Source organism: Leptospira yanagawae serovar Saopaulo str. Sao Paulo = ATCC 700523, from assembly GCF_000332475.2.
Taxonomy (GTDB): Bacteria; Spirochaetota; Leptospiria; order Leptospirales; family Leptospiraceae; genus Leptospira_A; species Leptospira_A yanagawae.
On record NZ_AOGX02000015.1, the window covers coordinates 744,989 to 860,331 of the forward strand.

A 115,343-nucleotide genomic window follows, 5' to 3' on the forward strand; every position below is an offset into this window, starting at 1 on the left:
ATCCACGAACCCTTTCGACCACTTGTACTTGCAGGTGTTGAAGTAAAATCAGAATTTGCTTTCCTTGGACATAGTGATGCCGATGTGATTTTACATGCAGTTGCCGATGCGATGTTGGGTGCCCTTGCTTTGGGAGATATTGGTGTTCACTTCCCTGACACAGACCCTAGGTACAAAAACATGAAGTCAACTCGGATCATTGAAAAATGTTTGGAACTTGTAGCAGAAAAAAATTTCAAACTTGTGAATGTAGACTGTACGTATGTGGGGGATCATCCAAAAATAAATCCTATCCGAGCAGAACTAAATGCTTCTTTGGCAAATATCACCAAACTTCCGTTAGATTGTGTTTCGATCAAAGCCACCACTTCCGAAGGAATGGGAGCTTTGGGTAGGAGTGAAGGTGTGATGGTGATGGCAACCGTGCTTATGGAAAGCACAAAGAAACACCACTAAAAACGTTTTTCTTTGGATGAAGCGATGAGGTTTAGGTCGGCATCGCTAAAGAACAAAAATAAAAGTTTGGATGAGAAATTGGAAACTGGTTGGATCTCCCAAACCCCATGCACACGAACACCGTTCTCAGTTGGATCAAGTTGGTAGGTCTCTTTTAGCACTTGGTAATGTTTGAATCCTTCTGTTTGGATTTGGAAAGAAATTGTCGGTGTATTTGCGACAGCTATGGTCTTACACTTTACCGTTTCCCCTAATGTTTTGGATTCCCATTCTTCCCCCACTGTTGGTTGCCGATAGGATTTCGGTTGGAACGATTCGTATAAGATCTTTTGTGTTTGGTCGGGTTTTAATTTTACTTCCCAAGTACGCTCCAAACGACTTTCCTTTTGGCCAAGGACAGCGAAACCAAACACAAAAACAAAGATTCCAAATACACGAAGATACCAAATCATATCTCCATAGAAAAATCTATTGCCTAGGGATCGATTGAAATTTATTTTTCTCCTACCGAAGGAGAAACTTCGGGAGGGTTTAGCAACTGCATTCTGCAAGAGAAATATCATCCAAACGAGTATCTGGCCTCATCCAAGTTTATGAGCGGGAAAACAACCTCACACCTCACTCCAATCCTTTTCCTGAAATTTTAGATGATAACACTTACACTCGCATCCTAAAAGATCCGAATTATTGGATTTCGCAAGTCCTGGAAGATAAAATCATCCAACAAATAGCCTTGTCGTTGGATATTTCAGGTATTTTATATCATGTTGGTACTGAAACTCTTATCACAAATGCGTATGATTTGTTACCATTGGATGATACAAGAATTGATATTGTGGAAATGATCCAACGGTTACCAATTTTGATTGGTCGCCTAACAAGAGTAGTATATCTCAATGTAAAACCATTATCAGAAAATTATTTTAAATTTGTTTTTGTATATCTCCCAGAATACCAAGAGAAATGGTATGATGCTGTTTTTTTCCAAGGAATGTTAAATGGGTTAGCCGTACTATTTGAGCTAAAAGAATTCAAAATCAGAATGACGAAAACCAAACTTTTTGGCATTCACGTTTCTCATAAAGAACTGGGCGAAGAAATTCAATTTGGTTCTGATTCCAATGAATACGAATTAGAATGGAAAGATGATATTTTATATTTATCCAGGTCTCACCTAACAAAAGAAAATGTTTCTTCTCGCCACCGAGTGATGGTAACTTCACGTTCTGAAACAGAATTAGAAGAAATGTCCATAGTCGATGTTCGGGATGTTGTGGGCAAATCACGTGAACTAGCAATTGAAAATCGTGATTTGGAAGCAGCAGTAGAAGTATTGAAGTCGTTTAAACAAGAGTTAGAAAAAAAACAACTCTCTATGGCAAAAGACCTTCGATTGGCAAAGAACATCCAAAAGGGTCTTATACCAGAAATTATTCCAGATTGGAATGGAATTCAGTTTTGGACTGGCTTTAGTCCCATGCAAGAAGTAAGTGGGGATTATTATGATTATTTTCCCTATCATACAGATAAGTTAGGAGTCGCTGTTTGTGATGTCTCTGGGCATGGTGTGCCCGCTGCTTTTATCACAGCATTATCGAAAATGTTATTTTCGAATTTTAAAAAACCTAAACCTTCTGAAACATTCAAACTCATCAATCGGGAGTTACTTGACCTTGTCAAACAACAAGGTTACACAACATGTGTTTATTTACTCATCCATTCCGATTATAAAGTGGTGTATTCGATTGCTGGTCATCCAAGGCCAATTTTATTTCGGCATAGAACAGGAAAGGCGGAAATCTGTGATGGCGAAGGAACCTTTCTGGGAATGTTCCCAGATGCTGGTGATACATATCGAGATTTACATATCCAATTGGAGCCAGGTGATAAACTCTTTTTGTATACGGATGGTCTAACGGAAGCAGAGAATGATCATGGACATGCATTTGGTGAAACAAAACTAATGCAACTCATAGAAGAAAATGCAAATGGAACAATCCAAGAAACAGTTGAACTCATTATGAACCAACATCGTGAATTCACAATGGGAACTGATTCGATGGATGATATCACCTTACTCGGATTACAGTTGTCACCCAAATTGGAAGACTTTCGTATTTTACAATCGAAAGGAGATAAGGTTTACCAAAAAAAAGAATATGCAGAAGCCGCCCAGTATTACAGAGAAGCTCACAAAATTTTACCGAGAGAACTAAATACCCAACTTGCATATGGGAAAGCACTCGCCTATAGCGGTGATTATGAAAATGCGTCAGTTATGTTGGAATCCTATAACAAATTCAAAACCAATCATTTTAAATCGCATGCGATTTTAGGATATTGTTATTACCAATTGGGTATGTTTGAAAAAGCGGAATTGGAATGGAAAAAAGCCTATTCGATCAATGATTCCAATTTATCGAACTTATACAATTTAGCTCAACTTTATAGAAAGTTAAACCAAAAACAAAAAATGAAAGATGTCATCGATAAGATGAAACACATTGAAGCTACATACCTACACATCCTTCCACTGGAAAAAAAGTGGAAATCATTACCAGATGAATCGATTTAAACTTTTACTTGTATCAATTTGTTTTTTTCATTTTAGTTTTCCAAAAGACCATAGTTTTCATTCCGATTATGCATTGGAATGGTGTTATTTTGTTGGTCATATCAAAGCAGAATCGGGAAATCTATATGGATATGAATTATCTTTTTTCCGGTTGAAGTTTTCTGATGGTGAAGATTGGAATCCGGAAGTTTTTCCTGTTCACTTCGCAATATCCGAATTGAATCAAAAACGCCATGAAACAAGCCAAACCATCAAACGAAATTTAAATGATCTTGCTGGTTACAAAAATAATTTGATTTATAGTGGAGAATATGAATTTCAAATTCTTTCCAAAGACCAATTTTTGATCAAAGCCTATCCAAAATCTAAAAATATTGCATTAGAACTTTCGTTAAATGGAAATGGTAACATCCTTTCGCACGGCAAGGATGGGATTTCAATTAAATCCAAACGGAATCCAAGTATTTTCTCGTATTACTATAGTTATCCGAGACTAAAAACAAAGGGAACTTTATGGTTCCAAGGAAAAAAAGAAAATATAATCTCTGGTGATTCATGGATGGACCATGAGTGGAGCGAAAAATCTTCTAAATCGATTCCTACTTTGGCACAAGGTGAATCCGGATGGGATTGGATTTGTTTGATGGACGATAGTGGTGGAGATTATGTATTCTTTCGATTTCGTGAGTCAAAAAACTCGATGCCTGAAATTTTTGGAACGTATCGCGACCCAAAGGGAAAAGTCACCTATTGGAAAGAAGGAATAGAAATACAAATGGATCCGGTTGGTAATAATTGGAAAAGTGAAAAAACCAAAATTGCCTACCCATTACAATGGAAAATCAAATACCCTGGAGGTGAGTGGGAGATAAAACCCATTTTCAATGAACAAGAGTTTGATGGAAGTGATTCCACTCAAACCATCTATTGGGAGGGAGCAGTTTTAGCCAAAGATTCTAATCAAAAAAAGTCTGCTAAAGGATATTTAGAATTGAAAGGTTATCAAAAATCGAAAAAGTGGTGGGAGTTCTAAGCCATGTGGAAATACTTTTTAAAGCGGTTTTTGTTGATTTTTCCAACTTTACTTGGAATCACATTTTTAGTTTTTTTAATCTCTCATTTTGCTCCTGGTGGTCCCCTCAATAGCGAAATTGCAAAATTGAAAGGTGCAGGGAATTTAGCTGGAGCTTCCACCAAACAAATTTCCCAAGAAGAAATTGATCTAATCAAAAAAAGATTACATTTAGACAAACCGGCACCAGTTGCTTATCTCTATTGGTTGAAACAAATCGTACAGTTTGATCTGGGTGAATCGAGATTACATTCAAGAAAGGTATCAGAACTCATCGTGGAAAAACTACCTGTTTCACTTTTCTTTGGATTGTCAGGATTCTTTTTAACGTATTTGATCTGTATTCCTTTAGGAATACAAAAAGCGTTAAAAGAAGGAAGTCAGTTTGATTTTATCACAAGTTTTATCATCTTTTTTACATATTCACTTCCCGTATTCGCATTTGCGATGTTACTCTTGTATTTATTTGCTTCAGGTGAGGTATTTTCTTTTTTCCCATTAGGCCATGAAGTTTCCGATTTTTATGAAGACTTAAGTTTTATTGGAAAAGTAAAAGATCGATTGGCTCATATGTTCTTACCTGTGATCTGTTATGTGGTAGGCAGTTTTGCAGTACTTACTTTACTTATGAAAAATAGTTTGTTAGATCAAATTGCAAAGGAATATGTACGCACAGCAATTTCGAAAGGACTTAGTTTTTCGGATTCTATTTTTAAACATGCTTTCCGTAACTCACTCATTCCAATTGCAACAGGATTTGGAAGTAACTTAACTTTAATTTTCTCTGGATCCTTATTTATCGAATTGGTTTTTAATATTGATGGAATGGGTCTTTTGAGTTTTGAGGCAGTCAGAGAAAGAGATACCGATCTCATGATGGGTTTACTTTTGGCACAAAGTTTTTTAGGGCTTATTGGTAAGATTGTTTCTGACTTTTGTTATATCTTAATTGACCCGAGGATTGATTTCGAATGAAGTTTATATCAAACCCGGCAAACGTCCGTAAGTGGGAGAAATTTAAAAAGAATAAACGAGCCTATTATTCTTTGATGATTTTATTTTACTCATATATTCTTTCCTTGTTCTCACCTATTTTAATCAATAACAAACCTCTTTTTGTGTTGTATGAAGGATCAGTTTCTTTCCCCATTTTTCAATTTTATCCCGAAACGAAATTCGGGGGGGCGAATCTGACTGAACCTAATTATAAAAAATTGAATCGTGAGTCTAGGTTTCAAAATTCCAATAATCATATGGTATTCCCACCTATTCCTTTTGGTGTGAACGAAGATAATTTAGAAAGTTTGGAAGAAGGAACAAATCCTCCTTCAAAACCAACGTTACGCCATTGGATGGGAACTGATGACAGAGGACGAGATGTCTTCACAAGAATTATTTATGGTTATCGGCTTGCCATGACATTTAGTTTGATACTCATCGTTGTTGAAATTCTACTCGCTTCCTTTATTGGAGGGATCCAAGGGTATTTCGTTGGTCGCTTAGATTTGTTTTTGCAAAGGATTATCGAAATTTTATCAGCTATCCCGTTCCTTTATTTGATATTGATTATGGGTTCTTTTTTTGGAAGAGGATTTATGGTTCTCATTGTAACCTATGGTTCCTTAAGTTGGATAGGACTCAGTTATTATATGCGAGGTGAGTTTTTAAAGCTCCGCAAACAACAGTTTGTTGATGCAGCAAAAACTTTAGGTGCATCTTCTTACTCGATCATCATGCGCCATCTTTTACCAAATTCACTCACACCACTTGTTACTTTTTTGCCTTTTATACTAATATCCGCCATTTCGGTTTTATCAGCTTTGGACTTTTTGGGTTACGGCATCCCTGCGCCTAATCCGTCTTGGGGAGAACTCATAGGACAAGGAAGAGAAAGGCTCACAGCATGGTGGCTCATCACCTTTCCTTCTGTGGCTCTCTTTTTGACGATTTTATTTTCTGCGTTTGTGGGTGAGGGATTACGTGATGCCTTTGATCCGAAAGATAAGGTGGTTTACGAATGACAACGAATCCAAAAGCCATTTCAGTAAACAACCTTTCCATCGAAATCAAAACAGACGATGGCGTTTTACCCATTGTCAGTGGGATTAGTTTCGATATAGACAAAGGCGAAACTTTAGCATTGGTAGGTGAATCGGGTTGTGGAAAATCAATCAGCAGTTTGGCGTTAACGAAACTTTTACCCACCAATACAACAATGTATCCAACAGGTTCCATCCTTTTGAATGGCACAAATTTATTAGAAGCTGATGCAAGTTACCTTCGTTCTATTCGAGGAAAAGAAATCACTTATGTTTTCCAAGAACCTTTTAATGCCCTTAACCCTTTACAAAAAATTGGAAACCAATTAGTTGAGGGTTTTTTATTACATGGTTTGGGTTCAAAAGAAGAAGCGGAAAAAAAAGCAATTTATCTATTGGAACGTGTTGGAATCACCGACGCCAAACATCGACTAGATCAGTACCCGAATCAGTTTTCTGGAGGTATGTTACAAAGAGTTTGTATCGCTATGGCTCTTATGTGTGATCCAAAAATCTTAATCGCTGATGAACCAACAAGTGCGATCGATGTAACAATTCAACTTCAGTTAATCGAATTATTAAAAGAATTAAAAAAAGAACATGGGATGGCAGTTTTGTTCATCTCACATGATATAGGACTTGTAAGTCATATTGCAGATCGAATTGCCGTCATGTATGCTGGCAAAATAGTAGAACAAGGGAAAGTTGATTTGGTAATCGATTCACCTAAACATCCTTATACGAAGGCTTTAATTGCAGCGTATCCAAATCATGAAAATATTGGTAACCATTGATGGCATTGTCCCATCCCCGAAATCATATCCAAGTGGTTGTCGTTTTCATACACGTTGTAAAGAAAAAATGGAGATCTGTGAATCTAAGATTCCAATCTCAAACAAAGTAACAGATTTCCAATTTGTAGAATGTTTTTTGTATGGAGGAAAAGAGAGTGCTTAAGGTAGAAAACTTAGTTGTATCTTATAAACAATCACAATCTCTTTCCTTTTCGACAAAACGATTGGTGGCCGTTGATGGAGTACATTTTTCGATTCCCAAAGGTAAAATTTTAGGACTAGTTGGAGAATCGGGTTGTGGAAAATCCACAATTGGTCGAGCGATCTTATCATTGTTACCTTTTGATCAAGGAACCATTTCGTTTGAAGACCAAGAAATTGGTAAAGTTTCCAAAGAAAAACAGAAACTATTAAAAAGGAAAATACAAGTTGTTTTCCAAGATCCTTATTCTTCATTAAACCCTCGTTTTACGATAGAAGAAATTGTCACAGAAGGGTTACAAATTCATTTTCCAAATTTAAGTCAAAGGGAAAAAAAAGAAAAGGCAGTCAAAGCTTTGTCAGAGGTTAACTTACCTTCAGACATTTTACATAGATACCCTCATGAGTTCAGTGGTGGACAAAGGCAAAGGATTGCAATTGCGCGTGCACTTATTTTAGAACCTAGTTTAGTTGTTTGTGATGAAGCAGTCTCTGCGTTGGATATTTCCACTCAAGCACAAGTAATCAATAATCTATTATTGCTTAGAGAAAAGTACGGTTTGTCCTATTTATTTATTTCACACGATCTTAATATCGTCAAACATGTGTCAGATCGAATTGCTGTTATGTATTTAGGACAAATAGTGGAAGAAGGCAGTCGAGATGAAATCAGCCAAAAGCCGAGGCATCCATATACACAGGCTTTGTTTTCTGCAAGTTTTGACTTAAAAGATCGAAACAAAACGGCCAAACCACTCGTTGGGGAAATCCCAAGTATCCTCAACCAACCAAAAGGATGTAAATTTCATACACGTTGCCCAATTGCAAAAGAGATTTGCAAAACTGAAGAACCGAAGGAAATTTATCCTTCGGAAGCACATCGAGTGAAATGCCATTTCCCACTGCAGTGAAAGTTTGTGAAGTTGTCGCTACGTGATACAATCAAAGGTGTAATCGGAAAAATCCTTTTAACCGGTATTTTTGTCATCTCCATGACAATGTTTTTTATATTGTATCCTTTGTTAGCTGATCCTGACTATTACAAAAATTTAATCCTTGAAACGACATATAAAATCACAGAACTCAATGTGAATTATAAAAGTTCTGAACCTGTTTTTTTCCCGTTTCCTGGGATTGAATTGAATGATGTAACTGTATCCAAATTTGATGATGAGCTCATCCATGTGCAAAAACTTCGTATCGAAGTTTACTACGGTGTATTTGTTGGAAAGCCATTGGAAATTAGGAAGGTGTATTTAAATACGGGCACCGTTGAGATCACCCGAGAAAAAGATGAATCCTTTCCTTTATTTGAAAGGATCACAACCAAACCAAATTTAGAAACAAATTCAAATGCCAACGCAAATCAATCTGGAAACATTAATTCACAAACACCTTCCAAAACCAAAAATCAGAAGGTTACAAACCCTTCCGACGTAAAAGGAGAAAATGTAGATAAAACCATTGATTTATATTTTTCCAAAACCTTTGCTAACTTTGTTAATCTCATCGAAATCAAAAACATTACGATATTATTTGAAGACAGATTATATTCAAGGAATATCAATTTATACCTTTGGGGTGCCACCTTTCAATTAGATAAAGACCTTCGGAATTTGGATTTCTATATTTATGGCAAACTAAATAACGAACCTATTTCGTTGAGTACTGATCTTTTGTTTTCGGAAGATAAAATGACGTATGAATCCTTACGAGTAGAAGGTGAGTTTACCTTCCAAAATTTGAAAGGCACCGATTTACACGATATTTTAATTATTTTTACAAGAGGTGATTTACGATTTGCAAAAACTTCTGGAACAATCCCATTTTACAAACGTGATGCGGCAAAAATTTATGCAGTAGTTGAGCGAATGCACATTCAAGATTTAGCATTAAAAGATGGGAAAACATTTGCTGATGGTCATGTTTCCACTTTAATGCATTATGATAGTATTGAAGATAAACTATCATTTGCAAATATTATCGTCGAATGGAAAGGTAAATCAAAATTGTATGGTTCTGGTTTTGTTAATTTTCTAAAACCTCCCCTCTCTCCTACGATTTCTTTTGAAGGAAGTTCTGATTACCTTGATGTCCCAAGTATCATTAAGGTGATTAAAATTTGGGCAGATCCTGATTTTGAAAAATCTATTTTGACCCGAGATATTCCTAGTACTGGGTATGCGAATCGGATGAATGTATATTTGAATTTTCATTTACGAAATTTGACTGTGGTGGATTTCAAAGCTGATTCATTAAAATTAAATGTGCATTATGCAAAGAGAAAATTGAACATCAACCGATATGAATTAAGAGCCTATAACGGTGTTGCAATTGGGAATGGTAACTTTAGCTGGGTCAATCCAGTTGGATTGACACTAAAGGGAGAAATCCAACATGCAAGTATAGCTCCTTTACTTTCTGATATATTTAAAATTTCACCAATTACTGGTAATTTAGATTCGGAATTCATACTTTCTTCTCCATCGGATACGGAAGATGGTTTATTGTCCAATTTACAGATAACAGGAAATATAAACGCTAAAAATGGAGAATTATTAAGTTATACAAACATTTTGAAACCAATTAGTTCAATTGGTAGTATCATTAACTTAAAGAAAATTGATTTTAGTCGTGCGACACCCTATAACGAACTCAAATTTGATTTTTTATATGCAAAAGAAAACATTGATGTAAGAAACTTTGTTTTGAAAGCAGATGGAATTGCGGGTTCTGGAGGTGGTAAGATTGGCTTCAACAAATCAATTGATATGAAGTTTACAATTGCATTTCCTGGAGTTGCGGGTAAGGCTTTAAAACTTCCAATTATCTATCGCGGAACTTATGGTGTATCCACTCCTTTTATTGATCCGATATGGTTGGGTTCCGTTTATGCAGGTACTATTTTTTTAGCAAGTCCTGCTGGAGCCGCTGTAGGTGGGATTGCAGGTTCTGCAATGTCCGAGTATGTGAATAAAGCTGTAGACAATGTAACAAATGGTGTTCAAAAAAGTTGGAGTGGCATTAAATACTTGTTTGGTGGAAAAGAAGAAGAAGAGAAAAAAGAAGAAAAAACCAACGAATGAAGCCATTGATTTTTCCTTCTATATAACTATTGTTATTGCATAATGTACTGGATGGCTTCACAAACCCCAGAATCTTCATATTTAAAATCCACTTTGGGTTTGTCGGATCGTAATTCGGAAGGTGAAAACTCGATTTGGAAGTATTTAGAACCACCTTCATAAAAACATAATTTTTCAGATGCTTCTATCTCTTCTTCGTATTCAGAGTAACAACTCCTTTCGATTCCAGTAATGTATAATTCTCCTTTTGGTTGTCTCCATTTGCTAGTGGATATACAATTATTTTCATCAATTGAAAAAGAAGTATCGAGTGTGCCTTCATAATCCCGATTTCGTTTCACATTCGGATTGAATCGAAACAAGTCCAACATCATCCAATATCGGTTGTTAGAGTATAAAACGTAGACCATCTTTCCTAATTTTTCATCAAACCCACCTTCACCAAATTTTACAGCGAGTAACATTTTGGCTTTGTCATATTCATTGTTTTTGATGATGTCTTTGTAATCATTGGGAATACCTTTTACATATTCTTTGAAACCTTGGCCTGCAATTAGCAAATTAGGTGTTGTTTCCAACGGAGATAAAATAAAATCTTGTTTATCCGTTTTGACTTTGAATCCCAACGAATTTCCAGATTCTTCTGCTGATAAGGAAAGAATCGTTTGAATCTCTTCTTTTGAAACATTTCCCAATCCATCCAAAATTTGTAATTTGATACGGAAATTGGTACCGGAGTCTTGCAAAATTTCAAAGGTTGCAACTGTTTTGGTTGGATCCAAACTTTGTTCCAGTTTCTTTAATTTTTCTAGTGCAAGGTTACCAGAATCTGTCTGAACCAAATACTGAGTTTCGAAACCAGAAACTGAATAAACTCCTTCTTTAGACAAATACTCGAAAACTTTTTCAGAAAGGTATGGGTAATTTTTAAGTTTATTGAACTGCCCAACTAACCCTTTGAAGGTGGATGATCGTAATGGAAATCCAGCTATAAAGGAATTGATAAGATCGTTTCGTTGTTCCGTTAATTTTTGATCAAAATCGTTATTTGTTTTCACTGATGAGATGGCACCTGCTTCGTCTACTTGCGAAAGTACAGGATACTTCTTTTTAAGAGCAGTTACATATTGGTCTTCCCTGGAAGGGTTTTCAACGAGTTTTACGATTTGGTACAGTTCTTCTATTTTTTGAAGTTGGTCATCGGTTGAAGAAACCAATGATTGTAACAAAAATTGAAAGATTGTGAAATTGTTTAATTCAAGGGAGTCCTTAACTGACTTCGGATCAAGCAGGAGTTTTTTGATTCCATTACTTTCAGTGTATTCCTCTTCTGATACAACAATCATCTTTTTTTTGACTGAAGCATTGGAAGATGATTTTAGAAAATCGTTTCCAGCAACATCAAATTCTCTAATGTAACCAAATTCCGTTTTACACTTATGTTTGATAGAAGTAGGGCATTTGATTTGGTATGTTTTGTATACCATATCATTTTTTTCATAAGAAATTAACGATAGTATTTTTACAGCATCTGAATCGCCAATTGATCCTACTTTTTCAGCCAAAGGTTCTTCGGATTGTAGTACGTCGATTGTATCTTTTGGATCAACGAAGAAGATTTTTTTGGGAACCGTAAAGTTCTCTACTTTTTTTTTGCTGCAGTTCATAAGAACCACAGCTGATAAAAGAATCAATGTACCAATGATAGGATTGGATCGTTTCATGTGAATTCCTTAGTAGCTATCCACAACATGGATGTATTCACCAAACAAATATCCTTTTTTACCGTCACTTGTTTTCACTTGATACCAAAAGTCTTCCATTTCTTCGCCTTTGCTATTGGTGATGATGTACTTACGTGGTTCTCTTGAAACAATTTCGACAACTGCATTTCCAGGAAGACCCGTGATGACTTCCGATCGTTCGTTAGCCTTAGAACGTAAATTCAAACGATCAGACACGTTGATAATCGCGTATTGTTTTGCTGCTTTTAATTTTTTTAAGTTAGCACTTAAGTCAGACAAATTCGGATGATTTGGGTTCGATTTCTTAAATCGAATCAAAGTAGGAATGACTTGTGCTGGTTTGAAATTGGAAATCGCATCAAATGCTTCTTTGCTGATTTCTGTATCAGGGCTTGGTAGGAGAGATTCAATCGCGCTTAACGATTCATCAGTTTTAAATTTTCCCGCACTATACAAACAAGCCATGACAAAGTCTTTGTCCGCATTTGAACAAAATGGTTTTACATACTTCCACTCGTCCCAAGCGTTGATATTCCCTAAGCCACGAATGGCTGCCAGTTGAGTTGGTTTGTCTTTCCATTCGATCGCATTACGAAAGATAGGTGCATTTCCACTCCTTCCAACTTTTGACAATCCTTGAACGCTAAAAAAACGAATTTTTTCGTTTTTATCTTTGGCCCCTTTTTCAAAGTAAGATTGGGATTTTGCATTTCCAATTTTTGCCAAAGCTTCTATGGAAGCCTCTCTTACATAAACATCATCATTGTCATAGGCTTTGTGTAATTCGTTGATTCCTGCCTTGAGTTCACCGAGGGAAGTTGCAGCCTGGGCACGGATTTTACTGGATTCTCCTTTTTCCAATTGTTCTGTCATTGGTTTTACATATTTTGCTTCTCCCGATTTACCCATTTCGGCTAAAACGGAAATTTTATCAGCATCACTACTTGCAGATTTGAGATCGTCTTTTAGATCACCTGCATACAGTTGGAAACTTAAAGTTAAAAATAAAAATGTGAACCCTTTCTTCACGTAACACTCCAGTCATTGGCAATTGCCAGAATTCACCAAATGTTCTGGAATTTTCTATCTTTGTCAAGGATTCATTCGAAGGAAAAATGGAACAAACCTGTGTGAGTTGCATGTCTGGGATGAACTCCACGAAAATCCAATCGAAAGGTCATTGTATTTTCATTTAGTTAATAAAAAATTTCCTTGTAATGGCCATTTTTTAATTCGATATTTGTTTTACCATGAGTATGGATAAAAAATATCGAAAGAGATGGGCACTCGTTGCAAGAAATCCTTTGGCTTTTGTGAAACAATATCAGAACAATCGATCTCTTATACTTCTTGTGTTTTTGTCCTTTCTTGCGTTTTGTAAACCTCTCATTCTCAACAACCCTTCTGACCCTAACTCAAGAAGTTACTTTGAAAATGCAGTTGTAAATTGTTTCCTCGGAGTTTACGAAGCCTGTAATTCCTGCAAACCAGCACCTGGGCGATGGGATAGTTTTGTTGGCACAGCCACGAGTGGCACAACCTTAGGGTTTGGGATTCAAGTGGATCGGAACTATAATAGTTATTCGATTGGACAATCCCAGTTCAACTTTCCAGGAGGTGGTGTTGGTTTTATAGGAACTCCTGGTTCTGATATCAATTTTTTTATCACTAAAAAAAATCCGAATGGTCAGTTAGACTGGTTTAACTATGTCGGGAATCGTGCGGATGGACGTTTTGATATTTTGTATCGCGAAAATGATGGAATTTATTTTTTCCTTAGAACGAATGCTCTATTACAATCCGTTAAACATCCATTTGCTGGTGCAATTGGTACCGACGGCAATTCGGTTGTCGGAAAACTCAATCAAAACGGTGAGTTTATTTGGACAACTTATATCAACAATTCTGTGAATGGTTCCGATACAGAGTTAGGATCAGTCATCGACAGTCAAGATGGATCAGGACTTTACCTTTTTGGAAACACGGTAGATGGTTTAACTGATAATGGAACATTAAATGGAACTTATTCAGGCCAAGATTTCTTCATTCGAAAACTTTCTTATGATGGCCAAACGATTTGGACGAAAGTGTATCAAATTCCGGGTGACGTCACATTGTATCGGCCTATTAAGATCACAGAAATTCCGAATGGATCTGGTTTTTATCTGACTACAAGTGTTAGCACAAGTGCAACTGATTTAAGTGTGAGTTACCCAAATGGAAAAAATTCAAAGCCTGCGCTTAATACAAAACTTGTTATGAAGTTAGACCAAAATTTTGCCTACCAATGGCATCGTTAGGTAGGAGATGGGGCAAATCCAACCGAATTATTTTTTATTTCTGATTTAGCTTTTGCCGATGCAAGTTTTGTTTTGGGAACTACGTATGGTGATGCTGTTATATCGAGTGGCCTTAACCACCCAAACCCTTTAAATGGAGATGCTACCCAATTTTTTTCGTTAGATGGTTCTGGAAATCAAAACTATTCCAGTTTCATTTATAGTGGAATAGAATATTTAACCCATGGCACAGCCAGATTATTGGATCAAAACTTGGATCGTTATATCTTGTCTGGTGCAAGGATACAAAGCAGTGTATCTACTGGTTATATCTCTGAAGTGAACAAATCTAATTTTACTGAGTTAACACGTTATTATACAAATGGTACTAACATTACTTCCTTTCAAAGGCATTGTGATGGATCCTATACAGCTTTAGGTATGAGCACAACAGATATCCCTGATGCAATTATCCCTAAAGGAAGTGCTACCTTAAATAGTTTTGTGACTCGATTCAAACCTTAGGAAGTGTGAAACAAAGGTTACTCTGCTTCGCTTCGAATCGGAATCCCTTCTTTTTTTAAGATCTTTAAAGCATTTGTGGAAGTAGAAACCCCACTTCGGATTTTGTAGTCGAAATCCATTTTGCCATCCAATTCGAGTTCGGTAAAGTGGAATCGTTTTGCCCAAGGTATATCAGCCAGTTTTAAGTCATGGGTTGTTAAAAATACAATGCAGTTTTTTTCGCGTAAGACAGATAAGATTTCGCGAGTCGCAATGAATCTTTCTTTGGAATTGGTTCCCTTTAGAATTTCATCCAAAAACAAAATCGGAATTTTTTTGGATCCATTTGCATTTTGGATGATGGAGGAAAGCCTTCGCACTTCGGAATAAAAAAAGGATACTCCATCTTCCATCGAATCTTGGGAACGGATCAAAGTGTGGATTTGGAAATCGAACTGTTCAAATTTTTTGCCCAACACAGGTGCACCTGATCCTGCAAGTAACAACGACATGGCGATCGATCTCAGATATGTTGTTTTTCCGCTCATATTGGAACCAGTGACAATCATCAGATCACCAGGTTTCATTTCCGGTAGGGGATTAAACACACGGTTCGTTTCAGGGAGCATGGGATGGACCAAAGAATCTGCTTTGAGTGATTTTTGGTTGGATATGTTAGGAAAGTTTGCTTCTGGGTGGATGTAACCAAAATTAACGAATGGAAGGATCGAATCCATACCAATGATTTGGTTTTGCATACGGTTCCAATCTTCCGAAAATTTGAGTTTCCATTTGATAAGGGATTGGATTTTCCAAAGGTCCCATAAAAAAATTAAATTCAATACCAAATGGGGGAGAGGAGATACCAGAAGTTCCGCAGAATCACCAAGTTTACTAATTTTAGTTAACATTGATTTGGTGGTTTTACGATTTTTCGATAAAAACAAAAATGTTTTTTGGAAACGTACCGAGGCCGTACTAAGTGCTTTGATTTCCTTCCAATACAATAAGGACTCTTTCCTGTAATTTAAAAACAAAAGTCCATTGATGAGAAAAAGAAAGGGTATGAGTGGAAGATCAAATAATAATCCCACTGACATATACATGGGTGAAAACACTCCCCAAATGGGAAAAATCCATCGTAACCAATTTCGTTTCTCCCAAAAAGAAGAACTTTGGTTCACTTGGGGTAAGGCGAATTTTTCATTGGGTTCTCCATCTAAAACCAAAAATTTTCGCATCAATTGAAATGGATAATTCCTTTGTTTTAAGATTTGTTCCACTAACCCTAGATTTGGTTTTGGTTCTCCCACCAATCCATTTGGTTCTTGTAAAAAACGGTACAAATAATTATGGAAACCGGATTCTGTGATGGTAATATCAAAAACTCCCAAAAATCCTTGTTTGGTGCAAAGGTCCAAATCGATGGAAAGTGGATGGTTCCTAACCGGAACCGGGTATTCCCAAATTTCTCTAGTTTTGATTTTTTTAAACTCACCTGTAAGCCTGTGGATTTCTTCCTCAATGAAATGAAATGTTTTTTTGGCAAATTGAAGTTGTAATTTCCTGCGCGCATACAATCGAACTAAATAAATGAAAGGTAATAGTGGAAAAAGAGAAAGTAAATATTCCAACCAAGAAAGTTTTGCCAAATAACAAACGCTAATGGCAGAAACAAAAACAAAAAATGTGAAGAGACGAATCAAACTAACAATTCGAAGTCGTTTGGATAAAAATTGGATCTTGGATTTGTATTTTTTTTTCCTAAGATTTAGGAAAGTATACCGTGGATTAGTGGAAAAGTGGTCGTTCGTAATTTTCTTCTTCCCTTCGAGAAATCTCAGTATCAAGGACTCGGATGAGACTTCCTAAGTCATTTAATCTCCATTTGTCGATGAGACGCCCTTTTCCTCGACCGGAAAACTTATTTAAGTATAGAGTGCCAAATAGGTCTTCTCCATACTCATAAGCAACGAAGCGCCCACTTCGTCTTCCTGTAGAATTTTCCAATCGAATTGTCATGAACGAATACCAAAAATCAGAGAAAAAAAAATAGTACAAGCAAAATTTTTTGCTTCAGGATATTCATTTTTCGGCGATACATATATCGGGGGAAGGCTACTTACCACGGATGGTGGGCCCTTCAAAAACAGATACCCCAGAAACCGGAAAGCACGGAGGCTTGTATGGATTTCTATCCTGATATGAATTTGGAGTTTAAAAGCTCCTTTGTGAAGACCAACCAGTTTTTTGCCAATACGCAAGACGAATCCCTTCTCCCACAAAAGGGACTTGCGGCACGTAACCTACTCAACCTCGCACAAATGACCAAACTTCGCGAAATTCGCAAACGACATTTGAAAAAAGGACACCAACGCGAAGGGTTCCACTGGGACTAATTGCCTAAATTTCTCTTGACCATCTGAAAGTAGGGTCTATCATAAAGACCGCTTTTAGATGGAGAGATATGGCAAATAACCTAGCAGAAGTTTATAAGGAATCCGCAGAAAAATTTGGTCCAAGACCAGCATTTTGGTATAAAAATGCGCAGAAGGATTACCAAGCCCTTACCTATAAACAACTTTACGAAGATGGTATCGCACTTGCTGAAGCCCTTATTGATTTGGGTGTAAAAGCAAGGGAACATGTTGGCGTTCTTGCTGACAACCGAGTGGAATGGATCATCGCCGATTGTGCCGTGTTAACTGCTGGAGCGGCAAACGTTCCTCGAGGTTCGGACATCACAGATTCGGAAATCGTTTACATTTTAAATCACTCAGAAGCCAAAGTTGTTTTTTTAGAAAACGATAAGGTATACGAAAAATACAAAAATAACAAGTCCCAAGTGAAATCGGTAAAAACCGTCATCATCATGGACAAAGACACCAAATTAAAGTCAGGTGCTGGGATCTTACATTTTTACGATCTTTTGGAAAAAGGAAGGGAACTTCGTTCCAAAGGAAAACGAGAAGCGGAAAAACGAATGTCTGGAATCAAACCAGATGATTTGTACACTCTGATTTATACTTCAGGAACCACTGGTATGCCAAAAGGTGTGATGCTCATGCATTCCAACATGATCCACCAAATGCATTATGTAGTCCCTCGCGTTGCAAAAGTAACACCTGACGATCGTATGTTGTCCATCTTGCCTGTTTGGCATATCTTTGAACGTGTTGTGGAATACTTTGCCATCATCAATGGTGGTTCCACATATTACACAAAGGTCACCGAACTTCGTAATGACATCCAAAAAGCAAGGCCTACTTTTATGGCTTCTGCACCTCGGGTTTGGGAAAGCATTTATAATGGGATTTACACCCGTATCAATGACCCAAAACAAACCCCTCCAGTCAGAAGGTTTTTGTTTAAAGTGGCTTACTTTTTCTCAAAACACTACCATGCGGCAATTCGATTTCTCAAAGGTTGGGAAGTGGATTACGAAGGACGTAATATTTTACAATCCTTGGTTTTGTCCATTGTATCGATTGTAAAACTTTTGTTAACTGGTCCTTTCACTGTGACGATCCTGTCTCTCCTAACTTCGCAGTTTTTGGTTCCAGAAGAAAGTCCATTGAAAACTCCGTTATATGTCCTCGCGGGACTTGGAGTTTTGTTTAATAGTTTAACCTTGGATCGTATTGTGCTTTCCAAAATCAGACAAGCAACTGGAGGCCATTTGCGTGCTACCTTGTCGGGTGGTGGGGCCTTACAAAAACACGTAGATGCTTTCTTTATGGACATTGGGATCACGGTACTCGAAGGGTATGGGATGACGGAAACAGGGCCTGTGATTTCTGCCCGAACGTTTGATCGGCCAATTATGGGTTCTGTCGGTGATATTGTTCCCCTCAGCCAAGTCCAAATCCGTGATGATGCCGGGAATGTCCTTTGTCATATTGACGACAAAAAGAATATCATCTTTGGGAAGTTAGGTGTGAAAGGTGTGGTTCATTTAAAAGGACCACAAGTGATGAAAGGGTATTACAAAAATCCAGAAACTACGAAAAAAACCATCGTAGACAATTGGATGAACACTGGTGACATCGGAATGATCAACTTCAAAAAGACACTGACACTCACCGGTCGTGCGAAGGATACCATTGTGTTACTTGGTGGTGAAAACGTAGAACCTGTACCAATCGAAAACAAAATTGATGAATCACCTTACATCAAACAATCGATGGTTGTTGGACAAGACCAAAAGGTTTTGGGTGCCATCATTGTTCCTGACTTTGATGCTCTTATCCCTTGGGCTGAAGAAAATGGGATCTCAGAAAAAGCTCCTGAGAAACTCATAGTCCATCCAAAGGTTGTGGAGTTTTATAAAAAGGAAGTACGTAATTTTAACAGTGTTAAAACTGGTTTCAAAAACTTCGAACAAGTTCAGTATGTGACTCTCATCACAAAACCATTTGAAGTAGGGGATGAACTCACAAACCTTATGAAGATGAAACGCCATGTGATCACTGAAAAATACAAAGACAGAATTTTGGAGCTCTACAAAAACAGTTAATATGACTCCTTTTGCAGAGATCTTTCATGGAGACCGCATCTTGGAAATCAAGATGCAGTCGAATGAAAAGAACACTTTTGATTTTGAAGTATTTGTATTATTCCAACAAATTTTAAACAAACACGCAAATAATCCTAATTTGCGTGTTTTGCTTTTTACCTCCGCACAAACTCAGTTTTTTTCCAATGGGATTGAACCCACTCTCATGTATGGAAAACAGGAATCGGATGTTAGGCGTTCTGTGGAACAGTTGTTACGAACTGCGCAAACCTATTTCCATTTCCCGGTTCCTACGATCGCTGTGATCAATGGACATTGTATGGCAGCAGGAGCAGTATTTGCTCTCTTTTCAGATTATCGTTATATGGTGGACAAAGGAGGAAGGATTGGTTTCTCCGAAGCAATTGTGGGTCTAAACTTTCCTTCCATCCCGACGATCGTATTGCAAGACTTAGTTGGTGTGAAAGCCACAAGGGATTTACTTTTTACGGGGAAACAAATCAAAGGTCCTGAGGCAAAAGAAATTGGCCTTGTGGATGAGCTTTTTAGTGCAGAAGATTTGTATCCAGAAGCGATGAAATTTGCCGAATCCCTTTCCAAACTCACCTACAACTCAAGCCGAGGGATGAAAACTGCACTACGTGAACCATACCGCGCCCAAATGGAATCTTTATTCCAATTAGATGCAGACCTCTTTACCAAGGTGATTTTATCTCCTGATGGGCAAGAAGGGTTTTTGTCTCTCATAGAAAAACGTAGACCAAAGTTTTCCACATGATGCGACTTGTGATTGTATTTGTGGTCATGATTTTTTTAAATTGTGCCACAAAAGCAGTCATTAAGAGGTCAAAACTTGTTTCTACCCAAATCCATCATTTGGATTCTGTAAAGCTTATCCATCCTGACTATGATTTACTCTTTGAATCCACGGAATTGAAAACAAAAGATGGGACAACATACAAGCCTGCCCTCAATGGATGGGATCGGAGTTCGAATACTTGGTTTGCACCTCACCCAGATAGCCAACTAGACAAATTGGATATGAGAGAGATCACAAACCCAGGGGAAACCTCGCGTAATGGTGGCATCTATTTCCAACCAAAGTCATACAACCATTCTTGGTCTCTGTATCGATCCAAGGAGTTCTCTGTTGTATACAAATTATCGATTGATGATTACACGGGGATTCCCAAAGAAATAGAATATGTGGAATATGAAAATTCCTTTGGCATTTGTCTTGAATTAAAGTCGGGTAAAACTTGTTATGAATCGATTCCTATCGAAACGAGTCAGGATCCGCATTCTTTCCGATTGGCACTTTGTGATGTTTGCCAAACAAAAATTCGAAAAACCATTCGCATTCCCAAACAACCTACAGATGACTCTCTCATTGTTGCGCTAGTGGATGAAAAAGGAACCGTAGGAAAGATGTACCGAATCAACACAAAAAAATATGGATTCCTTCTGCAGCGGTATATGGAAATCAATTCTATAGATAAGTTTGGAATGAATGTTACGTGGTATCCTGTTTTGCCTTTTGCCTTCCTTTGGGATGCCATTACCATCCCATTCCAATTGATTTGGGCGATTCTGACACTCATTGCTTACAGTCGTTCTTTTAGCTAAGAAAAGAGATTAAAACCAATCCTTAAGAATTAGAAACTTTGTCTAAGATATTAACCGAACCTGAACCCTTTTGGCTGCCTGATTAGGGCTTGCCCTTGACGAAATGGGAAGGTCAAAAAACTTCATTATAAAGAGGCAATATGGCAGAAAATCATTATTATAATGCAAAAGACTTAGGAAAATTTGGAGAGATTGGTCGCACGAATCCCGCTCTTGCTGATAAATTTTTTGGATACTACAATGCAGTGATGGCAGAAGGAGCTTTAACAGAAAGAGAAAAGGCACTCATTGCACTTGCAGTGGCTCATGCCCTAAAATGCCCATATTGTATTGATGCCTACACGACCACTTCACTTCAAAAAGGTGCCGATGAAGCACAAATGAATGAAGCAGTACATGTTGCAGCAGCGATGGCAGCTGGTATTAATTTGGTACACAGCGTCCAAATGCAAAACAAAATAGACGAACTTTCGTTTTAGAATATGGATGTAACCGAACAACATTCCACCTTACAAGGATATAGTGGAAAACATTTTTTTGAAACCGTTGGAAAACCCATCCAGGCGCGTTCCATCAAAGTGTTCCAAATCAATGTTGGCAGATGGTGTAACCAAGCTTGCCGGCATTGCCATGTGGATGCGTCTCCCATTCGAACTGAGATGATGGACGAAAAAACTGCAAAACTTTGTATCGAACTCATATCTAAAATTCCAGAAATTGAAACGGTAGACATCACAGGTGGAGCACCGGAAGGAAATTCAAATTTCAAATACATTGTAACGGAAGCTAGGCGACTTGGAAAACGAGTGATCGATCGTTGTAACCTTACCATTTTGGAAGAACCAGGTTTTGAATGGTTGTATGAGTTTTTAAAAGAAAACCAAGTGGAAATTGTTTCTTCCTTACCTTCTGTCTTGGAAAATGTTACTGACAACCAAAGAGGAAAAGGTGTTTACCAAAAGTCTATTACCGCCTTAAAAAAGTTAAATGCTATTGGGTATGGAACCTCACTTCCGATCCATTTGGTTTATAATCCCAATGGGCTATTTTTAAGTTCAGGGCAAACCCAGTTAGAAAAAGAATACAAAGAACATTTATCGAAAAAATATGGAATTGTGTTTAACCAGTTGTTTTGTATCAACAACCTTCCGATCAATCGATTTTTGGGTTCTCTAGTTCGCGGTGGAAAATTTGAAATGTATATGGAAACTTTGGTGAATGCCTACAATCCGGCGACAGTGAACGGTCTTATGTGTTTGGACCAAATTTCAGTAGGATTTGATGGTTCCGTATATGATTGTGATTTTAACCAAATGTTGGAATTAAAATCAAAAGCTGTGAAACACATCCAAGATTTCGATTTGCCCGCATTCCTTGGGCGAGAAATCGTTGTAGCAAACCATTGTTATGGATGTACTGCTGGTGCTGGTTCTAGTTGTGGTGGGGAGATTGTTTAGATGTCAATTCAAAATGAAAAAGACCTACAGGGAATTTTAAAAGCAGGTAAGTTTGTTGCTAAGGTTCGAGAGTTATTAAAACTTTTGGCTAAACCTGGTGTTTCAACATTAGAACTTGATATGGCCGCCAAACAAGAGTTTGAAGCAGCAGGTGCTTTTTCTGCCCCTAAATTTGATTACAAATTCCCTGGATTTACCTGTATCAGTACCAATTTTGAAATTGCCCATGGCATTCCCAAAAAAGAAACCATTCTCAAGGAAGGGGATTTGGTAAATGTGGATGTATCTGCAAAGTTGGATGGTTATTATGCGGACACCGGAATTTCATTCATTGTTGGAAACTCAAACCCAACACTCCAAAAACTTTGTGATACTGCAATCGAAGGAACAATGCGTGCCACAAAACAGGCGTTTACAGGAAATTATCTACGCCATTTAGGAAAAGAAATCCATTCGGCTGCAAAAGAAAATGGATTCACTGTCATCAAAAACTTGGCAGGCCATGGCACGGGCAAAAAACTCCATGAAGAACCACAAGTTTTAGTATATGAAGACAAACGTGACCATAGAAAACTAAACCAAGGCCTTGTCCTTGCGATTGAATCCTTTATCTCCACTGGGAGCCAAACTGCATACGAAGAAGCAGATGGATGGACTTTGGTAGCTGGGAACCGACAAGGACAATTAAGTTATGTGGCACAATGCGAACACACGGTCATCGTACAAAATGGCAAACCCATTATCGCCACCATGTAAACAAGGGAGTAAAATTAATACCTTTGATTTGGAATTGGTTTCCTATTGAGATTCCAATAAACGAAATCATCAATTAACAAAACTAAAATTTATGTTAGTTTTGTTAAGATTGTCCATCGAACCATCGAACATCGGACCATTGTAGATCGAATTCACTTAAGTAGTCTATGTTTCCATTAGAAATCATTGAATCTGGTGCACCTCCAAATGAAGCAAAAGGGATACTCATCCTTTGGCCAAGTACGGGTGGGAATGCAAGGTCCTTTCGGATCCGAGATTCGGAACTCGTTTCTTATGGCTTACGTTTGGTTCGATTTAATCCACCTTCTCATGGGAATTCGGGTGGAACCTATGATCCAAAAACCGCCATCGATATGTTAGATGAGTATCTAAAAGGAAACAACTATTTAGACAAACCATTGTATGGGATTGGACATAGTGGGGGAGGGGCAGCCCTTCTGATGTATGCCAAAAAAACTCCCTTTCGAAAATTGTTTTTACTTTCTCCCATACTCGATAGTGTATTAAGTTTAAAGTATTTGTATGAATCCGATTCCATTGAGGAATTCAGTCGTTTGCTGCTTCTGCCGAATCTTTCAGATGGTGACTCTCCCAACAAACAGATATTAAAGTCATTAGCGACTCCTGATTGGTTGGTATCGGGGGAAGTGGATCACCTTTCGTTTCCTGTGAAAAATGTTCGGATCCAAGTGGATTCACTTGCTACCTTTTTACGAAATCTATTTTTACCAGGCTTCCAAGTAGAAGGTGGCATAAATGAAAAACGAACAGATGTTACCATATTTCTGCCCGCAGAAGACAAATGGTTTCCAAAACAACATACTATCGATTTTGCAAAGCGGAACCAATTTCGATCCTTAGAAATCCCTGAGGCCCCTGACCATTTTTTCTCCCAAAGTTGGCTCAGTGTCTGGCAAAAGATCAAAACCATCGGTTGGGATTAAATAAGTATCCATTTTCACTTAAAAAAATCCTTTTAAATGGTTTACAAATGAACCTAAGTCATTTAGGATTCTCGCCTGTATCAATTCGCAAATACAAAGAAGAATTGGTATAAAGGAGAAATTGTGGAACCCATCTATTTGGCTTTGATTCTATTCACTCTTTGGACACTCGGACTTGGTGTCACACTTACAAGTTATAGAAGCGTACAAGTGTTACTCGGGAAAAAGAAATCCAATGAATTCCCGGCCGGAATCCAACATGGAAGTGATTTCAATTGGAGGCTCAACCGTGCCCACCTCAATAGTTTAGAAAACTTACCTCTATTTTTAGCAGTGGTTTTTCTGACGGTGAGTTTGGGAAAGGTGGATGCATTTGTCAACCAAGTGGGGTTTGTGATTTTAGGAGCAAGGGTTTTACAATCCCTCACTCATTTGATTGCTACCAATGTCTTAGCAGTAAACATTCGATTCACATTTTATATGATCCAAATTGTGAGTTATATCATATTGTTACTTCGATTGGTTTAGACACCTTCCCGTTTGAGGTCACGGCTCATCAGAGCTTTGACCACTTCTTTCGGATCCTTATCTTCGTATAACATACGATACACTTCTTGGGTGATGGCCATCTCCACTCCCAATTTATCAGCCAGGTTTTTTGTGGATAAAGTGGTTTTCACACCTTCCGCGACTTCGTTCATGGATGCCAAAATTTCTTTTAATGTTTCCCCTTTGCCCAATCGAAACCCAACGGTTCTGTTTCTTGATGCTTCCCCACAACAAGTGAGTACCAAGTCCCCCATCCCTGACGGTCCAAGGAAAGTCATGGGATCGGCCCCCATTTTAATCCCCATCCTTGTGATTTCGTTTAACCCTCGTGTGATGAGGGCAGCCCTTGTGTTTTGTCCAAACCCAAGACCATCGGCAACACCTGCTGCGATCGCAATCACATTCTTTAATGCACCACCCACTTCCACGCCAACCACATCGGGAGTCCAGTAGGTTCTGAAATAGGTAAAGCTAAAGATCTCTTGCACTCGTTTGGCGGTGGCCTCGTTTTTGGAAGCGATGGAAACGATGGTGGGAACACGTTTTACCATCTCTTTGGCAAAACTAGGACCGGAAAGATAAGAAAGTTGAGAATGGTATTGGCCAGGTAACTCTGATTCAAAAATTTCAGAAACAAGGCGAAGGCTCTCATTTTCGATGCCTTTGGAAGCAGAAACAATGGGAACTTTGGGTGGGATATGGTCTTTGATTTCCTTCAGGATGCCTGAGAGGGCATGACTCGGAGGAGCGGAGACAATCATATCTTTGTCTTTGACCACTTGGATGAGGTCTGTGTTTGCTCTCAGTTTTTCTGGTAGGACCAAATCCGGCATATGTTTGGAATTCATATGGTTTTCATTGATCGAATGAGCTTGGCCTTCACTTCTTGTCCAAAGGGTGACATCATAACCCTTATCTGCCAAAATACTACCTAGTGCAGTGCCAAAACTTCCAGCGCCAATGATTCCAATCTTCATGAGTTCCGTATTCTAAATCTGCTTTCCAAAAAGGCAATAGAAAATAAAATTAAAATATGCTTTTGACGGATCTCTTCCGTTTCAACCCACTGAATCTCTTTTTGCCACCAAAAGTGGTCCCAAAGAGTAATTACAAAGTTACCTTACTACTCGGTAGCTTAAAAAAAGTCATACAAACGGAAATCATCGCGGAAGACCCTGATTTAGAAAGTTTAGAAGTGGGCTCCTCCAAAGGAGAAGTCATATTAACCGGGACCTATCGAATGGAATGGCTTTGGATCGCACGTTTTTTAAAAGTGCAATCCATCCGTTTCCGGGTTCGACTCAAACCCGTGTTAGTCAAAGATAACAAAGCTAGATTAAAAATTGTTGGATACCGAGCTTGGGATACCAAACCTCGTCGGTTTGATATTGTTAGGTGGTTTGTAAAAATCGACCCGTTTCACAAAAAAAAAGTATTCGAATCAATCATGCATGAGGCACCTCATATTTTATCCATCACTGGTTTGCAGTGGGAATTATTATTTGATTTGAATTATTTTTTAAATTTGGTACCTGCCATTGCAGGGAAAATTGAAATCCAATACCTTGTGGCTGATCATAATGAATTGTATATCTTTGTTCGATCCTCCACAATTTTAAAACCACTTGTGGATTTTTTTGGGCCAGAGTACTTAAAAATCGATTACATTGAAGAAGATAGAGATGTTCAAATGTTGCTGTGGGAAAATGAATAAATGAAGATCATCTATCTTACTGATATCCATGATGGACTTCATGGACTCAAACGAATCTTACAAACTACAGAAGCAGACTTGTATTTGTTTTCGGGTGATATCATATACAAAGCATTTTTTTCCTTTGATCGGATCATTGATTTTTGTGGAGTCCAAGAGGAATTATATTATTTGTTAACGGAAAGAAAAGATGACTCAACTCCGTTTGACTTTACAACACATGCCATTCGTTTTCCAGAAAAGTACTCTACGGCGATCGTTGAAAAATCTCAAAAGTACAGAGGCTTATATAAGTTAGCTGCCAAAACGATGAAAGAAAAATATGAGATCATCGAAAAACTAATTCTTAAATATGCAAAGTCACCTGTGTATTGTTTGCCGGGAAATTATGATTTAGATTTGCAATACACTGAATTGTACCAACGCGAAGTGCATCGTAAAAGTTTTGAATTTCAAAATATTAAAGTATCTGGGTATGGGGGTGCACCCATTTGGACTTCAGGCATTCCAGAAAAACTGACCGTTGTGTTTCACGAGTACACGAAAAATGGAAAAAACTACAGTGAACCAGAAGATTTTTTCCGTGAAGAACTGCCGGATATCTGTTGGATTCACAATCCCGCTTACGGATATTTTGATACCATCCCTGGTGTTGGAAAATGTGGAAGCCAAGGAATCAGGCGGTACTTAGATGATGAGTCACCTTCACTTGTTGTCTCAGGCCATGTGCACGAAGACCAAGGAATTAAAAAAACAAAAAATACTGTTTTTATCAATCCATCTAACTTTGGTGCGGTGGATTCCTTACATGGTTTCCAAGAAGGTGGATATTACGCTGAAATATTGATGGAAGGAAAAAACGTGGTCCAATCCAATCTCTGTCAACTCCGTGGAGAAGATTGGCATAGATTGATAGAAGTGGATTGTTCTGAAAAACATTTAAAACTCATTTCTCAAAATCCAATTTCAACAGTGAGTTCCGAAGATTACATCCGAGGGAATTAAATGGTCACCTTTCTTACGATTTGTGGCGTACTTTTTACTGTAGCTTTTTTTCTGTATGCACTCTCCGCAGTTGACAACCAAAGTTTAAACCAAAAAGAAAAAGAACGTTTAAAAAAAGAAGAAAACCTTCGTGTAGGAGATCCAAGAAAAGTTTACGGAAAAGAAAAAGACCCAAATCTTCCTAGACTTCGCCTATGCCCTGTTTGTGGGACTGTCCTTAGAAAAGATGAATACTTGTATGCGGCCATATCCACTTATACCAATAGTGAAGGAAAAAAACAGGCGCAAATTTATGGATGTAAGTATTGTTATCTGATTCTGGATTCTGAAAAAAACAGTTCTGATCCACACCAAGGAAAAGAAAATCCTTTTGGCCCACCAAAACCAACCGATGAGATATGAAACCAATGTTTGATTTAACACAAAGTTTATCGAATTTAAAAGGGATTGGACCCAAACGAAAAAACGTTTTACTCGATCATGGAATCACTACGTATTATGAATTATTAACGTATTTTCCTAGAAGGTATTTAGATCGAAATTTTACAAAGGATATTATATTAAAACAAGGGGATGTAGTCACATTACTTGGAAGTATTGTGGATAGCTATATAGTTCATGGTAAAAAAAGTCGCTTACTTGTTGGGTTTCGCACCTTAAACAATGAAAGGATCAATTTAGTTTTCTTTCGTGGAGTCAATTTTTTTCATAAATTGTTCGCTATCGATAAAAAGGTGGTGGTGTCAGGAAAATTAGAATACTTCCGAGGGTACCAAATCCTCCATCCCGAATATGAATTTTTATCCGATAAGGATGACCCTGAAGATTCCATCCACGCAGGAAGGATCATTCCGTTATACCCTTCAACTGAAGCACTAAAAGAAGAAGGACTTGATTCAAAAGGATTACGAAAACTCATCCACCAAGTTTTGGAAGGTGGAGAGATTAGTGAAAACTTACCTTCCAAATTCATCAAAAAACGTAAGTTACTCGGTCGTGATGAAGCATTTCGTAACATTCATTTCCCTGATACGATGGAAACTGTACAAATTGCACGAAAACGATTTGCCTATGAAGAGTTTTTTTATTTTCAAAGGTTATTATTGTACAAACAACGAGAAAGACAGAAAGTCAAACGTTTGTTATGGCCACTTCCTTTGTCACCTTCGCGCAAAAATTTGGAAAAAAATCTGCCCTTTGAACTCACAGATGACCAAAAATCAGCTGTGACAACAATCCTATCCAAAACCAATACCGATTCTCCTTCTGCATTTTTATTACAAGGGGATGTTGGTTCGGGAAAAACGATCACAGCCCTTCTTGTTGGATTACACTATATCGACAACCACATCCAAGTGGTTTTTTTGGCACCAACAGAAATCCTGGCAAGACAACATTACCAAACCATCTATAAGTTTATGGGGAATATGCCATTTCTTGGGATTGAACTATTATTAGGTGGAGAGAATAAAAAGATCCGTGCAGAAAAGTTGGCGAGGATCAAAACAGGTGAATCCAATATCATCATCGGAACCCATTCCTTATTACAAGAAGATGTGATTTTTTCTGATTTGGGTCTCGTTGTGATTGATGAACAACATAAATTTGGTGTGGACCAAAGAGAAACCATTCGATCCAAAGGAAAAAATCCTGATATCCTGGCAATGACTGCCACACCCATCCCTAGGACACTTTGCCTGACCTTATACGGAGATTTGACTTTAGTAAATATTAAATCCAAACCTAAAGGACGTAAACCAATTGATACTCGTTGGTACAAAGAAGACAGAAGAGCGGGAGTTTACAATTCGATACGTAAGTATGTCAGTTCCGGAAGGCAATGTTACATTGTGTACCCTCTTGTAGAGGAGTCGGAAAAAGTAGATTTAGAATCCTGTACTGTTGCCTATGAGAATTTAAGAACATCAGTGTTTCCCGATTTGAAAATTGGATTGTTGCATGGGAAAATGAAAAGTGCCGAAAAAGATTCGGTCATGGAAAAATTCAAATCCGGTGAGATCCAAATCCTTGTCACAACGACAGTTGTGGAGGTGGGAGTGGACGTTCCCAACGCAACCATTTTGGTTGTGGAACACGCCGAACGATTTGGTATTTCCCAATTACACCAGTTACGTGGTCGGGTTGGACGAAGTGATTTAGAAAGTTTTTGTATTCTCATGACAGGAGATTTTATTAGCGATGAGGGCCGTGACCGAATCGAGGCACTAGTTTCCTCCAATGATGGGTATTTTTTAGCTGAAAAAGATCTGGCAATTCGTGGGCCAGGCGAACTTTTAGGGGTCAAACAAAGTGGATTGCCTGAGTTTAAAATTGCTGATTTGGTTGCGGATCGTGATCTTTTAGAAGAAGCCAAAGAAGACGCAGCTTCCATTCCACTAGATGATCCAAAGGAAGTTTCGGAATTAAAGACTCGTTTTAGCGAAGGCAAATTTTTATTTGCGAATTAATCCAAGAAATTTAAATGAACTTAATTATGTTTCGTTCGAAATTTTTGTTTCTGTTTTTGTTATCATTATCATCTGTATGTGGTGAAAAACCCATCAAACAAACATCTTCTGACTTATACTTAGGAATTGATAAAATCTCTTATTTAACGGGTAAATTCAACTCACCTGGACCTTTAGCGCCTGTTATCTTGGAAGAAAACGCAAAGGAACATTATTTACGTCCTGATGTAAAAAAAGCCCTATATAAGATGATCAATGACTTTGAAGATTCGAAACCAAGTTCTTACAAACAACATATCTTTTTGGTTTCCAGTTTTCGAAATTTCAGCCACCAAAAAGGAATTTGGGAATCCAAATTCACAGGGAAAAAAGCGATGCGAGTTCCCATCAAAGGAAAATCATCCGAAGAAATCATTGGTTTGATTTTAGAATTTTCAAGTGCACCTGGAACTTCTCGCCACCACTGGGGAACTGATTTTGATTTAAATGCTCTTGACAATGCTTATTTTGAATCGAATGGGAAGGGAAAATTCCTTTATGATTGGTTAAAGGAAAACGCATCCAAATATGGATTTTGCCAACCGTACAACCCACTTGTTTCCAGAAAAAATAAAGGATACCAAGAAGAAAAATGGCATTGGTCGTATGCCCCCATTTCCAACCAACTCACAAAAGAATGGGTGAAATCATTCCAATTGGGAGAAATCCAATTGGAGGGTAGTTTTTTGGGAGCAGATGTGTTAGGTGACCGGGCGTTGGATTATGTTAGGTCCATCAACCCGGAATGCGAAAAAATTACAATACCTAGTTTATAGGTTTTTGTACAAATTCCACATACTGGCAAGTAGGGTTTCAGCATCACTGTAAATGGGAGTCCAGTTTAGTACTTCCCTTGCTTTTTTGGAAGAAGCAAGTAGTTTTGCTGGGTCCCCAAGACGCCTAGGTCCTGTTTTGTGAGGGATTTGTTTCCCCACAACTTTTTCTGATAAATCCGCCATTTCTTTCACGGAATATCCAGATTCAGAACCTAAGTTTACAGTTAAACTCTCATTTTTCGCCATAATGTAGTTAAGCGCTAGAACATGTGCTTTTGCCAAATCTGAAACGTGGATGTAGTCGCGGACACAAGTCCCGTCTTCTGTTTCGTAGTCGTTTCCATAAATTTCAAAACCCTTTCGAATGCCAGAAGCTGCTTCCATAATGATGGGGAGTAAATTGGCAGGTGTTTTTTCAATCCCTTTGATTCGCCCTTTAGGATCGTATCCTGCCGCATTGAAGTAACGAAGCCTTGCAGACTTTAATCCTTTTAGTTTGTCAAACCATTCCAAATTTTCTTCAATGCAGAGTTTGGTATAACCATAATAGTTTTCTGGTTGTAATGGATGATTTTCGTCGATTGGTAAATACTTAGGAGCTCCATAAACCGCTGCAGATGATGAAAATACAAAATATTGGCATCCGTATTTGATCATGGCATCTAACAATATAAAGGTGCCATTTAGATTGTTCATGGTGTACTTTAAGGGATCCGTCATGGATTCACCTGCTGCTTTCCATGCGGCAAAATGAAAAACTGCATCCACTTTTTTAGCGAAGGCTTTTTTTAGGATCTCAGGATCTTGGATTTCACCTTTGATGAATTCATTTCCAGGAAACAAATTGGCTTCGTTTCCTTTTTCCATATCATCTACAATGATGATTTCATGTCCTTGTTCCATTAGTTCTAGGACAATATGACTCCCAATATAACCGGCTCCCCCGGTAACGAGGACTCTCATTCTTCGTCGGATCCACCAGAAACAAATCTGTGATCCACTACACCACGTTTACTGGATTCGAAGAATTCGATTACTTTTTGTACTTCGGGAGCAGGGTTTGGGTCTTTTTTAAGTTCAGCTAATGCTTGTTTTGTGTTAAGTCCACTATGGTAAATCACTTTGTAAACTCTTTTGATGGCAAGACGGACATCGGAAGAAATTCCTGCTCGTTTCATTCCTACCACGTTCAAACTTACTATAAGTCCTGGATGGCCATCCACAGTGGCATATGGAGGGACATCTTTGACCACTTTTGTAAGACCTGCTAACATAGCATAATCAGCTACTCTTACAAATTGGTGTACCCCAACAGATCCAGAAATGAATACTTTGTTTCCTATCACAACGTGACCAGCAAGCATCGTATTTTGAACCATAATGTTATGGTCGCCTACGACAACATCATGGGCAAGGTGGACATTTCCCATAAGATAATTATGATTTCCGACGACTGTAGCTTTTCCTTCCACAGTCCCTCTGTGGAAGACAACGTTTTCCCTTAGGTGGTTGTGATCCCCAATTTCCAAATAGGTTTTGGTTTCTGGTTTGAAACCCAAATCTTGAGGCAATCCACCATAACTTCCGCCAGAGGAAAGTTTGTTAAATTTACCAATTCGTGTCCCTGATAGAATTTTGACGTGGGATTCGATAACAGTTCCTTCTCCAATTTTGACATCCTTTTCGATGATACAAAATGGTCCAACTTCTACGGACTCATGCAATTCCGCTTTGGGATCGATGATGGCGGTGGGGTGAATTTTCATATTGTTTTACAAAAAAAACCAATTGGAAAGCCCTGCAAATGATTTTTTAAAATGTAATTTACACGCTTTTCCGCGTCTGTTATCTTTTGGAAGGGTGGTGTGAACTTGTTAATAGATTGGTCGCGAATTGAATCTCTTGTGGATATGAATGATCCTGAGGACCAAGCATGGCTTAAGGAAATGGTAACTTCTCTTTTGGAAAACATGGCAACTCGGGTTGAAAATTTGGACCGACTCATGCAGACCAAAGATCCAAAAGACCTACAGTCAGAACTACACCAAATCAAAGGTGTGGCAGCTCTTTCTGAAGTTGTGGTCAAAGCGGAGTCGCTTGTAAAAGAAGGAAATGTTGAGTCTTCCATAATTGAAGGAAAAAAAATTCCTGCAATATGGGAATCCACCAAACAAGAGTTAGAGAAAAAGTTTTCTTCCTAAACCATCAATTTGCTGTTGCCATGGCGACAGCCGTTTTACTTCCGTTATAGATACCTTCGATTGTGTTTTTGATAATGCATTCGTTCATCCTAAGTAAAAGATCGTCTGATTCTGTGAAGATTTGTACGAGTTCCTTCGCATGCATCGCTTCACGGCATTCCACAGTTCCCTCACCTAATTCCAATGACCGAACAACGGAAGCAGCTTCATGATCACCAACCCTACGGATAAAAAGTTTTGGAATAGGAAAAAAAGCCAATTCCGAAGGTTTTGTCACTAACACATCAGCAATGCGGATGAGTCGGTCAGTTGCAGAAAATGCTTCTGTGTGTGACGGAAAATTAAATAACACAACCGGCGGATTGTTTTCATTGTCATCAGATCTAAGAGGATGTCGTGTAATGAAAGTTAATAGGTCATCCCAAGAATCAATGGAAAGGTAAGGAATTTTTTGAAAGATCAAATACTCTTCAATTGCTTTCAAAACTTTTACATGATCCCCAGTATTGATCCAATATACAGCTTTTCGATTGGTAAGATATGACTTGGTCAAACGAATGAGATCCAAGATATAGCCTTTTTGTGCTCCAGCACCTCCAATCGGAATCAAAAACCTTCTGATTTTTTTGGAATCAATCCGACGCACTCGGTTTTCCGAATCGGTCACTGCATTTGATACAATGTCTTCCGATACCCAATGGCCAGCCACGGCTAAGTTCTCTTTTGGAACTCCCATCTCAATGTACTTAGTATAAGAAGAAGGAGACTGGACTAAATTGAGTGCTCCTGGAACAAGTAAGTAGTACTGCGGGTAATTGTCACAAATGAGATGGATGGTTTTTTGAAAATTTGATGCCACTGCAATCTGGCCATTTAACGGGTATGTGGTGATGACTGGTGATTCTTTGGGAATTCCATTCATAAGGCCTTTGTATAAGGCAGCCAGTTGGCAAGAAAGTTCGAGTGAAGTGAGATTTCCTTGGGACATAAGTTGCCCCCAAATCCATTCTACAGGCCCCCCAATTTCGGAACTCATCCTAGAAAAAAAACTATACCCAGAATCGATATCACCAATGGCTTTTGCTTCCGGAGATTCGATTGCGAGCAAATCATGAAGGTAAGTCGGGATGTTTTGTTTCAAAGAATGAGAATACACAGACAAAGCCATTCTATGATGTCCGTAACCCATCCGGATACTTCCGACCACGAGTCGTGTTTCGATTGGATTTTCCCCTTTGTCGGAAATGAGTTCCAAACCAGGATACAGAGGGGATGGGGAAGAAAATAAGGGAATGGAACTTTCTCCAATGGAATAACGTTTTTGGAGGATCCCTCGAATGAGGCCTGCGGTTTGTTTGGAAATAAAACCTGTGTCTAGGCCGAACATTGGTTCTCGATTCATGCAGGAAGTCTACTTAAGTGGCATTCTCTTTCAAGTGAAATTTCAATTCTTAGCTGACAGGTGACCAAATTTGCCCATACCTGGTATCTATGGAACAAGTTTATATTTTAGGTGGACTCAGGTCCGCATTCGGTAGTTTTGGCGGAACTCTAAAAGACATGAGTGCCGTAGACCTTGGGGTCGAAGTCACTAAAGCAGCACTCCAAAAAACTGGAGTTGATCCTTCCTTAATTGAAGAAAGTATTTTTGGAAATGTTATCCCAACTGGCAAAGATGGAATTTATTTGGCACGTCACATCGGGCTAAAAGCAGGGGTTCCAATCGCAAGTCCTGCATTAACACTCAATAGACTATGTGGTTCAGGAATGGAAGCAGTCATCCAAGCTGCCAAAAAAATTATGTTAGGTGAAGCTCATACTGTCCTCGCTGGTGGTGTGGAATCTATGAGTAATGCCCCTTATGTGGTGCGGAATGCAAGATTTGGTGTTCGTTATGGAAATGCTGAGTTTGAAGATTCACTCGCTCAAGGTTTAACAGACATTTATGTAGAACTTCCGATGGGAATGACGGCGGAGAATTTATCTGACCAATACAAAATTTCTAGAGAAGAACAAGACACTTGGGCAGCTACTTCGCAAGAAAGAGCAGAAGAAGCAACGAACAAAGGGATTCTCAAAGAAGAAATTCATCCAATAACGATTGGTGGAAAAAACCCAATCGTATTCGATAAAGATGAATTCATCAAAGGAAAAGCTGGCGCTACAAAACTTGCCTCACTGAAACCGGCATTCAAAAAAGATGGTACTGTGACAGCAGGCAATGCTTCAGGAATCAATGATGGTGCCTCTGCACTCATCATAGCTTCTGCATCCCAAGCAAAAAAACTCGGCAAAGAACCTCTCGCAATTGTAAAATCTTGGGGCCATGCTGGTTGTGAGCCTGCGAAGATGGGAATTGGTCCTGCCATTGCCATCCCTGCTGCTTTACAAAAAGCAGGTCTTAGTTTGAAAGACATCGGTCTTGTGGAAGTGAACGAAGCGTTCGCAGCACAATACTTAGCCGTACAAAAAGAACTAGGTCTTGATCCAAAGATCACCAATGTGAATGGTGGAGCTGTTGCGATTGGACATCCACTCGGAGCTTCAGGGAACCGTGTGACATTGACATTGGCTCTTGAGATGCAAAGAAGAGGTGTGAAGTATGGTGTGGCTTCTCTTTGTATTGGTGGTGGACAAGGGATTGCAATTGTTTTAGAAAATCCTAAAGCATAGTACAAAATGTACCTTCTATTTCCGGGGCGTCACCATCTCCTCACCAGGTACCAAAAAGAGTATTTACTCAAATTGGTAAAACATGGTCTCTCGGAAACATTGGATGTGTTTGGAAATCCGTTGGCGATTTCCAAACCACCCACTGCCATCATCTTTGCCGTTACCTCGGCCAATCACAATAACACAAGGCGTAACCCACTTTCGCTCTACCAAAGAGCGATGATGATCCAAGATTTTTCAAGAGAGTTAGAGCTACCAAGTTATGTGGTCCCAATCGATGACATTGGTCAATCACCTAACTTTGCTTTGTATACGTTAAAAAAAATTGAAGTTGAAACTGAATTAAAAGTATCACTCACTCCTGAGAATACGATTGTACTATGTTCAACACCCGTTGCAAATTTATATCTCAAACTTGGATTTAAGATCCTTCCCGTGGAAAAAGTTCCCGGTAACAAACTTGAATTTTTCGCAAAACTACCTTGGGAAGAATTAGAGGAGATTGTATTAAAACGAAAACAATCCAAACAGAATGGAAATGATTTTGAAAAAACCAAAAATCCCAAAAATGACTTACCTAAAAGTTTTGGGGAGTTTCTCTCTGAGGATTGGAAACAATTAGATTCAGCTAGCATCCGTTTGTGGAAAGACTATGGTCTTTTCGAAAAAGTAGATATGTTGTTTTCAGATACATTAATTGGAGATGATGGAGATCTTACCGAATCCAGGGATTATAATACGTATGTTCGAGAGATGGATGAAATAGCCGAACTCAAATACCATGAAACCAAACCATTTGTGAAACCAGGTAGAATAGGTGATATTGGTTGTGCCGTAGGATCTTGGATCAAACTTGTTTGTTCGGATCAAAATTATTTGGAATCTGATTTTTATGGTGTTGAGATCGCAAGGCACCTCTTCCAAATCTGCGAACAACGAAAAGAAAATGGTGAATTCATAAACCCAAATGTTTTTTTTCTAAGAAAGAATGCAGTCAGTGGATTGGTATTTCCTAAATTAAGTATGAATACCATCCATACCTCTTCCCTCACTCATGAAATCGAATCGTATGGTGGTCGTGACCAACTGATTTCCTTCCTGCAAAATAGGTTCGAAGAACTCGTTTTGGGTGGGGTTTGGATCAACAGGGATGTGGTCGGTCCAGAAGAAGGAGAAAACGAAGTTTGGGTTTGGATGGAAGAGGACTCGAGCACAAACTTTAGTCGGAGTCCCGAAGAGTTTCCCAATTTCAAAGAATATCTAGATTCTTTATCCACTAAGGAACGTTTTTTCCAATTCCAACGTGACTTTCGTAAAGAAGAAGGTTATGTGCTTAGGGCAAGTTTATTTTACGTCGATGGTATAGAATACCACCGTATGAAACTAAAAGACATTTGTGAATATATCTCAAAAAAAGATTACACGGATAATTGGGAAAGTGAAATGCACGAATCCTTTTGTTTTTGGAGTTTTAACGACTGGAAAAAAAATTTGGAGTCGATAGGGTTTCGTATTTCACCCAAGTCCAGTGAATATCGTAATGAGTGGTTGGTTAAAAATCGTTATGAAGGAAAAGTGAAACTTTTTACTTCAAACTCTGACAATCCAGTGAAAAAAGAGGATTTGATACCATTGGATTTTCCTGTCACACATATGTTATTGTTAGCGGAAAAATAAATGCAAGCAGACGTTAGGCGTAATCTTGATAAAATTCGCACAATATTTCGTTCAAATTATTTATTGGCAGAATTAGAGGAATCAGAAAGGGAAACGTTAATACCATACATTGAAGTAAAATTTTTAAGGATAGGACAAACTTTAATCAAAGCCAACCAAATGCCTGACTACATTCATTTTGTACTCACTGGCAAGTTTGGAATGAAACAAAACAAACAAGATTTAAATGTAGGTAGGTATGCCTTTGTTGAAGTAGGAGAATCCATCGGTGAAAGGATTACCCTAACGAAAACTCCCTCCAAACATGATTATTATGCATTAGAGCCTTCCATCGTTTTATTATTACCAACATCTCGTTTTCTAAAGTTAGTTGATTCTCATCCTGAAATTGCAGAAAAAGCTAAACATCGTGAAGAAGAACAAGAAAAATTTCATTATGTTAGGAAATTAAGTTTTTTTGATGAACTATCACCGGAAGAAATCAAATCAATTTTAAAATCCATCCAACTCATCAAAGTCCCTCAAGGTGAATTTATTTTTGTAGAAGGTGAAGAAGGGGAATCCGCATACATTGTTCGGTCAGGGAAAGTTCAAATTCGAACAGAGAATCCAAGAAAAATCATTTCGATTATGAAGTCAGGGGATATTCTCGGCGAAATTGCAATCTTCAAACAACAAAAACGTTTAGCCAGTGCAGTAACTGCAGAAGACTCAGAACTTTACCAAATTCCCGGAACTATTTTTAGAAAAGTCATTGGTGCAGAAAAAGGCAATAAACTTGAAGAAATTGTACAATCGAGGTTACTCAGATACTCAACGTATAAAACAAAAGAAAAAGAAGAAAATTCAATTCGACCTTTTGTATCCAAACGATTTGAAATCAAAAAACCTACTGAAACAATTTTAATCGAACAAGTAACAACAGATCAATTGAGTCTTGTTGGCTTGGTTTGTTCTGAACTCGCACTCCGAGTGTTTGATAAGCCACTTCCATCCAATTGGAAAATTAGAATCAAAAATGAATTAAGTCGAAATATCATTCCTGGTATTTTTGAACTCGCAATAGAACTAGAAAAACATGGTTTTTTAACTAAACAATTGCAGATTCCTTTTATGGAATTAACAACATTAGAAAATCCAGTTTTTATCACAGACGATGAAAACATACCTTGTTTATTGTATTTGGTGGATTTGGAATTGGATGCAGTATTAATTTCCCATCCAATCAAAGGAGTTTTTGAACTTAGCAAAGATCAGTTTTTAAAAGTTTGGGATGGGATCATCTTACAATTCTCAGTGGCTCCAGCCAGTTTGTCTGCGGAAGTAAGTTTACTTAGTTTTTTTAAAGAGCTAAGGATGTTATTTAGTCCGAAAAAAAAAGAAATTCGTTGGGTGATGGTTGCAACATTTTTCTCAGCGATTTTATCTTTATCAATTCCTTATTTAGTTCGTCAAATAGTAGACCAAGTTTTGGTATTCTCCGATCGAAATTTTTTATTTACGATAGTCATTGGTGTTACCTTGGCTGTTTTCTTTCAAACCATGTTTTCCCTTTTTCGAAACCTAATTTCGATAGGATTGATGCAAAATTTAGAATATAATTATTTTGTAAGATTTTTTCAACATATTTTAAACCTAACTTTGCCAGAGTTTAGAAAGTTTGAAACTGGTGATTTTACACAGAGATTAAAAGAAAACCAAAGGATTTTGGAAATCACCCAAAGATCGGGGTTGTTTTTGATTTTGGATTTGATCACTTTACCAATTTATCTTTTGGTATTGTTGCGATTGGATGTTGGGTTATCTTTTTTAGGATTATTTTTTCTTATCATTTATGCTTTGGTTGTTGTCCGTTCAGGCTCAAGGATCAAAAAATTACAAAAACATAGCTTTGAATCGAAAAAGAAAACAACTACTTTCTTTTTATCGTTATTTTCCGGTATTCAACTGATCAAATCTTCCTCTATAGAAAGTCGTTACCTTTCCAAGGGTCTGAATGAAATTGCAAGAACCATATTGACAAATCTACGTGTGGGCAAACGTGTCCAAATTTTAGAACTCATTAGTAAGTTTTTTGAACAAATTGGACTCGTGGCTGTCATTACGTTTGGAGTGAATAAAGTATTAAATGAACAACTTTCTTTAGGAAGTTTTTTAGGTTTTTTGATTTTATACTCTTTGTTAATGGAACCAATCGTTCGATTGTGCCATCTTTATGAAGACTTAAGTGAGTTAAGAGAATCTCGGATGAGATTATCCGAAATTTATTCGTTGCCTGGTGAAATTGTCAGTTTACGTCCGTTTGGTGAGCTACCAAGGCTTACAGGAAAAATAAAGTTAGATCATATCAGTTTTCGTTATAGAGAAGGATCACCAGAGATTTTAAAAGATATTGATTTGGAGATTGAAGCTGGCGAAAAAGTCGCCATAGTCGGTCGTAGTGGTTGTGGTAAAACTACTTTAATGAGAATTATGATGGGAACTTTATCTCCTACGAAAGGAAAGGTATTCGTTGATTCTTTTGATTTATCTACCCTTGATCCAGAAGAAGTTAGAATCCAATTTGGTGCGGTAGAACAATTCCCGATTTTATTTTCTGGAAGTATATTGGAGAATTTATCAAAAAAAAATCCATCCTTAAGAAAGGAATCTTTGTTAGCTGGAGCAAAACTAGCCTCCGTTGACCAATTTGTGGAAAGATTCCCAATGCAATACGATACAAAAATTGGTGAATCAGGTGTTGGTTTGTCTGGTGGACAAAAACAAAGGTTGGCGATCGCAAGGGCCTTAGTAACAAACCCAAGTATTTTATTTTTAGATGAACCAACGTCTGCTTTGGATTCTGAAACAGAATCACACATCCAATCACAATGGGAAACGGTTTTTAAAGATAGAACAGTAATTCAAATTTCACATCGTTTGCACAGTACGGTGAGTGCTGATAAAATTATTGTTTTGGATGAAGGCAGAATTGTTGAAGTTGGCACTCACGCAGAACTCATCCAAACAAAAGGTTATTATTATCATTTATTCCCCACGTTTAATGAGGAGGAAAGTTTTGTTTAAAAAATTTAAAAATCTAAAAGAAACAGATTCCAATTGGGAATCAAGACATTCTGCCTCTTATTATGATGAACTATTAAAGCACCCGGCACCTAACTGGGAAAAGAAGGGGATTTATTTAATATCTGTTTTTTTTCTTTGTTTTGTTTTGTTTTTGATTTTTGGACGAGTTGATGTTGTTGTGCAGGCAAATGGAAACATTAGACCCAAAGGGAATTATCATGTTGTGGAGGCATTGGAAACAGGAACATTAACAAATTTGTATGTTAAGTCTGGGGATTTTCTAAAAAAAGGAGATCCTATCATGGAGTTAGAATTTTCAGAGCAACAAATTGAATTATCAAAAGACACAAATAATTTGGAATATGAAGAGAAGAAACTACAGCGACTCATTCGTAATAAAAAAGAAGCTGAAAAAATTCTGAAAAACCTTGCTTATAATTTAGAAAATAATCCAGGTTCTGCTTTGTCAGGCGGAGTATTGAATAAATTTGTAAACTTAAAGAAAGCCTATATGGATTTTCAAAATGGAGTAGGTGCAAAATTTATTTATGATCAAAGTTTATTAGAATTTAATGAAGAGTTCGGCAATTTAAAAGACGAAATCCAAAGAGAAGAAAACATAATCTCTAGTTTACGTGGTGATACTAAATTAAAGAAAGAAAGAGTAGCAAATGCGGTGATCAGGATGCCATTTTCTGGTGTCATCGGCGAACTAGCTGTCAACAACGTAGGTCAGAATATAATTCGTGGGCAAACTGTTGCTTCTCTTATGGAAGAAGGCCAGCCACTAGAAGCGATTGTTGAAGTGAATAGCAAAGATATTGGTGCCATTCGAATTGGACTAAGTTCTGTCATTAAAGTAAAAGCTTTCCATCAAAATGATTTTGGTGTGGTAGAGGGAACGGTTTCGCAAATCATTCCGAATACAAAAGAAAAGGATTCTTTTTCGGTGATTTTGGTTTTGGGGACACAAGATTTAAACCAGGATGGAAAAGAATTTCAATTGTTTCCAGGCCTTAAAGTGGTCGCTGATATCGTGATCGATCGAAAAAGTATTTATCAAATTTTATTTCGTTATGCTGATCCAAGGAATTAAGTTTGAAACGTAACTTAAAAGAAATTCCGAATTTGGTTAGAGAAGATAGTTTTTTATCATTATTACCTTCATCAGATATCAAAAAACTTTTAACACTATTTGAATTTCGATCACTTGTGGCAGGTGATAAGATCATAGGTAATGAAACTGATTCCATTCCTATTTTGATTTTAGAAACAGGTAGAATTCAGGTAAAAATCAAAATCAACCAAAGTGAACTTTTAATAAAAACCATTTCAGAAGAATCAATTTATGGGATTGGTGAGTACTCTTCTGATTCTTTGCAGAAACAAATCTATTATGCAGAAGAAAATTCAAAAGTATTGGTTCTACCAACTTCTTCTTTTGCAAAATTTATATTAACAGATAAACATAGGAAAAAACTTTGGGATGAATATAAGGAGAATGTTCAATTAAGAGATGAATTGAGAATCCATCCATACTTCCGAAAACTTTCAAATACGGAAATCCAAGAGTTATCAAAACTTCTTGTGAAACGTAAGATCAATTCAGGTCAAATATTAATCAAAGAAGGAAGTGTAAGCTCTTCACTTTTCTTTATCAAAACGGGAAAGTTTAAAGTAACAAAATCAACTTGGCAAAAAGATTATTTTTCCTATGTTGAAGCGGGTTCAGTATTGGGGGAGATGGGTGTATTAGAAAAAAAAGTTCGAAATGCAACGGTAACAGCAATAGAAGATAGTTATGTATATGAATTGTCTTTGAAACACGCAGAATCCTTTTTTAAAAAGTCTGAAAGTTTGTTGATAACCATTCGTTCCATTATGAATGAACGAAAATTAAATTTAGGGGACAGAGCAGATGAAAGTGATTTCGAATTTTCAAATATTTATGAAGAAGATCAGTTTCATTTTTTACCTAAAATAAAATTTTCACCTCCTTTACGAAATCAAATTCGATTTCCATTTTTATTCCAAGAAGGTAAGTCACAATCGGGTGATGTTTGTCGGAAAATGATTTTTCGATATTGGGGTTATACTTTTGCTGAATATGATTCGGATCCTTTGTTTCCCGATTTCGATCACGACATCCTTCCACATCATTGGAAACAATGTTTTGGTGAAGAAAAAGGAAATTGTTATTTCGTAAACTGGAGGGACCACGAATCAGAAATTGGTTCTATACCCACCATAAACTTTTTTGAAAATACTAGATTTATCATCGTCAAACAAATTGGTAAAAAATTTGTTACGATTCTTGACCCTGAAAATGGTGAAACAGTTTTATCGCGTGAAGAATGGGAAAAAAAATCTTCAAAGATTTTAATTTATTTTGTACCTAAAGTATTACCAAAAACATCATTTGAATGGAAAAATCGTTTTTTTGCTGGTATTGGAGAATATTTTTTACCGGCGATCCAATACTTAAAAGCGGGAATCCTTGCTAGTTTTTTATTAAAGGGTTTAGAAGTATTCATTCCTTTAGTAAATTTGTATCTCATTGATGCCGTTTTGTTACAAGAAAATAGAGAATTTTTTTTACCAGTAATCTTTGCGATTGTATTACTCAGTCTATCACAGTCATTTTTAGGATACTTTCGATCCAATGTCATTTTTTTTACAAGTAATAGAGTAAACCAAACAATTGCGATTCGTTTTTTAGTGAAATTGATATCTTTACCTATTTCATTTTTTGAGAGAAATAAAAAAGGAGAAATTTTAAATCGATGGGAAGAAATTGAGTCAGTAATTTTGTTTTTTTCAGATCAAGGAGCAATGAAGATCTTTGATTTGATTTTTAGTTCTCTTGTATTTATCATCTTTTTGTTTTTATCCCCCATATTACTTTTCATTATTATCCTTCTAATAATTCCTGAGTTTTTGGTGCTTAGATTTTTATCTCCCAAAATCATTGAGGAAACTAAAAAAGAATCTTTAAAAAGATCGGAGACTTTAAGTTACTTTATTGAGTCTGTAAATGGATTTGAAACCATTAAAAATTTGGGAGCAACTTATTCCCATAGATGGGACTTTGAAAAAAGATTAACATCACAATTAAATTCAGAAAGTAAAAAATTGTACTATTCGAACTTATTATCAACTAACACGGATTTCTTTAAACAAATCACGATAGTTGCAGTCATGCTTGTTGGAAGTCTACTAATTTTAAATGATTTGCTCACCTTGGGCACTTTGTATGCAATCGTAGGTTTGATCACTTATATCAGAACACCTTTGATTTCTTTATATGATGATTTTTTGAAATTTCAAAAAGCGAATTTAGCATGGAATCGATTGAGGAGTTTTGAGTCATTGGATAGCGAAATTTCTGATAAAGATAATTTGTTCAAGGTTGATTTACCAGAAGTGAAAGGTGATATCGAATTTAGAAATATCAACTTTGCTTATGATAATCAAAAACCAGAGTCAGGAATTCGAAATTTATCATTAAAAATTCAAGCTGGAAAAAAAGTTGCCTTTGTTGGTAGAAGTGGGAGTGGAAAATCAACAATCATTAAATTGTTGTTAGGTCTTTATAACCCTAAACAAGGTGAGATATTCGTCGATGAAATATCCCTTAATGAAATTTGGTTGCCCAGTTTACGAACAAAAATCGGAGTTTGTTTCCAAGAAAATCCGCTGATTGCAGGAACAGTTAGAGAAAATATTTCCATCACAAAACCAGAAGCAACACTGAGTGAAGTAGTGGAAGCCGCCAAACTTGCTTGTATTCACGATGATATTGTAAAGTTACCACTAGGTTACGATACAGAATTAGCAGACCGGGGATTTAGCTTTTCTGGTGGTCAAAAACAGAGAATTTCCATCGCAAGATTGTTTTTGCAACGTCCCAATGTTTTGCTATTAGATGAGCCTACTGCTTCCCTTGATAAAGAGACAGAATCAAGAATTCTGTCTCATATAAATTCTGTCTTTGCCGATGCGACCATCATTACAGTTGCACACCGATTGGATACAATCAGACACTATGATCAAATTTTTGTTTTAGAAAGAGGCAAATTGGACTCAAAAGGAAATCATAAGGAATTACTTTCTAAAGGTGGAATTTACCAATTACTTCATTCTAAACAAGAAGCAATCCGATAATTGAATTAGTGACTCACTTAAGGAAATTTAACTATATTCTTTTTTTCCTTTTTTTGTCAAATATGCAGTTGGCAGGGGAGGTTGTAAATTTTACAGATTTACCAAGGTTAGTTGGTGAAAAATCATATGAACTAAAATTGAAAGAACTAGAAATCCAACGCAAAAAAGTTGATATTGACTCTAAAAATTTACGTTATTTACCTTCTGTAAATTTAGACCATACTCCTTTTTTTGAATCACTTCGTGGAGATGGTTATAATCGCAAAGGATGGAATACTACTTTAAATCTGAACTGGAATTTTCAAGAACAAGGTAATACAATATTCACTAATCTGATTTTAGAATTAGAATATGAACGTCTGCTTTTGGAATACAGAGCATTGTATCAAAAGGAACTTTTTGACCAAGCCTTTCAATATGCTGAAACATTAAAACTTTTAGCATTTTATGATTATGATTTTTCAAATGAATCTGATGCAGACAAACAATTTCAAACAGTTCAAAAATTGTATAAACAAGGCATTGAATCTTATTTAGTGACACAAAACTCGAAAGTGGATTACTTCTTTTATAAATACAATGCAATTAAATCAAGGTTAGACCAACAAAAAAGCCAATCTATTTTTAGAAGAAAATTTTTATTAAAAGATGTAACTTTAAAACAAATTCCGGAACGTGAGTATAAAATTTTGCCATTGGAAGAAACTTTGAAAGAATATGAAAAAAACTTATCAGAGGTAAATTTTGATATAGTATTAACTTTGAATAAAGTAAAAATATTAGAGGTTCAAAAACAAGTAAGATTTAACGATTTATGGGTACCCGACTTTTTTGTGAATGTATACAATCAAAATGCAAGGGAATCTTATTCTGGACTTAGTGGTACATGGTCAAACTCACAACAATTGTATGACTACAGTCGAAATGATTATAGTATTTATGCTAGATCATCGGATTCGGATTTTAATGTTGGTGGTAATTTTGGATTTCGATTTCCTTTATTCAATCGTTGGTTGGATAAAAACGAATTTGATAAATCAAAAATTGAAGTTAAGTTAGCAAAATCTGAATCACAATTTTTACGTGAAAATACAGGTTTACATTTGTATGAACTGATCCAACAACATAACAACCTAGTAGAATTGTACGAAATTTCGAGAGAAAGCAAAAGAATCGCTGAAGAAAACTATCAAATCATGGAGAAAGCTTACAAAACAGGATCTGCGTCTATCATCGAATTGCAAACGGTAGATAGACGCTTAAGAGATGTTATGCGAAATGAAATTCAAAATCGATATGATTTGATTCAATTGAGACTCCAAATTGGATTACTTCTCGGTGATACAATGAAGTTTTTAAACAACTAAAGCCCTAAATTGTCAGATTCTTTTTCTTTTTGTTTCGCTTTTTTCATACCACATTTTTCTGTTTTCCATTTATCTAGTATATCATCCGCTCTCATTTTGTTTCTATATTGAATGAAAGGTGTTGTGAGAATTGGATAAATAAAAATTGGAGAGATCGCTGTATTGAGTAGTGATAAACTTACGACTAATCCTAATGTTAATACGTTTTCATCAAAAACTTCTGTTACTTGGCGTTTAGTTTGAAAATAATATGCCAAACATTCATCAGTATTGTTGGCAGGTTGGAAAGGAATGCTTACACAACTAACCATTTGTGAAAAAATAAGGATTACAATGATTCTTCTATACTTTTGATACATGTATTTACTGCTTCTAAGTTTGTTTCTTCAACCATTCGTTGGAATTTTCTCACTTGATAAAAACCATAGAGGTATTCAAGAGCATTCCCCTTTTTGACAATAGTTTCCTCTTTAACTAAATTTTGATTTAAGAAGAGTTTGTATTGAAACTCCACACTATATTCGCCTATTCGGTATTGGATGGGCCAAATTGCTGTGAATGGCCAAAGGGCAGGCCATGAAATCCACCAATTGTATTTATCGTCATAATTAGTTTTCATTTCAATATCAATGGTATAAAATTCTTTTATGGAATTTGGTTCTAATTCGGTTATCACATTGGAAAATAATGCAGCTGATTGTAAATGACCCTTAAATGATTTCCTCCAAGCATCTGTATAAACACCACGATCTGCGGACAAAATTTCAAACTTCCCAATGACAAGGGTTAACTTAGATTTGATTCGATCCGTATTTCCATTGATTGTTGGAGGAGGGACTTGCCTGAGGTCAGTTGCACATTGTAACAGGAACAAAATGCCTAAAAAGGGGATAAACTGTTTCATTCTCACGGTTAGATCGTGCAGAATTTAAAGAATCAATCAATCAATTTTCTTTTGTTCGAAGATGAGAATGTGGTTTTCTATTTTTGAAATGAGAGAATACCCGGAAGGAACATCACTCAAATTAACAAAGTCCTTTCCTTGGTAGTAAACAAAATATTTGGCCGCATAAATTTTGTTAGGTAAAAACAACTGGATCTCGTTTCGATTGGAAAGGTATTGGGGAACATTGGAAACAATGGATTCCCCTGGAAGGAGTTTGCGTAAAATTGATACATCCTTAGTCGTCACCTGGCGATTCATGAAATCTTTCCGATAGGAATACATTTTTGAAGGTGGACCAAAAAAGCAGAACATGATTATGGAAACTATAAGAGAAGATAAAATTAATATTTGTTTCCGTTTGTAAAAATAGTTTTCTAAAGTTTCGATAAAGCAAATGAAAAGAATAGGAATCGGAAGAAAACTATGATGGGTAAATGGGCTTTTGTTCACTTCAAATTTTGAAAAAAGTGAATACAATGCATAAGGAAGTAAACACCAAGTCAAACGATGGAATAAAGGTAAAAACAATAGAGGTAATGTCAAAAATAAAAATAGATAAGGAAATAAATGTAGGTTTTTTAGAGCAGTAAGAGGGTCGTCGTAACGTTCTAGATGTGCCAATTTAAAATGATTTGATTGGTGGTAAAAATAATTGAGTAAAGAAAGAGAAAGTAATAAATAAAATAAAGAAATAAATCCAATCAGTCTGCTTTCTTTTTTATGCGAATTCCAAATGAGTATCGAGAACGTAATCCAGACTAAACTTGTTTCCTCTTTCGTCATAAGGCTTAGGCAAAAAAATAAGAACCAAAATTTGGATTGTTTTCTCCAGAATAAAAAAAACAGAAAGAATAACGGAATCCACATTACTTCTGGATGAAAATTAAAAATTTGGATCCAATAGATTGGAAGAAATAATGCATATAACACTGGATAGAAATATAAATATGATTTTTTATTTTCAAAGAATGGAAAAAACAGGATTGGTATCGTTAACAAAAATGCCTGTAAAATAAGTAAAAACTCAACCCCAGGAAAAATATGATAGAGTAAAGCAATCGGATAAATATACCAATTGATGTGATCAGCGAAATAATGGTGAGCATCGCCATTTAATCCGAGTGAGGTGAATGCATTTCCAGTATGATTCAACTGATAAAAAAGATTTTCAAAAAGTCCAATATCAACGCCCGCACCCATATGTTGGTAACGAAAGATAGCACGTTCAGACAGATAATAAAAAATGATACTCCAAATTAGAATGGCTGGAGTTAACTTCCAAAAAGATCTCATTTTACTTAGAAAAACTGCCAGTAAGAGCTGCCTCAGCACATTTCATCCCATCGATAGCAGCTGACACAATTCCCCCTGCGTAACCTGCACCTTCTCCACAAGGAAATAATCCTTTGATTGAAATGTGTTCTAAAGTTTCGGGATTTCTTGGAACTTGAATAGGCGAAGATGTCCTTGTTTCAGGAGCATGCAAAATTGCTTCGTTTGTAAAGTAACCTTTCATCGACGAATCAAATTCTTTAAATCCTTTTTGAAGTGCTTCTACAATGAGCGGAGGTAAAACTTCGGATAATGACACCGAGATAAGACCAGGTGTATATGAAGTTTTTGGAAGGTCGGAAGAAACAATGTTTTTTGTGAAATCTACCATTCTTTGGGCTGGTGCTTTTTGTGTGCCACCATTAACCAAAAATGCCTTTTGTTCGATTGAAGATTGGTATTTTAAGGCTGAGAATACTCCCGATGATTCAAATGTTTTAAAATCATCTAATCTGAGTTCTACGACGATTCCTGAATTTGCAGTTGGTCTGGAACGTTCTGCACTTGACCAACCATTGGTGACTACCTCACCAGGTTTTGTAGCACAAGGCGCAGTCACACCACCTGGGCACATACAAAAGCTATACACACCTCTTCCATTAATTTGTTTTACCAAAGAATATTCGGAAGCAGGTAAGAGTGGGTTCTTCGTATCGCAGTGGTATTGAATGGAATCTATTAAACTTTGTGGGTGTTCAACTCGGACACCAATTGCAAGCGGTTTTGTATGAATTTCAATACCTTTCTCGTGAAGTAATTGAAACATCTCTCGACCAGAATGCCCTGTTGCTATAATGACATGATTAGCCATCCATTTTTGCCCGTTTGCAGTTTGAACACCTTTAATGGATTTCCCATTTAGAATTAAATCTGTGACTCTTGTGTTAAAATGAACTTCGCCACCGGCAGCTAATATACACTCTCTAATGTTTTGAATGATCCTTGGTAATTTGTTTGTACCAATATGTGGATGTGCATCAATTAATATTTGTTTTGTGGCCCCAAATGATACGAGGTATTCTAAAACCTTTCGAATATTTCCTCTTTTTTTTGATCGAGTATAAAGTTTTCCGTCGGAATAGGTTCCTGCGCCACCTTCTCCAAAACAATAATTTGAATCCTCATTTACGATGTGGTGGACATTGATTCCTCTTAAGTCAGCCACTCGATCTTTAACATTTTTTCCCCTTTCGATGATGATGGGTTTTTTACCAAGTTCTAAGACTCGTAAGGCGGCAAATAAACCTGCTGGTCCAGCTCCAATGATGAGAATCGGTTCTTCTAAGCTAACATTCGCAAAATTGGGAATAGAAAAATTGGTTGGAACAAACTCTTCATTGACATACACATCCAACCGCAATTGAAATACTACATTTTTTTGTCTGGCATCTATAGACCTTGCAGTACATTCTATATGTTTGATATCTTGTTTCGGAATTTTGTTTTGTTTTGAGACAAACTGTAAAAGGTGATCGGGACTTGCTGCAATTTCAGGTGTGACTCTGACATTTAATTCTAGTTTCAATGTATTCCAGTGTAATCAAACTTTCCTTTTAATTGAAAGTGAGATATTCCAATCCTTATGAATTCTGATCTAAGGATTTTTTCATTAAATTGGCAATCGCTTTTTCGTTTTCGCCTGGCATTCTTTCTAGATTCTGGATTACAAGTTTCCTTCTCTCAATGGAATGGTTTTGGCTTAGCTTTTCTTTTCCTTCACAATGAGTGATTTGAATTCGAAAAGGAACAATTCCGTTTTGTAATCCTCTCAAATAATTTGGATCTACTTCGCTCCATCGGTAACTTGAAGTTTCAGTTTCAAATGTTTTAACCAAAAGTTCCAAACTTTTTTGGATTTCAATTGGATCTTCAATGTATGTTAAAATCCCTTTGATATGGACGGCAGTATAATTCCACGTAGGAACAGAATGATTGGTTTCATACCATGATGGTGAAATATAACAATGTGGCCCAGAAAAGATACAAAGCACTTCCTTATTTTGAGAATTTTTTTGCGGATTTGGTTTTGCAAAATGTCCTATTAGGAATTTCTGATCTTCAGAAACTAACAAAGGTAAGTGTGTTCCAGATAAAGTTCCATCTATTTCAGAAATTAATATTCCAAATGAATTTTCTTTTACAAATTTGAATATCGAATCGTATTCCATTAAATATTCTTCAGGGATGTACACGATAATTTACCTTGGTTTAACCTGTATTAAATTGATTTCCAAAAATAAGTTAAAAATTCAGTTTCTTCTAGAAATCCTTCTTTTCCGTATAAAGATCGAGCATCTTTGTTGTGTCTTGATGTAGAAAGTTCTAATCCTTTGCCACCAAAAGTTTTGGTAAAAGATTTAGCTTCATTGATCAATAGTTTGGCGATCCCTTGTTTTCGGTAATCAGGTTTAACATACAAATCATTTAGCAAATAGGATCGTTGCATTGAAATTGATGAAAACACGGGATACAATTGTGTAAATCCTGCAAGTCCTTCCGTTTTGGGATCTTCCGCTAGAAAAATGATCGATTGGCCATGTTCCATTCGGTCTAACAAGAATTTGTTTGCACCACCGACATTACTTTGTTGGCCATAGAACTGTCGGTATAAATCGAAAAGTTCGGCAAGTTTGGAAAGATCTTTAAAGTTCGCTAGTCTGATATTCATATTTTGGCACCAATGTAAAGCTAACCACTGATAGAAATGCAGTGACAGGTGTTGCCAGTAAAGTTTCTAAATCTGTAACTGCAATTAAATTCCCTATCGTATTTAGAAAAAATATAGCAGAGATAAATCCAAAAACCATTCGGATCCAAAGTGGCACCAAACTATCATTCAAATACTGTAAATACAAATAACTGCAGTAAACAAAAAAGATATTGGCTAAAAGAGAAATCGTTTCCATTACATACATTTCTTCGAGAGATTGTAACCTGCCTCCCCAAAGGTACTTGTATGGAACAATTTGTAACAATGCCAAAATATGGAAGATAGAAGTTAAAGTAAAAATGGATAATAAAATTTTTGTTGCGATTGTTCTAATTCTATTGGAAGGGTTCCACATATCATTTTCCTATAGTTTGTAAATAATAAACATAATCGATTTCCGGAGAAGGTCCGCCTAACTGAGTGATGGCAGCTGTGGTTTGACCTCGATGGTGTGTCCTATGATTCATATTGTGTTGGACTACATCACAAAACAGAAGTTCTGCTTCAAATCCTCTCATAGTTTTATAACGGAACGTGTCTTGCCAACGTAAAGAATCAAATTTCTCAATCCACTCCTTCCAAATTATGATACTTTGGAGTAATTTTTCTTGTAAGACTTCTCTGTTACTTTCTAATTCTTCTCCCAATGATTTTGGGACGTATAAATCTCCAATGAGTCTAGAATACCAAACTTTTTCCACCACCAACAAATGATTTAAAGTGCCATGAATGGATTTAAAGAATAATCCTATGTCCTTTTTATAATCTTCATTCGAAATGGAATTGATCGATTGGAATAAAAGATTAGTGGCCCAAAGGTGGTATTCATTGTTCCTTAAAAAAAAATCTTTCATACGGAAAGATTTTTCCATTCATTCTAAGGAGACAATGAGAAATTATCCAAAAATAGAATTCCGTTGCTTCGTGATTCTCGTTACTTCAGATGTAAATTACAAGACTGATAGCGACTGAGGCAATCACAACTAACCAAGAAGGTAATTTCCAAAATTCTAAGAGTAAAAATCCAACGATCACAAGAGCAAAGTCTTTCGGAGAAAATACTGCACTTGTCCATACAGGATTATAAAATGCTGCGAGTAAAATTCCTACAACCGATGCATTGATTCCTAACATTGCCTTTCTGATCTTTTGGCTTTTTCTTAAGCCTTCCCAAAATGGTAAGGCACCTACGATCAATAAAAAGGATGGTAGAAATGCTGCCACCAAACATAAAATAGCACCAGTCCAACCATTCGGCGAAACACTTGAAACAGCTCCTAAAAAACTGCTGAAAGCAAATAGCGGACCAGGAATTGCATTGGATAACCCGTAACCGGCCATAAATAAATCGGTACTTACCCAACCTGTCGGAACAACTTCTGCTTGCAATAAAGGCAAAACAACATGTCCACCACCAAATACTAGTGCGCCTGCTCGATAAAAACTATCAAAGTATTGTACTTCATGTGAGCTAACAACCGTTCGCAATAAAGGTAATAAAAATAAAAAGGCAAAAAAAAGTGACAAAAATATAAATCCAATTGTTTTTTTGCCTTTATGAATTGAGTCGTGTGGAAACTCCTCCTTGGATTGTAAAAAATAAATACCAATAAAGCCTGATAAAATTAAGATCAAAATTTGTAAGAATGCCGAACTAAAAAATAAAAGTATTACACTGGTAATGGCAGCGATTGTAAGTCTCTCTTTGTCGGGACAAAGTTTTTTTCCCATACCAAGAATTGCCTGAGCCACTACAGCCACTGCGACTACCTTTAATCCATGTAACCAGTGTTTATGGTGAGAAACATCAAAATACGAGAGTCCGAGTCCAAACATGATTAATATAAATGCAGAGGGTAATGTGAACCCAATCCAAGAGGCAATGGCTCCTAAGATGCCTGCTCTCGATAATCCAATTGCCATCCCCACCTGGCTACTGGCAGGTCCAGGTAAAAATTGGCAAAGAGCCACCAAATCAGCATAGGCATGAGCACTGATCCATTTTTTTTTGGTGACATACTCGTCATGAAAGTAACTTAAATGTGCTATGGGACCACCAAACGAGGTGCATCCGAGTTTAAATGCTGTCATAAAAACTTGAAAAATTTTCATTTTTTTCTCCTATTGTTTGTTATAAATTCATCAATGGAAAAGGTTCCACTTTCGTTCGGAAATTTATTCTTTGAGAAATCGACCAATTCCCAAAGTATCTGAGTATAAAAATTTTTGTAATCCTTCGGAAAAGAAAATAATTCCTACAATACATCGGATCCAAATCACAGTTCTATCTTTGTCTGTTAACAAAAGTTTATTTGAGTATTTCACCAATTAACTCCTTTAGTTTGATTTTAGCGGAAGTGAGTTCTTTTTTACCTTTTGGTGTGATGCGGTAAAATTTTCGTTTTACTTTGCCCATCTGTTCGGTGCGAGATCGTATGAGTCTTTTTTCTTCCAAGTTCCTGAGGAGTGGGTATAGTGATCCAGGGCTTATTTTGTATCCGTGTTCCTTTAGTTCCTCAATCATCCATACACCATAGATTTCTTCTTTTAGACAGTGGTGTAAAATATGAATTTTAATAAAACTTGAAAAAAATTCATTGATTCTCATTCAAAATCAAAATACGATATCGAAAATCGATTGTCAAATGGAAAAAATTGAGCGATAATTGGTTTTAAATTGGAATTAATCAGTCTGAAATAAAAAAATTTTATCCTCTGCAATTTTTGAATGCGTATGATCGGGAAAATGTTCCCAAATTTTGATTTGTTCTTTCGATTCTGGAAAGTTTGTATATAAAATATCAAATGAGAATCGATTTTTTCCATATTCACCTTTATGAAGTAAGTGGGCAGAAAAAACCAAGAGATCACCTGGGAAATGTGGAATGAGAATTTGGTTAGGTAGTTGTTCGTCGCTACGGTGAGTACCAATCTCTAACCTAACTTCTCTTTCTTCTTTGTGATCCCATCGTTTATGGGAACCTGGTACAAACCAAAGACCAGGATCTTCTTCTAAAGGTATTCGGAAGTGCCACACAAAGTCTTTTAGGATGCGGACTGTTTGTTCTTCTTCTGGGATTCCTAAGTATTGGATATCGCGGTGCCAATAAGGTTTTTTTTCATTATCATTTGGATTAAAAAAGATTTGGGTATTGAGAAAATAAAATTCATTTTGAAAGATCTGTTTACAGATTTTAAGGATTTGATCACTGGCTATAAAGTTAAAAATTGTATTTCGATCTTCTTCGTTTTGTAAAAATTGTTTCGAAGTGAGATAAGCACTGTTTATTAGTTTTGGATTTTTGTTTTTTTTTAACCATTCTTCATTTGCTTTTTTTAATATAGATTTGATCTTTGAAATGGAATCTAAATCAAAATAGTTTTGAATCAGATAATACCCATCATTTTCCAAATGATGTTTTATGTTTGATAAAGTATCCAAAGGAATCTTATGTTCAAATTGATTTTTCCATATAGTGATGGGATGGAATTTTTCCTTCCCAACCATTTGGATGCCTTGTTTCTTTTATAACAAAACCAAGTTTTTGATAAAGTGCAATGGCAGCTGGATTTTCTGCTGATACATCCAATGCAATTGTTTTGTAATCACTATTGTATTGGATCATATGTTCAATAAGTTGTTTGGCGATCCCTTGGTTTCTGTGAGATACTGAGACGGCAATATGCCCTAAATACAATCGTTTGGATTTTGGAGGTTGGATGATGGTCTCTGTTTTTAAACCACGAGCCATCACTTTTGCTGCATTCCATTTGTATAGACTTATGATTTGTAAGGCAGTACCTGCAGTCAGTGCAAGAAAACTGGGTTGTGTATAACTCAAAATGGAACCAACTACAGCTCCATCTAGTTCCGCCACAAAATGATTTGTATAGGAGATTGTATTCCCTTTTCGGGCATATGCACGATTTAAAAAATCAAATGGGGTTTTGTTTCCTTCTTGGAAAACAAAATTCCAGGCAAGAGGTCCAGAAGAGTAGATGAGTGGAATGATTTGATCTGCGTCTTCGATTTTTGCCTTTCTAATGATAGGTGGTGTTTGATGATTAGAAGATATCATATATGCCGTTGTATTTCTTTCTGAAAAAGAAATACAACGAAATTTTAATCCATTCGAATGAACCTTGCGCCCCGGATTGTAGCGGAAATCCTTTGTGAAACAAAGATTGGAGCGTAAAGCCGGAAATGTGCGCCCATCGATCCAAACTGACAAGTTAAAAACTATAAGAGAGAAAGGCATTCACTAACTCCCGAGTTGCTAGTTGGGGTCCATTTAGATTCTGATGGAATGGTTTGCCATATTCAATTCCAAATCGAATGCCAGCTAACATTCCCTTTGTGATTAGAAAATTGACACCTATAAACATGTCACTTCTCATACCACCTTGTCTGTATGGATCATTTTGAGGATCCATTTTTGGATCTAAAGTAGCATCTAACCCTTGTATATTGAGAAACCTTTGTTTAGCTACTCTTATTGAAAAAGACATCGAATCAAAGAGAAGATAGGATATCCAACCTGAAACTTCATATCGATTTCCAAACCTATAATTGTTGTCATTTTTACCAATACGTAGATTTGCTTGAGATAAAATACCCCAGGTAAATCGATTAAATTTTCCATCATAAGAAAGTTGAGGTAATAAATTGTAAGTGCCAGTTCCAGGCTGCATGTTGTATGGGACTTTTTGTTTACCCATCATCGGCATATTATCTCTTTCATCAATGGAGCCAGTTGGCAAAGAAATCCCCATACCTGTAAAAAAATTTTGATGTTCCGTTTTGATGAGCCGATAAGCCGTACTAAAACTAACATCACCAATTCCTCCAGAACTCATTGGCGCTCTATCAAAATTACTTGATAACATCGTCATACGATTTTTAATCACAGGAACCATAAACATGATCATCCATTTGTCTGTAATTGAAGTCATAACACTTGCCATATTCATTTCCATCACCATGTCTGTAGGAACTGACATATAATTATATTTGTTTTGAGAAAGTATTGGTATCGTTGTACCTATAGGAGAATTTGTGATCAAACTTCCTGTGGGCATAGAAACCGTTGGATCTGTATAAGGAAAATATAATGTTCCTATATCAGATTGCCCTTTGGTTCCAGATTGTAAACCCCACATCTTCATCCCCATATAACGATAATCAATCATCCACTTACCTTTTTCATGTATATGTGGGTTCATGATACCAGCAGGACCAATCATATCAGCTCGATTGTGGTTATGTTGTCCTTCGTTTCCATGGTGTTCATGTTCCGAATGATTTTCATCCATACTTTCGTTTGATGTAGTTTGGCTAGATGCATTTTCCTTAATGTTATAATAGTTCTGAGATTTTGGAGATGTTTCTTTTTTTGTTAAAATCGATTGGCTAGGTTGGATTTGACTTGTGTTAGGAGATGAAGTTTCGACTGGAATTTTTGTTTCGATTTCATATCCGTTGTCAAATACTAATCGAAGTGAGATCATATCTTTCAGTTTTAATGGAGAAGTGATACCAAATATCATGATATGATAACATTTGGATGATAAGATGACAGTTGATTTTTTTGGAATTGGAATTTCGTTTACAACGACCATTTTTTTTCCCGATTCGGTTGCGATCATATCATACAATTCGATTCGATTTGCAATGTTTGAAAAACTTTGTACGAGTTTTATATCTTGGTTAGAATCATTCGAGATGTTTAGATAAATCACAGAATTGGAACCAGAAGTATATTTTAGATATGCTTTATCAATTGTGATTTCTTTTGCCAACAGAGTTGAATAAAAAAACATTAGTATTGGGATAATAGAAATTTTAAGTTTCATAAAAGTAATTTTTCCTTTTCCAAAAAATCAGGCTAATGATTGAAAATCATTAGCCTGACAAGTGTTTGGAGAGATTTTTTACATTTCGGTATTCGAAACGATGGAACCGATAGTAAACGAAGTGATTGTCGCTCCGTTTAAAACAAAACCTAGCCGTTTTTCAGCAGAATACACAGGAACATTCATCATTTGCATGATGGGATAATAGGACATTGATCCTCTTTCTGTATCTGTTAATTCCGAACACGGTTTGTTGAATCCATTTAAGAATCTAGATCCACCTGAAGTGTATTGAAAATCCAAACAATAAGTATATGTGGATCCAACGGATGGGATCGGAGCTGTAACAGAACCTCCTTTGCCTGTATTGCCAAAAACTCCAGAGGTATTTTTGTATTGGGTTTGTGCGCCAGCTAACAATCGATAAGTAGGTCCAGAAGTTGGGTTTCCACTACCATAAGCAATAACATCAAGATTACTTGAAACAGAATTTAAAGAGAATGTAATTTCAATATTGGTACCACCTTTACTGGTAGCAAGCATCACATCTATATTTGTCGATATTATAGAGTTAGACGATATTCCTGTTGCACCTATGTTTATTTCAGATTTAGATAATCCAACATTGGCGAAACCTGATTCATCACATGCAGATATATTATACTTAACTCGAGGTTTGCTCTCCACCTGGGTTAGGTTACTTGGAATTGCTTGAGTTTGGCTAATGGCACAATTGGGATTCATTGTAGAAGCCACAAGTAATGACAATAGATTAGATGTAGAAGTATCTGTTTTATCAGTAGCCAGACTACAGTTGATTATAAAAATACTAATAGTTAAAATTCGGATGATATTAGAGAACATAAAATTACCTTTCAGTTGATTTCCAAGGTTCGTAGATTCTTTGTGAACCAAGTAGATTTCAATATGCTTCGATTAAGATTGAAGCACTTACAAGTTCGGTTTAGAAATTAGAAATGTTTCGGTGGTTTATCTAAGAGTTGGCAAAAACCAAGCGGTAATAACAAATTGAATCCTTTAGTAATTAGGATAGGATCTAATTGAAGCAGATTGATTGTTTCTAGATCATTTGCAAAATTGGGATTCATTGATTGTGATTGAATGATCTTAGTTGCCATTTTTTTCTTAGAACATGTACAGATATGTGGTCCCGTCGTTCTTTTTAAATGACAAGTAATTCTTTTTTTTGGAAAGTTTTCTGATTCCTGATGAGCTTCTGAAGGGGAACTATGATTGCAATGGCAAACCATCGACAATTCGTACAATGATTGTGCGAAGAGTCCTGATTCCAGTAAAAGGATTTTTCCAAAAAATGGAATCAGGAAAAGAATCGCTATGATTTGTATCCAACGGTTCATCATGGTTGGATCTATTTTGTATCATTTGATCAAAACTTTCCATGATCTAAATCAAGTATGGTAAAAGTTTTCCAATGTAACTATGAAAGTTTGGTTTAAAAATTTCTATTTTGGAAACGTTTGTAAGAGATCCAAATCGGAATACTTACCCATAACGATAAGAAGATGATTGCAATTGATAATACGCCTGTAATTCCAAGATTTTTGAGTAATATTGCTCCAGAAAATCCTAAAAGTGCCGCTGAACTGGTTTGTAATAATATAAAAATTCTTACCAAATCTATCGGATTAAGTAAAATGATGATCAGTGATGGAATTTCAATTGGATAATCTCCAAGGTATACACTGAACATAAAAACTATTGCATCAAAGAATATAAAAAAGTATAACCAAACTAATAAGGAAATGGTAAGTACAATTTCTCCTCTTCTAATATAGGCGGAAATTAAAAATGACAATGCGACAAAAATCATCGTTAAAAAGATTCCAAAAATCAATAGTTCAAAAAATAAAAAAAGAAAATTGGTATCTTGAAGGAATAAAAAGAATCCAGGGATTCCAAGACCAATCACAAGGCCAATTGATAAAGAAATCGTAATTCCAAAAAATTTACCAAAAAATAATGACTTACGACTGACTGACTTCGATAACAGAACTTCCGCAAAAGGCATGGATTCTAAAAATGACATTCCTGAAAACGTGATGGAATACAATGGTATGACAATCAGAGTTAAATTCGTTATGCTAACAAGTAAACGAATTCCATTCTGGTCTCCAAAAAAACTTAACACTAACATAACAAAGACCAATAAACCTGAATAAATAAAAATCCATCGGCTTCTGATGTTTTCTTTGATTTCGAAAAGTAATATTTCTTTCATAATTTAGTTTTGTATTCCTTATTCCAGAAATTCATCAAAGCTTCATCGATACTTTTTTTGTTGTTTTTTTCAAGAAAATGTTTTGGTGTATCATCAATTAAGATTGTTCCTTCAGATAATAATAAAAAACGATCAGCTAATTCTTGCACTTCTGACAGAATATGTGTTGAAAATAAAACTAATGAGCCTTGGTTTTTTTGTTCGATCAAAAGTTTTTTCAATAGATTAGAAATATATGGATCTAAACTGGCTGTTGGTTCATCTATCACATATAAATCTTTTTTGGCAGAAAAACATTGTAAAATACTAATTTTTTGTTTGGTTCCCCCAGACAAACTACCAATCTTTTTATCCATATGATGTTTTAATTCTAATAGGGAGTATAGTTTTTCGAATCTATTTTTATCAACTTCTTCCAGTTTTTTAAAAAAAGAAATTAACTCTCTTACTTTGATGTTGGTTGGGAATCGAGGGGTTTGTGGCATATAACCGATGTTATAACTATTTTCGGTTTTACCTGAAACTATAATATTTCCTTTTGAAGCTCTAACGAGTCCCAAGATTCCTTTAATAAGCGAACTTTTTCCTGAACCATTTGGCCCGATGATAGATACAATATTACCAGATTCGATACTAAAACTTACATTATTAACTGCGATATTATTTGTTCCATAATTGATCGAAAGATTTTTAACTTCTATCATATGCGTGCCCTCATTCTGGGTTGTTTGTCTTCGAACTCGATAGGGGTGACTATTGGGAATACTTTTTCAATTCCTTGTAAAAATATAACAACTGGTGATTCATATAAGATCATGAGAAAAGGATACACTGCAATCCAATATCCAAAGAAATGAATTGTTTTGTGTGGTACATCACCAAATTGATCTAAATTTAAATCATAACCTTTGTATTGATCCCAATAATTTTGAATGAAAATATTTGTTGTAGATTTTGTGTTTGTGCTGATATCAAAAACATTTTTGATGAAATTATTGTTTTTGATTAGGTTGTGATCTGTGTTTCCAAGGATTTTGATCCCCCAACCATTATTGATAAAGTGGTTATCTACAAAATTAACGTGAGTGATTCCATCTGCAAATACAGCAATGGTATTCCCTTTGAATTCGTTTTTAAGAAGTTCACTATCTGAGATATCTTTAAGTAAAATTCCATTAGAACTTTCTCCCCAGTTTTCGATGAACTGGTTTTCTTCCATCAGGATTTTTTTACTATACATAACAGCAACACCGGCTGAATTATTTTTGAATGTATTTTTTGAAAAACGATTTTCATTCGAAAACATAAAATGCATTCCGTATCGTATGTTATCCTTAGAAAGATTATTTGAAATTTCTAAATCTTCAGAAAATTCTAAATAAATACCATCTCTATGTTTTACTAATGTATTCCCAAAGATTTGATTTTTACTTGAAGACCATAAATGAATTCCATTTCCACCAAGAACTTCATTCTCTGCATTGCCAATTGAGGAACTATTTTTGATGCTACAATTTTCGGTTTCTGATAAGTAAAAACCGTACACATTGTCCACTAACTCTAAGTTTTCAAATTGGCAGTGTTTTACTTTTTCTGTGTAGATACCTGCATATTCTGCTAAATCAGAAATCCCACTTCCCATCACTTTTAAGTCTGAAATTTTGACGTGATCATGATATATGCCAAAAACATGTTTTTCTTTGAGACCATCGATCGTCACACCAGGTTCCCCTTCAATCGTAATCGATTTGGTTATGGTTAAAAATCCTTCTTGATACAAACCTTTTTTGATTTGAATGGTGTCTCCATCATTTGCCAAAAGGATTGCTTGTTTGACAGAATGTACCGAACAATTTTTACAAACAGTAATAGTTTTAGCCCAAATTGAATTTGGAATAAAGAAAGTAGATACGTATAATGAAAAACGTAAGAGACGGAACAGTCTAATGAATGAGTTTGTATCCCGAAAGGCACAAAAATTGATGAATAGATCAATTTTTGAAAGATGATGCGTCTTCATTATTTTTAAAAGCGGCTAAACCTCCGCCCATAGGAGATCGAATTTGTTTTGATTGAACAACAATAGCATTTTCTTTTGTTAAAAATTCATTTGAATTCAAGTAGTTTCTCATCCAAATTTGTTTTGCTTTGATATCATTTTGTTTTGTATAATGATTGAAACACTCAATGGCATCAAAATGATAACGTTTGCCTTTGTAAGTAATCAATTGAGTGTGAAATCTCATGTCAACAATGGACATGGAGCAATGGTCACATTTCCTCTCTCCTAAAGTTAATGATTCCGGTTTTACCTCCCCACAGTTGTATAATGCAACTGTGGAAATGAATAAAAAAAGTTTAAAATTTTTAAACCACATCCGATTTTTTCCTTCGATTTTCATCCCAAAGGATGTAAATCAATACAACGAGACTTAATCCAAGAATCATACCACCATATGAAGGATAACTACAGGCAGTGATGTTTAGCATCACCTTACAACCGAGTAATGGTGGTTGGTAAGCCATTCCCTCAATGATGATCGGTGCATCTGGGTTTAAATTATGACCGTAATTGTATTCCCATCTCCAGAAATCAAATAAACCAACAATCCCAACGATGACCAAATTGATGATCCCAAGAATTGCCATTCCAACTTTTGGATACAATTCTGTTACTAAAGCGCCAAAAATTAAATAGGCTAAAACATATGGCATTAAAAGTAATTCAGGAATCGATTCTGAAATGATTTCTTTCATACCAATGTAATGGTTTAAGAGATTGATGTTCTTTAGATCGTAAGGAGTTGCTCCAGTGATTTGATTGATCCAGATATGCATCCCAAGACCTTCGGGGTATTGAGGAGCAGAAATGGATATGGACCATATGGGTATAAAATAAACCAAAACAAGAAATAAACCGACCCCTAATATTAGGAGTCGGTTTTTTTTACTTAACGTGTTGAAAAGTAAATCTTTCATATGCTTCACGGAGTTACACGGATGTATTGTTGCATCTCTTGGTGAAGAGCAGAACAAAAATCTGTGCAATAAAATGGATATATCCCTGGTTTAGGAGCCACCCATTTAAAGGTTCTTGTTTCACCTGGCATGATGAGTAAATTTGTCATGTTAGGTGCACCACCGATTGCAAAACCATGGGGAATATCATAATCTTGTTCCAAGTTTGTGACATGGAAGTACAATGTTTCTCCAGACCGTGCTTCAATGATATCTGGTTTGAAGTGAGACCTAATGGCAGTCATGTAAATATGTGTAGTGTTACCAAGTTTTACAATCCTTGCATCATTTTCACTTTTAGTTACATATGGGTGTTTGTTTTCTTCAAGAGGGTATAACTTTGCAGTTTTTTCCATGATAAGTTTTGCAGGGATCATTTGTGAATAATGTGGTTCCCCTACTGTAGGAAAATCTGAAAGTAATTCTGCTTTACCAGAAGAGATATCATAAAGTTGAGCACTTTGCGGTAACTCCATTCCAACTGGTAGGTAACGATCTTTTGTGATTTTATTCATGGCAATCAGATATTTACCATATGGTTCTGTGGAACTTCCTCCAACGATCGATAAGTGGCCAACACTATAGTATGCTGGTAAGTGTTGTACAACTTCCCAAGTACCAAGTTTCCATTTCACAACTTCTGAACTCACAAAACAAGAAGTATATGCATATCCTTGTCCATCAAACTCTGTATGAAGTGGTCCAAGGCAAGGTTTTTGAACTTCACCAGCAAGAGTTGATTCATACTTGAGGACTGGGATCCCTTCGATTTCAGTGGAGTGATGTTCCTTTTTATCTTTCACCTCTATCATTTTACTGAATGAGTGTACAGGAATCACAGATGCCAACTTTCCTCCTCCAACGATGTATTCGCCAGTTGAGTCAACATCGGTTCCATGTGGACTTTTTGGAGTGGGCATGTAATACATCATACCCGGACAATCCTTTGGATTTAACATTTTCACTCCACTTAACCTAGTGGAGACGGCTGGTTTGTTTTCTTCTTTGAAGTTATTTACATAATCACCACCGAAATTGTAAGCTTTTCCTTGGTCTTTACATTCTTTTGCACGCACCCAATTGAAAGCTAAGATAAAATCCTTATCTTTTTTAGATGCTCCTACTTCTAACATTTTGTGTGCTTGTTCTGAGTTGTAACTGCTGAAAAAACACCAATCGTGTGACTTTTTCTTTCCACAATGAGATAAATCGTAATCAAAACCTGGAACTAACACTTGCAATTCGACTGAAAGTCTTCCAGTGTTTTTGTCTACTTTTACCATAGTGACTGTTCCTTTGAACCCACCTTTGGAAAAACTATCTACAGGCACACTTGCTTGTGGAACTGGAACCGAGAATCTTGTCGCAGCCATCAAGTATTCGGTGTTTTCAGTTGCGAAGGGAGAAGCATGGTTTCCTGCAGTGTTTGGAATTTCTAATATCTCTTTTGTTTCAAAAGATTTTAAATCAATCCTTGCAAGTCTTGGTGTGTTGTTTGCGTTTAAAAACATCCAACGTCCATCTTGTTTTCCATCAGTCATAGATGCTTCTACGTGATGGCTATCATCCCAAGGAACATATCCATGTGTTGTTTTCAACATGTCTTTGGTTTCTTCATCAAATCCATATCCATTTTCTGGAAAAACGGAAAACACTGGAATGATTTTGAAAAGTCTTGCGGATGGAATTCCGTAGACAGACATTTGACCACTAAATCCACCAGATAAGAAGGCATACACTTCATCCTTTTCGCCTGGAGCCACATACACTCTGGATGCCGCATCAGAAGCTAATGTAGCTGTTGCGGCTCCCTTTTTACAATTTGGTAAAAAAGTAAAAAGGGTGATTCCAAGTGTAACTAAGATTAAGTTTGATTTTATTAACATATAGTTACCTATTTTAAATCCATTTTACGGAAGTACTCGAGTATCTCTCTTGCTTCTTCCTCTTTTACATTCTGAAATGTCATCTGTGTTAGATGTTCTCCGAGTAACTCTTGTCCAATTGGATCTTTTTGAGTCATTTCAACTGGATTTAATATCATGTTCATAATCCATTCAGGAGTTCTTCGTAAGGTAACATCTTGAAGTGCAGGTCCAACGACCTTTTCTTCAAATTTATGACAGGCAGAACATTTAGCCTCAAATTGTTTTTTGCCTCTCTCCGCCATCGATTGGTCTAAAGCACCAATTGTGACTGATGACACTGGTCCAATACCCTTAGAACTGGCGTTAGATGCAGGTGACTCTTCTGTTTTTTCTCCTCCACAAGCGAAAATTGTTAGAAATGATAATAAAGCTATTGTCATTCCGATTTTCCATCGAATGGATCCTTGATTCAGATTGAATTCATTCATTTTCAATGCTCCTTTATTGTTAATGTTTCTCATTTTTGTTAGGTGGAAGTAAAACTGTATCCACGACATGTATGATTCCGTTTGCAGCTGGAATCGATGCGATGATGGTTGCTCCATTGATCAGGGTTTTCCCGTTTTTAATGGTTACTTTTGTATGAGCACCATTTGCCATACCAAGTTCATCGTCTTTACCCGTGAATTCTGATTTTAAGATAGCCTCTGTTAGGTTACCTACAACTACATGATATTCTAAAATATTTTTTAGAGCATCCTTTTGACTTGGTTTCAAAAGATCATCCACTGTACCAGCAGGCAATTTTGCAAAAGCATCATTGGTTGGTGCAAATACTGTAAATGGACCTTGGTTCGCAAGTGAATCAACAAGTCCTGCCGCTTGGACGGCCGCAACGAGTGTGGAGTGGTCTTTCGATCCGATGGCTATTTTCAAAACATCTTGTTGTGATTTGTCATCTGATACAGCTGAGATGCCTTTTCCAACATTTGTATCATCACCTTTGCCACATTTTGTTGCTGTGATCAAAACACAGGAAAAGATCATAATCATTGTTATTTGAGAAAATTGATTTTTCATTTGGTACCGCCCAATTTTTGGATCTGGTTCTATTGGATACCAGTCTCAGTTTAAATACATTGATTTGGATCAAGCGGAAGTGCAAACTTTAGGTTGATATTTATCAATCTCAGAGTAGTTCCTCAAACCACAGATTGAGGATTTAAACCTTGTGAAACAGACACTTGAGAAAAAATGGAATCTACGAGGTACTTATGATTGCAAATTGGGATGTAAAGTATGAAACCAATATTTCAGAGATTGACTCTCAACATAAAAAGTTGTTTCGTTTGATCAATCAAATTGAAACCATTTATGAAGAAAATAAAGGACATCTTTCTCTGAAAACAAAATCTCTGATAGATGCTGTTTCTGAACTTGAAGATTACACCCTAAGTCATTTTTTGATTGAAGAACGTGTAATGGAGCTAAACCAATACCCAGATTTAGAAGCACATAAAAGACAACACGATCGCTTTACCGATAAAATTTTGGAACTTAAAAATCGGTTAACATCTGGTACACTACTAACAAATGACGTCGAATTGAATCATTTTTTTAGCGATTTGATAGGTTTTTTAAGGTTATGGTTAACCAATCATATCTTACAAGAAGATATGAATTATAAACCATACATCAAATTGGATCTTTAAAAATCAAATTACGGGTTGTAAGTGATTGAACGAACCCAGATCAATTTGACAAAGACGACAATTGCAAAACACATTAGGAATTTTCCAACAGTTTCTAAACCAATCGAAAATGGAATCAACTTAGAGAACAGTATATTTACAAATCCAAAATTATAACAAACAAACACCAACCAAGCTTGGAACTCTGGTCCTCTGGGTAAGTTGGAAAGGTGTTTGGGAAACATCCAATACGCTGTCCCCATGATAAATTGGATGAAAAATCCCCAGATCATTATGGAATAGTGTATGGGAAGCAAAAACCAAAGACTCACCTTCCAGATAAAAACTTTTTGTAACATGAGCAAGGCGCCAAAAATTGTTCCTATCAAAAAATATAGTAATGAAATCCGAAGTAACCAAACCGAAGGAAGAGGAAACATCGATTAAACAGGCTTCCTAGGAACTGGTGTGAGTCTTGGCCAAATTTCTAAGATAAAACAAAAGACACCTAAAATTTGTAATACAATGGAACACAAATACGAAACCTGTAACAGTTCGCGGTGAACATACAAAAATGGTTCTGAAACAAATCGCAACAAAAGCCCCAGATTCAAACTAAAAAAAGAAATCCAGGCGAGTTTGGATCCATGTTTCGAAAGGGAATTTTTTCCTTTGGGGAACATCCAAAGGGAAACCCCCATGATGATTTGTGTGATCCATCCAAGGGCAATCATATGCCAATAGACTGGAAGTAAAGGGAGTTTGTCATTGAATCCAGGAAATTCAGAGATTGCATAAATAAAAATTCCGAATAACAGAAATAACATTCCTGATTTTATAAAGAATCTAGAAATTTTTGGCATATGGATATTTCAGGATCATTTATTTTTTTTCACTTTCCAATTCGATTTTATAACTCGCATGGCAAACCACACAATTTTTTGTAAGTTCATCCATATCTTTTAGAATTGAATGGATTTCTTCTTTTTTCCGAATCTTAGCTGCGATCGAATCAAATTTTTCATGTGTTCCAAAGCCAAGTTTTTTGAAAGATACAGGAAGTTTTAATAAAATTGTTTTTTCTTGGTGTTCCAAACTAGCAACAAGTCCCATTCCTACTGCTTCCGCTGATTTTGCAGCTTTTTCATAATCTTTTTCACCAAGACCATTTAGCATACCATTCACAGCTTCAAGCAGTGCTCTCATTTCTGTAAGCACTAATTGTCTTTCTGCAGGTGTTAGGTGGATTGCAGTTCTTGTATCGAGAGACTTACTCGTATTACCATAGTAAAAAAAATATCCTAAGGTGATGATTGTCACTAACCATAATAGTATTGCGATTTTAGCGAATTGTAAATGTTTCATAAAAGTTCCTTTAAATATATTGTTCCATTCCTAGATAAAGACTAAACACACTCATCGTTTTTTGATAAGAGAACTGTAAGGGATGTATTTCTGAAGTAGAAAAGACAGAGTGTGATAACGTCCAGTCAGAAGTTTTCCCACCATTAGTTTTTTTAGGAAATCCGTATTCACATGCAAGATGGAAAGTTGTATTATTCCATGAGATACTCCCACCAGTAGATAGGTGGTGCTCAATACTTGCACCTAACATTGGACTTACACCACTAGCAGGTATGATATTATTACCATAACTGTAACCGACACGAGTTTTGTATGTTTCATTCCACTTATATTCAGCTCCGATCGCTATGATTGTCTGATTTTTCCAGTTTAAATTGAACTGAAATGCATTTGTTTCCACACCAAAAGGCGTTCTTACCCATACATCTTCTAATCTGAATTTACTAGAATTAAAACTTTGTGACCACGGAATGTATTTAAGATCTAAATCGAAAATCCATCTATCATTGTGAAAAGATATCCCTGCTATATGTTTATCGGGCCAAATCATATAACGTGAAACTCTTGTAGCGAAGGCACGTTCTGGTAAATAGGAATCGACATACATAGTACCATCCAGTGGTAGTACATTACGAGTTGTATAGGAATAGGCAACACGTATGTTTTGTGTTAGATCATACGAAAATCCAATTTTTCCACCAACAGTATATGCTGGATCACTTTGATAATGAATTCCTCCAGGTATTGTTAGGCTTCTTGTTTCATCTTGGTAAGTTCTTTTGAGTTGCATAAAGCCATACACTAAATCGAGTCCAAGACCAAGAGCAAACTTCCCTTGTTTTATTCCTACACCAAACGTTGATTTCATAGTCATAAATCGAAAATTGAGATCTTCGACTGCCAAATTTCTTTCACCAATCAAAGGGACGGTATTTCCAAATGTATCATTGATAGAACGACCATCGGGTGTGATTCGTTTGATGTTTTTAAAATTCCCACCACCACCACCTTGTGCATACATTGCAAAACCAATACTTATACTTTCTGTGATAGGTTTGATGATTCCAATATAAGGTAAAATTGCCTTTGGATTCTCTACCATATTGTTTTGGTATGAGCGATTTGGGTTCGTGTCTATGTAAGTATCATTGTATTCGATCGTAGGTAAGTGAAAGGAGGAACCTAACTCCCATTTGGTTTTTTGAACACGTGCCAAATGGGAGGGATTGGATTCTAAATCCATCACAGATCCACCAACCGCTTGGAAGGCACCACCCATCCCCGCTTGTCTTGCACCAAACGCTGGTTGCATGATCCCATGGAAAGCCTCCAGAGGTGTTTGGGACTTTGGTACCAAGTAGGTCCAAATTAGAATCGATATAAAAATGAATTTGCGACTCGAAATCATTTATTTCAGTCGAAAAGCATTCTCTTTAGAGTCAAGAGGATTTTTAACTAAAAGACTGAAACCCCCCTTGAAACCAAAATCCCAAGGACCGTTATGCCTAATGAGAGTAATAAATTGAACCTGCCAAAAAAACCAGATAGTTTGCGATACCGTTCGAACATAACAGGATCATTTTCTAAAAATACAAATGTTTTTGGTCCAGAAACAAAATCGTGGTAAAGTGAGGAAAGGAATAATAACAAAAACAATCCTATCTTTAAAGAAAACATATAGCCGATATTAGATGTAAAAAAAGAGACGAACTGTCCTTGTACCAAATAACCTTTTGTATATAACATACCTAATCCTGATACAAACAATAGGAGAAAAAGAATATAAGATATTTTTCTAAACTGGAGTGCAGTTAATTGAAGTAAGGTTAATTTTTGTTCTTTAACTTTTGGATTTCGAATGACAGGCATCACGACGATCACATAAAAAATCATTCCTCCCAACCAAATCATAGCAGAAAGAATATGAAACAATAAACTAACCAAATATACCCACATGGAATCAATGGTGCATAAAGGAACCTTCTTTTGTCGTTCTATTTTTTTATTGAGAAAGAAACTCCCTTCGGTTGTTAGTATTGATTAGAATGATTTCCTTAAGGTTTTGTTATGAAACAATATAAAATATTATTAGTTTTTACGATCGTGATACTTTTTGCAAGTTGTGGAAAAGGATCTCATGAAGAAACCGAATCCTACACTTCTGAGGACCGAAAGATGAGTCCTTCTTCTTATGAAAAGAAGGATATGCCAAGTGCAGAAGCAGTAGAAGAACGTGCCGAACCCTTACTCCAATCAAAAGATAATTCAATTGGTCCAGTGTTTTTACCAATCCAAAATAACCAAGAACGACTGCTTGAATTCCAAATTGATTTGGGTTATCAAACTTTGGACTTAATCAAAACAAGAAAAGATCTGTTATCTTTCATCACCAAATATGGATTCATCGAATCTAGTTCCGCTGTCAATTCTGATTCTCCTTATATGAATGTAAAAATTCGCATTAAAGCGGAAAAACTATATGAAGCATTACTAGAGTTAGATACATATGGGACATTATTGAATGAAAACATCAGTACCATTGACCACACAGAAGGAATGGTTTGGGAAAAAATCAAAACAACTCGCGAAAAAATTCGAGTCAAACGAAGGACGATAGCAAATAACCAAACCACCAGTAATTCCAAAAATTGGGAATCGATTGAGGAAGCTATTTCCTCAAGTGAAGATGGATTGGACCAATCTGAACTTCAGATTTGGAAAATCAATGATCGGGTGAAATGGGCAACCTTAAATCTGAGTTTTAGTGTGCCAACACCAAGTGACAAAATCATTGTGCCAGAATACCGAAATGCCCTAGTTGGGATCACCAATCTTTTCTTAGAATTTACCTACCTGCTAGTTTGGATGATCCCGGTTTTCCTTGTTGTTGGACTTTTATATGTACCAAGTAAAAAATTGGTTCAATGGGTTAGACAAAAGAAAATCTAATCCTTATTTATCTAATTCATTCTCCGCAGGATTGAGAATTGAGGTTAAATGCCTTTTTCTCTTCCGAGTCGGAGATTGTTTTGGCATAGTCACTTTGTAATTTGAAACAACCCATTCGATTTTGTTTGGTTGCCTGTTTCATACAATCACATACCAGTTTTGTTTTTTCTTCCGTTGTTAAATTTGGGTCAACCTGCGGGAGACCAGCTAATTCTTGTTCACATTGGTTAAGGGATTTTAAATACCCTTCATGTTGTTTCGAGCCTTTTTTTAAGGCTTTTACATGTTTTTCTCTTAAATTCAAACATTCTTTTTTGTCTGATTCTGCCTGGGATGACTTGGCTTTTTTGAGACATTCACACATTTCCTTTGATTTTGTATCTGCGTTTGCAAAAACAAAATAAGGTAAAAAGAAGAGAATCCATATTAAAGTAATTTTTTTCATGGCAATGGAAATACTTTGGATTGGAAAAGAGTCAACTTGTAATTATTGAATTCATTTAAAGAACAGAATTCAATTTGAACCAATGCCAGAAATGGGTAAGGAAAGGAATTTGAATTAGTTTTTAAAATATTCTTTGGTGATAAAGTTTTCTTCTTTTGTCGGAGGAATGTAATAAGAAGTAACCATATGAAATTCTTCATCAGTCATGAAGACAGAACCTTCTGGTTTTTCCAAATTTCGTTTGTGGAGCTGTTGCAGACAATCTTCGTCCGATAGATTGATCAAATGTAACAAGTGATTGGCGTTCGCTGATTCAAAGATTTCACGGATCCAATTTCTAGTTTTCGGGATGTTCGCTGGGAAATCTAATACAACAGACATCCCATTTAATAGAATTTCTTTAATATGATCCGTTAGAATCGTTTTCAATCTTGCACTGTATTTTTTATAATCTTCGAAGTCTTTGATTTCTTCTGGGTACAACCTTTGCAACCAGATGTCTTCGCTAAATAAAATGGCCTTTTCTTCCAGGGAAATTTTTTTTGACAAAGTGCTTTTGCCAGAAGCCATTTTTCCGCAAAGGAAATGTAACGTTGGTTTTGGTTTTTCCATAAGCTTTCATGTTGGAATCGAACCTACAACAATTTAGGAATTGTCATAAAATTTCTGAATAGGTCAATACCCTGACATTTTCTGTTTTTATCTGATTGCTTTTCTTTTCAACTTTTATTCACTGAATTCTGTTTGGTCTCAATTTTATTCGATCAAATTCACCAATTGTATGATCAAAATATTACTCATTGAGGATGAACCCGGGATCCAAGAAACGATCCAAATCGCATTAGAAGCAGAAGGGTTTTCGATATTCATCGCAGCTACAGGAACGCAAGGCTTGCAGATGTTAGCTGATGATATTTCTCTTATTCTTCTAGACATAGGCCTGCCTGACCAAAGTGGATTTGATGTTTTAAAATCAATTCGCAAATCTTTTGCCACACCTGTGATTTTTTTGACAGCGCGAAATTCCGAAATCGATAAAGTATTAGGACTTGAGATCGGAGCAGACGATTATATTGTCAAACCATTTAGTCCTAGGGAACTTTTGGCAAGGATACGTGCCATTTTACGACGGACCCAAAACCCTTTGGAGATCGAAAAAAAATCAAATTCAAAAATTAGAATTTCCCTTGAAAAAAAACTCATTTATTTTAACGGAAAAAGTTTGAATTTATCACCTTACGAATACAAAACGATGGAATTGTTTTTTAAATGGCCTGGTCGAATTTTTACTCGCGAAGAAATTATGGACATTGTTTGGACAGAACCAGAAGATAGTTTTGATCGCGCCGTAGATACTGTCATAAAGAATATTCGAGCAAGGTTTAAAGAAATGGATTCGAATTTTGATCCTATTGAAACGAGACGAGGGCAAGGATACGGTTTAAAGGAAATTATATGAACCTTTGGTTACGAATCATTATCAGTTTTTTTTTATCCTTTGTATTGGTTTTTATTATTTAATCGATAAAACAGAAGAGTCCATCCGACCTAGGTACATGGAGACGATTGAAGAATCGTTGAATGATACCACACATGTTTTATCAGCCATCGTTGAAGAAGAAATTAAAAAAAATCCAAACAATCGGTTTCAATTAACTTCGCTTGTGAAACGATTGTTTCAAAAACCATTTCAAAATGTTCGTACTCGTATATTCGAAGCAAAAATTTATTCTCTATTAAAAACCAATGCTGACATTCAAATCTATGTGACTGATTCCAAAGGAATCGTAATTTTTGATTCTGAAGAGTTCCGAGAGGGACTCGACTATTCAAAATACAATGATGTGTTTCTAACACTCAAAGGTAAATATGGAGTTCGCTCAAGCAAAATGTTTGATTCTGAAAAGGAAGGTGCTTTATTCATTGCATCTCCGATTCGTTATCAAAATGAGATCATTGGTGTACTCACGGTTATCAAACCAAAAATTGGAGTGATTCCTTTTATAGAGGAGGCCAAAAATAAATTTTGGCATATTTCTTTGTTAGTGGCATCATCAATTGCCATTGTTTTCAGTATTCTTGCTTATATTAGTTTTCGTCCTATCATCCGATTGTCTCAGTATGTCATTTCCTTAAGGAATCAGGAAAAAAAAACATTCCCGAAATTAGGAATTAAAGAACTAAACGATTTAGGAAAAGAAGTTGACCAACTTGTATTGGAACTCGAAGGAAAAAAGTATGTAGAATCTTATGTACAGACACTTACCCATGAAATCAAAAGTCCTTTGTCTTCCATTTTAGCTTCTGTTGAATTAATTGAATCTCATCCAAATGAAATTCATAGGCTTACTAAAACAATAGAAGCAGAAGCAAAACGTATTCAAAGTTTAATTGACCAGTTACTCGAATTATCATCGTTAGAAGGCAAAAATTCAATTGAGTTAGAAGACAAAATTGAAATGGTTTCATTTTTAGAGAAAGTGATCCATCGATTTGAGATTGTGTTAGAAAGAAAAAATCTACATGTGAAAAAGATATTTTCGAATGATACCCTTCAGATCAAAGGAAATGAATCCTACTTGAGAATGGCTATTGAAAATATTTTAAGAAACTCGATTGAATTTGCAAATTCAAATGATCAGATCACGATTCAATTGGAATTGGTAAATCAATCGTATACAAAATTAATCATAGCAGACGAAGGACAATCGATTCCAGACTTTGCATTGTCAAAACTGACAGAAAAGTTTTTTTCTCTTCCAAGACCGAGTGACAAAAGAAAGAGTTCGGGGTTAGGTTTGAGTATCGTTAAAGAAATTACGGACCTTCACCAAGCCGAACTTACAATTCGCAATTTAGATCCCAAGGGAGTGGAGGTCAGCATTTTATTCCAAAATTTTTAATCCTCACACAATCCTCACATTGCGACCATAATTCTCTCACCAATATCTCTTACAGTAGATTGGTAGGAGTTTTGTATGAACAAATTAATATCTTCCGTAAACATTCGCCTTTTGATTTTAGGTGTGATGATAATTTTATTTTTAATTCCCCTTTCCATGGTTGGGTCGCTCATCGAGGAACGCAGTTTATCTCGTATGGAAGCAGTTTCTGAAGTGGGAGCAAAGTGGAGCCAAAGCCAAACATTACTCGGTCCCATTATTGTGATTCCTTATAACGTAAGAATTCCAAAATCAGGAACTTCTCAATCAAAAGAGAAATGGGACTACATTACAGATTATGCTTATTTCTTTCCGGAAGATCTTAATTATGAAGCAAAAATGTTAACGGAAGAAAGGAAACGTGGCATCTATCATATTCCCCTTTACACAAATAAAATTCATCTAAATGGAAAATTCTCAAACATCTTAGTTTCAGATTTTCCTATGGATACAACTTATATTTATTGGGAGGATGCAAGGGTAATGGTTTCTGTATCCGACTTAAAAGGATTAGGTGGAGATTTAAAACTCAATTGGAATGGGAAGGAAAAGTATTTTTCACCTGGAACCAAATCTAATTTTTTTACGACAGGTATGAGCCTTCCTATCAAATTAGATGAAAACTTTGGAACAATGAATTTTGTTATGGATTTATCACTAAAAGGTTCAGAAATATTTTCCATAATTCCCATTGGTAAAAAAACAAAAGTTACCATGGAATCAAATTGGAAAGATCCTTCTTTTAATGGAAACCTTTTACCAGTGGATCGAGAAATTCATGATACTGGATTTCGATCCGTCTGGGAAACTTCTTATTTTTCAAGATCTTACCCTCAAGTGATCCACTCTTTAGACGATTCGATTGTAAACTCAATTTACAATTCTGCCTTTGGTGTGAGTTTACTCATTCCTGTGGACCACTACTTAAAATTAGAACGATCTGTTAAGTATGGACTGTTATTTCTTGTAACAAGTTTTACCTTATTCTTTTTGATGGAAGTTTTTGGAGGAATCATTTTGCATCCGATTCAATATATATTAATCGGTTGTGCTATGGTAATCTTTTATGTTTTGAATTTATCATTATCGGAACACATAGGTTATCTATCGGCTTACATAATATCCTCATTTGCAGTCACTTCACTGATAGGATATTACGCGATGCATGTTCTAAACAATAAACGAAAAGGAATCATAACGGCGATTTACTATCTCACTTTATATTCCTTTTTATATGTAATTTTGGCTTCAGAAGATCAGGCTTTATTGCTGGGATCAGTAACGTTATTTGCTATATTGGCGTTGGTGATGCACTTTACTCGAAAAATCAATTGGTACCAATTTGGATTAACTTCTCAGAATCAGTGATGTATACAAACTCTGTAATGAATTCAAAATTGATTGCAGAGTTTTTTCTTAAAATTCAAGATAAGTGAGGAAATAGTTCCGTTCAAATATGTCCCCAATTGGAAAAATACACAAAAATTCAATTCACATTACCGATTTGTTTTAGATTCTTTATTTTTTACTCGTCTTTAATAGAGTATGCACTCTATAGAGGAAAAGATGAATTATTTTTTTCGGAATATAGGTGTCTTTCTATTTGTTTTTGTAGTATATTTCACCTCTGGAAAATTCAGTTTGTATCTTTCTTCGATCGACGGATACAGTACTCCTGTATGGCCGCCAGCTGGGTTTGCACTCGGTTTTATTCTAATTTTTGGTAACAGAATTTGGTTCGCATTATTTTTAGCAGCATACCTGACAAACACATCGTTTTCTGATCCAGAGTTCAGTTGGTTCAAAACATTTACTCACAATCCCCAAAATCTTCTTATCTCATTTGGAAATTCCATTTCTGCATTGTTTGGTGGATACATACTAAAAAGGTTCTCTGATTCAAAATTAAATATTTTTTCTGTAAGAGATTTATTGTCTTTTTTTCTTTTGGCAGGTCCAACCTCTGCAATTTTCTCATCAATCATAGGAAGTTTGTCACTCTACCATTTTGGAATCATTTACCAGGATTTTTTATTCCAAACTTGGTTTACTTGGTGGTTAGGTGATTCTATTGGAATTATCATATTTACTCCAATCGTTATTTTAACCTATAAATGGTTTTTGAAAGAAGAAACTGGTATGCGGCTTTTACTATTTACATCCGCTACCATGGGAACATTTGTTTTAACTCTTACTATTTTTTTTGTAACTCGAGATTGGGAAAAAGAATTCATTCGTTATCGAATTAAATCCGATGGTCAAATCATTTCTTCTGAAATTGAAAATAGAATTTTCGAGAATTTGAGAGTAGTAAAATCATTAGGTGCGTTTCTTTCCTTACAAAGGAATTTAACAAAAAAAGAATTTGATTCTTATGCGCAGTCTATATTGGAAGAAACGGAAAGTGTTTCGGCTTTATCTTGGAATGTTTCCATTCCTCATTCGAAACGAAGTTACTATGAATCTCAGTTAAAAATCGATTATCCTAGTTCAACTGGGATCAACACTAGAGAAGATAACCAATTCAAAAAGTCACCTAACGAATCTAAATATGTATTCATTCGTTATATTTACCCTTTGATTGGCAACGAGTCAGCTGTAGGTTATGATGTGTTTTCCAATCCTGTTCGTAAAGTTGCCCTTCTCAATTCTTTGGAAACTAATGATTTAGAAATTACTGGCAAAGTCAATTTAGTACAAGATAGTTCTGATAATATTGGTTTTTTGGTTTTTTATCCCATCAAAAGAAGTGACGGAGAGTTTGGTTTCGCAACGGCCGTAATCAAAATTACTTCCATAATCAAAAAATCTTTAATTGGGAATGATCAAAACAATTTATGTGTCCAAATCATGGATGGTGATAGAACAGAAGCAAAAGAAGTATATAATCGTAATTGCAATTCTTCGCATGAAAAAATGTTTTCTGAATTTTCGCATACTCATAAAACTCAAATTGGAAGTCACACCATAACATTCAAAATTGTAGCTACCAAAGAATACTTTGAAAAAAATCTAACAAATGCCTCACGGTTTATTTTAATCATCTCTTCTTTTTTGACAGGTTTGTTGGGAATATTAATGCTCATTATTCTTGGAAAAGAAAAAAGCATTCAAGACATAGTAGAGAAAAGAACTTTTGAGTTAGAGAAAGCCAATCGAGTTAAATCAGATTTTTTAGCAAATATGAGTCATGAAATCAGAACTCCAATGAATGGAGTCTTGGGTATGTTGACTTTACTCGAAGAAACAAATATCGACATCGAACAAAAAGATTATTTAGACAATGCAAAAAAATCAGTTTTATCTTTACTCACAATCATCAACGATATTTTAGATGTTTCTAAGTTAGAAAATCATAAATTAGAAATTGTACCAACAGAGACAAACGTATATAAGTTATGCCGTGATATCCAATTATTATTTCAATCAGATGTAATCGATAAAAATCTCAAACTTAATTTGGATTTTACCATAGAAGATAAAAACTTACACATACTAGTAGATGAGAATCGATTACGCCAAGTTTTGAATAATCTGATCAGTAATTCGTTAAAGTTCACACCAAGTGGAATCATCACCTTGGCTGTCAAATTAGACCCTTCTCGAAACTTTATCGAATTTTGTGTGCATGACACAGGGATTGGAATTTCCGAAGAAAATATCAAACGATTGTTTGATCGATTTGTACAACTTGAGGATGCTCGCACCAAACGATTTGAAGGTGCTGGTCTTGGTTTGTACATTTCTAAACAACTAGTCAATTTAATGGGTGGTGATATAAAAGTTGAAAGTATGTTAAACATTGGATCTACCTTTAAGTTTACCATTCCTTTTCACCAGGTTGCAATTCCAGAACAAATCAATAACCGTATAGAATCACTCGATACATTTAATTTAAAAAATATAAATGTGTTAGTTGCTGAAGATAATCTTCTCAATCAAAAATTTGTCAGGAAGGTTCTTGAAAAAGAAAAAGTAAATGTAACCATTGCTTCCAATGGTAAAGAGACGATTCAACTTTTAGATCGATCACTTACAAATGAAAGTTTTAAGTTTGATTTGATATTAATGGACATTCAAATGCCCGAATTGGATGGCTTGGAGACAACGAAACGGATCCGCCAAAGGAAAGACGACTACCAAAGAATTCCCATTATTGCACTCACAGCGAACAACATGGATTCTCAAATCCAAGAGTATTTGGAAAACGGAATGGATGATTGTGTGAAAAAACCTATTATTCTATCTGAATTGTTGCATTCCATTTATAAAATTTTTTCAAAAGCTAATTTGAATAAATCGTAATCGAAGTTCGAAAACCTCGTACTGCATAGTACGATTCTGCTCCATTGTGGTACACAAAAACAGTGCCATATCGATAGTCACAGAAGAGTGCCCCACCTAATTTTCGTATGGATGGTGGTGTTTCAATCCAACTTGAAGTTTTTTTATCAAATTCTCCCAAAGTTTGCAAATAACGATATTCTTCTTCGTTTAAAATTTTGCTTCCCATTGATTTTGCAAAATCAATTGCATTATTTTTTGGTTTGTGTTCCTTTCTGGAATTGAGTGCTTCTTTATCATAACAGAAACTCCTTCTGCCACTTGGAGTTTCTAAAGAACAATCATAGAAGGTAAACGTATTCTTCTTTTTATCGAATTGGACGAGGTCTGGTTCTCCACCTGACTCTTCCATCTTAAGTAGAGTTTTTAGTTTTTCTGGATGTTTTTTAAGTTTGTCCAGGACAGCTTCCCATTGAATCCCTTTGTGCCGGTTGGGATGTTTTTCAAATCTTTCTTTTAATAGGATGAGGAACGATTCTTGGTTCATATTCGTAAGTGGTATTTCTTGATTGATTCCTGACTCAGATTTGCCAGAATCAGGGAAACTGAATTGTATTCTGACATCGGAATTCGAATTTTGCAACTTCAAAACGCCAATTTATTGTTAGGGCAAAGGTATTTTTTTACGATGACTATGAATTTAGAATGACACCTAAATATCGTAATATGTATGTTTGCTGGTACCGACGATTTTTGTTTTTGAATATGCGAGTGAAGTGTTTTTTTAAAAACTATTTTTTATTCATTTTATTGGGTTTTAATCTAAACGCTTGCCTTCTCAATCCAATCGTTCAACAAATTTTATGTTTCAAAACAGGTAAGGATTCTAGAGAATCTTTTTTTCTGACTGCATTGCTTTTGAATCAGAATCCGTACATCGAACTCAATCGGACTTGGGCTGGAATTCGAAAAGGAGAATCCCTCCAATTGGAAGGACAGTACTTTGCTTTCGGTCAAAATCTTGGTTCTAGTTTCCAATGGTCAAGCAGTGATCCTTCGGTTGCTAGTGTAGACTCAAACGGTCTTGTTTCAGGCATTGGAAATGGTAAAGTAACAATCCGAGCCACTGCAAGCGATGGACGAGCCAGTGCCGACAGTAACATCACTGTGTATTCAGGGTACGTCTTCACCACATTCAATCTAGATAATTTGGTTGGCCATTTGACACAAAATGCGAGCACAGGGATTTTATCTCCAACAGGCACGATTGGAGCAGGAGCTGGCAGTGATCCCAATGGGATAGTGACGGATCCAGCAGGTAAATTTTTGTTCACTGGAAATTTTGCTAACGATACCATTTCGCAGTTTACCATCAACCAAACGACGGGAGCATTAATCCCGAATGCCACATTTACTTCTCCTGCCGGTACAAACCCAAGAAATTTAGTTGTGACTCCCGATGGAAAGTATGTGTACCTTGCTTCGGAAGGGACTCAGTCCATTCGTGCCTTCGCCATCAATGCAGATGGAACTCTTAGTTTTATCAATTCTTATCCAACCGGGAATGCCCAAACTCAACTTCAAATCTCACGTGATGGAAATTTTATTTTTTTTCTGAGTTCTAGTTTTACAGAACTTGTATCTTATCGGATCAATCCTTCCTCTGGGACACTCGCGCAGGCAGCAACTAGCCCTAGCTTTAGCAATGATTATTCGGGAAATGTTTCCACTCATCCAAATGGAAATTATTTATATGTGGGGACATTTCCTTCCATAACAGTTTTGGGTTTTGATTTTGTTTCAGGGAATATGAGTTTGGTGGAATCCGTTACACATTCTTTGAGAATCAATGGATCTGCCATTCATCCAAACGGTCGATTTTATTACACTGTCAATATCGATGATGGATCAATTTCTTGTTATATGATTGATCCGAACACTGGCAAACTCTCGTTCAACTTTACATTGAGTGTTTTATTCCCCAGTAGTTTACGGTTTATGGTGATCGATCCAACGGGAAGGTATGCTTATGTTGCGGACAATAATGATGTATATATGTTTCAGTTTAGCATCAACCAAACAACGGGCGAACTTACTTCTTTGGGAACAGTGAACCTTACCTACCGTCAATGGAATTTGACTTTTTTATAAGGATATGATGGTGATTTGCCTGAATGTTTTCTGACTTGAAAGTGATCCTTTTTTCAATCCAAAGACACCTGAACCATTAAATCTCAGTTCGAATCCTTTGGTTTTCCTTTACGATGTAATCCTCAAAATCTTTTTGATAACGCTTTATTTTTTCTGAGATTTGTTTCTGTGTTTGGTATAAAGCTGAGTATTTCGATAAGGAAAAGGTTTCCGGGTCAATTGTCTCTTCTTTCTCTTTTTGTTCTATATCATAAACCAACTGATCTAATAAAATTGAATAAGTAAAATAGATGGAGATGATTTCCATTTTGTTTTCGGGATCTTTGAGTGTCTGAATGGTTTCGAATTTGGATAATAAATTTTCACCAATTACATTTAATGATCCTATTTTTGCTTCGATTGTTTCTTTAGAGTCTCTGATTTCTAAAAACGTATGTAATAGAGGTAAACTCACTGTCTGATTGATCAAAATAATTTTGGACAAACTACTTTTCTCTAGATCATCTAATAAAAAAACTTCAAATTTTGTTAATTTGATGTTTTGAGGTACTAAATAATTCTGAATGAAAAGTGACTCAACTGCATATGCATCTGCTTCAAATAATGCTTTTACAATTCGATTGTTTTTATAATAAAGAAAATAACTTTGGCTATTAAAAAAGTCATAAGCATGTGTAAACTCATGTACCAAAGCAGAGAAAAAGATTGTTGGATTTTTTTCAAATTGGTCTAAAAAATAAGTTCCAATGACAATGGCAGGTTTTTTGTTTTCGTTATAGAAATCAACAAAACCCATTGCAGATAAATCTTGGTTTGCATTTAAGTCGATTAGAAAGGTTACCTCACCTTTCAGCGCTTGGTTCATCATAAAAACCACTTTCTGTTCGACTAATTCGTGTTTTTTTGGTGATGATTTGAAAACCTTTTCAAACTGAGTGAGTGCATTTCGTAAAATTGGTTCATAGTCCATTAAAGTTTTAGGGGTAGCAAAAACTGCGGATGGCAAAATGAAAAACAAAAGAATAGAGAAAAGGTGAGTAATTAGTTTCAATGGAGTTTCCTTTTTTATGGTTTTGGTTTTCTAAGTATTTTGTCCATTGACTTACCCTTTGCAAGTTCATCGACGAGTTTGTCCAAATAACGCACTTTTTGAGTGACAGGGTTCTTTATTTCTTCTACCCGATACCCACAAATCAATCCTTTGATTAAATTTGTATGTTCGTTTAATTTTGCTTTGGCGAAGAAATTTTCAAATGATACATTGTTTTTGATCATTTCTTCAATTTTCTTTTGATCAAAAGAAGTAAGCCAAGTGATCACTTGGTCCAATTCCTGCTTCGTTCTTCCTTTTCGTTCCACTTTCGTGACATACAATGGATAAACCGAAGCAAACGTCATTTTCGCTAATTTTTCATTGTGTTCTTCTGTTGGTTGCATTGGTTTTATCTCCGTGTTCGGTAATGGAGTGCCATATGGCCTGAAGGTAATTTTCGAGAGTCGATAAGATCCAAAGAAACAGAATGTTTTAGGGTTTGGTTTGCAAATAACTTTGGACCACTTCCAACGATGACAGGATGTACCACAAAATGGTATTCATCAATCAAACCCACTTGCGAGAGCTGTGTTGCAACACTCAAACTGCCTATACAAATATCCTTCCCAACTTGTTTTTTTAACTGAGAGACTGTTTCGACTAAAGGAAGACTAGCGAGCGTGGTATTGGGATCTTCAACCTTTGTGATGGTATGAGAAAATAAAATTTTTTCTAAACCAGTAAATACGTCCGCAAACTCATTGCTAACCTTTGACATGGATTTGTTTTTTGCCACTTCTGGCCAAAAAGGTACCATCAATTCGTATGTAATGCGTCCATACAATATCTGATCCGCTGTTTTTAATAAATCTGTGAAGTATTGGTGTAGTACATCATCCACAACCATTCCTGTGTGGCCATAAAATCCGTCGGCGCTTGTATTGATGCCAAAAACAACCTTTCTCATGCGCACTTTTTACGATTTGTAGTGGAACTTGAAAGAACATTTTGAACCCGTAAATCTGACAGGGAAAAAAAGATGGATCTAATTTGCCTTCCGAGATTAAAAATGTAGACAATGAATCAGATGTTCTGCTGCAAAGAATCATTCATTCCAATCACCTAATGCAGTGTAGATGTTTTAGGGAATCTCATAAAAATCCATTGCCCTATTTGCAGTTGTGGTGCATTAACGAGCTATAGTTGGCGAATGGAATTTGTTTCAAAAATAATAAAATTTGTGTTAGTCGAAAAAAAATATTGACTCATTGGAATTCGTTTTTCACATTTGGCGACATTATTATGCCATGGGTGGCAACCTATGGGTGTAGTAATTGATTTGAAAACAAAAGGTAAAAAGTATGCGCAAAGTAATGTTTGTTATCTTTGCTTTTTCGTTTTGTCACATTCTAACGTGCAAAAGTGAAAGTGGGATAACTAATTTAGACAAGATGTTTGTGTTTGGTTCATTTTTTGCTTCCAACTCAGTTTCAGTAAAACCTGAAACGGGAGCAGTGATCCAAGCACCAACGATGAGTTTAACGATACCTTTAGGTGCGTTAGATGAAGAAACGGTGATCACGTATTCTGAAACTTCCTTACCCGAACCAAGTGGCTCAGTCGTACCAATCCAAGTAGCTTATAAATTTGGTCCTGAACATTTACAATTCAACAAACCTGTACAAATGAAAATTTGTTATGATGGTAGACCTGAATTTTTAAAAGGGAAACGGGAAGATTCTTTACAGATACAACACTATGATCCGAAAACAAACAAATACATCAGTTATGGTGGAGATGTTGATTTAGTAAATCATTGTGTGACAACATCAATTTACCATTTCTCAAACTACATTTTGACTGCTCAAAATTTAGTTTTGGGAAACAACCCACCAACAATTGGTGGTGCGACGTTTTTCCCAGGTAGATTGATTGAAGGACTTCCAGCAACTGTTAGGACCACAATTACAGATTGGGATGCATCGGCGATTGTGACAGCTAGGTTTTATTACCGAACACAAGGTAGTGGTTCGATTTTCAAAAGTATCGTGATGTTACCAGATGAAAACGATGGAACCAATCAATTTTACCAAGCAAAAATTCCAGCAACAGATATCGTTGCACAAGGATTGGAATACTACATCGAAGTATATGATTCGTTAAATGCTCGAGTGACTCGACCGGCAACGGCACCAACGGCATTCGATACAGTTAATGGTGATATACGAGATGCTGTAACACCAATTCGGTTTCAGACTACAATCACGAGGATGACCGCAGGTTTTTCCAGAGATCTAACAGTACAGGTAAAAGGGAATTCATCTGCAACATATTATCCAGTTCCAGCGGAAACAATGACATTTGCTGGTGGCAAAGGTGTTACTTCCAGGCCAAATTGGTTAAGCGCACGTTATACGGCACAAGTGATTGGTGGGTCTTATATCCAAGCAAGTTATGGAAACTTAAATCTATCCATGCCAATTAATGTGTATCCAGGTATTATGGTTCGTATGTTGATTTTATACAATTCAGCAGAATTACCAAATCCATTTGAGGTCACAGCTGGTTCTACAACTGCACTTGATGCTGTCGGATATGATTCATTTAACAACTTTATATTCGTTCATCCTACTTTTGCTTCCGAAGGAGTGATTGGTACTTTTGGTGATCCATTTTCGGATTTTGGAAAATTTACCGCCTTGTATTATCCAACAGACCGGACGGGAACGATTTCAGTTAGTTTGGGAGGATTCACCTCGACTTACAACATTTTGGTGAAAGGATTTGGTGTATTGTGTCAATATGATGTTGGGAGATTTGATTCCACATGTATATTCAATTGAAAAAATTTTAGAAAAACATAAGAGGAAATAATGATATGAAAGGTAATATTAAAGAATATTTAAAAAGTGGATTTTTTAAAGGTGTAGGAATTACATTAGGATTTTTTACAACAAGTTTGGTAGCAGCTGCAGCAGCTATGAATTTATTTGCTCCAGGAGAAGTCATTAGCTCTGCTCGCATCAATCAAAACTTTATGATTGCAGCTCCGGAAGGTGCCGTGGTTGCATTTTATTTGAATGATTGCCCGGAAGGTTGGGCACCAGCAGATGGAACCAATGGTACACCAAATTTACGCGGTGCATTTGTTAGAGGAAGAGACGATGTAGGAACAGGTCCAGCAGATCGAGATGAGGCTGGTCCAAGAGTGATTGGACATTACCAAGAAGATAGTTTCCAAGGCCACTACCATGATCTTCAAGCTTACTATGCATCCTATTCTGGTGTCATGGGTGGTATCATAGTAACACGTGATTCTCCAGTAATTGGATCCACATCGATTCAAGGTGGATCTGCAAGTACAATCAAAACTGATGGGATCAACGGAACTCCAAGAACAGGAAACGAAACTCGTCCTAAAAACGTTGCTTTAACGTACTGTATGAGAAAAAACTAAAACAACTTTTGTTTCATACAGATTAGAAGTTACCTTTCAGATTCTTTGGATGGTTAACTTCTAATCTTTGAATAAGATCGGCCACGGAAACCTTGGTTCGATTGGCTTAAAACCAATACAAAATCAATAAGAATGCCAACCCTAAAACTATACAAAGTGGATTGTAGATCCGTTTCGTATATTGAACAAAGATTGGTTTCCAATGTTTGGTGAGGAAAGGGAAATATCCCAAAATCCCTCGGAGTAAAAAGATTCCCGAAACAATGTAGAATAGGTAAGGCAGTAAATTCAAAGTTTGTTGAGTGAGTTTTAATTCAAAACGAAACATCCAGATCCAAGGCAATAAAGAAAATAATAACAATCCAGTTGCTACAAAAAAACAACTGAAAGGCGATGGGAACTGATTTCCCTTTCCGAACACTTTATCGATTAAATCTTGTTTGGTTTTGCCTGGCCACAAACCCCCAAATCCCCAATAGATATGGATTAAGGAAAGAGCAAAAAGGAGTGCCGTCGTAAGGAGTGCAAGGATGGTTTGGAGAGAGAAGAGTGCCATTGGATCCACCTATCTTACTTAGTCTTTTCGATTTTAAATGTGTTCACAATTTGTTTTACTTCTTCAAAAACTGGTTCAAAATTTTCTTCCACCATACCAGATCCAATCATATAAAAATACCCTTTCCTTGGAAATACCCAAATTGCTGAAACCACCTTAGTTTCGTTCTGTGCTTCGTCCATGATGGTATGGGAAAAAAGAGCAAAACCCGCTAAATTTCCATTGATCCTCACTGCCTTTGGTTCGATGAGGTAATCAAATTTTTTGAGCGCCATAGAAACTCGAAATAAATAGGTTCTAAGGTCTAATGGTATATTTTTAAATTCTAATTCAGTTGTGAGTGCTTTGATGTTGATGATCGTAAAATACTCTTCCAGATTTGGATCGACCTTTCGGATGGAAAATAAAGGAAGTTCTTTGCTCTCATGTAAAAGTTTGGTAAACGTTTTCGATTCTAAGTGGATTTGATTTTTGCTATCACGAAACTCTTCGTCAGTGACTTCTTCCCAATGGTTAGGAGTTTCAATGGACAAACCTAAAGATTTAAGTTCAACTTTTTTGATAGGATTTGCGAATAACATAGAGGTGTACATGAGAGATAGGAAAATCCGATACCATTGTTTCATTTCTGTTTGCATCCTCTGAGATTGACAAATCCCCATTTGTCTTTTATGGCAAATGTAAAAACTCCATCTTTTAATGGGCCAAGTTGATCAAAAGTAGGAGGCACAACCCATTCTGCTTTGCCATTGATAAAACCTCGTTTCCCACCTTCTTCCACAACTGCCAGACCTTCACTAAAGTTGGAAATATGAGAAAATGTAGGTTCGATCAAATACTCGCCGTTTGGTTTGATGATTCCGTCTTTACCGCCAATCGTTACGCTCGCATATCCATCTTCAAAGTCATATTCGGAATCAAACTTGGCTTCTATCACAACATTTCCTTTTTGGTCCAAAAATCCCCATTTGTTTCCTAGTTTGAATCGAACCAATCCTTCTTTAAAATTACCCAGGTAATCATAGTTTGGTGGAATGATGACTTTGAAGTTCGCATCCATAATTCCCATTTTTTTATAGTGTTGGAATATGATGGAGCCTTCATAAAAATAACCACGAAGGTCATATTTCTCATGGACAAACTTTTTTTCTTCGCCCTTAGCATTGATGATTCCTTGGTGTTCTTCACGTTTGAAGACCGCCCATCCATTATGGAAACCGGTAATCAAATCATATTGAATGGGTACAACAATCTTTCCGTTGCGATCAATGAAACCATATTTTTTATTGATTTCGACAGCTGCCAATCCATTTTCAAAATTATATACCATGTCGTAAAACTTTCCACCTAACAGATCTCCAGTTTTACTAACAAATCCTCTTGGGTCCCGAAAGTTACTTCCCGATCGAAAAACAGCATAACCATTATGAAAATCGCCTACAAAGTAAAAATCGAAATCTGAAACTTCCTGCTCATTTAAATCGATGAATCCAAATTTTCCATTTTTTTTTGTACGCATCCAATCTTCAGAGATCGAAGATAAATCATCATATATGATCTTACTCACCTGAATTCGATTATCTAAGAATTTTAGATTGGGTTTTGGTCCACCACTGGTTTGTAAGGTGGTCAATTGGAAACGAAAGTCACAACCATGGGAGGTTGGGTTTTTTGGCAAACTGGTACAAAAAAGAAAGGGAATGCAAGTAAGACAGAAACCAATCCAAATCGGGAACTTCATACGAATCCTAACGTAGATTTTACTGTGTAAGAAGGGAAATCAATTTTTGCAGCGCCCCCGATTGCAGCGGAAATCCTTTGCGAGAGCAAAGATTGGAGCGAAAAGCCAGAAATGTGCGCCCAATCGAAGGTTAAATAGCGCAAATTTTTAAAAAAAAATGAGTTTGGTGCAATAAACAGGGATCTAGCATACATCTGTTAGGTCCCAACAAACGATCAGAAAGTGGGAAAGGCCACTTAACAGGCTTTTTACTACAAAATTGGTATTCCATTGTATGGTTTTCTTCTAATGGATGTTCAGTGGATTGACACAAATTGATTCCCAAAATACTTCTGTCAAAAATCACTAATCACCAGGAGAATCATGTGAAAAAGAGCATATTCTTTGCCATCTCACTCACATTACTATTTCTTACATTGAATTGTTCTGGAAACAATTTATATGTATACATGTTTGCACCAGGAGCAAATACAAACCCTACACGTGAGTATGCTTCCCCATATGTAGCAACAAAGGGAGGATTTTTCTTCCATAAAAATTACATTCCAGGTACGCTCGGTCTCAACGCGGAAGGTACTTCTGAAGGAAAGGGATGTAGCCATTCCATTCTTTCTCTTTTTGCGTTTGGTGATTCCTCAATTGAATCTGCGAAGAAAGCAGGAAACATTACAAAAATAGCATACGTTGATTATGAACATCTCGGAATCCTTGCAGGTCATGTTTACCACCGAGTTTGTACAATTGTAAAAGGATCATAATCGGAGCCCAATATGAAAATGAAATTAGCTTTTATCTCAATTTTATCCGTATTTTTATTCGCAAACTGTGCGATTGGACCTAACCATGGTGGTATCTTTACCTCTACAAAATTTGCCGGTACTTTCAATGCTGAAAACAATGTGAAAGTCACAAAAGAAGGTAAAGGTTGTATGTGGACAGTCCTTTATCTCTTTAGCGTTGGTGATGCGGGAGCTGGTTCTGTTGCAAACAAAAATGGAATTAGTAAAATTGCAACAATCGACCACTCTACCCTTTCTGTATTAACCGGTGTATTCCGTAACTACTGTACCATTGTAACTGGAGAATGATCATGAAATACCTTTTACTATCCATTTTTAGTTTAACACTTTTTACAAATTGTGTGACCACTCCTATACCTGGTTACTTTTTCTCATATACGACACACCATTTAAACGGTGACGCAACTGGCAATATGGTGACATCTGCAAAATTAGAAAAATCAGGTAAGTCTTGCAGTTTTTCAGGATTCATTGTGAACGTTTTCTTTTTTGGTGCGGGAAACTCAATTGAAGAAGGTGCACAACATGCAAACATCAAAAAAATTGCCGTTGTGGATCGAGAGTCTTTAACCATTTTACCGTTCGGACTTTTTTATCGCGAATGTGTGATTGTTTGGGGGGAATGATTCGTGTCCCATAACAAATTGATCCTCACTTTGGTAATGATGTTTCTTTCCTTTGGTAATCTTTTTGCCAAAGAATATGATTCCACACATGAATTACCAGAAGTAAGACAACCTGACAAACATAGAGTTTATTTAAGAATTACGGATGGATATGGTAATTTAAAATTTCCAGTCCAGAATCGTATCCAGAATGAAGTGATCACCAGTTTTTTAGTGAATGATGTATTTACCTATCAAACATCAGGTAACTACTCTAAACTGGATGATGCTTATTCCTCGACTTCAGGTCAACGCGAGCTTGAGTATCGATATATGGATAAATTTCGTTTTTTTATAGAAAATCGAAACTTAGCAAATATTGATCCAGGCCAAAGTGATTCTAGATTATTACAATTTCGAGAAAGATATAATGGCATTGGGGTTGGTTATTTTCATCCATTGTCTCCGAATCTCAGTGTAGGTGTGAGTTTGCGACAAGTAGATATCGAACAATTAACCAAAAGACAAGTTTTGTTTTATGATTTTGGATTTAGAAATTTCAATTCGATCTCAATCTTGAATCCAATTTCAAGAGAATTTACAATGAGGGCCCAAGGGATAACACCAGGAATCCATCTCGAGTTTAAACCATTAAGATGGTTTGAGATTCATTTTGGAAGGCAAATGTTTAATCTTTCTGGTACGGAAAGTCAAAATTATGCAACTTACTTAATCGAAAGAACAAGAAATATTGTCTCTCAAGAACAAGGTGCGGTAGCCTTTTCAAATGGGACCGTTAGTTATACTGGAGAAAAGTCTAATTTGGATTTTGTTTTCCGTTTCTCATCTTGGTTTGCAACAAAATGGGGGTATAGTATCGAAAGGTATACGATGAAGTATAAGAATTATGCTTATCTAAATGAAAGTATAGCATCTTCTTTATTTTATTCTGCTATTGATAGAACTCAAAAACAATCGTTTCAACTTGATTCTATCAACCTTTCTCTAGAATTTTCTAAAAGTTTTGGTGAGTAAAATACTCTAAAACAAGCCTAACAGGTTCATTCCTGTTAGGTTTTGCCTTCACCTTGGCTTCTGGCTACTATCTATCATCTTCCGCTTTCTTAATTTTGAACCAATTTTCTGAGTTGAATGGGTTTCTGTGCCCATGGATTGATCCCAAAAGGTACCCTGAAATGGATTGCCAATCTTTCGTTTTTCAATTAAATTTGGATATAAATTGATTTCAACACAGATTAGCGAACCGAAACGACTTGGTTCGTATGTTATTCATTTGGAGGATTTTAGATGAATCGACACATAATAAAAATCATGTTCCTGATTTTATTGGTAATGATCACCAATGTGACGTACGCGGGACCAGAAGCAAAGATGAAAAGTGAAGTCTACCTTCCCAATGATCCAAATAAAAAGAAGGTCGGTGAAGAGTGTAAGTCCTCCGATGAATGCCAAAAACATCATGAATGCAAAAGTGATGGAGAAAAGAATGTATGTACAGAGCCTCCAAGGCCAAAGTTACCGCCGGGTGTTGTAACCTAATTACATTTGGGTATCGTACTCAAGAATCGCAATGGATTTGGTATTCACTAAATTTTCACGGTTCGATTTTGTTTTTATCATTGGGATCACTCTCCTTGCCAGTGTGATGGCAGGAGTCACTGTGATTTGGCCATTACTTTTTATTCCTATGTTAACAGTCCATAGTTGGCTTTTTGGATATGAACATTTATGGTCTACTTATACTAGGTTACTCTTCCATTCAGATGATCGAAAAAAATTTTGGCCATTGGTATTGATTGTACCTCCCATTCTGTTTCTTATCCTATTAAAGGTGGGCGCAAATTGGGGACTGAAGGGAATTTTTCTACTTTATTTTGTTGGTCAATTTTATCACACCGTACGTCAAAGTTGGGGCATATTGCAATCTTACAGACGTAATGCGGGAGGTCTTTCTTGGGATTCGGAAGTTTTGTCTGAAGTAACGGTATGGTCTGTTCCTATTTGGGGTTTTCTTTATCGGTGTTCCCAAAGGCCAGACGAATTTCTTTTCCAAGAGTTTTGGCTTCCACCAGTTCCTAAATTCGTTGTTGATTTAGTGGGTGTGATCACACTTATGCTTTGGTTGTATTGGGTTTATTCTCGAATCATATCCTTTAGGCGAGGTAAATTGCCAATGGGGCATAGTATATTTATGGTTTCCCATTTTTTTGTTTTTTTTGTCGGTTATATTTTCATCGATGAGTTGTGTTCTGGTTGGTTACTCGTCAACGTTTGGCATAATGTCCAATACATCGTCTTTGTTTGGGTTTACAACCGCAGTCGATTTCGATTGGGCATAGATCCAAAGGCAAAGGTTTTATCTTGGCTTTCGCAGGTGGGTAGTGGGAATGCGATTCTCTACTTTTTGTTCACAATCACACTCGCTTTACCAATCTACTATTTACTTCCAGAGCTGGGATATTCACTGGATGAATTTTTTAAAAGACAACTCGTACCGATGTCTGTAGTTCTTGCGATGTCACTTACCTTCCACCATTATATCATAGACGGGGTAATATGGAAGGGTAGGAATAACACAGTTTCTATTTTTCATACTTGAAATGAATCCCCTGCGCCCCGGATTGCAGCGGAAATCCTTTGCGTAAGCAAAGATTGGAGCGTAAAGCCGGAAATGTGCGCCCAAATCTTACATCAGAATCGGTCTAAAACTTATGGCATCGTTATCGTTTCCCACTTTTCCCAATATAGAAAAAACCTACACAGCTCTTCCAAATTCTTTTTTCCAATTCACGAATCCAACTCCGGTTTCTTCACCTAACGTTCTTTTGTGGAATGATGATTTGGCAGAAGAGTTTTTGTTCGATCATTGGAGAAAAGATGATGTGGTCACAGCACAATTTTTTTCTGGCTCCAATTTACCAGAAGCTATTAAACCTTTTGCTCAGGCCTATGCAGGTCATCAGTTTGGCCACTTTACAATGTTAGGTGATGGTCGCACAATAGTGATGGGAGAGTTTCAAAATCGAAGAGGGGAATGGTTTGATTTCCAATGGAAAGGATCTGGTAGGACAAAGTATTCGAGAAATGGTGATGGACGAGCAACAATCAGTGCCATGGTGCGTGAATACATTATGAGTGAGGCAATGGCTGGGTTACAAATTCCAACGACTCGAAGTTTGGCCGTGGTAAAAACAGGTGAGCCAGTGCTGCGAGAAGAAATACAAGAAGGTGCGATCTTAACTCGAGTTGCTTCTAGTCATATTAGAGTCGGGACTTTTGAATATGCATACCAAACTTTATCCTTGGACGAGTTAGAGGCTTTGTTTCGTTATACGGTGAACCGGCATGCTCCAGAACTAATGGTTACTGAAAATCCTGCACTATCTTTTTTGGATTTTGTTATGAAAAGACAGGTAACACTCGTCACTAATTGGATGCGAGTAGGATTCATCCATGGAGTGATGAATACAGATAACATGAGTATAGCAGGAGAAACTATTGATTATGGACCCTGTGCATTTATGAATGGGTATTTTGGAAAACGCGTGTTTAGTTCAATCGATACAAATGGCCGTTATGCGTTTGCCAACCAAATGGGAATTGCACAGTGGAATCTTGCATGTTTGACCAATTCGCTTCTTCCACTCATTGATTCAAATGAAGAAACAGCAATTGAATTGGCGAAATCAAAACTAAACGAATTGGAAACTTGGTTCCAAGAAAGTTACATACGAATGTTAGGTGAAAAAATAGGTTTCCCTAATCTAACAGAAAAAGATTTACCATTACTACGGACCCTCTACCAGTGGATGCAAGACCGAGAAGCTGATTTTACAAATACCTTTCTTGTATTGGAAGGAGTTTATACACCCAAAGATTCAATATATGAAGATAGCCGCTGGAAGGATTGGGTAAAGGATTGGAGAGAAGAGAAAGAGAAACAAGGAATCCGAGAAGAAGATGCGATCAAACTCATGCGAAAATCGAATCCTAGTTTCATTCCAAGGAATCACTTGGTTGAAATTGCTCTTATAAATGTTCGCCAAGGGTATATGAGTGTTGCAGAAGATCTTATCAAACGGTCTCAGAATCCTTACATACGTGAGATGGGTTATGATTATGGTGAAGAAGTCCCGAAAGGTGGTGATAGCAATTACCAAACATTTTGTGGGACATGAGAGATTGGGGTTTTTGAGGCAATGAGAATTGATACACAATTACCAAGACTGAATTAAATTTTCCAGAATCATATTGAATAGTACTTATGATCAATACTTGTGCTGCGGAATACCAGACTATCGCAATTATCCAATTTTAAAATGATATTTCGAGTTTGTTTCTCGTTGTAAAAATATTTGAAAAACATGGACGTACTTACATAAAGTTCATCGATTTCCATCTACTGATTTCAAATTGTTGATCAAGACCTTATGGAATTCATTTGGTGATTCTAATTGAGGAATATGGCCAACTCCAGAGATCAAATGCAATTGGGAATTTTTGAGATAGGTTTGGATTTTGTATGCATCTGATATTGGAGTGACTGTATCTAAATCCCCCCAAAGGATACCAATCGGCATCGTAAGTAGATTCGCATTTAACTTAAAATCCTTGGCTAGTTCATCATTGGAGTGAAAGATAAATTCTCCTAGCCAATCTCCTAAGAAAGCCGTGGTTCCTTTCAGTTGCATTGGCTTTTGGATTATCTTAACTTTTTCTTCCGTGATACAATCTGCAGAATGAACAAATTGGCTAAACAAAATCTTTGTTAGATGAGGATTTGTTGCAGTCACTTCGAGGATTCGATTGCGAAATAAGGAAAAATTCCAAAATTTTTCCAGAAATGATGGTTCGGTAACAGTTGTTTCTTTTTTTTCTTCTAAGTTGACAGCGATATCAACGAGCTGTAATGAGAGGATACGGTTAGGTATTGTGAGTGCTGTATGTAAAGTTGCACCTCCGCCAAAGGAATGCCCCACGAAATGGAATTTTTGTACGCCGATTGCATCCAGGATTGTCACCAATCGTTTCGCCTGTTCTTTAGAACTTAAATTTTTTGGTCCTGGTCTTTCCGAAAAACCAAAAGGTGGTAAATCAAAGGCAATAGCATAATAACCGTTATTTGACAACTCTACCATCGTTTCCTTCCAAAGTTCACTCCATGATCCCATTCCATGGATGAGCACAACGGCTGGATTTTTTGGATCACCTAACTCTTGTATGTAGATTTTTACATCATTGCTTTGGACAAATCTGCCTGTCTTTGGAGCGATATCTTCTGGCGAGTATGATTCGCGAAAATACCGTAAACTTCCATAAAAAACAAAAATCGATATGATCACAAAAAAAACAATGAGTATGAGATTTTTTATTTGTTTCATAAAATCCTAAGCTTTAAAATTTTTTTTAAAAATCGTAGATATGTTCTGTTTCAATATGTGATTCTTTTAAAATTTCTAACATTGATTTTAAGTATTGTACTTTTGTAACAAGTGCATATCGATTTTCACCAGGTCTAGTCAGAATGTCTTGCCGGAATAAAGTTGTAACGTTAGGAATCGTTGGTAAAGATTCTCCTTTTTTAACTAAAACAGTCACTAAAGTGGCGGATGTATTCCCCGCGATCTCTTGTATTCCTACCGTTTTTCCAATTAGGATTGATTCCAAAGTTGGATGAAAGTCCGCATACCGAGGAATCAAATACACCGCGTGAAGAGGATCATTGTCATTTAAAACTTGGATTTTATCATTGGTGTCAATCCTTTCATTCAGAACAATAGCCGTTCCTAAAATTGGATCTTCATAGGTTGCCTTTGTTGCTTTTTTGATCAGAAAACCATACACAGCTTTCACAAAAATATCCGTAGTAAGATAATACCGTCTTTCCCATTTGCGAAGCATATGATCTCCGAATAGTGGGACTTCCAACCATAAAGATTTTAATTCGTTAAAGAAGTTGTATTCATACCAAGGTGTTTGCAAGATAAAGTCTACATATGACTGAGTAAACTTTGCGTTAAACTGATCTTCTTCCGTTAATGCTTTGTCTTCACTAAGGGATGTGACTCTTCCAATCATTGTCTCATAGATTTGTTTTGCACCGTATTCCACCGTTGTGCTTACTGTTAATACAACAATCATGAGATGGTATCCATAATTAAATTCATATGATTCCATAATTTGATCGGATACGATCATGTATGATTTCCAAAGTTGCAAAACATGTTCCCAATACGGAAATGTGCTTGAGGTTCGAGTTTTAAAATAGGTAGCTTGTTCGTTTGGACTATGTACTAGATACCATTCTGGAAAGGTTAAAAACGTTTGGTCTCCTGGACGAACATGTTCCTTGGGAGTCAAAATATTAGTTTCATTTACCATCCAATCATTGGAAACTTTTTCAATGTATTCCGTTTTTGATTGTTTGGACGTCCAAATGCAAATGCTTAGTGAAAAAGAAATGATAGTTGTGAAGATCAATCGACTCATTTTGACACCTTTGTAAAAATCATTAATACGTTGTCAGAAGGATCATCCTTCTGGAGTAACCTGGTTTGTCCTGCCTCGAAATGAAACTTCTTAAGGATCTCCACCCATTCATCAATCGAACGGAATTTTTTAAATTCAGCAGATTCAAATTCCCAAGTTTCTTTTAATCCAGCGTTGAATACTGTATGGATAAGGGATACAAATCGAAACATCTCTGAATCTTTTACATCATGATCCCTTAATATGAATTTGCCACCTACACGTAGGACTCGGTGTATCGATTGGATAAATGAATCCAATTTGTCTAATTTGATGTGATGTAATCCGATCAAACACGTTACAAGGTCTAAACTTTCGGTAGGAATTTCTTCACTGATTGGATCATAATCATTGAGAGGGAAAAAATTTCCTAATTTTTTGATTCCACCTCTTTCTAAAATATCCGCGGGACTGAATTTTGGTGGAACTGAATTGATGAGATAAATTTTTTGATTTATTTTCAGTTTGTTTTTTAAAGTAGAAACATACCTACCTGTTGTTCCGATTTCCAAATAACCGTTGATCGTTGTTTGATTTCCCAAAAGTTCTAATATCTGTGACGATAATTCTTTTTTCTGTTTGAATAGCGCAGGTAAGGCATAGGTCAAATCCGCATGAAAAGGTTTCACCGAACTCAATTTTTCGACAATTTGTAAATAGATCTCCTTATCGGTTTTATATAGTTTTGTGGTATCATAAATTAACTGGAAAAACTTTTCTTCCGGATATAAGTTGAAGATCACTTGTAAGAAACGATAAAGGGCATCACTCCATTTCACATCAGAAAAAATACGATGGAAGTCTGAATCCGGTATTTCTGGTTTTGGTTTTTCATTGTAATATGTATCCCAGAAAATATTCCTAAATCTGAATTTGGGATCGAGTTTTTCTTTAAGAGCAAATATTTCTTTGTATTTTGGATAGGCTCTCTGAAACATTTCCCTTGAAGCATGGGTTTGGTAAGGTAGGTAATACGTACCTCCCGCATCGATACTGGCATTCATTAATTCTCTAGTCCATATCGCAACTTTTAGTTTATCCGTTTCATTCACTTTTTGTTTGTAGTATAATACAAACGCAAAACTTTCCTTAGGTGCCCAGGATAAATACGTTTCTTCGTCTGCCTTTGCATGTCGAACCGAAATATTTACCATATTGACCTGATGGCGTTTTAAGATATCACACAATCGATCTGAAAACACATTGAATTTTTCAATGGGAACAAAGTATTCTTGTAAAACATAGGTTGATTTTTCTCGTGCTGATGGTTCCAATTCTAAAACGTCATACCCAGCCTCGTAATTCCTCCAGTGCACTTTTTTGGCCAAAAAGAGAAGGGGATCAACAATGTATTCACGTCTCCATTTTCCAAATGGTGACTCTGTAAAGTCCCAGAAAAAATATCTGTGAATTGGATATGATGCTTGTAATGGCATAAATCTAGACTTTACAGTTGGTTTGTCTAAGGTAAATTCCCAGCTAACAGAACGTATGTTTTCATATTTGGGTGGATAAATATCCGCGTTATGAAAAATTACTTTTTTATCCTCTCGAACGCTGTATTTAAAAAACTGGAAGTATTGGTTTTTTTTCATTTTTTTGCTGACTTGTTTGACTTTGACATTGTCATCTAAATCAAACTCAACTGCGGTTATGATACCAACAGAATTATAACCGCCAATCATCCCTGCAAATATGTCTGAATTCTCTGTTCGGCCTGCTCTGACTAGACTACCATCAGCTAACAAAACATCAATTGACCGAACTGACAGAACAACAGGCCCTAGTCCCATATAACGACCATGGCAATTGACACTCAATGCTCCACCAACAGTGAAGTTTGCATAGGTTTGCATGATTTTGACAGAGAGGTCGTCCTTATCAATATAATGTTGGATATCACACCAACGAATGCCAGATTGGACTTTGATTCGTTTTTCTGCAGGGTTGTATTCCAATACCTGATTGAGTTTTCTCATATCGATATGGGTGGAACTTGGGCTTGCTGTCTGCCCACCCATACTAAATCTTCCACCTCCCACGGAAATTGGACCCGATGAATTTTTAATGATCGTAATCAGATCTTCCACTGACTCTGGTCGAATGACTTCCGAAACGATCACAGGATTGAGTCGGGTTACATCATTGATGATCATTTCTTTTGATTTTAGGTGAGGGATTGTTGTCCCATCATCGTTTTTATAATAATCAATCTCTGATCCAGGTACAGCGCCATATTGGTTGTCTTTCGTATCCCCTTTTTTGAATGCCAACAAGTAGATTACGACTAACGGTCCAATGATGGGAATTAGCGTAAGTAAAATGGTGTTTCCTGACTTACCAATATCGTGGAATCGTTTTGCTGAAACCGCAAGGATTCCCCAAAGCATCAGTGGATAAATGATCCAAGTAGCACTTTCTCCTAAGAAATAGTCCAAAGTTTGGTAAAACACATAAAAGTTGGACCACATAAACAAAGAGGCAATCCAATATACCTTTCTATCAATTCGGCCTTTATAATTTAAGAGTAAGTATGTGACAGGTAGAAGCTGTTTGATTTTCAAAAAATCTCTCCTAGAGGGTTCATCTCTAAATGGTTCGAGTTAAATTGCAATAAAAAATGAATCAATTTTTTTCGTGTTCCCAGATGTGGGATTCCATTTGAGACGTTAGACGATAAGAAATCTAAGATGTTCAAAGTGACCGATTGGTAGGGAAAATGTCATCATTGTCAGGACAAATCTTAAGTGTTAGGCTAAATTTGTCCGTTTTACTTCCAACATTTTTTGGTTGTTACACATCAAACTCAATTTGAATCTTTTGATCCTCCCGTTTCGCGATTCTATCAGATTGGAAGAATCAAGTCACCAATTCTATCACCATTTCACTGTTAGATGTTGATTTGGATTCTATTTTTGATGAAAAAATGATTACCCAATGTGATTTCATTCCTCAATGGAATCAGCTTTGATTTCCAAAGGGTTTCTACTCTTTGAAGTTGATGAATCTAATTTAAGTCAAACAAAAATTGATCGTATGATCTCGATCGAAAATCTGAGTTATGAAAGGAAAGGGTATGGAAAAAACGAAATCAGTGGTATCAAATATGATGCTATTTGTAAGGATATAAAATCCGGTAAAATTTATTGGAAGCAGACGGTTACTTACAAACCCACTCAAAAGGTTTTAATCAATTTGGATACCATACAAAATTCCGTACAGGAACTTTTTAATCTCTTAAGTCAAAATGGAGATATTTAAATTTTAGAGAAGTAAAACTACCATGTTAAGAGACAGATTGTGATTCTTATCATAAAAATCACCACAGAAAATTTTAAAAAAATATAGACCAATTGGTATATCTATGGCAATTGTCAAAGAAAGTTATTTCCTTAGTTAGTTGAGACTATTTTACTTTGAAAAAGCTGATTTTAATTTTTTTACAAATTGTATCTTGTAGTGAGTTACGTTATCAAAATTTATGTGATCCTAAATCGGAGCTATTTCTAAAAGGACTGATATCATTTCAATTTCTCGGAGAAAGTCGATACAGGTGTAATTCTTTTGACATTGATATTAAGACCAATGTTTTGGATATTACTCCCAATACAGGAGTTCTATCGGAATCAGGAATAAGTTTTACTGTAGGAACTAGCCAAACTTTTGTCATTCGACTTACAAAAACGCCTGTTGCTGACGTTACAATTCAAATTGTTGCTTCAGACTCCTCTCTTACAACTTTATCTACGAATTCATTGACGTTTCCAAAGGAATCTTGGTCTAGTCCATTGAGTTTTACTGCGACTGGCATCAATGATTCGATTATCAATGGTGATCGAAATTTTAAATTCAATTTAAAAATAGTTTCAACTGATGAAGAATTTCATGATTTGGGATTTGAGATTCCTATGCAATTAAAAGATAATGAAAGAAGATTATTTCTATCCACGAGTACTTACAAAGGGGGAGAGTTCGGAGGAATCGCTGGAGCTGATTTAGTTTGTAACGCGGATATCAAATGTCCCGTTGGATCAAGTTGCAAAGCAATGATACTCGGTCCAACTCGAATTGCTTCTGCCACAGCAAACTTAGGTGATGGTCAAGTCGATTGGGTGTTGCATCCATTTGCACATTATTACAGTCCGAGTCCGACAAATACACTCATAACAACTACGAATCAAACTTCTTTACTCCAGATTCCTTTCGCAAGTGTGATAGATGCTGTAGGGATAGGTGGTTGGCTTGGTAGCTTTTCGGGTTATGTGTTAGGTGGAAATACATGTTTCAATTGGACAGAAATTACAGCAATCACGACTGGCTTTATGTTTCGAACACAATACACCGACAATAATTTGTTTGGAGGAAATTTTTCCTGCAGTAATCCTGTGCATTTAATTTGTGTAGAATTTTAATAAAAAGTGGAACCATCTCTCTTATACTTTTTTTGTAAGAGCATGTGTATCTTTTTATAGGCAACTCGCAACCAAAAGCATAAATTCCTTTGAATCTTGGATTCGACAGGTACTTTCCGTTCTAATCGTTTCCTTGATTCAATACGAGATTGATCGATGAACTTTCAAAATCTCGTTACTTCATTGTTGGAACCTGTTTTGCAGCAGCGGCCGCATTTTTTTCCCTTTGGCAATTGCATTCTTTGAATTTTTCTGAGATGTTTGTTTGGTTTTCGTTTTCGGATTTTTATCGCCCATTTGGTCACCTGACTCATTGGTCCGGGGCTTGCTTTGCCACGTTGTAATTACTGTCGAAAGGAGATCATTGATTGTTTCGGTTGTAAACAAGAAAACGAAATTGTGACAGCAGTTGCACTCAGAATGGTTGTAATGGACCTGTTAGCGATGTTGTAAAGGCAATGAGCGTAAGAATCCCTATGCTTCCATTTTTTTCTTTTCGACTATGGTAATGAAGTGATGATTCGGGATATGAAAAGCCTCCGATTCCCCGTTTATAAAGCAAACTTCTTCCTTTTTCACTGTATATTCCCTTGAGACAGATCTCAATCGATGGATTCAAAACCAGTTGCATTTGGTGTTCGTCGGGTTAACCTTATGTCAATCGAAAGACCGACGATGGCGTTATGCGATACGCAGATGGACCTACGCAATACAATTTTCTATGCATGGAATAGTAATTTTGTGGTGGAATTAGAATGTATCCAATCTAACGAAAGGTATTTAAAATGATTCGTAAAGTTTGAACACTACAAGCTAGGTTGATTTTTGTGAAAATGATAATACTGAGTTTGGGCCAAAGCGAGCTTTACCAGTTAAAAACTCGCCATTTGTAACAAACTAGAAATTCATATTACTCATACTTTACAAGATACATATCAACGGACCCACTCAAAATATGCCCATCCAGATTTCCGTTCGTAGTACCCGTTATGATCACCTTACCATTTGGGTCTGATATGATACCGCTTGCTTGCGTAGTTTTATTTGAGGTTCCTAACAAGGAAGTCCATATTTTTATACCATTGGTATTGTATTTTACCAAAAATGAATCACGTGTTCCCGTTATGGTTTTCCCATCTAAGTTACCTTCTGTGGGACCCGTGACGTAAATGTTTCCATTCAAATCGATTGTAATTCCATTTCCACTTGTAAGTTTATTTGTTACACCTAGCAATTTGGTCCATTGTTTTATACCGCTTGAATCATATTTTATTATGAACAAATCAGCAGATCCTGTTTTAGTTTGTCCATCCAGATTGCCATATGTATTTCCTGTAGCATAGACATTACCAAAGGAGTCTATTGCTATACTCATAGCACTTGTTTCTTGGCTAGCAACTCCTAACTGTTTGGTCCATTGTTTGACTCCACTGGAATTGTACTTTACGACAAAAAGATCACGATTTCCCATTTTCGTTTGACCATCTAGACTTCCATTTGTGAAACCTGTCGCATATATATTTCCATTTGAATCAGATGATATTCCTCTTGCTTGGCTAAAAGTTCCTGCGCCACCACCTAACAATCTAGTCCATTGTTTTGTTCCATTTGTATCATATTTTACAATAAACATGTCTGCTTGACCTGATAGTTGCTGCCCATCTAAATTCCCGTAGGTATGACCCGACACATATACAGAACCAGATATATCAGAAATGATTCCGTAAGATGTCGTTGATGTAGTTGTGCCAGGCACTCCTAATAATCTTGTCCATTGTTTGACACCATCTGAATTATATTTAACAACAAATAAATCAGATGGTCCCGACTTTGTAATTCCGTCCAAGTTTCCAGATGTCGCACCAGTTGTGTAAATATTTCCGTTTGCATCCAAAGTGATCCCCAAGGCATCTGTATTGCCGCCTACTACACCTAACAATTTAGTCCATTGTTTAACCCCGTTCGGATTGAATTTAATTACAAATAAATCAGTGTTACCAGCCCTAATTTGTCCATCTAGATTTCCACTAGTTGTGCCTGTTGCGTAAAGGAATCCATTGGAATCCGATGTTATGCTTTGAGCTATTGTCATAGAACTAGTCACTCCTAATTGTTTGGACCATACCTTAACTCCAGTTAATAAAGTCATAGTTATGACTGTTGACTTCACATTCAATAAATTCGCCCCACCACAGCTTCCTTTGTCGTCTGTAAAGGAAAATTGGACTGTGTATTCTCCTGCTACATCTGGCGTAAAGGAAGCTGATTTAGTATTTCCATTGGTGATGTTACTAGATGTAAGATTTGAAGTCGGGGGTTTGTTCAGAAGACTCCAGTTATATACATAATTTGCTGGATTAGCCCCGCAAGCCACAGCATCTGGATCTCCTGAAAGCGAAGCGTCTAAGCTTATAACATTTGGGAGTATTTCCGAAATTGTATCCACGAGCGAAATGGTAGGAGGTAAATTCTTACGAAGGGTAGTAGCAGTTGTTATGCCATTCCAAATGCTGTAATTGTTTGATTCATCAACGGCTACAATACAAAAATAGTATATGGTATTGTCTGCTAAGTTTGTGACAGTAAAATTAAGTGCCGTACCTGCAGGGCTTGATGGCAAAGCATTGGGAATGGAAACAGCACTTCTACACTGAATATCTGTGAGGAGAGGAGTCGTAGAACGGTATATTTCATAATATTGGGCAGAACCTGAATTTCCATCATCACCTACAGCATTCCAGCTTAGTTGGATTTTATCAGTGTCTAGAGTAGTTGTAGTAACACTTATTATGTCTGAAGGAGGTGTGATGTCTGGAGAAGGATAAGTAGTCGCGAAAACAGTTCCATTCCATCGATTGAAATTTCCATTGTCATCGACAGCCCGAATACAAAAGAAATAAGTTGTGTTTGGATTTAAACCGCTTACATCTAATCTTTCGCTAACGCCTGCACTTTTCGGAATCAATGAATGATTGATTAAGACTCCATTACAATTTCCATTATTTGTGATAGAACTTGATGATCGAAAAATTTGATACGCAACAGCTCGACCATATTGACTATCATCTCCTGGGGCAAGCCAATGTAATTGGATTTTGTTTGAAGAGACTGGAGTTGCGGACAGAGTTGTAATATCATTTGGACCGACTGTATCCAGAATATTTACCGTTGCAGTGGAATTCATTGCACCAACTGTTGCTACAACACCCGCAGTTCCGGGTACAGAAGGTAAAAAGGTACTAGAATTCATAGTGCCGACAGGGCCACCATTCAGTCCAATACCAGTAGCCGTATAACTCGCGTTTACATATCTTGGTGAACCGCCAAAGCTAGCAGTGACTCCAAAGATTACTTTATCGGTTATATCGAGACTAACTGTAGATGGCATGATTTGTAAAAAATCAATAAGAGGATTGGCTTCACCATTTGGAGTATGGTCAACGACGTTAGGAATACCATCTCCATCGGAATCCAGAACTCCTCCAGCATCACCAGGATTTGTATCACTTCGTCCGTTATCTCTTTCCCAAGCGCAAAGCAGCCCATCGTTATCTTGATCCAATTCGAAATTGGAAATGTATAGAGCTGTGTTGGAACTACTAGGATAATTAAAAATTCCAGTAGAGGGGACAAAACTAGTTTGTCCATAGGAATCAGAAGCTGAAATTTGGATTTGAATTCCTGATTCACTCATTGCTTCATACGGAATATTTACGGTATACCAATCAGTGACTCCTTCGCGGGTCATAGGAATTGCGACAGCTCCTCCATTTACTGGACCTGTAATCAGATAAACTTTGATGGTATCTCCATCAGGATCGATGACTCTTGTCCGCAACATATAGGGAAGGTAACTGCAACCTGCTTTAAAATAATAAAATGCTCCCAGATTGATCGGTGGCTGATTGCCAGGAGGAGGTGTCCCGATTCCAAAAATCGAAAAGGTCTCCGTATTAAAAACAACTTTGTCACCAGTGACTATGGTATCGTGAGCGGTCCAACTTGGAAACCTTCCTGAATTATCTGTCACACTAGTTGTGCTATACGAAAAACCTAAACTTTTTGTTTTAGAAAGGTTTAAACTTTGTATGGAGGAAGTATCTAATGACATACTCACAGTTACGGGTTTTTTAAATCGATACGATGGCTGGATTTCATATGCAGAGCTTGTCGGTAGATAACTACCAGGATATGAATTTGATACCAAGGTAAATTTAGAAATTGTAAACTCTACAGTATCTGTGACAGCACCTTCAGGAATATCGATTGTGATCATACCATCACTGGAACGTATGGTGCTTCCATTAATGGTTACCTCTCCTCCACCTACAGGTACTGAATCATGGTCTTCCGCAGTTCCTGCTGAATGATTTAAGGCACCCAATGCAAGTAAGATATAGTCCGAGATTCTACTAGGTTTGTTATTAATATTGAATAATGAAGCAAGAATACAGTTTGTAGTAAAAAAAAGCACAACTAGAAGATTTAAGAATTTCATATGTTTCCGTAAAATGTGTATTTTCAATTATAAACATGATATTGGTTATACGTAATTAAAAGTCAGTTAATTATTTCCTTATCAGAAAACTTTTGTTAGTTTTTTCCATTACAAAAATCAACCAACCTACCCGCGCCCCGGATCGACCGAGCGCCCTCGTCGAGGAAGAGCCGGAATGTGCGCCCAAAACAAAAAAGGGAACCCGTAATGGCTCCCTTCACGTTTCTAAATGGAATGTTTTTAATACCCGTCGTTTCGATATGCTTCGCTACTCAACGACCGAAACGATGGCATCAAATACCGAAACGACATCCGACCAACAAAGCCGAGCATTGAGTAGGCCAAAGGCCGTATCGAAAGGCGAAATGCCCCCTACCGGATCCCTGGTTTAATGTATTTCAACTCATCCAAGTAACGTCCTGTTCCGAGCACCACGCATGTGAGTGGGTTTTCCGCACGGAAGACCGGAACTCCAGTTTCTTTGGTGAGGTAGTGTTCGAGACCTCGGAGGAGGCAACCACCACCCGTGAGAACGATCCCTCGTTCTACGATATCGGCAGCTAGTTCTGGCGGAGTGCGTTCGAGAACCGATTTGATTCCGTCTAGGATTTCGTCTGTTGGTTCTTTCAGGGCTTTTCGGATTTCGTTGGAATCCAGTTCGAGGGTACGTGGGAGACCAGAGATGGCATCACGGCCTTTCACTTCCATTGTGTCCACACGTTTGTCAGCAAATGCATTTCCAATCGTGAGTTTGATGTCCTCAGCAGTTCTTTCTCCAACCACTAGGTTGTATTGGTTACGAAGGTATTTCACAATCGCTTCATCGAATTCGTCACCACCTGTTCGGATGGACTCGGCGATCACCATACCACCAAGAGAGATCACAGCGATTTCTGTGGTTCCCCCTCCGATGTCCACAATCATGTTCCCTGCTGGTTCATGGATGGGGATGTTGGCACCGATGGCAGCAGCGAGTGCTTCTTCGATGAGGAAAATTTCTCGGGCTCCCGCTTGTTCAGCGGACTCACGAACGGCACGTCTTTCTACTTCGGTGATCCCAGAAGGAACTCCGATAACGATGCGCGGTTTTACAAATGTAGTACGGTTGTGGACTTTTGCGATGAAGTAACGGATCATCTTTTCCACGGTTTCGAAGTCGGCGATGACCCCATCTTTCATGGGGCGGATGGCAACGATGTCACCAGGAGTCCTTCCGAGCATTCGTTTTGCTTCTTGTCCCACGGCGAGGACTCGACCAGTGGAGGCTTGGACTGCCACGACCGAAGGTTCTGATAGGACGATCCCTTGTCCTTTCACATGCACGAGGGTGTTCGCGGTTCCCAAATCGATTCCCATATCGTTCGAGAAAAGTCCATAAAGATTATCAAATATCATATCAGATCCTGGTGAAAGAAGTACGAAAGGGGGAATTTACGGTGGGTTTACACCAAAACTTTACAATTCTACCCGTTCCCCATAATTTTCGGCTGGTTTTTGCTTTCAACCGTAAAAATTTTCGATAGGCTAGTAAGATACAAAATGCTTCCTTTCTCACACATCTTACGCAAACCAAACCAGGCATTTCGCACGGAAAAGATCCTTGCTGCCATCGATTTGGGCACCAATTCCTTCCATATCGTCATCGTCAAACTAAGACCGGACGGTACACTTGAATACCTAACGAAAGAAAAGGAATCTGTTCGTTTGGGAAGCGGTAGCAGTGATTATGCGGTCATTCGCGATGATGCAATGGAACGTGGGATTGCTTGTTTAAAGCGGTTTAAAACACTCGCCGAAAGTTACAAAGCGGAAATCCGAGCCGTTGCCACAAGTGCCCTAAGGGAAGCGGAAAATCGCCAGGTCTTTCTGGATCGCGCCGAGAAAGAAACGGGAATCCAAATCCAAGTTGTTTCTGGAAACGAAGAGGCTCGCTTAATTTATTTAGGAATTTTACAAGGGTTACCAGTTTTTGACAAACGAATCCTTCTCATTGATATTGGAGGAGGGAGTACAGAACTACTCATTGGCGAAAAAGGAGAGATTCTTTTTTCCACCAGTATGAAGTTAGGTGCCATCAGATTAACAGAAAAATACTTAAAAAAAGATCCAATTTCTGCCACCGATTTGCAAAAATGTAGGATCCACATTGAATCAGTGTTATCTGCCTTTTTACCTCAAATCGAAAAGTTAAAACCATTTTTGGTTGTGGGGAGTTCTGGGACTATCACTTCGGTCACTTCCATGGTACTTGAAAAAAAAGGAGAAAAACGGGAACGATTGAATGGAACAGAGATTCCCATCGATTCCTTTAAAGAGATCCGCAAACAAGTATTAGATGCTGAAAGTATCAAAAAACGATTAAAAATCCCAGGTTTAGATGCCAAACGGGGGGATATTATTGTTGGTGGGATTCTCGTTTTGGATGAAGTTTTACAAAGGATCAAAGCACCAGCATTTACGGTAAGTGATTTTGCACTCCGAGAAGGCATTGTATACGATACGATTGAATCATGGTTCAGGCATACAGACACATCATTGCCAAGACTCGATAACATTCGGGACAAGGCGATTAAAACCGTTGCGAATCTTTATCCGCAAGGGAAAAAACATGCAGAAACAGTTACAAGACTCACCTTGCAATTGTTTGATGATCTAACTAACTTACATGGACTTGGGAATTTAGAGAGAGATTATTTAGAAACTGCCTGTTATCTCCACCAAGTGGGTCTTTGTATCTCCCACCACAACTATCACAAACATAGTTATTATATCATTCGTAACTCAGAAGCAATGGTTGGTTTCTCCAACGCGGAAATTGAAATCATCGCACTTCTTGCTCGTTATCACAGAAAAGGTGGACCGAAAGGAAAACACGAGGAATTTAAGGCACTCAGACCAGAAGACCAACTGCTTGTCAGGAAATTAGCTTCGTTTCTTCGAATTGGTGATGGTTTAGACCGTTCTGAGAAATCCATTATCGAACGATTGGATGCAGTGTTAGAAAAAGGGAAGGTAAATTGTAGGTTGTATTACCAAAAGAGTGAAGATCCGAATTTAGAAATTTGGTCTGTATCTGAAAAAAAGGATTTGTTTGAAGATACATTTGGTACGAATTTAGAGTTTCAATTGCACCCAATATGAAAAAATTCCTTTTTTCCATTTGTTTTTTCATCTCGCTGTCTAATTCAATTTTTGCACTTCCAATTGATTTAACTAAAAATTGGTATGTCACCAAAGGATTTGAAATTTCTGAGAACCCTGATGGGAAACAATGGAAAACTTTAGAATCCCTACCATTGTCAACGATCCTAAAACAATTTGAATGGGAAAAGGGAAAACTACGAAAAGTGACAATGGCAAAATCTTTTTTGTTGTCACCAACTGACTTCCAAAAGGTGGAAGATGACGCCTTTAGCCTTCATGTCCCATATATCTCTAACTACTTCGCCATTTATATAAACCAATCACTTGTGACTTCTGGTGGGAGTATCAAAGAGGATTCAATAGAGACGAGTGGTTATCGTCGCCATATCATCGTTCGATTGAAACGTAGTAATTTAAAGGTAGGCCAAAACCAAATTAGAATTCTTGTCGCAGCAGAAGAAGGAGAAGAGTTAAATGTTTACGATCTATTTAATGACTTTCCAACTAATATCAATTTAGCATCCAATCATTCTGAAATTGAAGATGAAACACTAACATATATGTTATTGTTTTTGTATTTCTTTGTTGGGATTTATCATGGTCTATTTTATTGGAAACGTAGGCAAGAAACATATAACTTATATTATGCGTTATTCTCTATATTTTTGGCAATATATATGGTCTTTCGTACGCAAGGAATTTACTCCCTGGGATTGGAACCATTCGCTCAAACAAAAATTGAATATTTTGTTGTCTTCCTTACGCCAAGTTGGTTACTTCTGTTTACCGATCTGTTCTTTCGTTCCAAAATCAGCATTGTTTCCAAAACATACCTTGTATTCAGTGTTTTATTAGCCATCACACAATTTTTTGTAAACCGTGCTACATCTGTTTTACTCCTTCGTATCTGGCAAGTTTCTGTTTTTGTCTTTGGAGTGATTTTGTTATATCTCATCATTTCCGCTGTAAGAGCTAAAAACAAAGATGCAAAACGCCTCTTAATGGGTGTTTTGTTTTTGTTAGGAACAGGATCTTGGGATGTGATAGGGGCATCAGGGATCCTTCCCATCCAAAATCTCAACTTACTACGTTTTGGTTATTTGTTTTTTGTTTTAGGCATTGCCGTGGTGCTTGCCAATCGATTTTTACGTGTCCATCGTCAGGTGGAATCTCTTAATTTAAGTTTGGAAAGAAAGGTAGAAGAACGAACAAACGAATTACAGAACACCTTAACGAAAGTTCAAGAGTTAAAAGTCCAACAAGATGGTGACTATTTTTTAACTTCGTTACTTTTGGATCCTCTTGGTCAAACTAAAGTTAACTCAACCCAAGTTTTGTTGCAAGCATTCGTGAAACAAAAAAAGGAATTTGAGTTTCGAGGGAAAAAAAGAGAAATCGGTGGTGATATCATCATCAGTGATTCCATCACTTTGAATGGAAAATCCTATTTAGTTTTCATCAATGGGGATGCAATGGGTAAGTCCATCCAAGGAGCAGGTGGTGCACTTGTTCTTGGAGTGGTATTTTTATCTTTTATCAAACGAACACAAATGATTTTGGAGAACCAAAACAAATCTCCTGAGCGATGGATCAAAGAATGTTTTTTTGAACTGCAAACTATTTTTGAATCCTTTGATGGTTCCATGCTCGTATCCGTTGTGTTAGGTCTTGTGGAAGAAGATACGGGAGTTTTGTATTACCTCAATGCGGAACACCCTTGGACTGTTTTATATCGCGATGGGGTCGCTTCGTTTATTGAAGAGGAATTAGAGTTACGAAAAATTGGAACGAAAGGAATGGATGGGGATGTTCGCATTCGAATTTTTCCTCTGGAAACTGGTGATGTATTGTTTATTGGTTCTGATGGACGAGATGATTTGGTATTGGAAGAAAGTGGAGATGGAAATCGCCTCATCAATGAAGACGAAACAAAATTTTTAGAGGTGGTAGAGAAATCGAAAGGTGATTTAAATTCAATCGTTGAAAATTTATTGGATGTAGGCACTTTTTCTGATGATTTAACGTTACTTAGGTTAGAATGGCTTGGGTCTTTCAAACGAGTATCGAAAGACTCGCTAAATCATTTGAATTCCGATGATTATTTATATTCGAAAATTAAATCTCTTTTGGATCTTGGAAAAGCAGAGGAAGCGTTCCAAACCATCGAAACATTTTTGGCAAATGAATCGTTGCAGGATGATATTCGGATCAATTTAATTCGTGAAAAATCACGCATTTCCTTATTGCTCAAAAAATTTGATATCGCGGTGGATGCTCTCGAATCTATTTTTCCATATTTTGTCACAGACAACGAAATCCTTTTGCAACTGAGTTTTGCCTATCGGAAATCGAAGAACATCAAAAAGGCGATTGAACTGGGAGAACGTTTGCGAGCCAGAGATCCCAAACACATCCGAAATCTCATCAATTTGGTGGAATGTTACCGGTTAGTTGGGAATTTGGAACGGGCAAAAAAGATTTTTTCCCGTTTGGCGGCCCTTTCCCCTGAACACCCCCAAGTGGTGAAATTACGAGAAGTTCTAGGATCCCTCCAAAATTAGGTGGGAAATTTTCCATTTGGCTCCCGATTTAAAAATTTTTTTTCAAAAAACCGTTCAAAACGTTCTGAAAACGCGATTTTACCGTTTTTAACGTTCTGAGCCACCGTCCCCCCGATCCAAAACTATTGCAAAATGAAGGCAATTTCGTGTTACTTGCCGTAAGCAAAAAATGGAAGGAATGCGAATGGATGCTACCAAACAAAAACTAAAATTTCCAATTCTCACTTTAGCGTATCTCATCATGATGGCGGCTGGTTTTTTCCAGTGTGGCGTTGTGTCAGGTCTTACAGGGAACCCTGCCTTAGAAAAGGAATTGAAAGATACGCAAACCCTAGCACTACTTGGGCTACTCAAACCTGGTGAGATCCAGTATATAAACGAAAACACGCCACCTATCGACAATCCTTCCAATAACACTGGGACGGATCCGAACTCGGTTGCACCCCTCACTCCACCACCCGAACCACTGAAAAACATTTGGGCAACATTAAGTAATTTGCCGAGATCGTTTTATGAGGCAACATCGCAAACGATAGGTGATAAGATATATTTGTTTGGTAATAATGTGTATGGGAATTTATCCGATGGAAATGCCTATTCTTACAATACGGTAACGGCGCAGTGGAATAAATTAAAGAATATGCCTTCACCTAGGCATGCAGCTTCATCCGCTGTTATCGGAAATAAAATCTATGTGTTAGGTGGAAGAGAATATTATTATAAAATGTTGTATGACCCAGCACCATATTGTGTCAATCAGCTTCTTTGGCATTGTTTTGAGTGGTATGACCCACCTCCAACTTATGGATATGCCCAAAGAGAGACAAATACCGTATTTATTTATGATACAATTACTGATACTTGGACCACTGGTGCTCCAATGTTGGCATCACCTAATTATCACTCTAGCATAGCTCATAATGGCAAAATTTATTTGTTTCGGTACGGAGCTGTAGAAGTTTACGATATTTCGACGAACCAGTGGAGTCGAGTTTTGAGTGATTCACCTATTTGGTATTATTATTCGATAAAACTATATAACAATAAATTTTATTTTTTTGGAGGACTCTCAAGAGTAAATGGATATTTTAACAATGTCTTTGAATTTGATCCTGACACTTTGGTGTTCACTCAAAAAACTAATATGCCTACGAATCGCGCATTCGTTGTAACTGCATTAGTTGGGGATAAAATCTATGTTATGGGAGGTCACGATAGTTCGAATTTCCGAGTTGTTGAAGAATTTTCCCCAGATTCAAATTCGTGGACAGTTAAGACATCATTACCACAATTTGCTTATCTAAATCAAGGTGTAGGTGGGTATGCAAACGGTAGATTTTATGGATTAGGTGGATATAACAACGTCGTCGTTTATTACGACCCAGCCAATGACACTGCAACTCATTTAAAGGTCTTGATGAATTCTTCTCGTTACTACTTTGCATCCGCAGTTTACAATAACAAGTATTATGTGTTTGGTGGAAATATTAATGGTACACCTATTTCTGGAATTGAATCATTGGATTTGGTAAGTAACTCTTGGTCGAACCAAGGCAATCTTCCCAATGCAAAATTTGGTCATAAAGCGGCAATTCTTGGGAATAAAATTTACCTCGTAGGAGGTAGTCGAGGTGGCACAACTCGTGCAGAGGTAGAGATTTATGATCCAGAAACAGGCAATATCACCCAAGGAACTCCGATGGACACACCAAGACAGTATCATTCTCTATGTGTCAATAATGGGAAAATGTATGCGGTAGGTGGTAACAATGGGAGCACGATTCTCAATACCATAGAAGAATACGATCCTGCTACCGATAAATGGACTTACAAAAGAACTATGACTTCAGCTAGAACAGAAACTGCCTGTCTTTTCCATGACAATAAAATGTATGTTTTTGGAGGAAGAAACGTTTCTTCATATGAGTCAACAGTGGAATCCTATAACCCAGGTTCGGATTCTTGGTCTTTACATAAACCTATGAATACGGCACGTGGTTTGTTTGAAGTTGTAAAATTACGTGGAAGGATCTACGCCGTTGGAGGATACAATAGTGGAGCGATGGCACAAGTGGAAAAATACGACCCTCTGCTCGAGCAGTGGATCCCAGAATACCCTATGAATTCTGCTAGGTATGGCCTTTCTGCGATTGCCCCCGATCCCAATCGGATCATCGTAGTGGGTGGCCATAATGGAAATGGATCACTCAATAGCGCGGAAGAATTTTATTAAGTAAATAGGATTCGCATAAGGCTAGAGTGCGGGATCAACACAGGTCCCGCATTTTTTATCAATATCGATTCAATATGCAATCGATTGATGGGGAACAATTTCAAAGTTGTTTTCCTAGTTCTATTGACCATAATTCATTCCAATTCTCTTTTACCATCCCACCCAAATCCAAAAATCCTAAAATTCATCTCTAGTTTAAGATACGACAAAAAATCCAACCAATTGGAATTTGGAATTCGAATGGATTTTCAATTCACGCGTTACCATATCTTCGTCGTTGGCCTCCTTGCATTTCTGCAATTCACCGTTGTTTTGGATTTTATGATCTTATCACCGTTAGGTGTTCTAGTGATGCATGAATTACAAATCCCAACGGAAAAATTTGGGTATGTAGTATCTGCCTATGCTTTTAGCGCTGGGATCTCTGGATTACTTGCTGCCGGATTTGCAGATCGGTTTGATCGCAAGCGATTGCTTCTTTTCTTTTATATAGGGTTTGTCTTCGCTACCTTTTTATGTGGCATTGCCGTTCATTATGAATTTTTATTGTTTGTTCGAATATTGACTGGTATGTTTGCGGGAGTTTTGTCTTCCATTTCGTTTGCCATCGTTGCTGATCTTTTCCCCTTACAGGTTCGAGGAAGGGTGATGGGATTTATCATGACAGCGTTTGCAGCAAGCCAAGTATTTGGTCTTCCGATTGGAATTTATATTTCGAATCTTTGGGGTTGGCAATCTCCATTTCTGATGATTGCAGGAGTGAGCGGGGTTGCAGGATTATTCATTTTTTTGTTTCTAAAACCTGTGACTTCTCATTTGGACAAAAAAACAGATACCCATGCGTTTCACCATTTGGTCACCACTTTGACGATGCCGAGATACCTTCCTGCGTTCATCGCAACAACACTAATGGCAACAGGTGGTTTTATGCTGATGCCCTTTGGTTCCGCATTTTCAGTTCATAATTTAGGAATGAAATTGGAAGATCTACCTTTTATCTACATGGTCACTGGAGTTGTATCTATGTTAGGTGGTCCAATTATGGGGCGATTGAGTGACTCGATTGGAAAATACAATATGTTTTTTGTTGCTTCCACTACTGCGGCCGTTATCATTTTATACTTTACTCGTCTTAAAATCACTCCGCTACCGATTGTCCTTGTCCTCAATTCACTTTTGTTTGTTTTCATTTCTGCTCGTATGATTTCCGCCAATGCCATCAATTCTGCTGTGCCTGAACTCCATGATCGAGGTGCCTTTATGGCGATTAGTTCTTCTATCCAACAAATCTCGGGAGGGATTGCTGCCTCTGTTGCTGGTCTCATTGTGATCCAAACCCCAAGTGGGTATTTAGAACGTTATGAAGTGTTAGGTTATGTGGTTGCGACTGCAATTGTCTGCACGATTTTACTAATGTATAAAGTGAATGAGATGGTTTTAGGAAAAAAATAAGGAAACAAAAGTAAGGAAGGAAAAGTATCGAACGAACAATAAGAAAAAAATCAATAATTTTAGCGAATTGGAAGTTAACCTAAAACCACGGTTAGAAAAACAAATCGATTGAATTCTCTAACCGTAATAGAATGTATGTTAGCTGATGGATTTATTTCCCAGCAAGTTCCTTAGCAAGATCCACTAACAAACGAACACCATATCCAGTTGGGCCATGGAATTGGGTTCCTGATTTTTTTTTCCTCCAAGCCGCACCTGCGATATCGATATGGGCCCAGTTGACCGACTCATCCACAAACTTGGAAAGAAAAATTCCAGCAGAAATTGTACCTGCACCTTTTCCGCCACCTGTGATGTTTTTAAGATCGGCAATGTCTGATTTGAGGTCTTCGCCATATTCATCCCAAAGGGGAAGTTCCCACACACGATCATCAGAGGCTTCTGATGCCTTAAAAATAGCTTCCCGTAATGGATCTGAGTTGGTGAGAATGGCAGCTGCCTCGTGGCCTAGGGCAATGATCACAGCACCGGTGAGAGTTGCTAAATCTACCATGTAATCTGGTTTGTAGTTTTTGGAAACATATGATAAAACATCACCTAACACAAGTCTACCTTCAGCATCTGTGTTTTGCACTTCGACAGTAGTTCCATTGTATGCAGTATACACATCACCAGGTTTGATTGCCTTTCCATCAGGCATATTTTCTGCAACGCCTATTGCTGCAATGATATGGATGGGAATTTCAAGCGCTGCAATGGCACCAATCGCGTGTATGGTGGCCGCGGCTCCACACATATCATACTTCATCTCATGCATTTCACCAGGTGGTTTTAAAGAAATCCCACCTGTATCGAATGTGAGTCCCTTTCCTACAATTGCAAATTTCTTTTTGGCTTTTGACGGTTTGTATTCTAAAATCACCATCTTACCTTCGAGTTCTGAGCCTCGGGAAACGGCAAGGATTCCACCGAGTCCCTCTTTTTTCAATTGTGCTTCATCCCAAACTTTTACTGTAAGTTTGTATTCTTTCGCAATTTCTTTTGCTCTCGATACAAAGTCGTTTGGTGTGAAGTAGTTGGCAGGAAGGTGAGCAATATGACGAGCACCATTCACGTGTTTTGCGACGACTTTACTTTTGAATAGTCCGGCTTCAGCTATTGAGATAACTGTTTTATCTTCAAATTTGAGAAAAACACTGCCAACTTTCTTTTTTTCTTTGTCTTTTTTCTTCGTTTGTAAAACGGAAACAGGGTAACTACCAATGAACAATGTATTGGCGATTTGGTAAGCGATGCGGTCTGCAGAAAACTTTTTAGAAAGAGTTTTGGGAATATGGATTTCTAATCCCATGCCATCATAGTTTAGGATTTTTTCTCCATACTTGAAAAAATGGGAAATGAGTTTCCTGAAACTTAATTTTTCTTTTTCACCTAAACCAAGATAGATGGTATGTTCTGATTCATCTCGGAATTCTTTTCCAAGTTCCCCAGAAAACACTTTGGTTTCGATTTGTATGGGGAATTTTTTCCCAAGTTCTTCTTTTACATCTTCTTGGAAAATAGGAATGAGTTTATAATAAGAACCAGACTTAAACTGACCGATTTGGATTTGGAGTGGAGAGATTTCGATTTTCATTTCCCTTGGATTTCCTGAATGTCTTTGATGATTTCATCAACGTGCCCTTTTACCTTCACGCTGTCATAGATTTTTTTAATTTTGAGAGAACTATCCAGTAGGAAAGTTGAGCGAACAATTCCCATTCCTTTGCGACCCATAAATACTTTCTCTCGCCACACACCGTAAGCCTCACAGATTTCACCAGATTCATCGGAGATAAGGTCAAAGTTGAGTTCTTGTTTTTCGATAAACTTTGTGTGGGACTTAGGATTGTCTTTGGAAATACCTACTACATTGTAGCCTAATTTTTTCAGACGAAGAAAGTTGTCTCGAAAGTCACATGCTTCCGTCGTACAACCTGGAGTCATGTCTCTCGGGTAAAAATACACAACGATTCCATTTTTTCCTGTAAGATTTGCGAGTTTTACTGTTTCGCCGTTTTGGTTGACACTTGTAAAATTGGGGGCTTTTTTTCCTACTTCCAACATAGATTTCTCTCCTAGTTAATTCATTCTTTTAGACAATTTTCAGTTGTCAATTTCGGAAAATCGTTCGATACTCCTATTATGGACGCAAGAGAAAGGGTACAACTCATACGCGAAGGGAACACTGCCTTTAATGCAGGTGATATCCGCAAGGCTCGTGAACTCTTTCTAAAGACTGATTACAAAGATGGACTCATCCGTTTGGGTGACCATTTTATGTATGATCGAAAACTGCCAATGCTTGCCTTCGGTTATTATAAAAAAGCGGGCCGTCAAGACAAAGTAGATGAAATTTACCAACGTATGGTCTATGCACTTTCTGTTTGGTTAGGGCGAGATAAATGGAAGGGTCCCAATTCTGCAAACCAATCAAACGAAGGGAATTCAGGTGAAAATCAAACACCACTGAATCCAGATGACTTCAGAGTTCATCCCATCCTAAAAGCAAAAGCGCTAGAAATCCTTGCTTCCAAACAATAATAGGTTTGGTTTCGTCTAAGGACTATACATGATTGATAGTTTTACTTTACAAGCACTCGTTATCTCTACACTCATCATATTTTCTATTTTATCGAGTAAACTTTTTTTTCGTTTTGGATTTCCCATTTTACTTAT

Annotated in this window: 108 protein-coding genes and 1 pseudogene (2 of these 109 running past the window's edge); 55 read left to right on the forward strand and 54 right to left on the reverse strand. The window is 36.8% G+C overall.

What is annotated here, in order from left to right; all coding sequences use genetic code 11:
- Window positions 1-456 carry the 3' portion of a 2-C-methyl-D-erythritol 2,4-cyclodiphosphate synthase gene (gene ispF / locus LEP1GSC202_RS07215; protein ID WP_015677342.1) on the forward strand. 39 nt of this gene lie to the left of the window's left edge, so only the last 456 of its 495 coding nucleotides appear in the window; the start codon falls outside the window, past its left edge; its stop codon occupies window positions 454-456.
- On the opposite strand, the gene LEP1GSC202_RS07220 is transcribed toward ispF, so the two are convergent.
- Window positions 453-908: a hypothetical protein gene (locus LEP1GSC202_RS07220; RefSeq protein ID WP_015676733.1), complete on the reverse strand. Its 456-nt coding sequence runs from the start codon at window positions 906-908 to the stop codon at window positions 453-455. The genes ispF and LEP1GSC202_RS07220 overlap by 4 nt on opposite strands.
- Window positions 909-1,039: 131 nt before the next feature.
- On the opposite strand from LEP1GSC202_RS07220, the gene LEP1GSC202_RS07225 reads away from it, so the two are divergent.
- From LEP1GSC202_RS07225 to LEP1GSC202_RS07260, 7 genes and pseudogenes are all read left to right on the forward strand, one after another.
- Window positions 1,040-3,031 (forward strand): SpoIIE family protein phosphatase, encoded by a 1,992-nt coding sequence (locus LEP1GSC202_RS07225; protein WP_039928330.1) that lies wholly within the window; start codon window positions 1,040-1,042, stop codon window positions 3,029-3,031.
- Window positions 3,018-4,064 (forward strand): carotenoid 1,2-hydratase, encoded by a 1,047-nt coding sequence (locus LEP1GSC202_RS07230; protein WP_015676844.1) that lies wholly within the window; start codon window positions 3,018-3,020, stop codon window positions 4,062-4,064. Before LEP1GSC202_RS07225 ends, LEP1GSC202_RS07230 begins: the two co-directional genes overlap by 14 nt.
- A 3-nt stretch (window positions 4,065-4,067) precedes the next feature.
- Window positions 4,068-5,078, forward strand: a complete 1,011-nt coding sequence (locus tag LEP1GSC202_RS07235) for an ABC transporter permease subunit (RefSeq protein ID WP_015677098.1) — start codon at window positions 4,068-4,070, stop codon at window positions 5,076-5,078.
- Window positions 5,075-6,124, forward strand: a complete 1,050-nt coding sequence (locus LEP1GSC202_RS07240; RefSeq protein ID WP_015676347.1) for an ABC transporter permease — start codon at window positions 5,075-5,077, stop codon at window positions 6,122-6,124. The genes LEP1GSC202_RS07235 and LEP1GSC202_RS07240 overlap by 4 nt, the downstream gene beginning before the upstream one ends.
- Window positions 6,121-7,099 (forward strand): annotated as a pseudogene (locus LEP1GSC202_RS07245) (ABC transporter ATP-binding protein). Before LEP1GSC202_RS07240 ends, LEP1GSC202_RS07245 begins: the two are co-directional and overlap by 4 nt.
- On the forward strand, window positions 7,092-8,048 hold the full coding sequence (locus LEP1GSC202_RS07255) for an ABC transporter ATP-binding protein (protein ID WP_015676806.1): 957 nt from the start codon (window positions 7,092-7,094) through the stop codon (window positions 8,046-8,048). The pseudogene LEP1GSC202_RS07245 and the gene LEP1GSC202_RS07255 overlap by 8 nt, the downstream one beginning before the upstream one ends.
- 6 nt (window positions 8,049-8,054) lie before the next feature.
- Window positions 8,055-10,223, forward strand: coding sequence for an AsmA family protein (locus LEP1GSC202_RS07260; protein WP_039928331.1), 2,169 nt, complete (start codon window positions 8,055-8,057; stop codon window positions 10,221-10,223).
- A 32-nt stretch (window positions 10,224-10,255) separates the two neighbouring features.
- On the opposite strand, the gene LEP1GSC202_RS07265 is transcribed toward LEP1GSC202_RS07260, so the two are convergent.
- The gene (locus LEP1GSC202_RS07265) at window positions 10,256-11,947 is read right to left on the reverse strand and encodes a hypothetical protein (protein ID WP_015676770.1); all 1,692 of its coding nucleotides are present in this window, start codon (window positions 11,945-11,947) and stop codon (window positions 10,256-10,258) included.
- Window positions 11,948-11,956: 9 nt separating this feature from the next.
- Window positions 11,957-12,997 carry an SH3 domain-containing protein gene (locus tag LEP1GSC202_RS07270; RefSeq protein WP_015677346.1) on the reverse strand — a complete coding sequence of 347 codons (1,041 nt, stop codon included), beginning with the start codon at window positions 12,995-12,997 and terminating at the stop codon, window positions 11,957-11,959.
- A gap of 284 nt (window positions 12,998-13,281) precedes the next feature.
- Here LEP1GSC202_RS07270 and LEP1GSC202_RS07280 point away from each other — a divergent pair, with 284 nt between their 5' ends.
- Window positions 13,282-14,268: a hypothetical protein gene (locus tag LEP1GSC202_RS07280; RefSeq protein WP_167321697.1), complete on the forward strand. Its 987-nt coding sequence runs from the start codon at window positions 13,282-13,284 to the stop codon at window positions 14,266-14,268.
- A 72-nt stretch (window positions 14,269-14,340) separates the two neighbouring features.
- The gene (locus LEP1GSC202_RS19445; RefSeq protein ID WP_015677284.1) at window positions 14,341-14,772 is read left to right on the forward strand and encodes a hypothetical protein; all 432 of its coding nucleotides are present in this window, start codon (window positions 14,341-14,343) and stop codon (window positions 14,770-14,772) included.
- 17 nt (window positions 14,773-14,789) lie between these two features.
- Here the strand turns inward: LEP1GSC202_RS19445 and LEP1GSC202_RS07285 are convergent, their stop codons facing one another.
- Entirely contained in the window at window positions 14,790-16,457 is a 1,668-nt protein-coding gene (locus LEP1GSC202_RS07285) for a MutS-related protein (protein ID WP_015676477.1), read from the reverse strand.
- A gap of 85 nt (window positions 16,458-16,542) precedes the next feature.
- Entirely contained in the window at window positions 16,543-16,773 is a 231-nt protein-coding gene (locus LEP1GSC202_RS07290; protein ID WP_015677063.1) for a hypothetical protein, read from the reverse strand.
- A gap of 164 nt (window positions 16,774-16,937) precedes the next feature.
- Between LEP1GSC202_RS07290 and LEP1GSC202_RS07295 the strand changes: the two genes are divergently transcribed.
- From LEP1GSC202_RS07295 to LEP1GSC202_RS07335, 9 genes are all read left to right on the forward strand, one after another.
- Window positions 16,938-17,150 carry a hypothetical protein gene (locus LEP1GSC202_RS07295; RefSeq protein WP_425256014.1) on the forward strand — a complete coding sequence of 71 codons (213 nt, stop codon included), beginning with the start codon at window positions 16,938-16,940 and terminating at the stop codon, window positions 17,148-17,150.
- Window positions 17,151-17,218: 68 nt separating this feature from the next.
- The gene (locus LEP1GSC202_RS07300; RefSeq protein WP_015677490.1) at window positions 17,219-19,267 is read left to right on the forward strand and encodes an AMP-dependent synthetase/ligase; all 2,049 of its coding nucleotides are present in this window, start codon (window positions 17,219-17,221) and stop codon (window positions 19,265-19,267) included.
- A gap of 1 nt (window position 19,268) precedes the next feature.
- Window positions 19,269-20,045 (forward strand): enoyl-CoA hydratase/isomerase family protein, encoded by a 777-nt coding sequence (locus LEP1GSC202_RS07305; RefSeq protein ID WP_015676597.1) that lies wholly within the window; start codon window positions 19,269-19,271, stop codon window positions 20,043-20,045.
- On the forward strand, window positions 20,042-20,893 hold the full coding sequence (locus tag LEP1GSC202_RS07310; protein ID WP_015677191.1) for a hypothetical protein: 852 nt from the start codon (window positions 20,042-20,044) through the stop codon (window positions 20,891-20,893). Before LEP1GSC202_RS07305 ends, LEP1GSC202_RS07310 begins: the two co-directional genes overlap by 4 nt.
- A 140-nt stretch (window positions 20,894-21,033) precedes the next feature.
- On the forward strand, window positions 21,034-21,372 hold the full coding sequence (locus tag LEP1GSC202_RS07315) for an arsenosugar biosynthesis-associated peroxidase-like protein (RefSeq protein ID WP_015676644.1): 339 nt from the start codon (window positions 21,034-21,036) through the stop codon (window positions 21,370-21,372).
- Window positions 21,373-21,375: 3 nt separating this feature from the next.
- Complete coding sequence (arsS, locus tag LEP1GSC202_RS07320) at window positions 21,376-22,350, forward strand: arsenosugar biosynthesis radical SAM (seleno)protein ArsS (protein ID WP_015677379.1); 975 nt, start codon at window positions 21,376-21,378, stop codon at window positions 22,348-22,350.
- The gene (map, locus tag LEP1GSC202_RS07325) at window positions 22,351-23,106 is read left to right on the forward strand and encodes a type I methionyl aminopeptidase (protein ID WP_015676812.1); all 756 of its coding nucleotides are present in this window, start codon (window positions 22,351-22,353) and stop codon (window positions 23,104-23,106) included.
- Between the two features lie 167 nt (window positions 23,107-23,273).
- Complete coding sequence (locus tag LEP1GSC202_RS07330) at window positions 23,274-24,071, forward strand: alpha/beta hydrolase family protein (protein ID WP_015677586.1); 798 nt, start codon at window positions 23,274-23,276, stop codon at window positions 24,069-24,071.
- A gap of 123 nt (window positions 24,072-24,194) precedes the next feature.
- Window positions 24,195-24,599, forward strand: coding sequence for an MAPEG family protein (locus LEP1GSC202_RS07335; protein WP_015677192.1), 405 nt, complete (start codon window positions 24,195-24,197; stop codon window positions 24,597-24,599).
- Here LEP1GSC202_RS07335 and LEP1GSC202_RS07340 read toward each other — a convergent pair.
- Window positions 24,596-25,597: an NAD(P)H-dependent glycerol-3-phosphate dehydrogenase gene (locus tag LEP1GSC202_RS07340; RefSeq protein WP_015676444.1), complete on the reverse strand. Its 1,002-nt coding sequence runs from the start codon at window positions 25,595-25,597 to the stop codon at window positions 24,596-24,598. The two genes, LEP1GSC202_RS07335 and LEP1GSC202_RS07340, sit on opposite strands and share 4 nt — an antisense overlap.
- A gap of 56 nt (window positions 25,598-25,653) precedes the next feature.
- Here LEP1GSC202_RS07340 and LEP1GSC202_RS07345 point away from each other — a divergent pair, with 56 nt between their 5' ends.
- Genes LEP1GSC202_RS07345 through LEP1GSC202_RS07365 form a run of 5 tightly spaced genes read left to right on the forward strand, consistent with a single transcriptional unit; the run spans window position 25,654 to window position 30,622 of the window.
- Window positions 25,654-26,334 carry a hypothetical protein gene (locus tag LEP1GSC202_RS07345; RefSeq protein ID WP_015676340.1) on the forward strand — a complete coding sequence of 227 codons (681 nt, stop codon included), beginning with the start codon at window positions 25,654-25,656 and terminating at the stop codon, window positions 26,332-26,334.
- Complete coding sequence (locus tag LEP1GSC202_RS07350) at window positions 26,335-27,339, forward strand: metallophosphoesterase family protein (RefSeq protein ID WP_015676791.1); 1,005 nt, start codon at window positions 26,335-26,337, stop codon at window positions 27,337-27,339.
- Complete coding sequence (locus tag LEP1GSC202_RS07355; RefSeq protein WP_015676430.1) at window positions 27,340-27,741, forward strand: hypothetical protein; 402 nt, start codon at window positions 27,340-27,342, stop codon at window positions 27,739-27,741.
- Complete coding sequence (gene recG / locus LEP1GSC202_RS07360; RefSeq protein WP_015676842.1) at window positions 27,738-29,807, forward strand: ATP-dependent DNA helicase RecG; 2,070 nt, start codon at window positions 27,738-27,740, stop codon at window positions 29,805-29,807. Before LEP1GSC202_RS07355 ends, recG begins: the two co-directional genes overlap by 4 nt.
- 26 nt (window positions 29,808-29,833) lie before the next feature.
- On the forward strand, window positions 29,834-30,622 hold the full coding sequence (locus LEP1GSC202_RS07365; RefSeq protein WP_039928334.1) for a M15 family metallopeptidase: 789 nt from the start codon (window positions 29,834-29,836) through the stop codon (window positions 30,620-30,622).
- Here the strand turns inward: LEP1GSC202_RS07365 and galE are convergent.
- Both galE and lpxA read right to left on the reverse strand, forming a co-directional pair.
- Window positions 30,617-31,585 carry a UDP-glucose 4-epimerase GalE gene (gene galE / locus LEP1GSC202_RS07370; RefSeq protein WP_015677327.1) on the reverse strand — a complete coding sequence of 323 codons (969 nt, stop codon included), beginning with the start codon at window positions 31,583-31,585 and terminating at the stop codon, window positions 30,617-30,619. The two genes, LEP1GSC202_RS07365 and galE, sit on opposite strands and share 6 nt — an antisense overlap.
- Complete coding sequence (gene lpxA / locus LEP1GSC202_RS07375; protein ID WP_015677449.1) at window positions 31,582-32,388, reverse strand: acyl-ACP--UDP-N-acetylglucosamine O-acyltransferase; 807 nt, start codon at window positions 32,386-32,388, stop codon at window positions 31,582-31,584. The genes galE and lpxA overlap by 4 nt, the downstream gene beginning before the upstream one ends.
- Window positions 32,389-32,487: 99 nt before the next feature.
- On the opposite strand from lpxA, the gene LEP1GSC202_RS07380 reads away from it, so the two are divergent.
- The gene (locus tag LEP1GSC202_RS07380) at window positions 32,488-32,823 is read left to right on the forward strand and encodes an Hpt domain-containing protein (protein ID WP_425256015.1); all 336 of its coding nucleotides are present in this window, start codon (window positions 32,488-32,490) and stop codon (window positions 32,821-32,823) included.
- Window positions 32,824-32,827: 4 nt separating this feature from the next.
- Here LEP1GSC202_RS07380 and LEP1GSC202_RS07385 read toward each other — a convergent pair whose 3' ends face one another.
- Complete coding sequence (locus LEP1GSC202_RS07385) at window positions 32,828-34,225, reverse strand: DUF6938 domain-containing protein (RefSeq protein WP_039928337.1); 1,398 nt, start codon at window positions 34,223-34,225, stop codon at window positions 32,828-32,830.
- A gap of 89 nt (window positions 34,226-34,314) precedes the next feature.
- Here LEP1GSC202_RS07385 and LEP1GSC202_RS07390 point away from each other — a divergent pair, with 89 nt between their 5' ends.
- The 6 genes from LEP1GSC202_RS07390 (at window position 34,315) to LEP1GSC202_RS07415 (ending at window position 45,770) form a co-directional block, all read left to right on the forward strand.
- Window positions 34,315-35,496, forward strand: a complete 1,182-nt coding sequence (locus tag LEP1GSC202_RS07390) for an acetyl-CoA C-acetyltransferase (protein ID WP_015677485.1) — start codon at window positions 34,315-34,317, stop codon at window positions 35,494-35,496.
- A 6-nt stretch (window positions 35,497-35,502) separates the two neighbouring features.
- Entirely contained in the window at window positions 35,503-37,173 is a 1,671-nt protein-coding gene (locus LEP1GSC202_RS07395) for a hypothetical protein (protein WP_015677037.1), read from the forward strand.
- Window positions 37,174-40,239, forward strand: coding sequence for a peptidase domain-containing ABC transporter (locus LEP1GSC202_RS07400; RefSeq protein ID WP_015676574.1), 3,066 nt, complete (start codon window positions 37,174-37,176; stop codon window positions 40,237-40,239). It begins immediately after the preceding gene.
- Window positions 40,232-41,335, forward strand: a complete 1,104-nt coding sequence (locus LEP1GSC202_RS07405) for a beta-barrel domain-containing protein (RefSeq protein WP_015677204.1) — start codon at window positions 40,232-40,234, stop codon at window positions 41,333-41,335. The genes LEP1GSC202_RS07400 and LEP1GSC202_RS07405 overlap by 8 nt, the downstream gene beginning before the upstream one ends.
- 2 nt (window positions 41,336-41,337) lie before the next feature.
- Window positions 41,338-44,403 (forward strand): ATP-binding cassette domain-containing protein, encoded by a 3,066-nt coding sequence (locus LEP1GSC202_RS07410; RefSeq protein WP_015676524.1) that lies wholly within the window; start codon window positions 41,338-41,340, stop codon window positions 44,401-44,403.
- A gap of 62 nt (window positions 44,404-44,465) precedes the next feature.
- A complete protein-coding gene (locus LEP1GSC202_RS07415; protein WP_015676488.1) occupies window positions 44,466-45,770 on the forward strand; it encodes a TolC family protein in 1,305 nt (434 codons plus the stop codon).
- Here LEP1GSC202_RS07415 and LEP1GSC202_RS07420 read toward each other — a convergent pair.
- The 24 genes from LEP1GSC202_RS07420 to LEP1GSC202_RS07530 all read right to left on the reverse strand — a co-directional run bounded on the left by LEP1GSC202_RS07420 (window position 45,767) and on the right by LEP1GSC202_RS07530 (window position 64,837).
- Window positions 45,767-46,081 (reverse strand): hypothetical protein, encoded by a 315-nt coding sequence (locus LEP1GSC202_RS07420; protein WP_244147659.1) that lies wholly within the window; start codon window positions 46,079-46,081, stop codon window positions 45,767-45,769. The two genes, LEP1GSC202_RS07415 and LEP1GSC202_RS07420, sit on opposite strands and share 4 nt — an antisense overlap.
- Before the next feature lie 17 nt (window positions 46,082-46,098).
- Complete coding sequence (locus tag LEP1GSC202_RS07425; protein ID WP_015677437.1) at window positions 46,099-46,674, reverse strand: LBF_2127 family putative lipoprotein; 576 nt, start codon at window positions 46,672-46,674, stop codon at window positions 46,099-46,101.
- Between the two features lie 36 nt (window positions 46,675-46,710).
- Entirely contained in the window at window positions 46,711-48,009 is a 1,299-nt protein-coding gene (locus tag LEP1GSC202_RS07430; RefSeq protein ID WP_015676866.1) for a DUF2079 domain-containing protein, read from the reverse strand.
- 1 nt (window position 48,010) lies between these two features.
- Window positions 48,011-49,573 carry an NAD(P)/FAD-dependent oxidoreductase gene (locus tag LEP1GSC202_RS07435; protein ID WP_015676651.1) on the reverse strand — a complete coding sequence of 521 codons (1,563 nt, stop codon included), beginning with the start codon at window positions 49,571-49,573 and terminating at the stop codon, window positions 48,011-48,013.
- Window positions 49,574-49,628: 55 nt separating this feature from the next.
- On the reverse strand, window positions 49,629-50,240 hold the full coding sequence (locus LEP1GSC202_RS07440; RefSeq protein ID WP_015676717.1) for an FMN-binding negative transcriptional regulator: 612 nt from the start codon (window positions 50,238-50,240) through the stop codon (window positions 49,629-49,631).
- 26 nt (window positions 50,241-50,266) lie between these two features.
- Window positions 50,267-50,716 carry a GNAT family N-acetyltransferase gene (locus LEP1GSC202_RS07445; RefSeq protein WP_015676929.1) on the reverse strand — a complete coding sequence of 150 codons (450 nt, stop codon included), beginning with the start codon at window positions 50,714-50,716 and terminating at the stop codon, window positions 50,267-50,269.
- The gene (locus tag LEP1GSC202_RS07450; protein WP_015677594.1) at window positions 50,691-51,113 is read right to left on the reverse strand and encodes a hypothetical protein; all 423 of its coding nucleotides are present in this window, start codon (window positions 51,111-51,113) and stop codon (window positions 50,691-50,693) included. The genes LEP1GSC202_RS07445 and LEP1GSC202_RS07450 overlap by 26 nt, the downstream gene beginning before the upstream one ends.
- Before the next feature lies 1 nt (window position 51,114).
- Entirely contained in the window at window positions 51,115-51,612 is a 498-nt protein-coding gene (locus tag LEP1GSC202_RS07455; RefSeq protein ID WP_015676400.1) for a DinB family protein, read from the reverse strand.
- 85 nt (window positions 51,613-51,697) lie between these two features.
- Window positions 51,698-52,870, reverse strand: coding sequence for a chromate efflux transporter (gene chrA, locus LEP1GSC202_RS07460; RefSeq protein WP_015677165.1), 1,173 nt, complete (start codon window positions 52,868-52,870; stop codon window positions 51,698-51,700).
- A 63-nt stretch (window positions 52,871-52,933) separates the two neighbouring features.
- A complete protein-coding gene (locus LEP1GSC202_RS19875) occupies window positions 52,934-53,083 on the reverse strand; it encodes a hypothetical protein (protein ID WP_015677027.1) in 150 nt (49 codons plus the stop codon).
- Window positions 53,067-53,366: a PadR family transcriptional regulator gene (locus LEP1GSC202_RS07465; RefSeq protein WP_015676590.1), complete on the reverse strand. Its 300-nt coding sequence runs from the start codon at window positions 53,364-53,366 to the stop codon at window positions 53,067-53,069. The genes LEP1GSC202_RS19875 and LEP1GSC202_RS07465 overlap by 17 nt, the downstream gene beginning before the upstream one ends.
- Window positions 53,367-53,441: 75 nt before the next feature.
- A complete protein-coding gene (locus LEP1GSC202_RS07470) occupies window positions 53,442-54,170 on the reverse strand; it encodes a phytanoyl-CoA dioxygenase family protein (RefSeq protein ID WP_015677229.1) in 729 nt (242 codons plus the stop codon).
- Window positions 54,171-54,213: 43 nt separating this feature from the next.
- A complete protein-coding gene (locus LEP1GSC202_RS07475) occupies window positions 54,214-54,837 on the reverse strand; it encodes a GNAT family N-acetyltransferase (RefSeq protein WP_015677472.1) in 624 nt (207 codons plus the stop codon).
- A 154-nt stretch (window positions 54,838-54,991) separates the two neighbouring features.
- Window positions 54,992-56,611: a copper chaperone PCu(A)C domain-containing protein gene (locus LEP1GSC202_RS07480; protein ID WP_015677475.1), complete on the reverse strand. Its 1,620-nt coding sequence runs from the start codon at window positions 56,609-56,611 to the stop codon at window positions 54,992-54,994.
- A 78-nt stretch (window positions 56,612-56,689) separates the two neighbouring features.
- Window positions 56,690-57,475 carry a hypothetical protein gene (locus tag LEP1GSC202_RS07485; RefSeq protein ID WP_015676719.1) on the reverse strand — a complete coding sequence of 262 codons (786 nt, stop codon included), beginning with the start codon at window positions 57,473-57,475 and terminating at the stop codon, window positions 56,690-56,692.
- A gap of 107 nt (window positions 57,476-57,582) precedes the next feature.
- Window positions 57,583-57,993, reverse strand: a complete 411-nt coding sequence (locus LEP1GSC202_RS07490; protein ID WP_083929993.1) for an LIC_11090 family protein — start codon at window positions 57,991-57,993, stop codon at window positions 57,583-57,585.
- A gap of 92 nt (window positions 57,994-58,085) precedes the next feature.
- Entirely contained in the window at window positions 58,086-58,871 is a 786-nt protein-coding gene (locus LEP1GSC202_RS07495) for an ABC transporter permease (protein WP_015676440.1), read from the reverse strand.
- Window positions 58,868-59,575, reverse strand: coding sequence for an ABC transporter ATP-binding protein (locus tag LEP1GSC202_RS07500; protein ID WP_015677310.1), 708 nt, complete (start codon window positions 59,573-59,575; stop codon window positions 58,868-58,870). Before LEP1GSC202_RS07500 ends, LEP1GSC202_RS07495 begins: the two co-directional genes overlap by 4 nt.
- Window positions 59,572-60,891: a nitrous oxide reductase family maturation protein NosD gene (locus LEP1GSC202_RS07505; protein WP_051125298.1), complete on the reverse strand. Its 1,320-nt coding sequence runs from the start codon at window positions 60,889-60,891 to the stop codon at window positions 59,572-59,574. The genes LEP1GSC202_RS07500 and LEP1GSC202_RS07505 overlap by 4 nt, the downstream gene beginning before the upstream one ends.
- The gene (locus LEP1GSC202_RS07510; protein ID WP_015676787.1) at window positions 60,863-61,249 is read right to left on the reverse strand and encodes a nitrous oxide reductase accessory protein NosL; all 387 of its coding nucleotides are present in this window, start codon (window positions 61,247-61,249) and stop codon (window positions 60,863-60,865) included. Before LEP1GSC202_RS07510 ends, LEP1GSC202_RS07505 begins: the two co-directional genes overlap by 29 nt.
- Window positions 61,239-61,850: a hypothetical protein gene (locus LEP1GSC202_RS07515; RefSeq protein WP_039928342.1), complete on the reverse strand. Its 612-nt coding sequence runs from the start codon at window positions 61,848-61,850 to the stop codon at window positions 61,239-61,241. Before LEP1GSC202_RS07515 ends, LEP1GSC202_RS07510 begins: the two co-directional genes overlap by 11 nt.
- Before the next feature lie 5 nt (window positions 61,851-61,855).
- On the reverse strand, window positions 61,856-63,775 hold the full coding sequence (gene nosZ, locus LEP1GSC202_RS07520) for a Sec-dependent nitrous-oxide reductase (protein ID WP_015677492.1): 1,920 nt from the start codon (window positions 63,773-63,775) through the stop codon (window positions 61,856-61,858).
- An 8-nt stretch (window positions 63,776-63,783) separates the two neighbouring features.
- Complete coding sequence (locus LEP1GSC202_RS07525) at window positions 63,784-64,197, reverse strand: c-type cytochrome (protein ID WP_246837555.1); 414 nt, start codon at window positions 64,195-64,197, stop codon at window positions 63,784-63,786.
- A gap of 67 nt (window positions 64,198-64,264) precedes the next feature.
- Window positions 64,265-64,837, reverse strand: coding sequence for a fasciclin domain-containing protein (locus tag LEP1GSC202_RS07530; protein ID WP_244147661.1), 573 nt, complete (start codon window positions 64,835-64,837; stop codon window positions 64,265-64,267).
- Window positions 64,838-65,031: 194 nt separating this feature from the next.
- Here LEP1GSC202_RS07530 and LEP1GSC202_RS07535 point away from each other — a divergent pair, with 194 nt between their 5' ends.
- Window positions 65,032-65,469 carry a bacteriohemerythrin gene (locus tag LEP1GSC202_RS07535; RefSeq protein WP_015677314.1) on the forward strand — a complete coding sequence of 146 codons (438 nt, stop codon included), beginning with the start codon at window positions 65,032-65,034 and terminating at the stop codon, window positions 65,467-65,469.
- Between the two features lie 8 nt (window positions 65,470-65,477).
- Here LEP1GSC202_RS07535 and LEP1GSC202_RS20210 read toward each other — a convergent pair whose 3' ends face one another.
- From LEP1GSC202_RS20210 to LEP1GSC202_RS07560, 5 genes are all read right to left on the reverse strand, one after another.
- Window positions 65,478-65,741: a hypothetical protein gene (locus tag LEP1GSC202_RS20210; RefSeq protein ID WP_244147662.1), complete on the reverse strand. Its 264-nt coding sequence runs from the start codon at window positions 65,739-65,741 to the stop codon at window positions 65,478-65,480.
- A 150-nt stretch (window positions 65,742-65,891) separates the two neighbouring features.
- Entirely contained in the window at window positions 65,892-66,311 is a 420-nt protein-coding gene (locus LEP1GSC202_RS07545; protein ID WP_015676671.1) for a hypothetical protein, read from the reverse strand.
- A 19-nt stretch (window positions 66,312-66,330) separates the two neighbouring features.
- Window positions 66,331-66,813 (reverse strand): hypothetical protein, encoded by a 483-nt coding sequence (locus LEP1GSC202_RS07550; RefSeq protein ID WP_015677093.1) that lies wholly within the window; start codon window positions 66,811-66,813, stop codon window positions 66,331-66,333.
- A 10-nt stretch (window positions 66,814-66,823) separates the two neighbouring features.
- Window positions 66,824-68,221 (reverse strand): OmpP1/FadL family transporter, encoded by a 1,398-nt coding sequence (locus LEP1GSC202_RS07555; protein ID WP_015676852.1) that lies wholly within the window; start codon window positions 68,219-68,221, stop codon window positions 66,824-66,826.
- 47 nt (window positions 68,222-68,268) lie between these two features.
- Window positions 68,269-68,769, reverse strand: a complete 501-nt coding sequence (locus LEP1GSC202_RS07560) for a hypothetical protein (protein ID WP_039928344.1) — start codon at window positions 68,767-68,769, stop codon at window positions 68,269-68,271.
- Between the two features lie 111 nt (window positions 68,770-68,880).
- On the opposite strand from LEP1GSC202_RS07560, the gene LEP1GSC202_RS07565 reads away from it, so the two are divergent.
- Window positions 68,881-69,762: a DUF4349 domain-containing protein gene (locus tag LEP1GSC202_RS07565; RefSeq protein ID WP_015676385.1), complete on the forward strand. Its 882-nt coding sequence runs from the start codon at window positions 68,881-68,883 to the stop codon at window positions 69,760-69,762.
- A 16-nt stretch (window positions 69,763-69,778) separates the two neighbouring features.
- Here LEP1GSC202_RS07565 and LEP1GSC202_RS07570 read toward each other — a convergent pair whose 3' ends face one another.
- Window positions 69,779-70,207 carry a hypothetical protein gene (locus tag LEP1GSC202_RS07570; protein WP_015676704.1) on the reverse strand — a complete coding sequence of 143 codons (429 nt, stop codon included), beginning with the start codon at window positions 70,205-70,207 and terminating at the stop codon, window positions 69,779-69,781.
- Window positions 70,208-70,321: 114 nt separating this feature from the next.
- Entirely contained in the window at window positions 70,322-70,819 is a 498-nt protein-coding gene (locus LEP1GSC202_RS07575; protein WP_015677444.1) for a P-loop nucleotide/nucleoside kinase family protein, read from the reverse strand.
- Window positions 70,820-70,988: 169 nt separating this feature from the next.
- Here LEP1GSC202_RS07575 and LEP1GSC202_RS07580 point away from each other — a divergent pair, with 169 nt between their 5' ends.
- The 4 genes from LEP1GSC202_RS07580 (at window position 70,989) to LEP1GSC202_RS07595 (ending at window position 77,454) form a co-directional block, all read left to right on the forward strand.
- Entirely contained in the window at window positions 70,989-71,666 is a 678-nt protein-coding gene (locus LEP1GSC202_RS07580; protein ID WP_015676981.1) for a response regulator, read from the forward strand.
- Between the two features lie 4 nt (window positions 71,667-71,670).
- The gene (creC, locus tag LEP1GSC202_RS07585; RefSeq protein WP_015677178.1) at window positions 71,671-73,110 is read left to right on the forward strand and encodes a two-component system sensor histidine kinase CreC; all 1,440 of its coding nucleotides are present in this window, start codon (window positions 71,671-71,673) and stop codon (window positions 73,108-73,110) included.
- 75 nt (window positions 73,111-73,185) lie between these two features.
- Complete coding sequence (gene creD, locus LEP1GSC202_RS07590) at window positions 73,186-74,517, forward strand: cell envelope integrity protein CreD (RefSeq protein ID WP_015676987.1); 1,332 nt, start codon at window positions 73,186-73,188, stop codon at window positions 74,515-74,517.
- 198 nt (window positions 74,518-74,715) lie between these two features.
- Window positions 74,716-77,454 carry a CHASE domain-containing protein gene (locus LEP1GSC202_RS07595; RefSeq protein WP_015676760.1) on the forward strand — a complete coding sequence of 913 codons (2,739 nt, stop codon included), beginning with the start codon at window positions 74,716-74,718 and terminating at the stop codon, window positions 77,452-77,454.
- Here the strand turns inward: LEP1GSC202_RS07595 and LEP1GSC202_RS07600 are convergent.
- A complete protein-coding gene (locus LEP1GSC202_RS07600; protein WP_039928345.1) occupies window positions 77,435-77,980 on the reverse strand; it encodes a DUF4256 domain-containing protein in 546 nt (181 codons plus the stop codon). The two genes, LEP1GSC202_RS07595 and LEP1GSC202_RS07600, sit on opposite strands and share 20 nt — an antisense overlap.
- Before the next feature lie 158 nt (window positions 77,981-78,138).
- Here LEP1GSC202_RS07600 and LEP1GSC202_RS07605 point away from each other — a divergent pair, with 158 nt between their 5' ends.
- The gene (locus LEP1GSC202_RS07605; protein ID WP_244147664.1) at window positions 78,139-79,584 is read left to right on the forward strand and encodes a beta-propeller fold lactonase family protein; all 1,446 of its coding nucleotides are present in this window, start codon (window positions 78,139-78,141) and stop codon (window positions 79,582-79,584) included.
- Window positions 79,585-79,660: 76 nt separating this feature from the next.
- Here the strand turns inward: LEP1GSC202_RS07605 and LEP1GSC202_RS07610 are convergent, their stop codons facing one another.
- The 3 genes from LEP1GSC202_RS07610 to LEP1GSC202_RS07620 are packed head-to-tail and all read right to left on the reverse strand — an operon-like array spanning window position 79,661 to window position 81,584.
- A complete protein-coding gene (locus LEP1GSC202_RS07610) occupies window positions 79,661-80,635 on the reverse strand; it encodes a hypothetical protein (RefSeq protein ID WP_015676654.1) in 975 nt (324 codons plus the stop codon).
- A gap of 14 nt (window positions 80,636-80,649) precedes the next feature.
- Window positions 80,650-81,021 (reverse strand): DUF2200 domain-containing protein, encoded by a 372-nt coding sequence (locus LEP1GSC202_RS07615; protein WP_015677465.1) that lies wholly within the window; start codon window positions 81,019-81,021, stop codon window positions 80,650-80,652.
- A gap of 5 nt (window positions 81,022-81,026) precedes the next feature.
- Entirely contained in the window at window positions 81,027-81,584 is a 558-nt protein-coding gene (locus tag LEP1GSC202_RS07620) for a dihydrofolate reductase family protein (RefSeq protein WP_015676517.1), read from the reverse strand.
- A 490-nt stretch (window positions 81,585-82,074) separates the two neighbouring features.
- On the opposite strand from LEP1GSC202_RS07620, the gene LEP1GSC202_RS07625 reads away from it, so the two are divergent.
- Together LEP1GSC202_RS07625 and LEP1GSC202_RS07630 are read left to right on the forward strand one after the other, a co-directional pair.
- A complete protein-coding gene (locus LEP1GSC202_RS07625) occupies window positions 82,075-83,460 on the forward strand; it encodes a hypothetical protein (protein ID WP_208597387.1) in 1,386 nt (461 codons plus the stop codon).
- Between the two features lie 35 nt (window positions 83,461-83,495).
- Window positions 83,496-84,074: a phage tail protein gene (locus tag LEP1GSC202_RS07630; RefSeq protein ID WP_015677403.1), complete on the forward strand. Its 579-nt coding sequence runs from the start codon at window positions 83,496-83,498 to the stop codon at window positions 84,072-84,074.
- A gap of 106 nt (window positions 84,075-84,180) precedes the next feature.
- Here LEP1GSC202_RS07630 and LEP1GSC202_RS07635 read toward each other — a convergent pair whose 3' ends face one another.
- Genes LEP1GSC202_RS07635 through LEP1GSC202_RS07645 form a run of 3 tightly spaced genes read right to left on the reverse strand, consistent with a single transcriptional unit; the run spans window position 84,181 to window position 86,371 of the window.
- Entirely contained in the window at window positions 84,181-84,630 is a 450-nt protein-coding gene (locus LEP1GSC202_RS07635; protein WP_015676696.1) for a DUF3995 domain-containing protein, read from the reverse strand.
- Between the two features lie 14 nt (window positions 84,631-84,644).
- Window positions 84,645-85,256, reverse strand: a complete 612-nt coding sequence (locus LEP1GSC202_RS07640; protein WP_015677456.1) for a hypothetical protein — start codon at window positions 85,254-85,256, stop codon at window positions 84,645-84,647.
- Window positions 85,253-86,371, reverse strand: a complete 1,119-nt coding sequence (locus tag LEP1GSC202_RS07645) for a WG repeat-containing protein (RefSeq protein WP_039928350.1) — start codon at window positions 86,369-86,371, stop codon at window positions 85,253-85,255. The genes LEP1GSC202_RS07640 and LEP1GSC202_RS07645 overlap by 4 nt, the downstream gene beginning before the upstream one ends.
- Before the next feature lie 365 nt (window positions 86,372-86,736).
- Here LEP1GSC202_RS07645 and lsa14 point away from each other — a divergent pair, with 365 nt between their 5' ends.
- The 7 genes from lsa14 (at window position 86,737) to LEP1GSC202_RS07685 (ending at window position 91,975) form a co-directional block, all read left to right on the forward strand.
- On the forward strand, window positions 86,737-87,129 hold the full coding sequence (lsa14, locus tag LEP1GSC202_RS07655) for an adhesin Lsa14 (protein WP_015676501.1): 393 nt from the start codon (window positions 86,737-86,739) through the stop codon (window positions 87,127-87,129).
- 12 nt (window positions 87,130-87,141) lie between these two features.
- The gene (locus LEP1GSC202_RS07660; RefSeq protein ID WP_015677308.1) at window positions 87,142-87,459 is read left to right on the forward strand and encodes a TRL-like family protein; all 318 of its coding nucleotides are present in this window, start codon (window positions 87,142-87,144) and stop codon (window positions 87,457-87,459) included.
- 2 nt (window positions 87,460-87,461) lie between these two features.
- A complete protein-coding gene (locus LEP1GSC202_RS07665; RefSeq protein ID WP_015676372.1) occupies window positions 87,462-87,797 on the forward strand; it encodes a TRL domain-containing protein in 336 nt (111 codons plus the stop codon).
- A 3-nt stretch (window positions 87,798-87,800) separates the two neighbouring features.
- Complete coding sequence (locus LEP1GSC202_RS07670; protein ID WP_015676693.1) at window positions 87,801-88,811, forward strand: hypothetical protein; 1,011 nt, start codon at window positions 87,801-87,803, stop codon at window positions 88,809-88,811.
- Window positions 88,812-89,084: 273 nt separating this feature from the next.
- On the forward strand, window positions 89,085-89,336 hold the full coding sequence (locus LEP1GSC202_RS07675; RefSeq protein WP_039928353.1) for a hypothetical protein: 252 nt from the start codon (window positions 89,085-89,087) through the stop codon (window positions 89,334-89,336).
- A 31-nt stretch (window positions 89,337-89,367) separates the two neighbouring features.
- A complete protein-coding gene (locus LEP1GSC202_RS07680; RefSeq protein ID WP_015676992.1) occupies window positions 89,368-90,396 on the forward strand; it encodes a hypothetical protein in 1,029 nt (342 codons plus the stop codon).
- Between the two features lie 112 nt (window positions 90,397-90,508).
- Window positions 90,509-91,975, forward strand: a complete 1,467-nt coding sequence (locus LEP1GSC202_RS07685) for a protein adenylyltransferase SelO (RefSeq protein ID WP_015677622.1) — start codon at window positions 90,509-90,511, stop codon at window positions 91,973-91,975.
- A 207-nt stretch (window positions 91,976-92,182) separates the two neighbouring features.
- Here LEP1GSC202_RS07685 and LEP1GSC202_RS07690 read toward each other — a convergent pair whose 3' ends face one another.
- Genes LEP1GSC202_RS07690 through LEP1GSC202_RS07700 form a run of 3 tightly spaced genes read right to left on the reverse strand, consistent with a single transcriptional unit; the run spans window position 92,183 to window position 96,889 of the window.
- Window positions 92,183-93,178 carry an alpha/beta fold hydrolase gene (locus LEP1GSC202_RS07690; protein WP_015676905.1) on the reverse strand — a complete coding sequence of 332 codons (996 nt, stop codon included), beginning with the start codon at window positions 93,176-93,178 and terminating at the stop codon, window positions 92,183-92,185.
- 25 nt (window positions 93,179-93,203) lie between these two features.
- Window positions 93,204-94,286, reverse strand: a complete 1,083-nt coding sequence (locus LEP1GSC202_RS07695; protein ID WP_015677457.1) for a hypothetical protein — start codon at window positions 94,284-94,286, stop codon at window positions 93,204-93,206.
- Window positions 94,283-96,889, reverse strand: a complete 2,607-nt coding sequence (locus tag LEP1GSC202_RS07700; RefSeq protein ID WP_015677295.1) for an FAD-binding protein — start codon at window positions 96,887-96,889, stop codon at window positions 94,283-94,285. The genes LEP1GSC202_RS07695 and LEP1GSC202_RS07700 overlap by 4 nt, the downstream gene beginning before the upstream one ends.
- Before the next feature lie 391 nt (window positions 96,890-97,280).
- On the opposite strand from LEP1GSC202_RS07700, the gene LEP1GSC202_RS07705 reads away from it, so the two are divergent.
- Entirely contained in the window at window positions 97,281-97,586 is a 306-nt protein-coding gene (locus LEP1GSC202_RS07705; RefSeq protein ID WP_039928355.1) for a hypothetical protein, read from the forward strand.
- A 155-nt stretch (window positions 97,587-97,741) separates the two neighbouring features.
- Entirely contained in the window at window positions 97,742-98,737 is a 996-nt protein-coding gene (locus LEP1GSC202_RS07710) for a DUF1554 domain-containing protein (RefSeq protein WP_015677166.1), read from the forward strand.
- Between the two features lie 910 nt (window positions 98,738-99,647).
- Here LEP1GSC202_RS07710 and LEP1GSC202_RS19630 read toward each other — a convergent pair.
- Window positions 99,648-103,235, reverse strand: a complete 3,588-nt coding sequence (locus tag LEP1GSC202_RS19630) for an SBBP repeat-containing protein (RefSeq protein ID WP_083929994.1) — start codon at window positions 103,233-103,235, stop codon at window positions 99,648-99,650.
- A gap of 372 nt (window positions 103,236-103,607) precedes the next feature.
- A complete protein-coding gene (locus LEP1GSC202_RS07735; RefSeq protein ID WP_002972591.1) occupies window positions 103,608-104,630 on the reverse strand; it encodes a rod shape-determining protein in 1,023 nt (340 codons plus the stop codon).
- A 144-nt stretch (window positions 104,631-104,774) separates the two neighbouring features.
- On the opposite strand from LEP1GSC202_RS07735, the gene LEP1GSC202_RS07740 reads away from it, so the two are divergent.
- The 4 genes from LEP1GSC202_RS07740 to LEP1GSC202_RS07755 all read left to right on the forward strand — a co-directional run bounded on the left by LEP1GSC202_RS07740 (window position 104,775) and on the right by LEP1GSC202_RS07755 (window position 112,625).
- Entirely contained in the window at window positions 104,775-106,376 is a 1,602-nt protein-coding gene (locus LEP1GSC202_RS07740) for a Ppx/GppA phosphatase family protein (RefSeq protein ID WP_015677213.1), read from the forward strand.
- On the forward strand, window positions 106,373-108,940 hold the full coding sequence (locus tag LEP1GSC202_RS07745) for a SpoIIE family protein phosphatase (protein WP_015676598.1): 2,568 nt from the start codon (window positions 106,373-106,375) through the stop codon (window positions 108,938-108,940). The genes LEP1GSC202_RS07740 and LEP1GSC202_RS07745 overlap by 4 nt, the downstream gene beginning before the upstream one ends.
- Before the next feature lie 184 nt (window positions 108,941-109,124).
- On the forward strand, window positions 109,125-111,173 hold the full coding sequence (locus LEP1GSC202_RS07750) for a Kelch repeat-containing protein (protein WP_015677256.1): 2,049 nt from the start codon (window positions 109,125-109,127) through the stop codon (window positions 111,171-111,173).
- Window positions 111,174-111,413: 240 nt separating this feature from the next.
- Window positions 111,414-112,625: an MFS transporter gene (locus LEP1GSC202_RS07755; protein WP_015677551.1), complete on the forward strand. Its 1,212-nt coding sequence runs from the start codon at window positions 111,414-111,416 to the stop codon at window positions 112,623-112,625.
- Window positions 112,626-112,776: 151 nt separating this feature from the next.
- Here the strand turns inward: LEP1GSC202_RS07755 and LEP1GSC202_RS07760 are convergent, their stop codons facing one another.
- Both LEP1GSC202_RS07760 and bcp read right to left on the reverse strand, forming a co-directional pair.
- A complete protein-coding gene (locus tag LEP1GSC202_RS07760; protein WP_015676692.1) occupies window positions 112,777-114,261 on the reverse strand; it encodes a leucyl aminopeptidase in 1,485 nt (494 codons plus the stop codon).
- Window positions 114,258-114,731, reverse strand: a complete 474-nt coding sequence (gene bcp, locus LEP1GSC202_RS07765) for a thioredoxin-dependent thiol peroxidase (RefSeq protein WP_015676415.1) — start codon at window positions 114,729-114,731, stop codon at window positions 114,258-114,260. Before bcp ends, LEP1GSC202_RS07760 begins: the two co-directional genes overlap by 4 nt.
- Window positions 114,732-114,809: 78 nt before the next feature.
- Between bcp and LEP1GSC202_RS07770 the strand changes: the two genes are divergently transcribed.
- Together LEP1GSC202_RS07770 and LEP1GSC202_RS07775 are read left to right on the forward strand one after the other, a co-directional pair.
- The gene (locus tag LEP1GSC202_RS07770) at window positions 114,810-115,208 is read left to right on the forward strand and encodes a hypothetical protein (RefSeq protein WP_015676999.1); all 399 of its coding nucleotides are present in this window, start codon (window positions 114,810-114,812) and stop codon (window positions 115,206-115,208) included.
- A 28-nt stretch (window positions 115,209-115,236) separates the two neighbouring features.
- Window positions 115,237-115,343, forward strand: partial view of a potassium/proton antiporter gene (locus LEP1GSC202_RS07775; RefSeq protein ID WP_015677311.1) — the beginning only. The gene runs 1,366 nt beyond the window's last position; only the first 107 of its 1,473 coding nucleotides appear in the window; its start codon is at window positions 115,237-115,239; its stop codon lies off the right edge, out of view.

Excerpts from the sequence above, each read along its gene's own strand:
- LEP1GSC202_RS07220 (WP_015676733.1), bottom strand. The coding sequence starts at position 908 with ATGATTTGGTATCTTCGTGTATTTGGAATCTTTGTTTTTGTGTTTGGT.
- LEP1GSC202_RS07230 (WP_015676844.1), top strand. The coding sequence starts at position 3,018 with ATGAATCGATTTAAACTTTTACTTGTATCAATTTGTTTTTTTCATTTT.
- LEP1GSC202_RS07235 (WP_015677098.1), top strand. The coding sequence starts at position 4,068 with ATGTGGAAATACTTTTTAAAGCGGTTTTTGTTGATTTTTCCAACTTTA.
- LEP1GSC202_RS07240 (WP_015676347.1), top strand. The coding sequence starts at position 5,075 with ATGAAGTTTATATCAAACCCGGCAAACGTCCGTAAGTGGGAGAAATTT.
- LEP1GSC202_RS07265 (WP_015676770.1), bottom strand. The coding sequence starts at position 11,947 with ATGAAACGATCCAATCCTATCATTGGTACATTGATTCTTTTATCAGCT.
- LEP1GSC202_RS07290 (WP_015677063.1), bottom strand. The coding sequence starts at position 16,773 with ATGACAATTCGATTGGAAAATTCTACAGGAAGACGAAGTGGGCGCTTC.
- LEP1GSC202_RS07295 (WP_425256014.1), top strand. The coding sequence starts at position 16,938 with ATGGATTTCTATCCTGATATGAATTTGGAGTTTAAAAGCTCCTTTGTG.
- LEP1GSC202_RS07300 (WP_015677490.1), top strand. The coding sequence starts at position 17,219 with ATGGCAAATAACCTAGCAGAAGTTTATAAGGAATCCGCAGAAAAATTT.
- LEP1GSC202_RS07305 (WP_015676597.1), top strand. The coding sequence starts at position 19,269 with ATGACTCCTTTTGCAGAGATCTTTCATGGAGACCGCATCTTGGAAATC.
- LEP1GSC202_RS07310 (WP_015677191.1), top strand. The coding sequence starts at position 20,042 with ATGATGCGACTTGTGATTGTATTTGTGGTCATGATTTTTTTAAATTGT.
- LEP1GSC202_RS07315 (WP_015676644.1), top strand. The coding sequence starts at position 21,034 with ATGGCAGAAAATCATTATTATAATGCAAAAGACTTAGGAAAATTTGGA.
- arsS (WP_015677379.1), top strand. The coding sequence starts at position 21,376 with ATGGATGTAACCGAACAACATTCCACCTTACAAGGATATAGTGGAAAA.
- map (WP_015676812.1), top strand. The coding sequence starts at position 22,351 with ATGTCAATTCAAAATGAAAAAGACCTACAGGGAATTTTAAAAGCAGGT.
- LEP1GSC202_RS07330 (WP_015677586.1), top strand. The coding sequence starts at position 23,274 with ATGTTTCCATTAGAAATCATTGAATCTGGTGCACCTCCAAATGAAGCA.
- LEP1GSC202_RS07340 (WP_015676444.1), bottom strand. The coding sequence starts at position 25,597 with ATGAAGATTGGAATCATTGGCGCTGGAAGTTTTGGCACTGCACTAGGT.
- LEP1GSC202_RS07345 (WP_015676340.1), top strand. The coding sequence starts at position 25,654 with ATGCTTTTGACGGATCTCTTCCGTTTCAACCCACTGAATCTCTTTTTG.
- LEP1GSC202_RS07350 (WP_015676791.1), top strand. The coding sequence starts at position 26,335 with ATGAAGATCATCTATCTTACTGATATCCATGATGGACTTCATGGACTC.
- LEP1GSC202_RS07355 (WP_015676430.1), top strand. The coding sequence starts at position 27,340 with ATGGTCACCTTTCTTACGATTTGTGGCGTACTTTTTACTGTAGCTTTT.
- recG (WP_015676842.1), top strand. The coding sequence starts at position 27,738 with ATGAAACCAATGTTTGATTTAACACAAAGTTTATCGAATTTAAAAGGG.
- LEP1GSC202_RS07365 (WP_039928334.1), top strand. The coding sequence starts at position 29,834 with ATGTTTCGTTCGAAATTTTTGTTTCTGTTTTTGTTATCATTATCATCT.
- galE (WP_015677327.1), bottom strand. The coding sequence starts at position 31,585 with ATGAGAGTCCTCGTTACCGGGGGAGCCGGTTATATTGGGAGTCATATT.
- lpxA (WP_015677449.1), bottom strand. The coding sequence starts at position 32,388 with ATGAAAATTCACCCCACCGCCATCATCGATCCCAAAGCGGAATTGCAT.
- LEP1GSC202_RS07385 (WP_039928337.1), bottom strand. The coding sequence starts at position 34,225 with ATGAATCGAGAACCAATGTTCGGCCTAGACACAGGTTTTATTTCCAAA.
- LEP1GSC202_RS07390 (WP_015677485.1), top strand. The coding sequence starts at position 34,315 with ATGGAACAAGTTTATATTTTAGGTGGACTCAGGTCCGCATTCGGTAGT.
- LEP1GSC202_RS07395 (WP_015677037.1), top strand. The coding sequence starts at position 35,503 with ATGTACCTTCTATTTCCGGGGCGTCACCATCTCCTCACCAGGTACCAA.
- LEP1GSC202_RS07400 (WP_015676574.1), top strand. The coding sequence starts at position 37,174 with ATGCAAGCAGACGTTAGGCGTAATCTTGATAAAATTCGCACAATATTT.
- LEP1GSC202_RS07415 (WP_015676488.1), top strand. The coding sequence starts at position 44,466 with ATGCAGTTGGCAGGGGAGGTTGTAAATTTTACAGATTTACCAAGGTTA.
- LEP1GSC202_RS07420 (WP_244147659.1), bottom strand. The coding sequence starts at position 46,081 with ATGGTTAGTTGTGTAAGCATTCCTTTCCAACCTGCCAACAATACTGAT.
- LEP1GSC202_RS07425 (WP_015677437.1), bottom strand. The coding sequence starts at position 46,674 with ATGAAACAGTTTATCCCCTTTTTAGGCATTTTGTTCCTGTTACAATGT.
- LEP1GSC202_RS07430 (WP_015676866.1), bottom strand. The coding sequence starts at position 48,009 with ATGAGATCTTTTTGGAAGTTAACTCCAGCCATTCTAATTTGGAGTATC.
- LEP1GSC202_RS07445 (WP_015676929.1), bottom strand. The coding sequence starts at position 50,716 with ATGAATATCAGACTAGCGAACTTTAAAGATCTTTCCAAACTTGCCGAA.
- LEP1GSC202_RS07450 (WP_015677594.1), bottom strand. The coding sequence starts at position 51,113 with ATGTGGAACCCTTCCAATAGAATTAGAACAATCGCAACAAAAATTTTA.
- LEP1GSC202_RS07455 (WP_015676400.1), bottom strand. The coding sequence starts at position 51,612 with ATGAAAGATTTTTTTTTAAGGAACAATGAATACCACCTTTGGGCCACT.
- chrA (WP_015677165.1), bottom strand. The coding sequence starts at position 52,870 with ATGAAAATTTTTCAAGTTTTTATGACAGCATTTAAACTCGGATGCACC.
- LEP1GSC202_RS07465 (WP_015676590.1), bottom strand. The coding sequence starts at position 53,366 with ATGAGAATCAATGAATTTTTTTCAAGTTTTATTAAAATTCATATTTTA.
- LEP1GSC202_RS07475 (WP_015677472.1), bottom strand. The coding sequence starts at position 54,837 with ATGATATCTTCTAATCATCAAACACCACCTATCATTAGAAAGGCAAAA.
- LEP1GSC202_RS07480 (WP_015677475.1), bottom strand. The coding sequence starts at position 56,611 with ATGAAACTTAAAATTTCTATTATCCCAATACTAATGTTTTTTTATTCA.
- LEP1GSC202_RS07485 (WP_015676719.1), bottom strand. The coding sequence starts at position 57,475 with ATGTTCTCTAATATCATCCGAATTTTAACTATTAGTATTTTTATAATC.
- LEP1GSC202_RS07490 (WP_083929993.1), bottom strand. The coding sequence starts at position 57,993 with ATGATGAACCGTTGGATACAAATCATAGCGATTCTTTTCCTGATTCCA.
- LEP1GSC202_RS07495 (WP_015676440.1), bottom strand. The coding sequence starts at position 58,871 with ATGAAAGAAATATTACTTTTCGAAATCAAAGAAAACATCAGAAGCCGA.
- LEP1GSC202_RS07500 (WP_015677310.1), bottom strand. The coding sequence starts at position 59,575 with ATGATAGAAGTTAAAAATCTTTCGATCAATTATGGAACAAATAATATC.
- LEP1GSC202_RS07505 (WP_051125298.1), bottom strand. The coding sequence starts at position 60,891 with ATGAAGACGCATCATCTTTCAAAAATTGATCTATTCATCAATTTTTGT.
- LEP1GSC202_RS07510 (WP_015676787.1), bottom strand. The coding sequence starts at position 61,249 with ATGTGGTTTAAAAATTTTAAACTTTTTTTATTCATTTCCACAGTTGCA.
- LEP1GSC202_RS07515 (WP_039928342.1), bottom strand. The coding sequence starts at position 61,850 with ATGAAAGATTTACTTTTCAACACGTTAAGTAAAAAAAACCGACTCCTA.
- nosZ (WP_015677492.1), bottom strand. The coding sequence starts at position 63,775 with ATGTTAATAAAATCAAACTTAATCTTAGTTACACTTGGAATCACCCTT.
- LEP1GSC202_RS07525 (WP_246837555.1), bottom strand. The coding sequence starts at position 64,197 with ATGACAATAGCTTTATTATCATTTCTAACAATTTTCGCTTGTGGAGGA.
- LEP1GSC202_RS07530 (WP_244147661.1), bottom strand. The coding sequence starts at position 64,837 with ATGAAAAATCAATTTTCTCAAATAACAATGATTATGATCTTTTCCTGT.
- LEP1GSC202_RS07535 (WP_015677314.1), top strand. The coding sequence starts at position 65,032 with ATGATTGCAAATTGGGATGTAAAGTATGAAACCAATATTTCAGAGATT.
- LEP1GSC202_RS20210 (WP_244147662.1), bottom strand. The coding sequence starts at position 65,741 with ATGATCTGGGGATTTTTCATCCAATTTATCATGGGGACAGCGTATTGG.
- LEP1GSC202_RS07545 (WP_015676671.1), bottom strand. The coding sequence starts at position 66,311 with ATGCCAAAAATTTCTAGATTCTTTATAAAATCAGGAATGTTATTTCTG.
- LEP1GSC202_RS07550 (WP_015677093.1), bottom strand. The coding sequence starts at position 66,813 with ATGAAACATTTACAATTCGCTAAAATCGCAATACTATTATGGTTAGTG.
- LEP1GSC202_RS07555 (WP_015676852.1), bottom strand. The coding sequence starts at position 68,221 with ATGATTTCGAGTCGCAAATTCATTTTTATATCGATTCTAATTTGGACC.
- LEP1GSC202_RS07560 (WP_039928344.1), bottom strand. The coding sequence starts at position 68,769 with ATGTGGGTATATTTGGTTAGTTTATTGTTTCATATTCTTTCTGCTATG.
- LEP1GSC202_RS07565 (WP_015676385.1), top strand. The coding sequence starts at position 68,881 with ATGAAACAATATAAAATATTATTAGTTTTTACGATCGTGATACTTTTT.
- LEP1GSC202_RS07570 (WP_015676704.1), bottom strand. The coding sequence starts at position 70,207 with ATGAAAAAAATTACTTTAATATGGATTCTCTTCTTTTTACCTTATTTT.
- LEP1GSC202_RS07575 (WP_015677444.1), bottom strand. The coding sequence starts at position 70,819 with ATGGAAAAACCAAAACCAACGTTACATTTCCTTTGCGGAAAAATGGCT.
- LEP1GSC202_RS07580 (WP_015676981.1), top strand. The coding sequence starts at position 70,989 with ATGATCAAAATATTACTCATTGAGGATGAACCCGGGATCCAAGAAACG.
- creD (WP_015676987.1), top strand. The coding sequence starts at position 73,186 with ATGAACAAATTAATATCTTCCGTAAACATTCGCCTTTTGATTTTAGGT.
- LEP1GSC202_RS07595 (WP_015676760.1), top strand. The coding sequence starts at position 74,716 with ATGAATTATTTTTTTCGGAATATAGGTGTCTTTCTATTTGTTTTTGTA.
- LEP1GSC202_RS07600 (WP_039928345.1), bottom strand. The coding sequence starts at position 77,980 with ATGAACCAAGAATCGTTCCTCATCCTATTAAAAGAAAGATTTGAAAAA.
- LEP1GSC202_RS07605 (WP_244147664.1), top strand. The coding sequence starts at position 78,139 with ATGACACCTAAATATCGTAATATGTATGTTTGCTGGTACCGACGATTT.
- LEP1GSC202_RS07615 (WP_015677465.1), bottom strand. The coding sequence starts at position 81,021 with ATGCAACCAACAGAAGAACACAATGAAAAATTAGCGAAAATGACGTTT.
- LEP1GSC202_RS07620 (WP_015676517.1), bottom strand. The coding sequence starts at position 81,584 with ATGAGAAAGGTTGTTTTTGGCATCAATACAAGCGCCGACGGATTTTAT.
- LEP1GSC202_RS07630 (WP_015677403.1), top strand. The coding sequence starts at position 83,496 with ATGAAAGGTAATATTAAAGAATATTTAAAAAGTGGATTTTTTAAAGGT.
- LEP1GSC202_RS07635 (WP_015676696.1), bottom strand. The coding sequence starts at position 84,630 with ATGGCACTCTTCTCTCTCCAAACCATCCTTGCACTCCTTACGACGGCA.
- LEP1GSC202_RS07640 (WP_015677456.1), bottom strand. The coding sequence starts at position 85,256 with ATGAAACAATGGTATCGGATTTTCCTATCTCTCATGTACACCTCTATG.
- LEP1GSC202_RS07645 (WP_039928350.1), bottom strand. The coding sequence starts at position 86,371 with ATGAAGTTCCCGATTTGGATTGGTTTCTGTCTTACTTGCATTCCCTTT.
- LEP1GSC202_RS07660 (WP_015677308.1), top strand. The coding sequence starts at position 87,142 with ATGAAAATGAAATTAGCTTTTATCTCAATTTTATCCGTATTTTTATTC.
- LEP1GSC202_RS07665 (WP_015676372.1), top strand. The coding sequence starts at position 87,462 with ATGAAATACCTTTTACTATCCATTTTTAGTTTAACACTTTTTACAAAT.
- LEP1GSC202_RS07675 (WP_039928353.1), top strand. The coding sequence starts at position 89,085 with ATGAATCGACACATAATAAAAATCATGTTCCTGATTTTATTGGTAATG.
- LEP1GSC202_RS07680 (WP_015676992.1), top strand. The coding sequence starts at position 89,368 with ATGGATTTGGTATTCACTAAATTTTCACGGTTCGATTTTGTTTTTATC.
- LEP1GSC202_RS07685 (WP_015677622.1), top strand. The coding sequence starts at position 90,509 with ATGGCATCGTTATCGTTTCCCACTTTTCCCAATATAGAAAAAACCTAC.
- LEP1GSC202_RS07690 (WP_015676905.1), bottom strand. The coding sequence starts at position 93,178 with ATGAAACAAATAAAAAATCTCATACTCATTGTTTTTTTTGTGATCATA.
- LEP1GSC202_RS07695 (WP_015677457.1), bottom strand. The coding sequence starts at position 94,286 with ATGAGTCGATTGATCTTCACAACTATCATTTCTTTTTCACTAAGCATT.
- LEP1GSC202_RS07705 (WP_039928355.1), top strand. The coding sequence starts at position 97,281 with ATGGAATCAGCTTTGATTTCCAAAGGGTTTCTACTCTTTGAAGTTGAT.
- LEP1GSC202_RS19630 (WP_083929994.1), bottom strand. The coding sequence starts at position 103,235 with ATGAAATTCTTAAATCTTCTAGTTGTGCTTTTTTTTACTACAAACTGT.
- LEP1GSC202_RS07735 (WP_002972591.1), bottom strand. The coding sequence starts at position 104,630 with ATGATATTTGATAATCTTTATGGACTTTTCTCGAACGATATGGGAATC.
- LEP1GSC202_RS07740 (WP_015677213.1), top strand. The coding sequence starts at position 104,775 with ATGCTTCCTTTCTCACACATCTTACGCAAACCAAACCAGGCATTTCGC.
- LEP1GSC202_RS07745 (WP_015676598.1), top strand. The coding sequence starts at position 106,373 with ATGAAAAAATTCCTTTTTTCCATTTGTTTTTTCATCTCGCTGTCTAAT.
- LEP1GSC202_RS07750 (WP_015677256.1), top strand. The coding sequence starts at position 109,125 with ATGGATGCTACCAAACAAAAACTAAAATTTCCAATTCTCACTTTAGCG.
- LEP1GSC202_RS07755 (WP_015677551.1), top strand. The coding sequence starts at position 111,414 with ATGGATTTTCAATTCACGCGTTACCATATCTTCGTCGTTGGCCTCCTT.
- LEP1GSC202_RS07760 (WP_015676692.1), bottom strand. The coding sequence starts at position 114,261 with ATGAAAATCGAAATCTCTCCACTCCAAATCCAAATCGGTCAGTTTAAG.
- bcp (WP_015676415.1), bottom strand. The coding sequence starts at position 114,731 with ATGTTGGAAGTAGGAAAAAAAGCCCCCAATTTTACAAGTGTCAACCAA.
- LEP1GSC202_RS07770 (WP_015676999.1), top strand. The coding sequence starts at position 114,810 with ATGGACGCAAGAGAAAGGGTACAACTCATACGCGAAGGGAACACTGCC.